General features: G+C 73.0%; 93 protein-coding genes, 1 tRNA gene and 2 pseudogenes (2 of these 96 only partly in view). 43 read left to right on the forward strand and 53 right to left on the reverse strand.

Features of this window, described 5'->3' with window-relative positions:
• Positions 1–212, forward strand: the 3' end of a protein-coding gene (locus AB0N63_RS02990) for a pyridoxal phosphate-dependent aminotransferase (protein WP_365523259.1). Its footprint begins 979 nt before the window's first position; only the last 212 of its 1,191 coding nucleotides appear in the window; its start codon lies off the left edge, out of view; it ends in the stop codon at positions 210–212.
• Between the two features lie 280 nt (positions 213–492).
• On the opposite strand, the gene AB0N63_RS02995 is transcribed toward AB0N63_RS02990, so the two are convergent.
• Positions 493–1,023 carry a YbjN domain-containing protein gene (locus AB0N63_RS02995; RefSeq protein ID WP_164585800.1) on the reverse strand — a complete coding sequence of 177 codons (531 nt, stop codon included), beginning with the start codon at positions 1,021–1,023 and terminating at the stop codon, positions 493–495.
• Positions 1,024–1,447: 424 nt separating this feature from the next.
• Positions 1,448–4,045: an ATP-dependent chaperone ClpB gene (gene clpB, locus AB0N63_RS03000; RefSeq protein ID WP_365523263.1), complete on the reverse strand. Its 2,598-nt coding sequence runs from the start codon at positions 4,043–4,045 to the stop codon at positions 1,448–1,450.
• 243 nt (positions 4,046–4,288) lie between these two features.
• Here clpB and AB0N63_RS03005 point away from each other — a divergent pair, with 243 nt between their 5' ends.
• Entirely contained in the window at positions 4,289–4,708 is a 420-nt protein-coding gene (locus AB0N63_RS03005; protein ID WP_365523266.1) for a TIGR03618 family F420-dependent PPOX class oxidoreductase, read from the forward strand.
• 156 nt (positions 4,709–4,864) lie between these two features.
• On the opposite strand, the gene AB0N63_RS03010 is transcribed toward AB0N63_RS03005, so the two are convergent.
• Positions 4,865–5,200, reverse strand: coding sequence for a hypothetical protein (locus AB0N63_RS03010; RefSeq protein ID WP_009189747.1), 336 nt, complete (start codon positions 5,198–5,200; stop codon positions 4,865–4,867).
• Between the two features lie 291 nt (positions 5,201–5,491).
• On the opposite strand from AB0N63_RS03010, the gene AB0N63_RS03015 reads away from it, so the two are divergent.
• Both AB0N63_RS03015 and AB0N63_RS03020 read left to right on the forward strand, forming a co-directional pair.
• A complete protein-coding gene (locus tag AB0N63_RS03015) occupies positions 5,492–6,502 on the forward strand; it encodes a helix-turn-helix transcriptional regulator (protein WP_365523269.1) in 1,011 nt (336 codons plus the stop codon).
• Between the two features lie 19 nt (positions 6,503–6,521).
• Positions 6,522–7,505, forward strand: a complete 984-nt coding sequence (locus tag AB0N63_RS03020; protein ID WP_365523272.1) for a helix-turn-helix transcriptional regulator — start codon at positions 6,522–6,524, stop codon at positions 7,503–7,505.
• On the opposite strand, the gene AB0N63_RS03025 is transcribed toward AB0N63_RS03020, so the two are convergent.
• The 7 genes and pseudogenes from AB0N63_RS03025 to AB0N63_RS03055 form a co-directional block, all read right to left on the reverse strand.
• Positions 7,468–8,508: a LuxR C-terminal-related transcriptional regulator gene (locus AB0N63_RS03025; protein ID WP_365523275.1), complete on the reverse strand. Its 1,041-nt coding sequence runs from the start codon at positions 8,506–8,508 to the stop codon at positions 7,468–7,470. The genes AB0N63_RS03020 and AB0N63_RS03025 overlap by 38 nt on opposite strands.
• Before the next feature lie 222 nt (positions 8,509–8,730).
• The gene (locus AB0N63_RS03030; RefSeq protein ID WP_365523800.1) at positions 8,731–9,828 is read right to left on the reverse strand and encodes a substrate-binding domain-containing protein; all 1,098 of its coding nucleotides are present in this window, start codon (positions 9,826–9,828) and stop codon (positions 8,731–8,733) included.
• A 609-nt stretch (positions 9,829–10,437) separates the two neighbouring features.
• A complete protein-coding gene (locus AB0N63_RS03035) occupies positions 10,438–10,890 on the reverse strand; it encodes a helix-turn-helix domain-containing protein (protein ID WP_365523803.1) in 453 nt (150 codons plus the stop codon).
• Between the two features lie 5 nt (positions 10,891–10,895).
• Positions 10,896–12,068 (reverse strand): molecular chaperone DnaJ, encoded by a 1,173-nt coding sequence (dnaJ, locus tag AB0N63_RS03040; protein ID WP_365523278.1) that lies wholly within the window; start codon positions 12,066–12,068, stop codon positions 10,896–10,898.
• Positions 12,069–12,107: 39 nt separating this feature from the next.
• Positions 12,108–12,776 carry a nucleotide exchange factor GrpE gene (gene grpE / locus AB0N63_RS03045; protein ID WP_365523281.1) on the reverse strand — a complete coding sequence of 223 codons (669 nt, stop codon included), beginning with the start codon at positions 12,774–12,776 and terminating at the stop codon, positions 12,108–12,110.
• Positions 12,773–14,620: a molecular chaperone DnaK gene (dnaK, locus tag AB0N63_RS03050; RefSeq protein WP_019983315.1), complete on the reverse strand. Its 1,848-nt coding sequence runs from the start codon at positions 14,618–14,620 to the stop codon at positions 12,773–12,775. The genes grpE and dnaK overlap by 4 nt, the downstream gene beginning before the upstream one ends.
• 520 nt (positions 14,621–15,140) lie before the next feature.
• Positions 15,141–16,109, reverse strand: a pseudogene (locus AB0N63_RS03055) (MraY family glycosyltransferase); the annotation flags it as partial.
• A gap of 250 nt (positions 16,110–16,359) precedes the next feature.
• Here AB0N63_RS03055 and AB0N63_RS03060 point away from each other — a divergent pair.
• Positions 16,360–18,648: a (Fe-S)-binding protein gene (locus AB0N63_RS03060; protein ID WP_365523284.1), complete on the forward strand. Its 2,289-nt coding sequence runs from the start codon at positions 16,360–16,362 to the stop codon at positions 18,646–18,648.
• A gap of 113 nt (positions 18,649–18,761) precedes the next feature.
• On the opposite strand, the gene AB0N63_RS03065 is transcribed toward AB0N63_RS03060, so the two are convergent.
• Entirely contained in the window at positions 18,762–19,091 is a 330-nt protein-coding gene (locus AB0N63_RS03065; protein ID WP_365523287.1) for an antibiotic biosynthesis monooxygenase, read from the reverse strand.
• A gap of 119 nt (positions 19,092–19,210) precedes the next feature.
• Between AB0N63_RS03065 and AB0N63_RS03070 the strand changes: the two genes are divergently transcribed.
• Positions 19,211–20,275: a Yip1 family protein gene (locus AB0N63_RS03070; protein ID WP_365523290.1), complete on the forward strand. Its 1,065-nt coding sequence runs from the start codon at positions 19,211–19,213 to the stop codon at positions 20,273–20,275.
• A 188-nt stretch (positions 20,276–20,463) separates the two neighbouring features.
• Positions 20,464–21,897: a recombinase family protein gene (locus AB0N63_RS03075; protein WP_365523293.1), complete on the forward strand. Its 1,434-nt coding sequence runs from the start codon at positions 20,464–20,466 to the stop codon at positions 21,895–21,897.
• 974 nt (positions 21,898–22,871) lie between these two features.
• Here AB0N63_RS03075 and AB0N63_RS03080 read toward each other — a convergent pair.
• Positions 22,872–23,381 (reverse strand): phosphoribosyltransferase, encoded by a 510-nt coding sequence (locus AB0N63_RS03080; protein ID WP_365523296.1) that lies wholly within the window; start codon positions 23,379–23,381, stop codon positions 22,872–22,874.
• 14 nt (positions 23,382–23,395) lie between these two features.
• Positions 23,396–23,971 (reverse strand): dCTP deaminase, encoded by a 576-nt coding sequence (gene dcd, locus AB0N63_RS03085; RefSeq protein WP_365523299.1) that lies wholly within the window; start codon positions 23,969–23,971, stop codon positions 23,396–23,398.
• A gap of 546 nt (positions 23,972–24,517) precedes the next feature.
• Between dcd and AB0N63_RS03090 the strand changes: the two genes are divergently transcribed.
• Together AB0N63_RS03090 and AB0N63_RS03095 are read left to right on the forward strand one after the other, a co-directional pair.
• A tRNA-Gly gene (locus AB0N63_RS03090) sits at positions 24,518–24,591 on the forward strand.
• A 71-nt stretch (positions 24,592–24,662) separates the two neighbouring features.
• Positions 24,663–24,992, forward strand: coding sequence for a DUF2326 domain-containing protein (locus AB0N63_RS03095; RefSeq protein ID WP_365523302.1), 330 nt, complete (start codon positions 24,663–24,665; stop codon positions 24,990–24,992).
• A 289-nt stretch (positions 24,993–25,281) separates the two neighbouring features.
• Here AB0N63_RS03095 and AB0N63_RS03100 read toward each other — a convergent pair whose 3' ends face one another.
• The 3 genes from AB0N63_RS03100 to AB0N63_RS03110 form a co-directional block, all read right to left on the reverse strand.
• Positions 25,282–28,149 (reverse strand): ABC transporter permease, encoded by a 2,868-nt coding sequence (locus AB0N63_RS03100; RefSeq protein ID WP_365523305.1) that lies wholly within the window; start codon positions 28,147–28,149, stop codon positions 25,282–25,284.
• Entirely contained in the window at positions 28,146–28,886 is a 741-nt protein-coding gene (locus AB0N63_RS03105) for an ABC transporter ATP-binding protein (protein WP_365523308.1), read from the reverse strand. Before AB0N63_RS03105 ends, AB0N63_RS03100 begins: the two co-directional genes overlap by 4 nt.
• Positions 28,887–29,094: 208 nt before the next feature.
• Positions 29,095–29,751 (reverse strand): PadR family transcriptional regulator, encoded by a 657-nt coding sequence (locus AB0N63_RS03110; protein ID WP_365523311.1) that lies wholly within the window; start codon positions 29,749–29,751, stop codon positions 29,095–29,097.
• Between the two features lie 745 nt (positions 29,752–30,496).
• Between AB0N63_RS03110 and AB0N63_RS03115 the strand changes: the two genes are divergently transcribed.
• The 5 genes from AB0N63_RS03115 (at position 30,497) to AB0N63_RS03135 (ending at position 33,322) form a co-directional block, all read left to right on the forward strand.
• The gene (locus AB0N63_RS03115) at positions 30,497–30,925 is read left to right on the forward strand and encodes a sortase-dependent protein (protein WP_365523314.1); all 429 of its coding nucleotides are present in this window, start codon (positions 30,497–30,499) and stop codon (positions 30,923–30,925) included.
• Between the two features lie 3 nt (positions 30,926–30,928).
• Positions 30,929–31,561, forward strand: coding sequence for a class F sortase (locus tag AB0N63_RS03120; protein ID WP_365523317.1), 633 nt, complete (start codon positions 30,929–30,931; stop codon positions 31,559–31,561).
• 68 nt (positions 31,562–31,629) lie between these two features.
• On the forward strand, positions 31,630–32,127 hold the full coding sequence (locus AB0N63_RS03125; RefSeq protein ID WP_365523320.1) for an RNA polymerase sigma factor: 498 nt from the start codon (positions 31,630–31,632) through the stop codon (positions 32,125–32,127).
• Positions 32,111–32,560: a hypothetical protein gene (locus AB0N63_RS03130; RefSeq protein ID WP_365523322.1), complete on the forward strand. Its 450-nt coding sequence runs from the start codon at positions 32,111–32,113 to the stop codon at positions 32,558–32,560. The genes AB0N63_RS03125 and AB0N63_RS03130 overlap by 17 nt, the downstream gene beginning before the upstream one ends.
• Positions 32,561–32,695: 135 nt before the next feature.
• Entirely contained in the window at positions 32,696–33,322 is a 627-nt protein-coding gene (locus AB0N63_RS03135; protein WP_365523328.1) for an SUKH-4 family immunity protein, read from the forward strand.
• A 34-nt stretch (positions 33,323–33,356) separates the two neighbouring features.
• Here AB0N63_RS03135 and AB0N63_RS03140 read toward each other — a convergent pair whose 3' ends face one another.
• The 4 genes from AB0N63_RS03140 to sigJ form a co-directional block, all read right to left on the reverse strand.
• On the reverse strand, positions 33,357–33,575 hold the full coding sequence (locus AB0N63_RS03140; protein ID WP_365523331.1) for a DUF4287 domain-containing protein: 219 nt from the start codon (positions 33,573–33,575) through the stop codon (positions 33,357–33,359).
• Positions 33,576–33,641: 66 nt separating this feature from the next.
• A complete protein-coding gene (locus AB0N63_RS03145; protein ID WP_365523333.1) occupies positions 33,642–34,214 on the reverse strand; it encodes a dihydrofolate reductase family protein in 573 nt (190 codons plus the stop codon).
• 376 nt (positions 34,215–34,590) lie between these two features.
• Positions 34,591–35,847 carry an FAD-dependent oxidoreductase gene (locus AB0N63_RS03150; protein ID WP_365523335.1) on the reverse strand — a complete coding sequence of 419 codons (1,257 nt, stop codon included), beginning with the start codon at positions 35,845–35,847 and terminating at the stop codon, positions 34,591–34,593.
• A 102-nt stretch (positions 35,848–35,949) separates the two neighbouring features.
• Positions 35,950–36,894 carry an RNA polymerase sigma factor SigJ gene (gene sigJ, locus AB0N63_RS03155; protein ID WP_365523338.1) on the reverse strand — a complete coding sequence of 315 codons (945 nt, stop codon included), beginning with the start codon at positions 36,892–36,894 and terminating at the stop codon, positions 35,950–35,952.
• 437 nt (positions 36,895–37,331) lie between these two features.
• Between sigJ and AB0N63_RS03160 the strand changes: the two genes are divergently transcribed.
• The 6 genes from AB0N63_RS03160 (at position 37,332) to AB0N63_RS03185 (ending at position 42,502) form a co-directional block, all read left to right on the forward strand.
• On the forward strand, positions 37,332–37,535 hold the full coding sequence (locus AB0N63_RS03160) for a cold-shock protein (protein WP_009189702.1): 204 nt from the start codon (positions 37,332–37,334) through the stop codon (positions 37,533–37,535).
• Positions 37,536–37,816: 281 nt separating this feature from the next.
• The gene (locus tag AB0N63_RS03165; protein ID WP_365523341.1) at positions 37,817–39,415 is read left to right on the forward strand and encodes a DEAD/DEAH box helicase; all 1,599 of its coding nucleotides are present in this window, start codon (positions 37,817–37,819) and stop codon (positions 39,413–39,415) included.
• Between the two features lie 366 nt (positions 39,416–39,781).
• Positions 39,782–40,075, forward strand: a complete 294-nt coding sequence (locus AB0N63_RS03170; protein ID WP_365523805.1) for a CBS domain-containing protein — start codon at positions 39,782–39,784, stop codon at positions 40,073–40,075.
• 79 nt (positions 40,076–40,154) lie between these two features.
• On the forward strand, positions 40,155–40,475 hold the full coding sequence (locus tag AB0N63_RS03175) for an SCO5918 family protein (RefSeq protein WP_365523343.1): 321 nt from the start codon (positions 40,155–40,157) through the stop codon (positions 40,473–40,475).
• Between the two features lie 210 nt (positions 40,476–40,685).
• On the forward strand, positions 40,686–41,039 hold the full coding sequence (locus tag AB0N63_RS03180; RefSeq protein ID WP_365523345.1) for a MerR family transcriptional regulator: 354 nt from the start codon (positions 40,686–40,688) through the stop codon (positions 41,037–41,039).
• A 479-nt stretch (positions 41,040–41,518) separates the two neighbouring features.
• Complete coding sequence (locus AB0N63_RS03185; protein ID WP_365523348.1) at positions 41,519–42,502, forward strand: phosphatase PAP2 family protein; 984 nt, start codon at positions 41,519–41,521, stop codon at positions 42,500–42,502.
• Between the two features lie 57 nt (positions 42,503–42,559).
• Here AB0N63_RS03185 and AB0N63_RS03190 read toward each other — a convergent pair whose 3' ends face one another.
• The 3 genes from AB0N63_RS03190 to AB0N63_RS03200 all read right to left on the reverse strand — a co-directional run bounded on the left by AB0N63_RS03190 (position 42,560) and on the right by AB0N63_RS03200 (position 49,997).
• Positions 42,560–42,730, reverse strand: coding sequence for a hypothetical protein (locus tag AB0N63_RS03190; protein ID WP_365523350.1), 171 nt, complete (start codon positions 42,728–42,730; stop codon positions 42,560–42,562).
• Positions 42,727–47,763, reverse strand: coding sequence for a DNA repair ATPase (locus AB0N63_RS03195; RefSeq protein ID WP_365523353.1), 5,037 nt, complete (start codon positions 47,761–47,763; stop codon positions 42,727–42,729). Before AB0N63_RS03195 ends, AB0N63_RS03190 begins: the two co-directional genes overlap by 4 nt.
• Positions 47,764–47,921: 158 nt before the next feature.
• A complete protein-coding gene (locus tag AB0N63_RS03200; RefSeq protein WP_365523355.1) occupies positions 47,922–49,997 on the reverse strand; it encodes a flotillin family protein in 2,076 nt (691 codons plus the stop codon).
• A 565-nt stretch (positions 49,998–50,562) separates the two neighbouring features.
• On the opposite strand from AB0N63_RS03200, the gene AB0N63_RS03205 reads away from it, so the two are divergent.
• On the forward strand, positions 50,563–50,940 hold the full coding sequence (locus AB0N63_RS03205) for a DUF393 domain-containing protein (RefSeq protein WP_365523358.1): 378 nt from the start codon (positions 50,563–50,565) through the stop codon (positions 50,938–50,940).
• A 66-nt stretch (positions 50,941–51,006) separates the two neighbouring features.
• Complete coding sequence (locus tag AB0N63_RS03210; protein ID WP_365523361.1) at positions 51,007–51,660, forward strand: HAD family hydrolase; 654 nt, start codon at positions 51,007–51,009, stop codon at positions 51,658–51,660.
• A 150-nt stretch (positions 51,661–51,810) separates the two neighbouring features.
• On the opposite strand, the gene AB0N63_RS03215 is transcribed toward AB0N63_RS03210, so the two are convergent.
• The 3 genes from AB0N63_RS03215 to AB0N63_RS03225 all read right to left on the reverse strand — a co-directional run bounded on the left by AB0N63_RS03215 (position 51,811) and on the right by AB0N63_RS03225 (position 53,486).
• Positions 51,811–52,641 carry a rod shape-determining protein gene (locus AB0N63_RS03215; protein ID WP_365523363.1) on the reverse strand — a complete coding sequence of 277 codons (831 nt, stop codon included), beginning with the start codon at positions 52,639–52,641 and terminating at the stop codon, positions 51,811–51,813.
• Positions 52,638–52,973 (reverse strand): TraR/DksA C4-type zinc finger protein, encoded by a 336-nt coding sequence (locus tag AB0N63_RS03220; RefSeq protein WP_365523808.1) that lies wholly within the window; start codon positions 52,971–52,973, stop codon positions 52,638–52,640. The genes AB0N63_RS03215 and AB0N63_RS03220 overlap by 4 nt, the downstream gene beginning before the upstream one ends.
• A 186-nt stretch (positions 52,974–53,159) precedes the next feature.
• Positions 53,160–53,486, reverse strand: a complete 327-nt coding sequence (locus AB0N63_RS03225; RefSeq protein WP_365523367.1) for a TraR/DksA C4-type zinc finger protein — start codon at positions 53,484–53,486, stop codon at positions 53,160–53,162.
• A gap of 282 nt (positions 53,487–53,768) precedes the next feature.
• Between AB0N63_RS03225 and AB0N63_RS03230 the strand changes: the two genes are divergently transcribed.
• The 4 genes and pseudogenes from AB0N63_RS03230 to AB0N63_RS03245 form a co-directional block, all read left to right on the forward strand.
• A complete protein-coding gene (locus AB0N63_RS03230) occupies positions 53,769–54,887 on the forward strand; it encodes a HAMP domain-containing sensor histidine kinase (RefSeq protein WP_365523369.1) in 1,119 nt (372 codons plus the stop codon).
• Positions 54,888–54,889: 2 nt separating this feature from the next.
• Positions 54,890–55,606, forward strand: coding sequence for a response regulator transcription factor (locus tag AB0N63_RS03235; RefSeq protein WP_365523810.1), 717 nt, complete (start codon positions 54,890–54,892; stop codon positions 55,604–55,606).
• 619 nt (positions 55,607–56,225) lie between these two features.
• Positions 56,226–58,583 carry a protein translocase subunit SecD gene (gene secD / locus AB0N63_RS03240; RefSeq protein ID WP_365523373.1) on the forward strand — a complete coding sequence of 786 codons (2,358 nt, stop codon included), beginning with the start codon at positions 56,226–56,228 and terminating at the stop codon, positions 58,581–58,583.
• Between the two features lie 198 nt (positions 58,584–58,781).
• Positions 58,782–59,423: pseudogene (locus AB0N63_RS03245) on the forward strand (hypothetical protein); the annotation flags it as partial.
• 1,262 nt (positions 59,424–60,685) lie between these two features.
• Here AB0N63_RS03245 and AB0N63_RS03250 read toward each other — a convergent pair.
• The 3 genes from AB0N63_RS03250 to AB0N63_RS03260 all read right to left on the reverse strand — a co-directional run bounded on the left by AB0N63_RS03250 (position 60,686) and on the right by AB0N63_RS03260 (position 63,856).
• Positions 60,686–62,002, reverse strand: coding sequence for a serine hydrolase domain-containing protein (locus tag AB0N63_RS03250; protein ID WP_365523375.1), 1,317 nt, complete (start codon positions 62,000–62,002; stop codon positions 60,686–60,688).
• Positions 62,003–62,143: 141 nt separating this feature from the next.
• Complete coding sequence (locus AB0N63_RS03255; protein WP_365523378.1) at positions 62,144–63,031, reverse strand: NAD(P)-dependent oxidoreductase; 888 nt, start codon at positions 63,029–63,031, stop codon at positions 62,144–62,146.
• 132 nt (positions 63,032–63,163) lie between these two features.
• A complete protein-coding gene (locus AB0N63_RS03260; RefSeq protein ID WP_365523381.1) occupies positions 63,164–63,856 on the reverse strand; it encodes a DUF6445 family protein in 693 nt (230 codons plus the stop codon).
• Between the two features lie 300 nt (positions 63,857–64,156).
• Here AB0N63_RS03260 and AB0N63_RS03265 point away from each other — a divergent pair, with 300 nt between their 5' ends.
• A complete protein-coding gene (locus AB0N63_RS03265) occupies positions 64,157–64,885 on the forward strand; it encodes a DUF4142 domain-containing protein (RefSeq protein ID WP_365523384.1) in 729 nt (242 codons plus the stop codon).
• 45 nt (positions 64,886–64,930) lie between these two features.
• Here the strand turns inward: AB0N63_RS03265 and AB0N63_RS03270 are convergent, their stop codons facing one another.
• Positions 64,931–66,607 (reverse strand): glycoside hydrolase family 13 protein, encoded by a 1,677-nt coding sequence (locus AB0N63_RS03270; RefSeq protein WP_365523387.1) that lies wholly within the window; start codon positions 66,605–66,607, stop codon positions 64,931–64,933.
• Between the two features lie 363 nt (positions 66,608–66,970).
• Positions 66,971–67,927 carry a nucleoside hydrolase gene (locus AB0N63_RS03275; RefSeq protein ID WP_365523390.1) on the reverse strand — a complete coding sequence of 319 codons (957 nt, stop codon included), beginning with the start codon at positions 67,925–67,927 and terminating at the stop codon, positions 66,971–66,973.
• 466 nt (positions 67,928–68,393) lie between these two features.
• On the opposite strand from AB0N63_RS03275, the gene AB0N63_RS03280 reads away from it, so the two are divergent.
• Positions 68,394–69,176 (forward strand): hypothetical protein, encoded by a 783-nt coding sequence (locus AB0N63_RS03280; protein ID WP_365523392.1) that lies wholly within the window; start codon positions 68,394–68,396, stop codon positions 69,174–69,176.
• Between the two features lie 167 nt (positions 69,177–69,343).
• On the opposite strand, the gene AB0N63_RS03285 is transcribed toward AB0N63_RS03280, so the two are convergent.
• On the reverse strand, positions 69,344–70,930 hold the full coding sequence (locus tag AB0N63_RS03285) for a hypothetical protein (RefSeq protein ID WP_365523394.1): 1,587 nt from the start codon (positions 70,928–70,930) through the stop codon (positions 69,344–69,346).
• A gap of 194 nt (positions 70,931–71,124) precedes the next feature.
• Here AB0N63_RS03285 and AB0N63_RS03290 point away from each other — a divergent pair, with 194 nt between their 5' ends.
• The 5 genes from AB0N63_RS03290 to metG all read left to right on the forward strand — a co-directional run bounded on the left by AB0N63_RS03290 (position 71,125) and on the right by metG (position 77,381).
• A complete protein-coding gene (locus AB0N63_RS03290) occupies positions 71,125–71,586 on the forward strand; it encodes a hypothetical protein (RefSeq protein ID WP_365523397.1) in 462 nt (153 codons plus the stop codon).
• A gap of 204 nt (positions 71,587–71,790) precedes the next feature.
• Complete coding sequence (locus tag AB0N63_RS03295) at positions 71,791–72,813, forward strand: hypothetical protein (RefSeq protein WP_365523399.1); 1,023 nt, start codon at positions 71,791–71,793, stop codon at positions 72,811–72,813.
• Positions 72,814–72,897: 84 nt separating this feature from the next.
• The gene (locus AB0N63_RS03300) at positions 72,898–73,893 is read left to right on the forward strand and encodes an endonuclease/exonuclease/phosphatase family protein (RefSeq protein WP_365523402.1); all 996 of its coding nucleotides are present in this window, start codon (positions 72,898–72,900) and stop codon (positions 73,891–73,893) included.
• A gap of 133 nt (positions 73,894–74,026) precedes the next feature.
• Complete coding sequence (locus AB0N63_RS03305) at positions 74,027–75,475, forward strand: VWA domain-containing protein (protein WP_365523405.1); 1,449 nt, start codon at positions 74,027–74,029, stop codon at positions 75,473–75,475.
• A 190-nt stretch (positions 75,476–75,665) separates the two neighbouring features.
• The gene (gene metG / locus AB0N63_RS03310; RefSeq protein WP_365523407.1) at positions 75,666–77,381 is read left to right on the forward strand and encodes a methionine--tRNA ligase; all 1,716 of its coding nucleotides are present in this window, start codon (positions 75,666–75,668) and stop codon (positions 77,379–77,381) included.
• Positions 77,382–77,548: 167 nt separating this feature from the next.
• On the opposite strand, the gene aspS is transcribed toward metG, so the two are convergent.
• On the reverse strand, positions 77,549–79,312 hold the full coding sequence (gene aspS / locus AB0N63_RS03315; RefSeq protein WP_365523409.1) for an aspartate--tRNA ligase: 1,764 nt from the start codon (positions 79,310–79,312) through the stop codon (positions 77,549–77,551).
• 221 nt (positions 79,313–79,533) lie between these two features.
• Between aspS and AB0N63_RS03320 the strand changes: the two genes are divergently transcribed.
• Positions 79,534–81,696: a SpoIIE family protein phosphatase gene (locus AB0N63_RS03320; RefSeq protein WP_365523412.1), complete on the forward strand. Its 2,163-nt coding sequence runs from the start codon at positions 79,534–79,536 to the stop codon at positions 81,694–81,696.
• A gap of 108 nt (positions 81,697–81,804) precedes the next feature.
• Here AB0N63_RS03320 and AB0N63_RS03325 read toward each other — a convergent pair whose 3' ends face one another.
• The 5 genes from AB0N63_RS03325 to AB0N63_RS03345 all read right to left on the reverse strand — a co-directional run bounded on the left by AB0N63_RS03325 (position 81,805) and on the right by AB0N63_RS03345 (position 85,813).
• Complete coding sequence (locus AB0N63_RS03325) at positions 81,805–82,833, reverse strand: AI-2E family transporter (protein WP_365523415.1); 1,029 nt, start codon at positions 82,831–82,833, stop codon at positions 81,805–81,807.
• Positions 82,834–82,837: 4 nt separating this feature from the next.
• Positions 82,838–83,323: a M4 family metallopeptidase gene (locus AB0N63_RS03330; RefSeq protein WP_365523417.1), complete on the reverse strand. Its 486-nt coding sequence runs from the start codon at positions 83,321–83,323 to the stop codon at positions 82,838–82,840.
• Positions 83,324–83,541: 218 nt separating this feature from the next.
• Positions 83,542–84,495 (reverse strand): pirin family protein, encoded by a 954-nt coding sequence (locus AB0N63_RS03335; protein ID WP_365523419.1) that lies wholly within the window; start codon positions 84,493–84,495, stop codon positions 83,542–83,544.
• A 331-nt stretch (positions 84,496–84,826) separates the two neighbouring features.
• Positions 84,827–85,321, reverse strand: coding sequence for an SseB family protein (locus AB0N63_RS03340; RefSeq protein WP_365523422.1), 495 nt, complete (start codon positions 85,319–85,321; stop codon positions 84,827–84,829).
• Between the two features lie 63 nt (positions 85,322–85,384).
• Positions 85,385–85,813, reverse strand: coding sequence for a calmodulin-binding protein (locus AB0N63_RS03345; protein WP_365523425.1), 429 nt, complete (start codon positions 85,811–85,813; stop codon positions 85,385–85,387).
• A gap of 343 nt (positions 85,814–86,156) precedes the next feature.
• On the opposite strand from AB0N63_RS03345, the gene AB0N63_RS03350 reads away from it, so the two are divergent.
• The 3 genes from AB0N63_RS03350 to AB0N63_RS03360 all read left to right on the forward strand — a co-directional run bounded on the left by AB0N63_RS03350 (position 86,157) and on the right by AB0N63_RS03360 (position 89,762).
• Positions 86,157–87,983 (forward strand): acyl-CoA dehydrogenase, encoded by a 1,827-nt coding sequence (locus AB0N63_RS03350; RefSeq protein WP_365523428.1) that lies wholly within the window; start codon positions 86,157–86,159, stop codon positions 87,981–87,983.
• 72 nt (positions 87,984–88,055) lie between these two features.
• Entirely contained in the window at positions 88,056–89,354 is a 1,299-nt protein-coding gene (locus AB0N63_RS03355) for a M18 family aminopeptidase (protein ID WP_365523430.1), read from the forward strand.
• 156 nt (positions 89,355–89,510) lie between these two features.
• Positions 89,511–89,762 (forward strand): DUF6458 family protein, encoded by a 252-nt coding sequence (locus AB0N63_RS03360; protein ID WP_365523433.1) that lies wholly within the window; start codon positions 89,511–89,513, stop codon positions 89,760–89,762.
• Positions 89,763–89,885: 123 nt separating this feature from the next.
• Here AB0N63_RS03360 and AB0N63_RS03365 read toward each other — a convergent pair whose 3' ends face one another.
• Positions 89,886–91,715, reverse strand: coding sequence for an NHL domain-containing thioredoxin family protein (locus AB0N63_RS03365; protein WP_365523436.1), 1,830 nt, complete (start codon positions 91,713–91,715; stop codon positions 89,886–89,888).
• A 163-nt stretch (positions 91,716–91,878) separates the two neighbouring features.
• Between AB0N63_RS03365 and AB0N63_RS03370 the strand changes: the two genes are divergently transcribed.
• Positions 91,879–92,373 (forward strand): LURP-one-related family protein, encoded by a 495-nt coding sequence (locus AB0N63_RS03370; RefSeq protein WP_365523439.1) that lies wholly within the window; start codon positions 91,879–91,881, stop codon positions 92,371–92,373.
• A gap of 93 nt (positions 92,374–92,466) precedes the next feature.
• Here AB0N63_RS03370 and AB0N63_RS03375 read toward each other — a convergent pair whose 3' ends face one another.
• Entirely contained in the window at positions 92,467–93,261 is a 795-nt protein-coding gene (locus AB0N63_RS03375) for a carbon-nitrogen family hydrolase (protein ID WP_365523441.1), read from the reverse strand.
• A 221-nt stretch (positions 93,262–93,482) separates the two neighbouring features.
• Between AB0N63_RS03375 and AB0N63_RS03380 the strand changes: the two genes are divergently transcribed.
• Positions 93,483–94,307 carry a maleylpyruvate isomerase family mycothiol-dependent enzyme gene (locus AB0N63_RS03380; protein ID WP_365523444.1) on the forward strand — a complete coding sequence of 275 codons (825 nt, stop codon included), beginning with the start codon at positions 93,483–93,485 and terminating at the stop codon, positions 94,305–94,307.
• Positions 94,308–94,547: 240 nt separating this feature from the next.
• On the opposite strand, the gene AB0N63_RS03385 is transcribed toward AB0N63_RS03380, so the two are convergent.
• A complete protein-coding gene (locus tag AB0N63_RS03385; RefSeq protein ID WP_365523447.1) occupies positions 94,548–95,867 on the reverse strand; it encodes an MFS transporter in 1,320 nt (439 codons plus the stop codon).
• Positions 95,864–96,514, reverse strand: coding sequence for a GntR family transcriptional regulator (locus AB0N63_RS03390; RefSeq protein ID WP_365523450.1), 651 nt, complete (start codon positions 96,512–96,514; stop codon positions 95,864–95,866). Before AB0N63_RS03390 ends, AB0N63_RS03385 begins: the two co-directional genes overlap by 4 nt.
• Positions 96,515–96,710: 196 nt before the next feature.
• Between AB0N63_RS03390 and AB0N63_RS03395 the strand changes: the two genes are divergently transcribed.
• Positions 96,711–97,613, forward strand: coding sequence for a D-alanyl-D-alanine carboxypeptidase (locus tag AB0N63_RS03395; protein ID WP_365523452.1), 903 nt, complete (start codon positions 96,711–96,713; stop codon positions 97,611–97,613).
• Between the two features lie 325 nt (positions 97,614–97,938).
• Here the strand turns inward: AB0N63_RS03395 and AB0N63_RS03400 are convergent, their stop codons facing one another.
• Genes AB0N63_RS03400 through pdhA form a run of 3 tightly spaced genes read right to left on the reverse strand, consistent with a single transcriptional unit; the run spans position 97,939 to position 101,653 of the window.
• Complete coding sequence (locus tag AB0N63_RS03400) at positions 97,939–99,405, reverse strand: dihydrolipoamide acetyltransferase family protein (RefSeq protein WP_365523455.1); 1,467 nt, start codon at positions 99,403–99,405, stop codon at positions 97,939–97,941.
• A gap of 11 nt (positions 99,406–99,416) precedes the next feature.
• A complete protein-coding gene (locus tag AB0N63_RS03405; protein WP_365523813.1) occupies positions 99,417–100,382 on the reverse strand; it encodes an alpha-ketoacid dehydrogenase subunit beta in 966 nt (321 codons plus the stop codon).
• 47 nt (positions 100,383–100,429) lie between these two features.
• The gene (gene pdhA, locus AB0N63_RS03410) at positions 100,430–101,653 is read right to left on the reverse strand and encodes a pyruvate dehydrogenase (acetyl-transferring) E1 component subunit alpha (RefSeq protein ID WP_365523457.1); all 1,224 of its coding nucleotides are present in this window, start codon (positions 101,651–101,653) and stop codon (positions 100,430–100,432) included.
• 540 nt (positions 101,654–102,193) lie between these two features.
• Here pdhA and AB0N63_RS03415 point away from each other — a divergent pair.
• Positions 102,194–103,210 (forward strand): phosphotransferase, encoded by a 1,017-nt coding sequence (locus AB0N63_RS03415; protein WP_365523460.1) that lies wholly within the window; start codon positions 102,194–102,196, stop codon positions 103,208–103,210.
• Positions 103,211–103,288: 78 nt separating this feature from the next.
• Here AB0N63_RS03415 and AB0N63_RS03420 read toward each other — a convergent pair whose 3' ends face one another.
• Positions 103,289–104,986, reverse strand: a complete 1,698-nt coding sequence (locus AB0N63_RS03420; protein ID WP_365523462.1) for a protein kinase — start codon at positions 104,984–104,986, stop codon at positions 103,289–103,291.
• A gap of 441 nt (positions 104,987–105,427) precedes the next feature.
• On the opposite strand from AB0N63_RS03420, the gene AB0N63_RS03425 reads away from it, so the two are divergent.
• On the forward strand, positions 105,428–107,086 hold the full coding sequence (locus AB0N63_RS03425) for a protein kinase (protein WP_365523464.1): 1,659 nt from the start codon (positions 105,428–105,430) through the stop codon (positions 107,084–107,086).
• Positions 107,087–107,305: 219 nt separating this feature from the next.
• On the opposite strand, the gene AB0N63_RS03430 is transcribed toward AB0N63_RS03425, so the two are convergent.
• Positions 107,306–107,845 (reverse strand): bacterial proteasome activator family protein, encoded by a 540-nt coding sequence (locus AB0N63_RS03430; protein WP_019981252.1) that lies wholly within the window; start codon positions 107,843–107,845, stop codon positions 107,306–107,308.
• 112 nt (positions 107,846–107,957) lie between these two features.
• Positions 107,958–108,569 (reverse strand): PadR family transcriptional regulator, encoded by a 612-nt coding sequence (locus tag AB0N63_RS03435; protein ID WP_365523466.1) that lies wholly within the window; start codon positions 108,567–108,569, stop codon positions 107,958–107,960.
• 566 nt (positions 108,570–109,135) lie between these two features.
• On the opposite strand from AB0N63_RS03435, the gene AB0N63_RS03440 reads away from it, so the two are divergent.
• Positions 109,136–109,474 carry a hypothetical protein gene (locus AB0N63_RS03440; protein WP_365523469.1) on the forward strand — a complete coding sequence of 113 codons (339 nt, stop codon included), beginning with the start codon at positions 109,136–109,138 and terminating at the stop codon, positions 109,472–109,474.
• 178 nt (positions 109,475–109,652) lie between these two features.
• Here AB0N63_RS03440 and AB0N63_RS03445 read toward each other — a convergent pair whose 3' ends face one another.
• The 5 genes from AB0N63_RS03445 to AB0N63_RS03465 form a co-directional block, all read right to left on the reverse strand.
• On the reverse strand, positions 109,653–110,633 hold the full coding sequence (locus AB0N63_RS03445) for an NAD(P)H-quinone oxidoreductase (protein WP_365523472.1): 981 nt from the start codon (positions 110,631–110,633) through the stop codon (positions 109,653–109,655).
• Positions 110,634–110,670: 37 nt separating this feature from the next.
• Positions 110,671–111,768 carry a potassium channel family protein gene (locus AB0N63_RS03450; protein ID WP_365523475.1) on the reverse strand — a complete coding sequence of 366 codons (1,098 nt, stop codon included), beginning with the start codon at positions 111,766–111,768 and terminating at the stop codon, positions 110,671–110,673.
• Positions 111,765–113,213 (reverse strand): molybdopterin molybdotransferase MoeA, encoded by a 1,449-nt coding sequence (locus AB0N63_RS03455; protein ID WP_365523477.1) that lies wholly within the window; start codon positions 113,211–113,213, stop codon positions 111,765–111,767. Before AB0N63_RS03455 ends, AB0N63_RS03450 begins: the two co-directional genes overlap by 4 nt.
• The gene (locus AB0N63_RS03460) at positions 113,210–114,262 is read right to left on the reverse strand and encodes an NTP transferase domain-containing protein (protein WP_365523814.1); all 1,053 of its coding nucleotides are present in this window, start codon (positions 114,260–114,262) and stop codon (positions 113,210–113,212) included. Before AB0N63_RS03460 ends, AB0N63_RS03455 begins: the two co-directional genes overlap by 4 nt.
• Before the next feature lie 115 nt (positions 114,263–114,377).
• Positions 114,378–115,343, reverse strand: partial view of a dihydrolipoamide acetyltransferase family protein gene (locus tag AB0N63_RS03465; protein ID WP_365523480.1) — the 3' portion only. 507 nt of this gene lie beyond the right edge of the window; 966 of the gene's 1,473 nt are visible here — the last part of the coding sequence; its start codon lies beyond the right edge, outside the window; the stop codon is at positions 114,378–114,380.

Here is a 115,343-nt window from a genome sequence, read left to right on the forward strand (position 1 = left end):
ACTTCGTCACCACCGACATCCGCCCCCTGGGCGAGAGCGACGGCTTCGCCTTCTGCCGCTCCCTGCCCGAACGCGCGGGCGTGGTCGCCATTCCCAACGCGGTCTTCTACGACCACCGAGCCGAGGGCGCCCCCTACGTCCGCTTCGCCTTCTGCAAACAGATCCCGGTCCTGGAGGAGGCGGCGAGCCGGCTGAAGGCCCTGGCGGGCTGAACCAGGGACCCGGTGAGCGGGCCCGTCGCCTCGGGCGGTGCGGACGCGTCGCCCCCAGGCCGGCGCGGGCACGTCGCCCACAGGCTGTGGACGAACGCGTCGCCGCACAGGCCCCCCGTGGCCGGACGCCGTCCTCGCCGGCTACCCCGCACCGCTCCGTACCGCCCCGCTCCCCGCGCACGGCGAGAGCCCGGCCCCGCACGGCCACCGTGGTGGTCCGTGCCCCGGCCGGGCTCTCGTTCGCCTGCGGCGGCCTGTGGGACGCCGCCGTGGGCGCGGACTACTCCTCGCCGTCCTCCGGCTTGTCCGCCTCGTCGATCTCCTCCTCCAGGCCGAGCTGCTCGACCAGCCAGCGGTCGAACTCCAGCGCGGCGCGCACCCAGCTGACGGTGGAGGAGACGAAGTGCTCCAGGCTCACCCCCGTGCCGATCAGCATCTGGGCCTCGCCGATGAGGCGGACGGCGCCGTCATCGTGGGTGTGGGTGTAGACCTTGGGCCACAGGGTGCGGCGGTTCCAGTCGTCGATGGCCTCCAGCAGCTGGGGCTTGTCGTCGATCTTGTGCGGCCGGTCGTAGAACGTCCGCACCGAGAAGACCTGCTGGTCGCCCTCGCCGCGGAACATGAAGTACGTGCGGAACTGCTCCCACGGCGCGACGAGGTCACCCTCCTCGTCGACGAGGTGCTTGAGCTCCATCTGGTCCAGGAGCTGCTTCACAAGGTCCTGATCCGGGACGACGGGGCCCGCCGGTCCTTGGGGCTGCGGCTCGGGCTGGCCCCCGAAGTTCGGAATCGAGGACGGGTCGATGCTCACCGTGTTTTTCCCTTCGTACGGATCCCGCCATCCTCCCCCATCCGGGGAGGGGCGTGGCAAGCCCCGGCGGCCCCTGTCAGCCGTGGGCTGACACGATCCGGTCACCCGGGCGGCCGCCAGTCGAGTACCCGCCCCGACCCGGTCCTGACACGCCGCGCCGCGATCCGCGCGGGCCGCGACCCGAACGGACCACGGCCCCCTCCCCCGCGCACCGGGGATGGGGGCCGTGCCGCACGGCGGCGGCGCGTGGAGCGCCTCCGCCGTGCCGTCGCAGCAGGGCGGCCAGCGGCCTGGGGGCCGTGCCGCCCGCGCCGTACCGCCGCACGGGCGACCGCCGCACGGGGGAGCCCGCCGCACGGGCGACCGCCAGACGGGGGGAGCCCGCCGGACGGGGGCCGTCCGTACGGGTGGCCGCCCGCGTCGGCTACAGCGTCTTGCCCGTAGCCGGCCCCACCAGCAGGCCCTCGCCGAAGCGGTCCACCCGGACCGTGTCGCCGTCCTTGATCTCGCCGGCCAGGATCTCCTTGGCGAGGCGGTCGCCGATGGCCGTCTGGACCAGGCGGCGCAGCGGACGGGCGCCGTAGGCCGGATCCATGCCCTCGTCGGCGAGCCAGGCCAGCGCCTCCGGGGTGACCTCCAGCGTCAGGCGCCGTTCCGCGAGCCGCTTGGCGAGGCGGTCGATGGCGAGCTTCGCGATCCGGCTCAGTTCCTCCTTGGTGAGGGCCGAGAAGACCACCAGGTCGTCCAGCCGGTTGAGGAACTCCGGCTTGAACGAGGCGCGGACGACCTCCAGGACCTGCTCCTTCTTCTCCTCCTCGCTGGTGATCGGGTCGATCAGGAACTGGCTGCCCAGGTTGGAGGTGAGGATCAGGATGGTGTTGCGGAAGTCGACCGTGCGGCCCTGCCCGTCGGTGAGCCGGCCGTCGTCCAGTACCTGGAGCAGGATGTCGAAGACCTCCGGGTGGGCCTTCTCCACCTCGTCCAGCAGCACCACGCTGTACGGCCGCCGCCGGACCGCCTCGGTGAGCTGGCCGCCCTCCTCGTAGCCGACGTAGCCGGGCGGGGCGCCGACCAGGCGGGCCACGCTGTGCTTCTCGCTGTACTCCGACATGTCGATGCGCACCATCGCCCGCTCGTCGTCGAACAGGAAGTCCGCGAGCGCCTTGGCCAGCTCCGTCTTGCCCACGCCCGTCGGGCCGAGGAAGAGGAAGGAGCCGGTGGGCCGGTCGGGGTCGGCGATGCCGGCGCGGGAGCGGCGCACCGCGTCGGAGACCGCGCGCACGGCCTCGCCCTGGCCGATCAGCCGCTTGCCGATCTCGTCCTCCATGCGCAGCAGCTTCTGCGTCTCGCCCTCCAGCAGGCGGCCGGCCGGGATGCCGGTCCAGGAGGCGACGACGTCGGCGATGTCGTCGGGGCCGACCTCCTCCTTGACCATGGTGTCCTTGGCGGCCTCCTCCTCGGCGCGCGAGGCGGCCTCCAGTTCCTTCTCCAGGTCCGGGATCTCGCCGTACAGCAGCTTGGAGGCGGTGTCGAAGTCGCCGTCGCGCTGGGCGCGTTCGGCCTGGCCGCGCAGGTCGTCCAGCTTCTCCTTCAGCTCGCCGACCCGGTTGAGGGACTGCTTCTCCTTCTCCCAGCGGGCGGTCAGGCCGCGCAGCTCCTCCTCCTTGTCGGCGAGGTCGCGGCGCAGCTTCTCCAGCCGCTCGCGGGAGGCGGCGTCGGTCTCCTTGTCGAGCGCCAGCTCCTCCATCCGCAGCCGGTCCACGGCGCGCTGGAGCTCGTCGATCTCCACGGGCGAGGAGTCGATCTCCATCCGCAGCCGGGAGGCGGCCTCGTCGACGAGGTCGATCGCCTTGTCGGGCAGGAAGCGGGAGGTGATGTAGCGGTCGGACAGGGTCGCGGCGGCCACCAGCGCGGAGTCGTTGATCTGCACCTTGTGGTGCGCCTCGTAGCGGCCCTTGAGTCCGCGCAGGATCGCGATGGAGTCCTCCACGCTGGGCTCGGCGACCAGCACCTGCTGGAAGCGGCGCTCCAGGGCCGGGTCCTTCTCGATCCGCTCGCGGTACTCGTCCAAAGTGGTCGCGCCGACCATGCGCAGCTCGCCGCGGGCCAGCATCGGCTTGAGCATGTTGCCCGCGTCCATCGCGGAGTCGCCGCCGGCGCCCGCGCCGACGACCGTGTGCAGCTCGTCGATGAAGGTGATGATCTGCCCGTCGGACTCCTTGATCTCCGCCAGGACGGTCTTCAGCCGCTCCTCGAACTCGCCGCGGTACTTCGCACCCGCGACCATCGCCCCGAGGTCGAGGGCGACCAGCCGCTTGTCCTTCAGGGACTCGGGCACGTCGCCCTTGACGATCCGCTGGGCGAGCCCCTCGACGACGGCGGTCTTGCCGACGCCGGGCTCGCCGATGAGGACCGGGTTGTTCTTCGTGCGCCGCGACAGCACCTGCACGACGCGGCGGATCTCCTGGTCCCGGCCGATGACCGGGTCCAGCTTCCCCTCGCGCGCCGCCGCGGTGAAGTCGGTGCCGAACTTCTCCAGGGCCTTGTACTGGCCCTCGGGGTCGGGTGTGGTCACCCGGCGCCCTCCCCTCGCCTTCTGGAACGCCTCTTGCAGTCTCTTCGCACTGGCGCCCTGCCGCTCCAGCACCTCGCCGGCCGCGCCGCCCTTCGCGGCGATGCCGAGGAGCAGGTGCTCGGTGGACAGGTACTCGTCGCCCAGGTCCTTCGCGCGGCTCTGCGCGTCCGCGATCACCGCCAGCAGCTCACGGCCCGGCTGCGGCGGCGCCACGGTGGAGCCGGTCACGCTCGGCAGGGACGCGAGGACGCGCTCGACGCCCGCGCGGACCGACGCCTGGTCGGCGTCGACGGCGGACAGCAGGTCGATGATGTTCTCGTTGTCCTGCCCCTCCAGCAGCGCGAGGAGCAGGTGGGCCGGGGTCAGGTCGGGGTGCCCCCCGGTCACGGCCCGGTTGCCGGCGGCCTGAATGGCGTCCCGGCTCCTGTTGGTCAGCTCGGCGTCCACGGTCGCTTCTCTCCTCCTCGGCGTCGGCGGTCTGCCAGGTCCCGCGTCACGTCTTCCTCTGCCACGTCCCCCGTGCTGACTCGGTGAACGTGCACAAAGTTGAGTCTATTCCACTCAAGATGGTTCCGGGAGCCCTGTTTTCGGGGGAGGACGGCACCGGCCGGGCTCTCGCGTCCGGACCGGACAGGTTCCGCGCCCCGGGCCGGTCACGCCCACCCGTCCCCGGTTGGCTAGGTTCCGTCCATGGCCACCACTCCGTACGCCCAGGACCCGGGCGATCCCGACGCGCCGTACCTCAGCTTCTGGCGGGAGCGGCACGTGTGCACGCTGACCACGCTCCGCCCCGACGGCACCCCGCACGTCGTCCCGGTCGGGGTCACCTACGACCCCGGGGCGCGGCTGGCCCGGGTGATCTCCAGCGGGACGAGTGCGAAGGTGCGCCATGTGCGGGCGGCAGGCTCCGACGGGGCGCCGGTGGCCGTGTGCCAGGTGGACGGCCGGCGGTGGGCGACGCTGGAGGGACGCGCGTACGTCCGGGACGAGCCGGAGCGCGTGGCCGAGGCGGAGCGCCGTTACACCGAGCGCTACCAGAGGTCCCCGAGGCCGAATCCGGCCCGTGTGGTGATCGAGATCCAACTGACCCGGGCGCTGGGGCGCGGCTGAGGAGAACGGCCCGAAAGAGCTGTTTCCGGCCACAGGCCGGGGCGGGTGATATCCGCGCGAAGCGCACAAATTACAGCGGCGTCACCGTGTTCAGGTCACGGTGACGCCGCTGCGGGGGGAAGCACCTGAGCGATCTGTTACGACGGGGGAATCGCGTCAGGCACTGCGGGGGGTGGCTGAGATGGTCCTGATGTCGGCGGGTTCCGGCGCCACCTGCCGGTGGTCCCGCTGATCCAGGTTCACGAAGATCATTCCGTACCGGATGGCACACCGCACGGGCTTCGGCGCCCCGCGGGGCCGGCGCAGGCACCGGAAGGCCCGCACGTCTCCGTCCTCGTCCCGGGTGACGACGACCGGCTCACCGAAGACGGTCACCATCAACGAGTCACCACTGTGGGGGATGGCGGTGACAAGGTCGATGAAGTGCCATCCGGAGCGGTAGGCGGTGGCCATCTCGCGACGGAAGGATCGGTCGTCGGGTGGTGTGGTCACGTCAGCTCCCGGTTACGCCCGTCGCGACATCGGCACCATCGGCGAGCCCGGAACTCGCCGCCACCGCCGGCCAGCTGGTGTTCGCCCGAACATCGCCTTTCGCACCGGAGAGGCCACTCAGCGCACCAAGGGCTGCAACGGCGGAGAAGGCGGCGACAAGCACCGAGCGAAGCAGTCTGTTACGCATAATCGGCTTCGTCCTCACTTGAAGATCCCCTTTTCCCCCGTCAGGTACGACGATGGCTCATTCAGGCACGTCATGGCCACCCAAACGGTGCATCATGTTCCTGCATGTTCAGGAGCCTGGGGGGTGGAGATTTGGCTACGAATCAAACAAATGGGACACACCCCCATTCGTTGAACGAGGTGTGTGAAGAGGGCAGCCGCCTGTACGCGGCCGCTCTGCGGGCGGGACGCATCAGCCGCGCCGACGCCGAGCCGGCCCCGTGCCTGCTGGAATCCGCCCTGCTCCACCCCGATCCGGACGATCCCGACTGGCTGCGCCCGCTGCCGCCGGCGGTCGCACTGGCCCGGCGGCTCAACCCCATCGAGCGCGAGATCGCCCAGCGCCGGCGGCTCGCCATGGACATCGCCGACACCTTCGAGCAGTTCCTGGCCTTCAGCAGCGAATCGGCCGCCGGCAGCGACTCCATCTCGGTCCTGGAGGGCGGCGAGCGGATCAACGCGGCGCTCAACCTGGCCACGGCCCAGTGCCGGACCGAGGTGCTCACCGTCCAGCCGAGCGACCGGATGTCCGAACGCAGTCTGCTGCTGGGGCTGGAGCGCGACAGGCCGTTGATCGAACGCGGGGTGCGGATCCGGACGCTGTACCAGCACACCGCCCGCTACAGCCAGGAGAAGCTGGCCTACGCCGCGCAGCTGTCCGACGGCAAGGTCGAGTACCGGTCCATCGACGAGCTGGTGGAACGGCTGATCATCTGCGACGAGACCGTCGCCTTCATTCCCACTCGCGACGACCAGCAGGTCGCGCTGGAGCTGCGCCACCCGGGGCTGGTCCGCTACCTGATCAAGGTCTTCGAGTTCATGTGGAGCCGCGCGGTGCCGCTGAGCGCCGGCGCGCCCTACGAGACCGCCGCCGACGGCATCACGGAGATCCAGCACTCCATCGCGAAACTCCTGGTGGAGGGCCATGTCGACGAGGCCATCGCGCGCCGCCTGGGCATGAACGTCCGCACCTGCCGGGCGCACATCGCCAAGCTGGCCTCGGCCCTGGGCAGCGGCAGCCGGGCGCAGCTCGGCTATCTCATCGCGCAGTCGGGGATCCTGGAGCAGGCGAACTGAATCCGATCGGAGAAGCTGGGTGAGCCCGGCACCGCACACCGAGCACGGCCCGGAAGACCTCTGCGCCGCGGGAGCGGCCCTGTACGAACGGGCCCTGCGCGAGGGGAGGGTGGCCGCCGGGGAGTGCGCCGAGGCCCCCTGCCTGGCCGATCACGGTCTCCTCCAGCCGGCCGACGACGACGCGCGCCTTCTGGTGCCGACCGCCCCCACCGCCGCCCTGCACCGGCTGCTCCGGGTCTCCGGCGAGCGCATCGCGCGGGAGAGACGGCGCGAGGAGCGGCTGACGAGGATGTTCGAGCCGCTGCTGAAGGCCTCCGCCCTCTCCGGCGTCGCGCCGGACGCGCCGGGCGTCACCGTGCTCCACGACAAGGAGCGCATCGGCCGCACGATTGCGGAAGCAATGACCGACGCCACGGAGGTCCTGGCGATCCAGCCCCGGACCAGTCACATCGGCCCCTCCCCCCACTTCCACGCCGAGGCCATGGACCGCGACCAGGCCCTGCTGGACCGCGGTGGCCGGATACGCGCCCTCTACCAGCACACCCTGCGCCACGCCCCCACCGTCGTCGCCCGCTACGAACGGCTGCGCGGCGACGTGGAGGCCCGCACGCTGGACGAGGTGCCCGAGCGGCTGATCGTCATCGACCGCGCGCTCGCCTACGTCCCGGCCGACACGGACCGCAACCTGGCGCTGGAGATCCGCATCCCCGCGCTGGTCACGTATCTCGTGACCGTGTTCGACCGGCTGTGGCGCCTGGCCACCCCGATGTACCCCGAGGCGGCCCACCGACCGGCCCCCGACGGCGTCACCCCCCGCCAGCACGCCATCGCCGCCCTCCTCGTCGAAGGGCACACCGACGCCGTCATCGCCGACCGCCTCGGCATGAACGTCCGCACCGCCCGCGAGCACATCGCGAAACTCGCCGCCACCCTCGGCAGCACCAGCCGCGCCCAACTCGGCTATCTCATCGGGCGGTCCGGGATCCTCGACCCGGAGCGCTGACCGCGGACGCGCCGTCGGCGCCCGGCGGGCCGTCCAGGCCCGCCTGTGCGATCCGCACGCCCAGCTGCGTACGGCTGGCCGCGCCGAGCGTCTCCGACAGCCGGGCGATGTGCGCCCGGCAGGTGCGTACGCTGATCCCCAGCCGCTCGGCGATCACCGCGTCCTGGTGGCCCTCGGCCAGCAGCGCGGCGATGGACCGCTCCCGGTGCGAGATGCCCTCGATACCGGTGTCGGGCAGCGGCGCGGTCAGCGGGATCGCCAGCCGCCACAGCCGTTCGAAGACCGTCACCAGGTACTCCACCAGCGCCGGGTGGCGCAGTTCCAGCGCCATGGTGCGGTCGGCGTTGGCGGGGACGAAGGCGACCGTGCGGTCGAACAGGATCAGCCGGTCGATCACCTCGTCCAGCGTGCGCGCCTCGACCGCGTCGCCCATCAGCTCCAGATAGTTGAGCAGGCCCTGCCCGTGCCGGGCCACGTGCGTGTACAGGTCGCGCATGCGCACGCCCCGGCCGCGCAGCGCCAGCGCCCGGGGCAGGCCCTCCGACAGCTCGTGCTCGCGCCGGATGCCGCCGGGCTGGACGGTCAGCACCTCGGTGCGGCACGCCTCGGTCGCCTCGTCCATGGCCGCCTGGATGCGGGAGAGGCCGTCCAGGACGCGTATCGCACTGCCCTCTCCGGCGGCGGGCGCCTGCACCTGGCGGCCGAGGCCGGCGTAGCGCTCGTAGGCGGCCACCGCCGAGCCGACCCGCCGGTGGCTCGCGCTCACCTCGTCGTACATCCCGCGCAGCAGCCGGGTCATGACCTCCTGCGGCGCGGTGGGCACCAGGAAGTCCATGTCGTCCGGGTCCGGGTGCAGCAGCGCCAGCTCCAGCAGGCAGGGCACCGGTTCGGCGTCCCGGCGCGGCACCCGGCCGCGGCGCACGGCCCGTGAGTACACCCGCTCCCCGACGTCGCACAGTCGGTCGGCACCGTGTGGGTGCTCCTGGGTCCCGTGCCCGGCCATGGCCCGTCACACCCCCGGTCTCCGCGTCTTTCCGCAGCGCAACTATGCGCGGCCCGGACCGGCTGTGCAACACGGCTCCCCCGGGGGCGGGCGCCCGTATGCCCCGGTGTCATCCGGTATGTACGGGCCTCCGTGGAGTGCCTTGCAACAACCTGACCAGGAAAAGACGGGCGGGCGCCGGCCCGGGCCGAAAGGCCGCGCGCGGAAGGGGTCCGCGCCGGGCTACTTGAGGCCCGCCGCCGCACACGCCGAGCGGTACGCCGCCGTGCAGATGTCGGAGGTCTTGTAGATGCCGTCGGCGATCACCGTGTCCTTGATGTTCGACTTGGTCAGGGCGACCACCGGCACCAGCTGGGCCGGGATGTTCCTGGTGGTCGGGCTGGTGACCTTGTCCCGGGTCAGGGAGTCGAACTGGATGTCCTTGCCCTGCACCTTGGCGACGGCCATCTCGGCGGCGTTCTCCGCCTCCGTCGGGTAGGACTTGTAGACGCTCATGTACTGGTCGTCGGCGAGGATGCGCTGCACGGCGTCGAGTTCGGCGTCCTGGCCGGTGATCGGCGGCAGCTTGGTGACGCCCGCGGCGTGCAGGGCCTTGATGATGCCGCCCGCCATGCCGTCGTTGGCCGAGTAGACGCCGTCGATGTCGCTGCGGCCGATCGCCTTGATCGCCTCGGCCATGTTGGCCTGGGCGTTCTCCGGCTTCCAGTCCTTGGTGTCGTAGGACTTGACGATCGTCACCTTGCCGGTCAGCTGGGCGAGCGCGCCCTCCTTGAACTGCTTGGCGTTCGGGTCGGTGGGCGAGCCGTTCATCATGACGATCTTGGCGGCGCCGGTGGAGCCCACCGCGTCCAGCAGCGAGCGGCCCTGCACCTCGCCGACCAGCTCGTTGTCGAAGGAGATGTACGCGTCGATCGGGCCCTCGGCGAGCCGGTCGTAGGCGATGACGGGGATGCCCGCGTCCCTGGCCTTCTTCACCTGGTCGGCGATGGCGTGCGCGTCCACGGCGTCGAGCAGGATGACGTCCATCCGGTCGTCGATCATCTTCTGCATCTGCTCGGCCTGCTTGGTCGCGCTCGCCCCGGCGTTGGCGTACTCGACCACGCCCTGCTTGTTGGTCAGCTCGGCGACCTTGCTCTTGATGATCGGCGCGTCGAACTTGTCGTAGCGCGTGTTCGCCGTCTCCGGCAGCAGCAGGCCCACCTTGACGTCGTTGCCCTTGGAGGGGCTCGCCTGGCTGCTGCCCGACCCGCCGAGCGCCCCGCAGGCGGCCAGCGAGAGGGACAGCGTGGACGCGGCCACGGCTATGGCGATACGGCGCATCGAGGTGCTCACTTCTGGTGCCTTCCGGACGAGGACGCAGCATTGCGACCCAGGTGACTGAAAAGCCAACGCGGCAGGCGGTACCGGCGTCAAGCCGTCCCGCTTAACGAGATGACAACACCCGTTCCGCTTGCCTGTGAAAACCTCGCGAAGCCTTGCGCAATCCGCCTTCAAACGTCCTTTACCGACCCCTCACTCCAGGCCCGCGCCCGGGCCCCGGCCCCCCTGCCCGGATGCGGAATCAGGACCTCGTCCCCCGTGGCGAAGTGATGACGAAGTGAAGATGGACCACACACGGACCGGAAGCGAAGACGAGTGCACCGCGAGACGCCGGGGGAGAGCAGGACCGGCCACCGAGCGGTCATCACCTCTGTTCCGTCACGCCGGTTCACCGTACGCACCCGGGCCGGCGTCCTTCGCCTGTTCCACCCGGTCCCCCCCACAGCGCCGTCGCCGGCGCCCTCGGCGCCCTCGGCGCGGCCGCCGCCTGGATCGGCGCCCGTCGCCGCCGCGCGCCGCGCGCCCGACCCCCGGCCACGCGAAGAGGGGCCCGGAATCCTCCGGGCCCCTCTTCGCTCCGGCCGTGTACGGGTCGGCTCGCCGCCGGTCTCAGTCCGGCTGCTGCTGCCGCTTGGGCCGCCACACCACCAGCGCGCTGGTCTGCTGGACCTCCTGGTAGGGGACCAGATCCCGGCGGTAGGAGGCGTGGACGGCGGCCTCGCGCTGACGCATCGTGGCCGCGGCACCCTCCAGGGCCGACTGGAGCTCCGCGACCCGGGACTGGAGGGCGGCGACCTGGTTCTCCAGTTCGATGATCCGCTTGATGCCGGCCAGGTTGATGCCCTCGTCCTGCGACAACTGCTGCACCTGGCGGAGCAGTTCGATGTCACGGGCCGAGTAGCGGCGGCCCCGCCCGGCGGTGCGGTCGGGGGACACCAGGCCCAGCCGGTCGTACTGACGGAGGGTCTGCGGGTGCAGTCCGGACAGCTGCGCCGCCACGGAGATGACGTACACCGGTGTGTCTTCCGTCAGTTCGTACGGGTTACGACGGCGGCCGTCCATCTCCCTCATGCTCCCTTCGCGGCCTCGAACAGCTCCGCCCGCGGGTCCTCGCCCGCGGTCGCCTCGCGATACGCCTCCAGCGCGTCACGAGCCTTCCCCGACACGTCCTTCGGAACACTCACCTCGACGGTGACCAGCAGATCGCCCCGGGAGCCGTCCTTGCGGACCGCGCCCTTGCCGCGGGCCCGCATCGTCCGCCCGTTGGGCGTGCCGGCGGGCAGCTTCAGCGTCACCGGCGGCCCGCCGAGCGTGGGCACCCGCACCTCCCCGCCGAGCGCGGCCTCGTCGAACGTGACCGGCACGGTGACCGTGAGGTTGTCGCCCTTGCGGCCGAAGACCGGGTGCTCACCGACGTGCACCACCACGTACAGATCGCCCGCCGGGCCGCCGCGCTCGCCCGGCGCGCCCTTGCCGCGCAGCCGGATGCGCTGCCCGTCGGACACCCCCGCCGGGATGCGGACCTGCATCGTCCGGGACGACTTGGCGCGCCCGGAGCCCTTGCAGACCTCGCACGGGTGCTCCGCGATCAGCCCGCGGCCCTTGCAGTCCGGGCACGGGTCGGTCAGCGAGAACCCGCCGCCCGAACCGCGCGCCACCTGCCCGGTGCCGACGCAGGTCGGGCACACACGTGGTGTGCCGTTCGCGTCGCCGGTGCCCGAACAGGCCTTGCAGGGCTGCTGGCTGGACATGCGCAGCGGGACCGTGGCCCCTTCGATCGCCTCGGTGAAGCTCAGCGTGACCTCGGACTCGATGTCCTGGCCGCGCCGCGGCTGCGTCCGCGCGCCCGCGCCGGCGCCGCCCCGGTTGAACAGACCCCCGAAGACGTCGCCGAGCCCGCCGCCGAAGCCGCCCTGGCCGCCCCCGCCCTGGGCGCCCCCGAAGAGGTCGCCCAGGTCGAAGTTGAACGAGCCGCCGCCCGGACCCGGGCGGAAACCGCCGCTGCCGAACAGGGCGCGGGCCTCGTCGTACTCCTTGCGCTTCTTGGGGTCGCCCAGGACGTCGTTCGCCTCGGAGATCTCCTTGAAACGTTCCTCCGCCTTGGCGTTGCCCTTGTTGGCGTCCGGGTGGAACTCGCGGGCGAGCTTCCGGTACGCCTTCTTGATCTCGGCCTCGGTCGCGTCCTTGGGGACGCCGAGGACCTTGTAGTAGTCCTTCTCGATGAAGTCCTTGGTGCTCATCCCCGACGTCCCTCCTCTCGTGCGTCGCCTGCTATCGCGTCAGCCCTCCTCCGGGCCACCGCTGTCCTTGTCCTCGGCCTGCTCGGCGGCCTTCTCCGCACCGGCCTCGTCCGCGGACTTGACGGTCTGCGCGCCGGGCTGCGGCTCGGCCACGGCCACCCGCGCGGGGCGGATGGTGCGCTCGCCGATCCGGTACCCGGGCTGCAGGATGGCCACGCACGTCGTCTCGGTGACGTCCGGCGCGTAGCTGTGCATCAGCGCCTCGTGGATCGTCGGGTCGAAGGGCTCGCCCTCCTTGCCGAACTGCTGCAGCCCCATCTTGGCGGCCACGGTCTCCAGCGACTCGGCGACGGACTTGAAACCGCCCACCAGTTCGCCGTGTTCCCGGGCGCGCCCGATGTCGTCGAGCACGGGCAGGAGCTCGGTCAGGAGGTTCGCGATGGCGATCTCCTTGACCGCGATCCGGTCCCGCTCGACCCGGCGCCGGTAGTTCTGGTACTCGGCCTGGAGCCGCTGGAGGTCCGCGGTGCGCTCGCCGAGCGCGGTGCGCACCTGGTCCAGCTGCGCCGTCAGGCCGGCCTTCTCGCTCGCGTCCCCGGCCGGGGCCGCCCCCTCCTCGGAGGAGGCGGCCTTCGGCTCGGCGTCGTCAGGGGTGGCGCCGGAGGGGACGTCGGGCTTCTCGTCAAAACCCGGGGTCTCCTCCGTCACGCGGCACCGTCCTTGCGCTCGTCGTCGACGATCTCGGCGTCCACCACGTCGTCGTCGGCCTTCGCCTGGCCGGCGCCCGCGTCACCGGCACCGCCGGCGGCCTGCGCGCCCTGGGCGTCGGCGTACATGGCCTGGCCGAGCTTCTGGGAGACGGCGGCGACCTTCTCCGTGGCGGTGCGGATCTCGGCGCTGTCCTCGCCCTTGAGCTTCTCCTTCAGCTCGGCGACGGCCTCCTCGACCTCGGTCTTGACCTCGCCGGGGACCTTGTCCTCGTTGTCCTTGAGGAACTTCTCGGTCTGGTAGACGAGCTGCTCGCCCTGGTTGCGGGTCTCGGCGGCCTCGCGGCGGCGGTGGTCCTCCTCCGCGTACTGCTCGGCCTCCTGGCGCATGCGGTCGACCTCGTCCTTCGGCAGCGAGGAGCCGCCGGTGACGGTCATCTTCTGCTCCTTGCCCGTGCCCAGGTCCTTCGCGGTCACGTGCATGATGCCGTTGGCGTCGATGTCGAAGGAGACCTCGATCTGCGGGACGCCGCGCGGCGCCGGCGGCAGACCGGTCAGCTCGAACATGCCGAGCTTCTTGTTGTACGCGGCGATCTCGCGCTCACCCTGGTAGACCTGGATCTGCACCGACGGCTGGTTGTCCTCGGCCGTGGTGAAGATCTCCGAGCGCTTGGTCGGGATCGTGGTGTTGCGCTCGATCAGCTTGGTCATGATGCCGCCCTTGGTCTCGATGCCGAGGGACAGCGGGGTGACGTCGAGCAGCAGGACGTCCTTGACCTCGCCCTTGAGGACACCGGCCTGGAGCGAGGCGCCGATGGCGACGACCTCGTCCGGGTTGACGCCCTTGTTGGCCTCCTTGCCGCCGGTCAGCTCCTTGACGAGCTCGGCGACGGCGGGCATACGGGTCGAGCCGCCGACGAGGACGACGTGGTCGATCTCGTTGATCGAGATGCCGGCGTCCTTGATGACGTTGTGGAACGGCGTCTTGCAGCGCTCCAGGAGGTCCGCGGTCAGCTGCTGGAACTGGGCGCGGGTGAGCTTCTCGTCCAGGTGCAGCGGGCCCTCGGCGGACGCCGTGATGTAGGGCAGGTTGATCGAGGTCTCGGTGGACGAGGACAGCTCGATCTTCGCCTTCTCGGCGGCCTCGCGCAGCCGCTGGAGGGCCATCTTGTCCTTGGACAGGTCCACGCCGTGGCCGGACTGGAACTGCTTGACCAGGTAGTCGACGACGCGCTGGTCCCAGTCGTCGCCGCCGAGGTGGTTGTCGCCGTTGGTGGCCTTCACCTCGACGACGCCGTCGCCGATCTCCAGCAGGGACACGTCGAAGGTGCCGCCGCCGAGGTCGAAGACGAGGATCGTCTGGTCGTCCTTGTCGAGGCCGTACGCCAGGGCGGCGGCGGTCGGCTCGTTGACGATGCGCAGCACGTTCAGACCGGCGATCTCGCCGGCCTCCTTGGTGGCCTGGCGCTCGGCGTCGTTGAAGTACGCCGGGACGGTGATGACCGCGTCGGTCACCTTCTCGCCCAGGTAGGCCTCCGCGTCCCGCTTCAGCTTCTGCAGCACGAAGGCGCTGATCTGCTGGGGGTTGAAGTCCTTGCCGTCGAGGTTGATCTTCCAGTCGGTGCCCATGTGGCGCTTGACCGACCGGATGGTCCTGTCGACGTTGGTGACCGCCTGACGCTTGGCCACCTCGCCGACCAGCACCTCGCCGTTCTTGGCGAAGGCGACGACGGACGGCGTGGTCCTGGCGCCCTCGGCGTTGGTGATGACGGTGGGCTCGCCGCCCTCCAGAACGCTGACGACGGAGTTAGTCGTGCCCAGGTCGATGCCGACCGCACGTGCCATGGTGAATTCCTCCAGCTGACTTGAGTGGAACTGACTCAAGTGTGCCCCACGCCCGACAACGGGTCAAGAGACCTGAGTGGAGGAGGCTCAACTCTTATCCATCCCTTACACGCAACGACTCCCTGAGCTGCGAGGACGCGGACTGCTGGGGCGGCGATGCGGGCGCCTGCCCCCGGGAGGCGGGCGGGACGCGCATCCCGCGCGCGTCCGCACCGGGGCCGCGAGGAGCCCCCAGGGCACCCGTCCCGCCGGGCGCCCTCCGCCCCTTGGCCGGCGTCTCGGGTTCTGCCCGGTCGCGGGCGCCGTATGCCCCGAAAGGGGACATTCTGGCGGATGATCTGTTGCTCGTGGGGGTGGGAGCGGCGGAGGGGGCGGGGAAGCCGGTGCCGGTGGTGCGGTGGGCGCCGGTGTCGCGGGCGGCGCGTGGGTCGCGGCGGGTGCCGGTGGGGTGGCCGAGGGTCGCGTGGCGGCTGAGGGTGGTGTGACGGTGGGTGGCCGTGCCCGGAGGGCCGCCGGGGCGGCGCGGGCCGTAGACCCGTACCCGCAGCAGGGCGAGGACGGCGGCCAGCACCGCGCCCGCCGCCCACAGCGCGCCCGTCGGCGCGAGCCACCCCGTGTGCACCAGCACCCCGACCAGCACCGTCGCGAAGGCGGCGGCGCCGAGCACTACGGTCGCACCCGGCGGGGTGAGGCCGAGGCGGCGCAGCCGGTGCGCGAGATGGTCGGGGCCGCGGCGCCTGAGCGGCCGCCCGGCCAGCCGCCGGGACAGGACCACCAGCACCGCGTCGGCGCTCGCCAGGGCGGTGAGGCCGAAGAGCACGGCGGCGGTGGGGCCGGCGTCGTAACCCGTGCGGACCAGGACGGCCGAGGCGGCGAGCACGAAGCCGGTGAACAGGGAGCCGCAGGCGCCGAAGGCGATCCGCGCGGGATGCCAGTTGTGCATCAGGAAACCGGTGAGGGCGGCGGCCAGGATGCTGAGCAGCACCGCGAGGTCGTCCATCATCTCGGCCGCCGCGCAGGCTCCCGCGCCGAACGCGGTCAGCACGCCGACGGTGCCGGCGAGCCCGTCGGCGTGGTCGAGCCCGCGGAAGGCGGCGGCGACGCAGGCGATCCAGGCGACGGCGGCGAGCCCCGCGGGCAGCCCGGTCTCGTCGTACGGCACCACGAAGGCCGCCGCGACGGCCGCGCCCACCAGCAGGATGCGGTTGCTGAGCCGCCACACGTCGGCGACCAGCCCGAGGACGGCGACCCCGGCGCCGGCGGCGAGCAGCCGGCCCACCCCGTCGCCGAGCGGCGCCGCGCCGGTCCAGCCGCCCGCGGCGGCGACCAGGCAGGTGCTGGCCACCACGGCCACGCCGCCGAGCAACGGCACCGGCCGCACCCGCCGCCGGTCGACCAGCCCGAGGCGCAGCGCGGGCGCCCTGAACAGGGCCGAGAGCACGGCGGCCAGGAGCAGGGCGGTGGTGGCGGTGGCGATCCCGTAGAGCACGGTTCTTAAATTAGGGGTATATCGGGCGATTGGGTGTGAATAACACGATCGGAACAGAGTTCGGTGCGGATTCGTACGCGTTCGCACGCCCGCACGCGGCGGGTCCGGCGGAAGAGCGGCACATCAGGTGACCCTCAGCGACCCAGATCACCCCGCGCCCGGCTACATTGCGACGGAGGATGGGGGTAGTCTCAGACGGACTACATAAGTTACCGCTTAGTAATTTCGAGGCCGCCTCACAGGAGCCCCAATGCAACTCGCCGCGATCATCGTGTCGCTGGTCCTGATCGTGGTCGGCGTGGCACTGTTCGGCCGCGCCGTCTGGCAGATCTACCGGTATCTGCGGCTCGGCCAGTCCGTGCCCGCCGGCACCCGGACCGACGAACCCGTGCAGCGCACCGTCACCGTGGTCAAGGAGTTCCTCGGCCACACCCGGATGAACCGCTGGGGCGTCGTGGGCGTGGCGCACTGGTTCGTGGCGGTGGGCTTCTTCACCCTGCTGCTGACGATCGTCAACGCCATCGGACAGCTGTTCAAGGCCGACTGGATCCTGCCGATCATCGGCGAGTGGGCGCCGTACAACGTCTACGTCGAGTTCATCGGCACCATGACGGTCATCGGCATCCTGGTCCTCATCGCGATCCGGCAGCTGAGCCACCCGCGCGTCCCGGGCCGCAAGTCCCGCTTCGCCGGCTCCAACTTCGGCCAGGCCTACTTCGTCGAGACGGTCATCCTCGTCGTCGGCGTCTGCATCTTCATGCTGCACGCCCTGGAGGGCGCCCAGCACCACGTGGCCGAGTACGAGGCGTCGTTCTTCCTCTCCTACCCGGTGGTCTCCTGGCTGCGGGGCATGGACGTCTCCACGCTCCAGAACCTCACCTACTTCTTCGCCGGCCTGAAGATCGCGACCTCCTTCATCTGGATGATCACGGTCGCCCTCAAGACGGACATGGGTGTGGCCTGGCACCGCTTCCTGGCCTTCCCGAACATCTGGTTCAAGCGGGAGGCGGACGGCGGCACTGCCCTCGGCGCGCTCCAGCCCATGACCTCCGGCGGCAAGGCGATCGACTTCACCGACCCGGGCGAGGACGACGTCTTCGGCGTCTCCCAGGTCGAGCAGTTCTCCTGGAAGGGCCTGCTGGACTTCTCCACCTGCACCGAATGCGGCCGCTGCCAGTCGCAGTGCCCCGCGTGGAACACCGGCAAGCCCCTCTCCCCCAAGCTCCTGATCATGTCGCTGCGCGACCACGCGCACGCCAAGGCCCCCTACCTGCTGGCCGGCGGCGGCAAGACCATGGAGGGCGAGGAGAAGGCGTCCGAGGAGCAGCTGGCCGGCGTGCCCGCCGCCGCCCTCGCCGAGGCCGAACGCCCGCTGATCGGGACCGCCGAGGAGAACGGCGTCATCGACCCCGACGTCCTGTGGTCCTGCACCACCTGCGGCGCGTGCGTCGAGCAGTGCCCGGTGGACATCGAGCACGTCGACCACATCGTGGACATGCGCCGCTACCAGGTCATGATCGAGTCCGCGTTCCCGTCCGAGGCGGGCACGATGCTCAAGAACCTGGAGAAGAAGGGCAACCCCTGGGGCCTGGCCAAGAAGCAGCGCCTGGAGTGGACCAAGGAGGTCGACTTCGAGGTCCCGGTCGTCGGCAAGGACATCGAGGACCTCAGCGAGGTCGAGTACCTGTACTGGGTCGGCTGCGCCGGAGCCCTGGAGGACCGCGCGAAGAAGACCACGAAGGCCTTCGCCGAGCTGCTGCACATCGCGGGCGTGAAGTTCGCGATCATGGGCGGCGACGAGAAGTGCACCGGCGACTCCGCCCGCCGCCTGGGCAACGAGCCCCTGTTCCAGGAACTCGGCATGGAGAACGTCATGTCCCTCAACGCCGCCTTCGGCGAGGAGATGGACGACGACGGCAAGGTCACGCCCGAGTCGAAGAAGCCCACATCGGCGAAGAAGATCGTCGCGACCTGCCCGCACTGCCTCAACACCATCGGCAACGAGTACCCGCAGCTCGGCGGCGACTACGAGGTCATCCACCACACCCAGCTGCTCCAGCACCTGGTGGACGAGGGCAGGCTCGTGCCGGTCACCCCGGTCGAGGGCATCATCACCTACCACGACCCGTGCTACCTGGGCCGCCACAACAAGATCTACACCCCGCCGCGGGAGATCATCGGCAAGGTCCCGGGCCTGCGCAACGAGGAGATGCACCGCCACAAGGAGCGCGGCTTCTGCTGCGGCGCCGGCGGCGCCCGGATGTGGATGGAGGAGCGGATCGGCAAGCGCATCAACAACGAGCGCGTCGACGAAGCCCTGTCCCTGAACCCGGACATCGTCTCCACCGCCTGCCCGTTCTGCCTGGTCATGCTCACCGACTCGGTCAACGGCAAGAAGAACGACGGCAAGGCCAAGGAGTCCATCCAGGTCGTGGACGTCGCCCAGCTGCTGCTGGACTCGGTCAAGACCCCGGTGGACGAGCCCCCGGCGGGCGCGGCGGACAGCGAGACCGCCCCGGAGCCGCAGCCGGTGAAGTGACGGCGCCTCGCGCGTGAACGACGCCCCCGGCCCGCAGGACTTCCTGCGGGCCGGGGGCGTCCTCGTGTACCCGGTGGCACCGGACGCGGCGGGCGCGTACCCGGTGGTCGCGGCTAGGCGCCCTTGGGGGCCGCCTGCTGGACCACCTCGAAGGACCAGAGGGTGGAGCCGGTGGCCGCGGGCCGCTGCGGCTGTCCGCCGCCCTCCCCGCCGCCGTGGTGCGCGGCCTTCATCGGCCCCTCCATCCAGGCCTGGAAGGAATCCTCGTCCCGCCAGCGGGTGTAGACGAGGTAGGTGTCCGTCCCCTCGACGGGACGCAGCAGCTCGAACCACTCGAACCCGTCGGAGCTCTCCACGGCGTGCGCGCGGGAGGCGAAGCGCTTCTCCAGCGTCTCCCGCTGCTCGGCCGGCACGGTCAGTACATTGATCTTGACTACGCTCATGCTCCCCATCCTGCCCGCTGTCCGCCGCGCTGTCCGGCAGGTGCGGCAGTGGCGTAAGGGAGGCGTGGGGGGCGGCGTACCGGAAGCGTGGGGGTGGCGTCCGGGAGGCCCCTTAGGGGATGTCACAGCTCGGCCGCAAAGCCGGGCGTGAACCCCCGGCCCAGGCACGTCACTCCGCGCGACCGGGTACGTTCGAGGGCGTGGCTGGATTCAGGAACGGACGCGGCGGACGGGACGACCGTGCCCCGCAAGCGCGCCCCCAACAACCCCCGTACGGGCAGCAGAGCCCCCCGGGCTCTCCGTCGTACGGCTATCCGCCGGCGTCGTCGCAGCCGTACCCGCAGCAGCAACCGCAGTACGGCCGGCCGCGCTACGCGGGCGGCGGACCGGGAGCGGGCCAGGGCGGCGGCGCCGGCGGCTGGCCCCCGGTGAACGGCGGACCCGCCGGACACGGCGGCCAGGGCGGCTACGGCGGTCACGGCGAACCGGAGTACTTCGGCGACGGCGGCGCGCACCCGCACGGCGGCGCCGACCCGTACGCGGCCGACAACCCGGGGCACACCCAGGCGTTCGCGATCGGCGAGGACCCGTACTCGCAGGGCGAGACCTACCAGGCGGGCTCGGCCCCGGCCGGCCCGATCGGCCCCCGGCTGCACTGGAAGGACCTGCTGCGCGGCATCGTCCTGTCCCCGCAGCAGACGTTCCTCCAGATGCGCGACTACACGATGTGGGGCCCAGCCCTCATCGTGACGTTCGTCTACGGCCTGCTGGCGGTCTTCGGCTTCGACGGCGCCCGCAAGGACGCGATCAACGCCACCCTGTCCAACGCCATCCCGATCGTCCTGATCACCGCCGTGGCGATGATGATCAGCGCCTTCGTCCTGGGCGTGGTCACCCACACCCTGGCCCGCCAGCTCGGCGGCGACGGCGCCTGGCAGCCCACGGTCGGCCTCTCCATGCTGATCATGTCCCTCACGGACGCGCCGCGCCTGATCGTGGCGATGTTCGCGGGCGGCGACGCCGGCTTCGTCCAGGTGCTCGGCTGGGCCACGTGGGTGGCGGGCGGCGTCCTGCTGACGCTGATGGTGAGCAAGTCGCACGACCTGCCGTGGCCGAAGGCGCTGGGGGCGTCGGCGATCCAGCTGATCGCGCTGCTGTCGATCGTGAAGCTGGGAACGTTCTAGAGGTTCGACGGACATGCGGAAGGGGGTCGGCTACCGCCGGCCCCCTTCCGCATGCCGGGGGCCCCCGCCGCTCAGGCGTCGAGCACCTGCCCCGCCCGCTTGACCAGGGGCGGCTCGACGGCCAGGCTGACTTGACTCCGTGACGGTAGTAGTCTGACGCCTGCTCTGGAGGCAGGGGAGGCCCGGACGTGGCACGCAGGGTGGGGATCTACACCCGCATCTCGCGGGACGACGAAGGCGAAGCGCTCGGCGTCGCACGACAGCAACAGGACTGCGAGCGTCTGGCGGACCTCCGATCCTGGCAGGCCGTGAAGGTCTACGAGGACAACGACGTGTCCGCGTTCAAGCGCCACGTCGTGCGCGAAGAGTTCGAATTGATGCTGACGGATCTGCGAGCCGGCCTGATCGACGGCATCGTGGCGTACGACCTTGACCGGCTCGCAAGACAGCCGCGCGACCTGGAACGGCTCATCGAGATCTATGACGAGCGCCCGCGCCTGGAGTTCGCCACTGTCACGAACGACATCAACATCGGAACGCCGGACGGCCGCACGATGGCGCGCATCATGGTCGCGTTCGCCAACAAGTCGTCGCACGACGCCTCACGCCGCATCCAGCGCAAGCACCTGGAGCTGGCCCAGCAGGGCAAGGACAGCGGCGGACCGGCACCGTACGGATGGCGGAAGGACGACCGGACCAAGGTCGACCCGGACGCGGCCAAGGCCATCCGCGAGGCACAGCGGGAGATCCTGGCCGGCGTCCGCATCGGAACCATCCGGACCAGGTGGCAGGAACAGGGCTTGGGCAACCCGAGGGCAGGCACGAAGCGCATGGCCCACCACCACGTCGAGCACATCCTGACGAACCCGCGTTTGGTCGGATACCGGACCTACCACGGCGAGATCCTGCACGGAGAAGACGGTCGGCCCGTCATGGGCGAGTGGGAGCCGATCAACGCCCTTGAGGAGTGGGAGGCGGTGTGCGCGGCGGTCGCCGAGCGCAAGCGGAAGCACCCTGGCAAGACGCTCGCCCGGAAGTACCTGCTCTCAGGGATCGCCCGTTGCGGACTGTGCAAGGCCAAGATCCGAGGCCAGATCAACCAGAGGTGGCAACCGGGCTCAAAGGCTGCACGCTTCACCTATCAGTGCTCCGTGGTGAACGGCGGTTGCGGCAAGGTCGGACGCGTGGGTGACCCGGTCGACAGACTGATAGCTCAACTTGTTCTTGAGGAACAACGCGCGCGAGCCGCAGTAACTGCCGTACCTGTCGACCAACGATGGTCGAGGGAGGCGGAGTTGGAGCAGGTCAATGAAGACATTGCCCAGCTCGTCGCGGCCGAGAGGTCGAAGCAGATCACCGTGATCACACTCTTGCAGCTCTTGCCCCCCAAGGAGCGAGAGCGCGACGAGCTGAAGTTGGAGCGAGCCCGCTTCTACAAGGAGCAGAAGCAGGCAGAGGCCAAGAACGACACGACAAACGTGACCGTCGATGAGTTCTTGGCTCTGCCCGTCGAACGCCAACAAGAGATCGTGTTGCACAGCCTCTCCGCTGTGATCATCCATCCGGCCGGCCGAGGGCGACGCAAGTTCGACCCCAGCCTGATCGAACCAGTCTGGCGCTGACGATCAGAGCCGCCCCTGCAACACGAGCGCCCGGCGTACCCACTCCTCGTCACGCTCAGGGGCTCGACGCAGATGCATTTGGATCCACTCGTCTGCACTCATGACCTTGGGCTTCCCCGTGTCCTTCCTGCGGTTGGAGCAGGTGGTACGGCGATCGCGGCCGGGGTCGCTGGGTACTTCTCACGTTCTGTTACGCGCCTTCAACTGGCTGCTCAGCAAGCTCAGGCAGAAAGGCAGATACGAGCGGATCACGTCTCGCAACTACGGGAACCACGCAGGCAGGCCTATGCGGCCTTTTCAGCCGAGATTTCAACCAAGCTAGAAGCTTTGTGGTGGATCAAAGAGGCACTCGCCGCTTCGCCGCCGCGTTGGGACGAAGCCTCTGGGCACACCGAGCCCTGGCAAGTCGGAGAGAGCGAAGCCTATGAGCGAGTCCTCATGGAGGGTCCTGAAGACGTTGCGCATGCGGCAGCAGGACTCGGGGCCGCTACGGAGCACGCGGGAGGGCTGGCGCTTGGACTGATCGCGCGTGGACCCGATGAACCAGTCCCTGACCATGAAGCGGCTATTGCCGCGATCGAGGAGGCAATAACTGCAGCCAAGGCGGCCCGCCGAACGTTCCGCCTCGCAGCGATGGACGTGATCCGAGCGGATGGGCGGCAGCCAGAAGACGTTGAGGCGAGGCTGCGGTTCCAGAGGCGCGGTGCTGATCGCTGACCTGGTAGCTGGGCGGTCTGTGGGCCGCAAGCCCGGAGATCTGGCATTTGTCAAGGTCACCGGTTAGCGCTGACACCAACACCTGACACCAACAGCAGCGAACAGCAGCGGTCAGCCAGGTACATCCAAGGACTGCGGAGCGAGGCACACAGCGATTGGGCTGATCCGAAGGCGCCGCGTGATCGACCTGATAAGGATGAGGCCAGAAACCCAAAGATCCCCGGTCATCAGGCCGGGGATCTTTGCAGAGCAGCAGGTCAGAGCGCTTCCTTGTTCTCCTTGGGTGCCTCACCCGACTTATGTACTGGAGGCAACACACTCCAGGGGAAGTTGATCCAGTCGTCCGTGCGCTTCCAGACGTACTCGCACTTCACCAGCGAGTGGGACTTCTCGTAGATGACGGCGCTGCGCACCTCGGCGACGGTGTCCAGGCAGAAGTCCCGGACCAGCTTGAGGGTCTTGCCGGTGTCGGCGACGTCGTCGGTGATCAGGACCTTCTTGTCGGAGAAGTCGATCACGTTCGGGACGGGCGCGAGCATCACGGGCATCTCCAGCGTCGTGCCGACGCCGGTGTAGAACTCCACGTTCACGAGGTGGATGTTCTTGCAGTCCAGGGCGTAGGCGAGGCCGCCGGCGACGAAGACGCCGCCGCGCGCGATGCTGAGGACGATGTCGGGCTCGTAGCCGTCGTCGGCGATGGTCTGCGCGAGTTCGCGCACCGCGGCGCCGAACCGCTCGTAGGTGAGGTTCTCTCGTACGTCGCTCATGTCGGTGGTGCCCCTCAGACCTGGGTCCGGTGGAAGTTGAGATAGGACCGCGAGGCGGTGGGCCCACGCTGCCCCTGGTAACGGGAGCCGTAGCGCTCGCTGCCGTACGGCGCCTCGGCGGGCGAGCTGAGCCGGAACATGCACAGCTGGCCGATCTTCATGCCCGGCCAGAGCTTGATCGGCAGGGTGGCGAGGTTCGACAGTTCGAGGGTGACGTGCCCGGAGAAACCGGGGTCGATGAAGCCGGCGGTGGAGTGCGTGACGAGCCCGAGCCGCCCGAGCGAGCTCTTGCCCTCGAGCCGGGAGGCAAGGTCGTCGGGGAGGGTGATGACCTCGTAGGTGCTGGCGAGAACGAACTCGCCGGGATGCAGGATGAACGGTTCGTCGCCGTCCGGCTCCACGAGCCGGGTGAGATCCGCCTGCTCGACCGAGGGGTCGATGTGCGGGTAGCGGTGGTTCTCGAACACCCGGAAGTAGCGGTCGAGGCGCACGTCGATGCTGGACGGCTGCACCATGGAGTGGTCGAAGGGATCGATCCGTACCCGCCCGGATTCGATCTCGGCCCGGATGTCCTTGTCTGAGAGAAGCACGCCCCGAGGATACGCAAGGCGCGCGGAGCCCCCACAATCAGGACGACTCCACGCGCTGCGATCTTCGGCTGTCGCAGCTGTCGGGCGGTTCCCCGCCGCTGCTCCCTACCGCTTCTCCAGGGTCACGGGCACCGCGCTGCGGAGGCGGGCACACCGAGGACACCTCACGAGCCGGCCGGGTCCGAGCCGCTCGGCCTGCTGCATCGGGAACGAAGCGGTGCTGAACACGTGCCCTTCGGCACAACGGACGACGGTGCGCTCCATCAAGCCCTCAAGTCCCTTCCCCAGAACCCCGCCCGGCCTTCTGCCGCCGGGCGGCAAAAGCACACAGTACGGGATCAAAGAGACGGTCCTCCAGGCAGCACTCCACTCCGTTGGGCAACGCCCCGTCGGCCGCCCACGTTACGCCCCAACTCGCCCCGCCCGCACTGCGGATGCCCTCCCGGCGACCCCTGAAACGCACGTCGGCCCCACGGCTTGGACACCGGGGGCCAGGGATGAGGTACAGTGAGCGAGCGCCGCAGATCGACTCGGTCGGCGGATGACGCGGGTGTAGTTTAATGGTAGAACATCAGCTTCCCAAGCTGAGAGCGCGAGTTCGATTCTCGTCACCCGCTCCATAGCCAAGGTCCAGGTCAGCGACTTGGACCTTTTTGCTGTGCGATGCCCTCACTGGCCGCGTGCCAGATGCGTGCCAGAAGGCTCGTCGGGCACCCGCTCGACCGCGGCACTCAAGGACCATCCGGACGAACGAGCCGCGCGGACCAGCAAAGCTACAGTTCCCTTCTCCGAGTTCGCCCGACGACTGTACGGCTCAGGGCGTCAGGCATATCTGTCGTTCGATGCCGGCCCCAGAAGCTTGCGGATCGTCCCGCACCTCGACGGTGACGACAGCTGGGGCATCGGCAGCATGGTGATCTTCTGCTTCGACCTCACCATGGCGGTCGTCGCCCACAGACACGGACGGGGCCCGGACTTCCTCGTCCACGACAGCTGCGACGACGCCCACCCGACTGGCTGAAGCCTCCCGGTGGTTGGCTGGTCTTTTGCTGACAGGAGGCACTCCCGAGTCCCCGAGTCAGCAGCGTGCCCGTAGCGTGCCCTCAAGACCGGTGCACCACGGTCAACAGCGGTGCGACACCACACGTCCGGACGCTACTCCAAGGCACATATCCCCAGTCAGAGCTGCCCTGCTGCACAAGCGCCATCACTTCCCGAGCTGTTCTCGCGCACGCGTGCTTTCCCACACGGTGTGCCCCTGGACGAGGGTGATCCGCCCTCGTCCAGGGGCACGGTCCGGCAGTGGAGGCTCAGTGCGCGGCGCGGCGGGCCAGCGCCCCGCGCGAGCGGGTCACCAGCGCGGCCAGCAGGGTGGCTCCGAGGGGCACGGCGACCAGGAGGGCGGCGAGTGTCTCCCAGGGGACGACGATCGGCACGTGCGGCGCGGTGTCACCGACGTCTGCCCACCCCTGGTCGAGAGCCTCCTGGTAGGAGCGCATCTGTTCGCGCCCCTCGGTGAGCCGCAGCCCGACCGCGGGCAGGACACCGGCCGCCGAGCCGAGGACCACACCCATCGCGGCGACCACACCGCACTGGAAGCCGCTGAGCATGCGGCGCACCCGGGGCGGGGCGCCGACCGCGGCGAGCGTCTTGAGATCGGCCTCCGCGTCGGCCTGGGCGAGACCGGTGGCTATGCCGGCCGCACCGATGGTGACCAGGCCGGCGAAGACGGTCAGCGCGAGCAGGACGAGGTCGTTCTCGTCGACCCAGCCCTGCTCCACGGTCAGCTCGACGTTGCTGCCGAGCTTGGCGATCTCGGCTTCGAGCTTCTGCCGCTGCTCGGTGCTGGGCATCCGGTCGGTGCTGAAGAAGGCGCCGAGGGGGACGGTGATCAGTCCGGCGGCCTTGGCGGCGGCGGGGCTGAGCACGCTCTGCACTCCGTAGGAGTCGGGCGAGCCGGGCACCTGGTAGGCGGGGAACGACTTCACCTCGCCCGGGATCGGCTTGTGCTGCTCGTGGGCGCGGTCGGCGGCCTCCGGGTCGGTGATCAGCTTGATGCCGACGACGCCGTTCTTGTCGACCTGGGGCTTGTGGAAGCTGACGAGCTTTCCGTCGGCGAGGGCCTTCGCCGCGCCCGGGTCGTCGATGCCGAGGACCTTCAGCAGCGGGGCGTCGGCGATGAGGAGACCGTTGTCGACGTGGATGCCGTGTCCGTCGCGCGAGCGGCAGCGCCAGTCCTTGGTGAGCGCGCGCCGCTGCTCGTCGGTGTACTTCTCCGCCGGGTCGGAGCCGTCGGGGGTGCTGGCCCACAGCGGGCACTCGTTGGCCTTCGGGGTGACGACCTCGTAGTAGCCACAGCCCTCGCCCTCGCCGTACGGGCCGCAGCCCGGCTTGCCGACGGCGATCCGGGACACGTCGGCGCGGACGTCGACGGGCAGCGTCCGCTGCACGGCGTCGCGGACCGCGGGGACGTCCCGGCCTCCCTCCTCGGTGACGAGCGCGGCGCCGGCCCCGTACGGCAGGCTGGGCCGGTACTCGGCCAGACTCTGGGCGTCTCGGCTCGCGGCGTACGTCGAGACGGCGACGGTGCCCGCGACGGCGGCCAGGACGGCGGCGACAGCGGGTGCCGTGCGGCCCCGGTTGCGGACGGCGTCCCGCAGGGCGAGGCGCGGCGAGAGCGGCAGCCAGCGGCCGGCCCGGCCGAACAGGCCGACCAGGGCGGGCGTCATGGCGACCACACCCAGCTCGGCGACAGCCGAGCCGCCCGAGACCAGGACGGACTGGTCGGAGACGACCGAGCCGTACAGGGCGACGGCCGCGCCGAGCAGGACAGCGCCGAAGCCGATCAGCGGCAGCACGCGGTTGCTGCGGCGCACGCCGCGACGGCCGGTGAGGGAGGCCAGGACGGTCTGCCGGGAGGCGGTGACGGCCGGGATGATCGCGGAGAGCAGGCCGGTGAGGACGGCGAGCGCGGCGATGGCGAGCAGTTCCAGCGGTCTGACGGTGAAGCCGCCGAACCGCTGCCCCATGTGGTCCTCGAGGAGCGGCCGGAGGGCGAAGGTCAGGATCAGGGCGAGGAGAATGCCGACCAGGGCCGCCGCGACGCCGATGACCAGGCCGCCGCTCAGCACGATGGCCCGGATGTGGCTGCGGGCACCGCCGTTGGCGCCGACCAGGCCGAGCTGGCGGCGGGAACGACGGGCGCCGACGGCGAAGGCGGGACCGGCGAGCAGGCAGATCTCCAGCATCGCCAGGCCGACGACCGTACCCACGGCGGCGAGCGCGGCGGCGTCAGTGGCCCCGCTGTCCTCGTAGGTGGCCCAGCCTTTCTGCTGGTAGAGCGGCACGTCGGAGTCGGCGGGCGGGTCGAGGGCCACGACGCGCGAGGTGACCAGGACACCCTTGGCGTTGATCGCCTGGACCGTGTTCCACGTGAAACCACCGGCCTTCTTCACCAGGTAGCTGGTGGAGATGTTGGGCTTCGGCAGCCCGGCCTTCTCGACCGCCTTGGCGTACGGCGCCAGGAAGGCCCCCGGCAGGGCGTTGACCTGCTCCGCCGTGAGGTCGCTGGGCAACTCGTACGAGCCGCTGATCACATAGGTGCGATCGAAGCCGCGGGCGGTGAGGGTGGAGCCGACGGACAGCCCGCTGCTCTCCAGGAACCGGGTGGTCGCGGCTATCTCGTCGTTCTTCTCGGGGAAGCGGCCCTCCTGCAGCCGCATGATGCCCCGGGCGACGGGGTCGGCGGCGGCCAGCTCGCGGACCTCGGTCTGGAGCAGACCGTGAGTGGTGGTCAGCTTGGCGGTGCCGTTGCTGTCGGTCAGCACCTTCGAACCGGTTGGGATGGTCTTGGTGACATCTGTCGGGCCCTCGGGCCAGGACTTGCCCGGCGAGTCGTAGTCCCCGGCCGGGGTGTTCCTCTCGCCCTCGGGGTCCTGCAGGATGGCCGCGCCGCCCGTCTGGGCGTCGGAGAAGCGAGCGTCGGCGGCGCCCAGGGTGCGCGCCATCCGCTGCGCGGGGGTGAGTTCGGCGCTGCGCACGGTCAGGTCCAGGGCGCTCACGCCCAGGATCGGCAGCGCGATCATGGCGAGGACGAGGAAGCTGCGGCCCTTGGAGCGCCAGGCATCACGACGGGCGATGCGGACCGCGGCCCGCCAGGAGTGGAACCAGGTCGTCACCGCTGGGCCGCCCGGCCGGTCAGCAGCGAGTCGGCGTCGCTGCGCAGGGTCTGGTCGACGACGGCGCCGTCCCGCAGGAAGACGACCCGGTCGGCCCAGGCGGCGAACCGCGGCTCGTGGGTGACCATGATGCCGGCGGCTCCGGCGTCGCAGCGGGAGCGCAGCAAGGACAGCACGGACTCGCCGGTCTCGGAGTCGAGGGCGCCGGTGGGCTCGTCGGCGAGGACGAGCCGGCGGTCGCCGACGAGGGCGCGGGCGATGGCCACGCGCTGCTGCTGGCCGCCGGACATCTCGTCGGGGAACCGGTCGGCGAGTTGACCGAGGTCCATCTCGGCGAGGGCGGCGAGGGCCTCGGTGCGGGCCTTGCGGGCCGATATGCCGTCCAGTTCGCGGGGCAGGGCCACGTTCTCGGCGGCGGTGAGGGCCGGGATGAGGTTGTAGTCCTGGAAGACGTAGCCGATGCTGCGGCGGCGCAGGGCGGCGAGCCCCTTGATGCCGAGGGCGGTGATGTCGGTGCCCTCGACGAAGACCTGCCCGGAGGTGGGGTTGTCGAGGCCGCCGGCGATGGTGAGCAGGGTGGATTTGCCGGAGCCCGACGGGCCCATGACGGCGACGAGTTCACCTGGGTGGACGTCGAGGTCGATGCCGCGCAGGGCGTGCACCTCGGTGGCGCCGGAGCCGTGGACGCGGGTCAGGTTCCGCAGACTCAGCACGGGCTGCTGCTGTTGTGTGGACATGGTTTCCCCTCGGGCGTACGCCGCCGAACGGCCGGACGTCGGTGCGACGGACGGACGGTCCTTGGCAGCGCCGTGCCTACGGTATGGATCTGGTCGGGTGGTTCGGAGTCTTCAGGTGCTCCGAATGGGTCGGGTCGAGCCGGTGGACTCGGTCGGCCCTGTGAGGCCGGTCGTTCGGGCGCTCAGGACCGGTCGTGAAGGTCGGACGTCACGGGCGGTGGCGTGCGGCCTCCTTCGCCCCGGCCGCCGCCCGCGCCCCCGTCCCCGCCGCTCCCGCTACCGCCCCCGGCGAAGCCGTCTCCGGCCCCGCCACCCGGGCGGTCGACGAGAGACGGATCAGCCGGGACTCGCAGTGGTCGAGCCAGCGCGCCTCAGCCTCGGTCTGGAAGATCAGCTGCTCCAGGACGAGGCACCAGGCGATGTCGTCCCGCTCCCGGTCCCCGTTCTTCTCCACGGCGGTGAGGGCCTGCACCTTCAGCCGGGTGTAGTCCTGCATGGCCTTCACGGTGTGGCGGCGCTGGGACTGGATGACGTCACGGATGTCGACCCCTGGCGCCCCGACGGCCATGGCCAGCTTGATGGCCAGCTCGTCACGGGCCGGGCTGGTGCGGTCGACGGGGTGCTCGAACCAGCTGCGCAGTTCGACGCGACCGCTGTCGGTGATCGCGTAGAGCAGGTGACCGGCCTCGTCCTCACCGTCCTGCACGACCATGCCGTCGCGTTCGAGCCGGCTGAGCGTCGTGTAGACCTGACCCACGTTGAGCGGCCAGGTGGAGCCGGTGCGGAACTCGAACTCCGTACGGAGCTGTGAGCCGTAGCGCGGGCCGCGTTCGAGGAGGGCGAGAAGCCCGTGGCGGATGGACATACCGAGTATGCAATAGCGAGTAGTCCGCGTGGACAAGCGTCCTGAGGCGGACGCCGGAGGTCCGACTCAAGGGGGACCCGGGCCGTCGCGAGCCGCTCGGCGGCGGCGCATCCGCACCCGGAGGAAGCCGATGCCGGGGCCCGTCAGAGCCGGCCCCACGCCCAGTGTGAACACGGGAATCCGCCGGTCGGAGGTGCCGAGGGGGGCCTCGGTGCCGGTCCCGTGAGCGGCCGCCGACTGCTCCGCGGGCAAGCTCTACGGCGGCCGGGGCGTCCGTCTTGAGTACCGCATCGCCCCCTCGTCCGACTGCTCGGTGGGCTCCTCCTCTGTTGCCGTTGCAGTACGAGCGGACTTCACCGGGCTCGTGGAGGACGCCGAACCGGGGCCGGTCGGCCGGGCCGCTCCCGGCCCTCCCCCGCCGGCGTCCCCGAGGGCGGCAGAGTCGCCGGGCGCGGGCGCGTCGCGCGGCCCCGACGGCTCGGGGACCGCCGGACGGGCGGGTCCGGCGGGTCCGGAGGAAGGCGACGCCAAGCTTGCCGGGGGACGGCCGAGCACACCTCCCGCTCCCGCTCCGGCCAGGGAGGAGAAGGTGCCGCCGACTCGGTGAGCACCCCTCCCATCCCATCCCTTTGCCATCTCTTTACAACCCCGTGCCGGGCCGCGTCGTCTCTCCTCCCGATTCCGCACCGGAAAGCCGCCCGGCGCCCCGTGACGGGGCAGCCGGGCCGATCGAGGGAGACTCCTCATGCGTGCACGGTCCTTCTTCGCCGCCCTCGGCTGCGCTGTGGCGCTGGCCACCGCCGGAGCCGGGACGGCTCTCGCCGACAGCGGCGCGTCCACCCCCGCCCCGGTGCCGTCGGCCGGTGCCGCGAGCGGCGGTTCCGCCGCCACCCCCGCACCGTCGGCCGGCGCGGCGAGCCCCACCGAAGCGTCCGGCGCCCGGACCGGAGCCCGCTCCGCCACCCCCAGGCCCGTACCGGCCCAGACCGCGGTGGGCGGCGGGAGCCGGGGCCAGGTCAGTGTGGTGCCCTCGGGCGCCCCGGACACCGGCGTCCCGACCGGGGCGGCGGAGAGCTCCGGGACGGTGGAGGCGACCGCGGCGGCCGGTGCCGTGGTGCTGGCCCTCGGTGCGGGCACCCTGGTGCTGCGCCGCAGGAACAAGGCCCAGGGCTGACCCGTGCGGGCGTACCGGACGACCGCGCTGTCCGCGGTCATCGCCACCGTCTGCCTGACGGCCGGTGCGGTCACCGGCTGCCAGGCCTCCTCCGTGGCCGCGCCCCCGGCGGCGGGCACGGCGGCCGTGGAACCGCCGGGCGTCTCCCCCGAGGCCGCGCCCACCCCGCTCGCCCGGTCGGCACCGGTACGCCTGCGCATTCCGGACATCGGGGTCGACACCCCGCTCATGCAGCTCGGCCTGGCCCCCGACCGGACGGTCGAGGTCCCGCCGGTGCGGGCGCACTCCCCGGCCGGCTGGTACCGCGGCTCCCCCGCACCGGGGCAGCCCGGACCGTCGGTGCTCCTCGGACATGTGACCGTCGGCCGGTACGGGGACGGCGTCTTCCTGCGGCTGTCGCGGCTGCGGCCGGGGGCGCGCGTCGTCGTCCGGCTCCGGGACGGGACCACGCCGGTCTTCACGGTGGACGCGGTGCGTACCGTCGCCAAGGACCGTTTCCCCACCCGTGAGGTCTACGGCGACACCGGCCGCCCGGAGTTGCGCCTCATCACCTGTGGCGGCCCGCGGAGCGGCGACGGCTACCGCGACAACGTGATCGTGTTCGCGCACCTGGCCGCCGCACCGCCTACGGCGTGATCCGGGCTCCGGACGCCCGCCCGTCCCGCGCCCCCGCCCCCCACCGTCATCCCGCCGCTTGGAGAGAGTTGAGCCGGTCCAAGGACAGGGCAGCCGCCGAACTGTTCGCCGATCTGTATCCCCGTCTCGCCGGCTGGTGCCGTCGTCTGGTGGACGACGACGGCACCGCCCACGAGATAGCGTCCGAGGCGTTCACCCGCCTGTGGACGCGCTGGACCGCCGTGGAGGAGCCCCGCGGCTTCCTCTACGTCACCGCGGCCAACCTGGTGCGCGACCACTGGCGCAAGCTGGAACGCGAACGCCGGGCGGTGCGGCGCGCCGGCACCGAGGCCGCCCTCGCCCGCCCGCAGGAGGGCGCCGAGACTTCGGTCCCGGTGCGGCTGCTGGTGCAGTCACTGCCCGAACGGCTGCGTACCGTCGTCCTGTTGTACTACTACGCCGACCTGCCGATCCGCAGGATCGCCCAGTTGACGGAGCGAAGAGAGGGCACCGTCAAGGCCGATCTGCACGCCGCCCGCGAGTACCTGCGCGCCCGCCTGGGAGGACGACTTGATCACATCCGTTGAGCCCTGGGACGAGGACGGCGACGAGGAACTGGCCGCGCTGCTGCGCCAGGAGCCCCCGATGCTGACGCCGCCGCCCGGCACCTTCGAGGGGATCCGCCGGCGCGCGGCCCGGCGGCGCGGGCTGCGCGCGGCGGCCGCGGGCGGCGCGACCACCGTCGTGATCGCCGCCGCGGCCCTGCTGTGGCCCACCACGGCCACGCCCCGCCCGACGCCCCTGCCCCCGCTGGCGCCGCCGAAGACCGCCGCCGCGCCGACCCCCGCGCCCACGCCCCCGTCGCCGCCCTCCCAGACCCCCGCCGCACCGTCCGCGCAGGCCACCCCGTCCGCTCCCACGCCCCGGGTGGGAGACGGCACCGCGGAGCGGACGGTGCCGACGGCGGCCCGGCCGGCGCTCCGTGACTCCGCTGCCGGTCGGGGCGGCGGGCCTCGGTGACCGTGGTTCCGGCGGGGCGCCGGCTTCGGGCCGGTGGTCGCCGGGAGCGGCTCGATCCGCGACGCTAGGGTCGGGCGTCCCACCCACTGAGAGTCCCACGGCGCCCAGGGCGTCGCGGAGTTCGGAGTTCCTGCCGTGCTTTTCGACGTCACCCGAGGCGAACTCGTCGGCGCCTTCGGCGCGGACCGGGTCGCGACCGTGCCCGCCGGCGCCTTCCCGCCCGCCGCCGCGGACACCGAGGGCGCTCGGCTGCTGCGGACCGCCGGCGTTCCCACCGGGACCGTCCTGCTGCGTCAGCCCGACGAGGACGACGGTCTGCTGCCCCTCGTCCGGGACGTCGTCTCCGCCGAGGACCTGGAGGGCTTCGAGGACATCGAGGGCGCCGCAGAAGGCGTCGGAGACTGGCCGGTCATCGGCTGGCTGCTCAACGCGCACCTCGTCCTCGCCCCCGCGTCCGGCAGGGTGTACGCCCTCGATCCCGGCGAGGAGACCGTGCGGGAACTCCACACGGACGTCTCCTCCCTCGTCCGGCTCGCCTTCCGGTTCCAGCTCCTGCTGGAGGAGTTCGCCTTCGGCGGCGACGAGGACGCCGACTTCGAGCGGCTGGAGGGCGAGGTCGAGCGCATCCGCGAGGAGACCGGCCGTGTGGACCCGCTCCCCTTCCGGGACGAGGAGACCGTCTGGTCGGTGGTGGCCGATGAGATCACCACGGGCCAGCGCTTCCCGGGCGACAGCCCCGGAGCCCGCTCGCTGTACGGGTGAACGCCCGTCGGCGCCGCCCACGCACAGCGCGCGTTCACTCCCCCTTCGTCTCCGCCAGCGTGTGGGCGACCAGGGCGTTGGCGTGGCCGTGGCCCATCGCGTGTTCCGTCTTGAGCCAGGTGACCAGTTCCCTGTGCTTGGTCAGCGGGGCGGCGCGGATCAGGGTCTTCCATTCCTCGATGGGGCGGCCGTACTTCTTCTCGATGGAGGGGAAGTAGCTGGCCGGGCCCTTGGGGGCGGGGGTGGTGGACATGGGGGGCCTTTCCGGTGCGGGGTTTGAAGGGGTGCGGAGGGGTTCAGCGGGCTCGGGGGGCCGCGCTCAGCGGAGGGTGTCGAAGACCATCTTCTGGATGCCGTTCGCGTACGTCTCGTGTTCCGTCAGCCTCAGCTTCTGGGCGGGCTTGTCCGTGGTGCTGAACAGGCGTTTTCCGGCGCCGAGGAGGAGGGGGAAGACGAGGAGGTGGTAGCGGTCGATCAGGCCGGCGTCCGCGAGGGAGCGGGTCAGGGCGGCGCTGCCGTGGACGATGACCGGGCCGCCGTCCGTCTCCTTCAGGGCGGCCACGTCGTCCAGGGAGCGCAGGATCGTGGTCTCGCCCCAGTCCGGCGCCAGGTCGTCCTCGGTGAGGGTGGTGGAGACCACGTGCTTGGGCATCGCCTTGTAGTCCGCGAACTCCTCCATGTCCGGCCAGACTCGGCTGAACGCCTCGTAGCTGACTCTGCCGAGCAGCATCGCCGTGGCCTCCTTCTGCTCCCGGCCCTTGAGCTCGTACGCCTCGGGGAGGAAGTCGACCTCCTTGAACGTCCAGCCGGAGTTCCGGTAGCCGGGCTCGCCGCCCGGGGCCTCCACCACGCCGTCGAGCGAGACGAAGGCGGTGCTGATCAGGGTGCGCATCCGGGGTTCCTCGGCATTCCGTGGTCGCTCACCGGGCGGGTCGGCCGGTGGGGCGGTGGGTGTGCGCCGCCGGTGCTGTCGCGGGCGGTGCGTGTCGGTCATGGGTAGGACCGCGGCGCCTTCGGAGAATCATCGGTCGCCGTCCGGCTTTTTTCCCGGGCCGTCCGCCTCTCCGACGCGCACCTCTCCGACGCGCCCCGTATCGCGAGGACGACAGGCGACCCTCGTGGTCCGCCCGGACCACCGGACCGTGTACGACGGCGGGACGCGGCCCGCGCAGCGGTAGCGGTGCGGCGGCCGGGCGGCGGGGGCGCCCGGCGGGGCGCGTCCTGCGGCTCTCGGACCGGGTGAGCCGTACGGCGCGGAGAGGGGCGGGTCAGGCCGCCGGGGTCTTCGCCGCCGGGGCCGCCTCGGCGGACCGGGGGCGTTCGGCCGGCCCGGCGTGTTGGGCCGGCCGGGGTGCGGTCAGCGGGCGGCGGCGGGTCGGGAGGCCGTTCGTCGGGTTGGCCACGCCCCAGGCCGCGCCCTTGCAGACCAGCTCCTTGTAACGGGCGGCGAGACGGCCCGTCAGGGCCGCGCGGACGGCGCGGTCGTCGGCGGTGACGTACTGGATCAGGCCGTCCTTGCGGCCGAGCGAGACGCACTGGTTGAAGTAGCGCAGCGGCACCTTCGGGACCTTGCGGCCGGTCAGACGGGCCGCGATGGCGTCGGCGGCCTGCCAGGCGGCCGGGACGCCCGAGGCGCACGACATCCGCAGCGGCTTGTCGCCGGGGCCCGTGGCGAGGGCCGCGTCGCCGATGGCGTACACCTGCGGGTGCGAGAGCGAGCGCATGGTCTCGTCCACGACGATCTGCCCTGTGGCGGAGACCTCCAGGGTCGTGGCCCGCGCGATCGGGTGGACGGCGAAGCCGGTGGTCCACACGGTGGCCGCGGCCGGCAGGACGGTCCCGTCGGCGGTGACGACGCGGTCCGCCTCGACGGCGGTGACGGTGGTGTCCTCGTACGCCGTGATGCCGAGGCCGGCGAAGACCTCGCGCAGGTGGGCGCGGCCCCTGGGCGAGAGCCAGTCGCCGAGGCCGCCGCGCGCGGCCAGGGCGACGGCCAGGTCCGGGCGGGCCTCGGCGATCTCGGTCGCGGCCTCCACGCCGGTGAGGCCGCCGCCGACCACGAGCACCCGCTCCCCGGCGGTCAGCCGGACCAGACGCTCGCGCAGCCGGAGCGCGCCGGGGCGGCCGGCGATGTCGTGGGCGTGCTCGGCGGCGCCGGGGACACCGTGGTCGTTCCCGCCGCTGCCGAGGGCGTAGACGAGGGTGTCGTACGGCAGTTCCTCGGTCCGCGGTCCGTGGGCGGCGGCGGGGCCGGTGACGGAGACCGTCCGGCGGTCGGCGTCGACGGCGGTGACCTTCGCGATCCGCAGGTCGACTCCGGTGCCCGCGAACATCCCGGCGAGGGGCCGGGGCCTGAGGTCCTGGCCGGCCGCGAGCTGGTGCAGCCGGACACGCTCGACGAAGTCGGGTTCGGCGTTGACGAGGACGATGGAGACGTCGTCGCGGCGCAGCCGCCTGGCGAGACGGCCGGCGGCGATGGCTCCGGTGTATCCGGCTCCGAGGACGACGATCCGGTGCTGCTGCATCTCCTGGCTCCTGTCTTGAGCGGGTTCGCCCCTTGAACCGGGCGGCCCGCCCTTTCCTGACAGGAGTGCCGTGTGAAGCACGTCACAGCACGGGCGGAGGGGTCAGAAGGCGCGGAGCAGGGGCTCCCCGTGGTCGGCCGCGGCCCAGTGGCGGGTCGCGCGGTCGAGCTTGTCGGGGTTGACCTGGCTGCGGAACGCGGCGATGCCCTCGGGGGTGACCTCCAGGCAGATGACGCCGACGACCCGGCCGTCGACGACCGCGACCACGGCCGGGTCGCCGTTGGCGGTCGTCGCGTAGACCTCGGGCGCGCCGCCGAGCAGGGCCCGCTTGGCCTTGCTCGGCTTGAACAGGCCCCGCATGAACTTCGCGACCGCGAGGGCGCCTTCGAACGCCTTGGCGCGGGCCGGGACCTTGCCGCCGCCGTCGCCGACGGCGATCGCCTCCTGGGTGAGCAGCCGTACGAGGGGTTCGGTGCGGCCGCTGGTGGCCGCCGCGAGGAACTCCTCCACGATCCGCCGGGCGGCGGCCTCGTCGATCTCGGCACGGGCCCGGCCCTCGGCGACGTGCTTCCTGGCGCGGTGGAAGGTCTGCTGGCTGGCGGCCTCGCTGATGTCGAGGATCGCGGCGATCTCCCGGTGCGGGTAGTCGAACGCCTCCCGCAGCACGTACACCGCCCGCTCGCCGGGCGAGAGGCGTTCCAGTACGGCCATGACCGCGTACGAGACCGACTCGCGCTGTTCGGCGGTGTCGGCGGGGCCGAGCATCGGATCGCCGGCGAGCAGCGGCTCCGGGAGCCACTGGCCCACGTACGTCTCGCGCCGGGCGCGGGCGGAGGTGAGCTGGTTGAGGCACAGGTTGGTGAGGACCTTGGTCAGCCAGGCCTCGGGGACCTCGATACGGTCGTGGTCGGCGCCCTGCCAGCGCAGGAACGCCTCCTGGACCGCGTCCTCCGCCTCGCTCGCGGAGCCGAGGAGACGGTAGGCGATGGCCTCCAGACGGGGCCGGGACGCCTCGAACCGGTCGACGTGCTGCGCGGTCAGGACCATGCGGCGGATCCTAACCGCCGTCGGGTGGAGGGGACCATGGCGTGCCGTGTGGGCCGGTCGGGCGGTGTGGTCTTCCTCTCGGTGCGGGGGCGGGGGCGGTGCGGCCGGCGGCCGGGCTCCGCCGCCCGGGACACGGGCGTAGGGGGAGGTCAGAGCGCCGGGAGCGGCCCCGGGGCGGGTCCGGACCGTGGCGACACTGTGGCGCGGGCCGGGCAATATCTGTGGTCGCGAGGTAAGGAATCAATACGGCGCACCAGGAACATTCCCCGGCGGGGCGACGCGGCGTAATTAATCATCACGCACGGGCGCGGGGGACGTGTTAGTGTCGTTCCCAGTTGCAGTAGTGGTTGCCTGGACGTTTTTCCGACGGGCTGATCATCTCGGCGACCGGAGTCCGCACAGGGCGAACTCCGAGCACCGCCCCGAAGGAGAAAATTATGGCTACCGGCACCGTGAAGTGGTTCAACTCGGAAAAGGGCTTCGGCTTCATCGAGCAGGACGGCGGCGGCCCCGACGTCTTCGCCCACTACTCGAACATCGCCACCCAGGGCTTCCGCGAGCTGCTCGAGGGCCAGAAGGTGACGTTCGACATCGGTCAGGGCCAGAAGGGCCCGACGGCCGAGAACATCGTCCCCGCCTGACGCCCACCGGCGCAGACGCGTACTTTCGCAGCTGGGGCCCGCACCTTGGGGTGCGGGCCCCAGCTCGCTGCGTTTCCGAGGAAGTGCGGGAAATATCCGCCCGTCGCCTCGTTGTTTCACTTCTCGTCATTCGACCGTACGTCGTTCGTTTTCCCACCGTTCGCCGTTTCACTGCCTCATCGCTCTTCGGCTCGTTCTCGCGATTCTCAGCGCCGCTCGATCGGCTGCGGGAATTCCTTGATACGTGTCGCGGATACGTGTCGCATCAAGGAAGGCTCCGTATGAACCGTCATCGTGCACGCTCCACCCGCTCCTTCTCCGGCTCGGGCGACTCCGGGGGCTCCGGCCGCTCCGGCTTCCGCTCGGGGGGCTCCGGCGGCAGCCGTTCCGGCGGCTTCGGGTCCGGTGGCTCGGGCGGGTCCGGCGGCTCCGGTGGCGGCAACCGCTCCGGCGCCTCGCGCCGCCCCCGCCGTTCCCAGGGTTCCGGCGGCCGGCCGGCCGCCGCGTCGGGTGAGTTCGCGCTGCCGAAGACCATCACCCCCGCGCTGCCCGCCGTCGAGACGTTCGCCGAACTCGACCTGCCCGCCCGGCTGCTGACCGCCCTCGAACGGGAGGGCGTCACCGAGCCGTTCCCCATCCAGGCGGCCACCCTGCCCAACTCCCTGGCCGGCCGTGACGTGCTCGGCCGCGGCCGCACCGGGTCCGGCAAGACCCTCGCCTTCGGCCTCGCGCTCCTGGCCCGTACGGCGGGCCGGCGCGCCGAGCCCCGGCAGCCGCTCGCCCTCGTCCTCGTGCCCACCCGCGAGCTGGCCCAGCAGGTCACCGACGCGCTCACCCCGTACGCCCGTGCCCTGGGGCTGCGGGCGGCCACCGTGGTCGGCGGCATGTCCATCGGCCGGCAGGCCAGTGCGCTGCGCGGGGGCGCGGAACTCGTCGTCGCGACGCCGGGACGGCTCAAGGACCTCATCGACCGCGGCGACTGCCGGCTGGACCAGGTCGCCGTCACCGTCCTCGACGAGGCCGACCAGATGGCCGACATGGGCTTCATGCCCCAGGTCACCGCGCTGCTCGACCAGGTGCGGCCGGACGGTCAGCGGCTGCTGTTCTCCGCCACCCTGGACCGCAACATCGACCTGCTGGTCCGCCGCTACCTGAGCGACCCGGTGGTCCACTCCGTCGACCCCTCGGCGGGCGCGGTCACCACGATGGAACACCACGTGCTCCATGTGCACGACACGGACAAGCACCGCACGACCACCGAGATCGCGGCACGCGACGGCCGGACGATCATGTTCCTGGACACCAAGCACGCGGTGGACCGGCTCACCAAGCACCTGCTGAACAGCGGTGTCCGCGCGGCCGGCCTGCACGGCGGCAAGTCCCAGCCGCAGCGCAACCGGACCCTCACCCAGTTCAAGGCCGGTCAGGTGACGGTGCTGGTGGCGACCAACGTCGCTGCGCGCGGCATCCACGTCGACAACCTCGACCTGGTCGTCAACGTCGATCCGCCCACCGACCACAAGGACTACCTGCACCGCGGCGGCCGCACCGCCCGGGCCGGCGAGTCCGGCAGCGTGGTCACCCTGGTCACCCCCGACCAGCGCCGCGCCATGAACCGGCTGATGGCCTCGGCCGGCATCAGCCCGAGGGTCACGGCGGTGCAGTCGGGCGGCGACAGCGAGCTGAGCCGCATCACCGGCGCGCAGATGCCGTCCGGTGTCCCGGTGACCATCGCGGAACCGGTCGCGGAACGCCCCGAGCGGCGCGCCAGGCAGTCGTCGTCCCGTGGCCGCCGCGGCGGCGCCGGCCGCAACCGGTCCGCCGGCACGGCGGCACGGCGCGGTCCGCGCCGGGAGGGCGGGATCAGCCCGGCCGCATAGCCCTGCGAGCGGTGCGGCGCCGGTCCGGCGCCGCACCGCTTCGGTCCGGTAGGCGCCGGGCCGGTGCCGGTGAGGCCGATGGGGCGGTGGGACCGGTGCGGGCGCGCCGTTCCCGTCGTCGCCGGTCCCGGGCGCGCCGCCCGGCCGGAAAGCGGCGTGCCGGAGAGGCTACGGCCAGGAGCACCGGCCGGGGACGCGACGGCACGCCCCGTCCCGCGGACCCACGGCGGCACGAGACGTACCGGCCGGCAGGACCGCGGCCGCGGAATCCACCCATCACATCCGCAGGAGGCAGTCTTGGCAGTCCCGGTCCGTCCGACATCGCTGACATCGCCGTCGCCCCTCGCGCCCTCGGCGCCGGCCCGGATGCGGCCTCACCGCACCCACCCCGCACCCGTCGCCCCGGCCGCTGCGGAGGGTGGCCCGGACACCTGGGGTCCGCGGGTCCTCGACGACATGACCGTCGAGGTGGCCCTGTCCGTCATGTCCGGGGCCCGGGTCGAGTACCTGCTCCTGTGCGACGGGGACGACGAGTGCACGGGCTCGGTCACCCGCGCCCAGCTCGCCTCGCACCGCGACTGCCCGACGTACACCGACCAGGTCCGGCTCCGCGACGTGCTCGGCGGACCGCTCGCCCCGCCCGACACCCTCGCCTGCTGATCCGCTCCCGCCCCGGCAGGTCCCCTCTCCACTTCCTTCCCGTAGTACCCGCTCCCTTCCCTCTCCCCTGTGAGGCACCATGCGCTGTGTCATCGCCCGGTACCCGTTCGAGCTGACCAAGGCCGGGGTCCTGGAATCCATGAAGGGCGTCAAGCCCGAGGCCGTCACCGCCGAGTCCGTGACCATCGGCCGCCGCCGCTACCCGGTCAAGCAGGTGGGTGAGGTCGTCACCCGGCAGGACCGCCGCGACTTCAGCGGCGGCGAGGTCATCCGGGCCATGACCCGCCTCGGCTTCACCTGCCACCCGCACCCCGACGCCGAGGCCGCCGCCGCGCCCGCGCCGACCCCGTTGCAGACGGCGTCGGAACTTCTCGGCGGGTCGAGCGCCCTGGACGCCTGAGGCCGATGGCCGCCGAGGCCCTTGGACGCGGGCCGGTGAAGTCCACCGCTGCCGGGCCGCCGGGGCCGTGAGGTCCCGGCCTGCCGGCCCGGGACGGTCCCGCCGACCGCCTCCCGCCCGGCGCCACCGACGCATGGTGTTGAATTTCCCTCGGGGCCCTGGTGCCGTACGGCGCCGGGGCCCTGTGACGCGTCGGGGCAACGAGGTGACATGACAGCAGGCAATCCGCTCAGCGATCGACTGGACGACGACGACTACCCGGCGTACACGATCGGCCGGGCCGCCGAGATGCTCGGCACCACGCCGGGCTTCCTGCGCGCCCTCGGCGAGGCCCGCCTGATCACTCCGCTCCGCTCCGAGGGCGGCCACCGCCGGTACTCCCGCTACCAGCTGCGCATCGCGGCCCGCGCCCGCGAACTCGTCGACCAGGGCACCCCGATCGAGGCGGCCTGCCGCATCATCATCCTCGAGGACCAGCTGGAAGAAGCCCAGCGCATCAACGCCGAGTACCGCCGCGCGGCGGGCCGCCCGGCCGACGGTTCCGCCTCACCCTCCGACGGCTGAGGAGCCGTCCCCGCGGTCGGGCGCGGCGGCTGGCCGAGGCGGCCGGTGCGGACGCCGTTCCCGCGGCGCCCCTCGCGCCCCCGCCGCCCGCCGCCCCGGCCCGAGACGGGCGCTCACCGCCCCGGGGACCGTCGCGGCCCCGGCCGCTCCCGCAGGCGGAACGGTCGTCCCGAGAAGGGGAAACCGGCCTCGGGGGTGAGGGCGGCCGATCCGATCACCCCGGCCGCCTCCGATCACGCCCGTCGTCGGCGTCCGCGCGGCCGCCTCCACCCGCGCCGCGGCCGCGTCGGCGGGCCGCCGTCTGTGTTCCCGGTCTCCTCCCACCGGTCCCGGCAACCGGAACTCCCACTGCTACCGTCTACCCACCCGTAGACGTTCACCCATGGGACAGACTGACCTCACGAGGATTCCACCCCTGTGTCACCGAGCGTCCCCGCACCGCTCCCGCACCTGAGCACCCGGCCCCGGAGATCCACCTGATGACGACTTCCTCCCCGCCCGCGCTGGCGCTCGACGGCGCGTCCATCGACGGCGGCCTCTACACCGACGTCACCGACTTCGCCCGCCACACGCACTGGCTGAACGGGGCGGCGGCGGCGTACTCCTCCGTCGGCATGGGGGTGTTCGCGGTGATCCTGCTCGTCGCCTGGTGGCGGGCGCGGCGGGAGGGGAACGCGGTGATGACCGCGGTGCTGGCCACGCCGTTCGCCGTGATCATCGCGTACGTCGCCAACACCGCGGTCAAGGACGTCTTCCAGGAGCCGCGCCCCTGCCGGGCCCTGCCCCACGACTTCCTCATCGAGGCGTGCCCGCCGGTGGACGACTACGCCTTCCCCAGCAACCACACGACCGTCGCCTTCGCCTTCGTGGCGGCGCTGTTCCTGATCAACCGGCGGCTGGGCCAGGTCGCGCTGCTCGCCGCCGTCGTCATGGGCGCCTCGCGGGTGTACGTCGGCGCGCACTACCCGCACGACGTGGGCGTCGGCGCCCTGGTCGGCACCGTGGTGTCGCTGCTCGTGGTGCTGGCCGCGCGCCGGTTCTGCCAGCCGCTGGTGCAGCGGCTGCGGGACGGAGCGCTGCGCCCCCTGCTCACCGCGGCGGCGCCCTCCCGGCACGCCGCGGGGCGCACCGCCGAACAGGACACTGACCGCACGATGCAGCTCGGCCGCATCCCGGCCCCGGCCTCCGGCTACGCCGCCGGACATGCCGTGGACCCGGCCGCGGAATACGCCTCCGGCCGCCCCGTGGACCCTGCGGCCGGGTACGCCGCCCCCGGTCGGCCCGTGAACCCGGGGGCCGGGTACGCCGGCCCCGGGCGGTTCCCGGACCGGGCCGCCGGCGACCCCTCCGGGCGTTCCGTGCAGCACGCCGCCGGGCAGGGCCACGGACGCCCCGTGGAGCAGCACCCCACCGGACGACCCGCCGCGCAGCCCACCACCGGGCACGCCCCGGAGTGGCAGTAGGACAGGACGCACCCCGGAGCAGCGGCGGGCCGCACGCGTCGCGGCCGGGCGGTCGCCTCAGTCGTCGCCGTACGGCGGGCGGTCCTGCGGCAGGTGGGACCTGAGCCGGCGGTCCCGGCGGACCATGACCCAGGTACCGGCCGACACGACCAGCGTCGCGGAGGCCAGCGGCACCAGGAAGGGCGCCAGCCCGGTCACCGCGGCGGTCAGCGCCGTCACGGCCGTCACCGCCCCTCCCGCCCGCCCGCGTGCCGTGGCGCCCGCGGGCCGGCGGGACCGGCCGCGCCGGCCGCGCCGGCCGCGCCGGTGATCGCCGCCTCGATGGCGGCCATGCGGTCGGCCAGCAGCGCGAGGGCGTTGGTGGCGCGGGTGAGGGGGTCCTCAGCGGGGCCGCCGAGGGCCTGCGCACGGGCGTGGGCGGACTTCAGCGCGGCCCACCGCTCGGCCTGCCCGGGCGTGAGCGTGCCGCGCAGTTCGGCGAGTTTCAGCAGGTTGGCCTCGGCGCCGGTGGTGAGGGTCTGGGCCTCGGCGGTGAAGTGGTCGTCCAGGACGGCGGCCAGTTCGGCGGCGTTCATGACGGGCCGGACCCGCTGGGCGATCCGGTTCATGGTGCGGTACGAGCCCTGGAGGCGGAACGGCGGCTCGCCGCGGGTCTCCTCCGACTGGGCGGCGGAGGCGATGTAGGCGGCGTTGACCGCGAGGACCGTCTCCCGCGCGGCCAGCAGATGGCGCAGCACGGCGGTGATCTGCTCCAGCTCGGCGGGGGCGTAGGGGTGGGTGAGGCGGTCGGCGCGGGCCGCCGGGTCGCCCTCGGCGAGCCGGACCAGCAGCTCCAGGTCCGCCCGGTCGCGGCCGGCCAGCGGCGCGAGCACCGGGTTCGAGGTGAGCGCGTTCTCGAGGAAGCTCAGCGCGAACGCGTCCTCCTTGCCGGTGAGGACGTCGCCGAGGTTCCACACGTCGGCACGGTTGGCGAGCATGTCGGGGACGCGGAAGCGCTCGCCGGACTCGGTGTAGGGGTTGCCGGTCATGCACACCGCGAAGCGCTTGCCGCGCAGGTCGTAGGTGCGGGGCGCGCCGTCGTGGACGCCGTCGACGCGGCGGGTGGCGTCGCACAGCGGGATGAACTTCTGGAGGAGCTCCGGCGAGGTGTGCTGGATGTCGTCCAGGTGGAGCAAGGTGTTGTTGCCGGCCGCCAGCGCGAAGTTGATCTTCTCGATCTCCTGGCGGGCGGTGGCGTTCGGGGCCTCGGCCGGGTCGAGCGAGGTGACGGCGTGGCCGAGGGCCGGGCCGCTGACCCGCACCATCATCAGGCCGAGGCGGTCGGCGACGTACTCCATCAGGGTCGTCTTGCCGTAGCCGGGCGGGGACAGGAGCAGCAGCAGGCCGCCGGTGTCGGTGCGCTTGGTCGCGCCGGCGGTGCCGATCTGGCGGGCCAGGCTGTCGCCGACGAGCGGCAGGTAGACCTCGTCGACGAGGCGGTTGCGCACGAAGGACGCCATGGAGCGCGGCCGGTGCTCGTCCAGGCGCAGCCGGGTCCGTTCGGCGGCGACCAGGGCGGTGCGCCGCTGGAGGTGGGCGCGGAAGGCGGGCGCCTCGTGCTCGGCGAACCGGCGGGTGCGGGCCAGGAACTCGTCGATCCGCAGCGGGAGGGCGCGGCCGGTGATGCGCGGGTGCGCGCCGAGCAGGCCCTCGGCGACGGTGACCGGGACGAGGTCGGAGTCGTGGCGGGGCAGGTCGGGGCACAGCTCGACGGCGACCGCCTCGGCCAGGTCGCCGGGGGTCAGCGGGGTGCCGGTGGCGTCCGCGTACGCCGTGAGCCAGGCGGCGGCCAGCTGGTGGCGCGCCGCGAGGTCGTCCAGCGCGGCGAGATCCTCGTCGTAGGCGGAACCGCCCACGGTACGGCGGAACTTGTCGAGCAGCGTCCGGGCGGCGGCGCTGACGACGAACCCGTCGGGACCGGAGGTCAGCTCCTCGAAGAGGTACGCGGCGGCGGCAGCGGCGAGGTCGCCGGCAGCGGGACCGCCGGGGGCCGGCGCACCGCCGGGCGCCGGAACCGTCCCGGACACCGCCGCCCAGGCACTCTCCGGCGCCGCCGGGAGCAACCCGGCCCGCACCGTCCACTCCCCGATCGCCCCCGCCAGCTCGGCCTCCAGGGCGGCGATCGCGTTGCCCGTGCCCGGGCCGAAGGTGTCGCGGGCGCGGGACAGGGACGTGGCCCGGCGGGTCCAGGCGGCGCGGGCCGCCGGGGTCGCGCCGTGGGACCAGAAGAGGTGGGCCGCGGCGCGGGCCGCAGGTTCGCGGCGTTCCGTGCCCGCCCGCTCGTACAGCGGCAGCAGCGCCGTCAGGATGACGGTCGCGTCGTGGTCGTGGACGCCCCGCTCGTAGCCCTCGTCGTAGGCCTCCTGCGCGGCCCGGCGGACCAGGTCCGGCAGGTCGTCCGCCGCCGCCAGGGCCTTTGGCCCCACCTCGCGCAGCAGGCGGGCCGCCAGGTGCTCGGCGCGGTAGACCTCGGGGGACTCCGAGGGCAGCGTCCGCTCCCACAGCGCGCCCGCCGCCGTGAACGACGGGTCGGTGACCGGGGCGCGGTAGTCGGTGCCGGTCAGCGCGAAGGCGAGGCCGTCGCCGTCCGGGACGAGGGTGAGGTCGAGGGGGTGGGTGGTGACGGCGAAGCGGTGGGCGCCCAGGCGGACGGCGCGGCCGCCGTCGGCGTACAGGTCGGTGCGGTCGCGCAGGGCGCGGGCGGCCTCCTGGCGGGCGGCCTTGAGGTGGCCGTCCAGCTCCTCCGCCCGCACCGGGTCGCCGAGCTCGCGCAGTTCGTCGGCGGTGCGGCGGACCTTGGCGACCATCGGGTCGGAGGCGAAGTACGTGCTGACCGCGTCGGCGTCGGCGAGCGTGGCCGCGCGCCGGGCGACGGTCTGGAGGATGCGCCCGGCGGCGGCCGTGAGCTGTTCGGCGCGGCGGGCGCGGGCGTCCAGCAGGGTCTGCTTGCGGGCGGAGAAGGCGTCGTGGACCTCGGCGCGCTTGGCGGCCAGCTCGCCGAGGAAGTCGTCGAACTCGGCGAACCGGGACTCGAGGTTCTCCAGCCGCACCAGCGCGCCGGAGAGCTGCTCGTCGCACGTCTCGGGGCTGTCGGCGGCGGCGAGGGCACCGGTGACGGCCTGCCCGAGCAGCGCGAACTCGGCGGCGAACTCCGCCCGCCCCTCCCGGTCGGCCAGCTCCCGGCGGCGGGCGCCGAGCAGGGCGCGAGCGCGGTTGACGCCGCCGAGCACCTCGGCGATCCGCTCCAGCACGGAGGTGCGGACGGTGGCGTCGCCGATGTCGAGCCCGGCGACCACCTCGGTGACGGTGCGCAGCGCGCCGGCCAGTGCGTCCAGGCGGGCGGCGACCGGTGCGGCGGCGGCCACGGACTCGATCGCCTCGGCGTCGGCGACGAGCTGCTCGACCTCGGTGTGGTGCTCGGCGAAGGCGTCCTCGCGGGAGAGGTGGGCGACGGCGCGCTTGCCGAAGGCGGCGAGGTCGGACTCGGCCCGGGCGGCGAGGTCGTCGATGCGGGCGGTGTCGGCGTACCGCAGCTCCTTCAGGGTCAGCACGTGGCCCTGCGCCGCGCGCAGTTCGGTGAGTCCGCCGACCCAGGCGGCGGCGCCGCGCGGGGCCTCGCCACGCAGCCGGCGCACCACGGCGGCGAGCCGTCCGGCGGCCTCCTCCAGGGCGTCGGCGGCCTGCCGGGTGAGCGTCTGCACGGTACGGAACTCGGCCAGCACCTGCTCGGCGGTGCCGCGTACGGCCTCCAGCGGGGCGCGCAGGTCGCCCAACTCGCAGTCGCCGAGCCAGTGGTGGGTGTCGGCGGTGCGGACGCAGGCGGCGGCCAGCGCCTCGTACACCTCCATGGTCGGCGTGGTCTCGGTGACGGCGCGGCTGATGGACAGGCAGTCGGAGATGCCGCGCACCAGGTCGGCGTTGCCGACGCGGGCGAGGGGTCCGGTGCCGGTGGTGGCGGCGGCATGGGTGTCGGAGGCGTACGGCGAGGTCCACAGCTGGACCGGGTGCACGCGGGCCGGTTCGGCGGCGGCCCCGGCGGGGTCCGCGCGCAGCGCCAGCAGCGCCCCGTCCTCGAACAGCGCCCACCCGTGGCAGACCAGCGGGGTGGCGATCTCCTCGCGGATGGTGTTGTACGACAGCAGCAGCCCGCGCCCCTCGGTGCGCGCGTGGAAGGCGTAGAGCACGTCCTCGCCGTAGGGCGAGCGCACCTCCCGTTCGAACTCCAGCCCGTTGGGGTCGAGTTCGTACGTCTTGTACACGCCCGTCGCCAGGCAGTAGCCGCCGGCGAAGACGACGCCCTGGTCCTCGGGCAGGCGGCGGCAGCCCTGGCCGATGCCGTCGAGGCGGACGACGGTGCGGGTGAGCGTGTTGAAGACCAGGTAGCGGTCGGCGTCCTCCTTGTAGGGGCGGACGCGGAGCAGGATCAGCGCGCCGACGCGGGCGTGCGCGATGTCGGCGTCGGCGAGCGCCTGGAGCGGCTCGTCCACCGGTTCGCTGTGGACGCCCTCGCCGGTCTCGGTGTCGTCCTCCGTCTTGACGGTGAGCGTCCCGCCGACGGTGGAGACGTGGACCTCGCCCTGGACGGAGACGTGCGGGTGGCGGCCGAGGCGGTGGTCCTCACGGGTGGTCGCGGTCCAGGCGAAGTCGTGGGCCGGCGGCAGGACGTGGTCGCGGTCGCCGCGCGCGTCGAGGAAGACGGCGCGGCCGTCGGCGGTGAGGTCCCAGCGCAGCGCGCGGATGTCGTCGGCCTTCTCGCCGGTGCGGAAGACGGCCAGCAGCCGGTCCTCGCGCAGGTGCAGGCGCAGCAGCCTGGCCTGCCGGTAGTAGCGGTGCAGGGCCGCGAACTCCCGCACGAAGGCGGGGTCGTCGAGCAGGCCCGGCACGGCGTCCTCGGGCAGCCGGTTCTGGTCGCGGTCGTAGAGGGCGAGGACGTCGCCGACCCGGACGTCCGGTCGCGCGCCGGCGTGGACGCCGTTGAACCCGAACAGCAGCAGCCCGCCGACGGCGACGACGTCCCGCGGGACGGACGGGTGCTCGGTGCGCAGCCGGCCGGCTCCGGTGAGGTCGAGCCGGACCGCGCCGAACTCCGCCGCGCGGCGGGTGTTCAACGCCTCCGCGCTGCGGGCGAGTTCGGCGGCCTGGGCGGTGAGCCGGTCGCGCAGCACCTCGTACGTGCCGCTGTCCACGGCGTCGTACGGACCCCTCTGAAGCGCGGTGGCCATGGATCGTGCGTCCCTTCGGGAGGAGGTGGGGGGGACCGCCGGTCCGGAGTCCGGTGCGGCTGCCGCCCCCCGTGGCGGCAGCCGCACCGGACCCGGGACCCCGGGCCCCGGCCGTCAGGCCCGTAGGCCGTCAGGCCCGTAGGCCGTCAAGGCTTCCGTCAGACCCGGGCGGCGCCGTTGAGGGCGGTGATCGACGTCAACGGGGTGTCGGCGAGGCCGAGTTCGCCCGCACGGTCCAGCAGCTGCTGGAACTGCCCGGCGTTGCCGCCGCCGTTCTGCATCAGCTTCATCAGCAGTGCGGAGACCGTCAGGTTCTGCACATCGGCCGTGGAGACCGAGCCGAGGATGCGGCCGAGGTCGTCGGCGAGGTGCGCCGAACCGTCCAGGTAGGGCTTGGCCAGCGCCTGGGCCGTGCCGGAGTGCTCCACGAAGCCGTCGACGCCCTTGCCGAAGGAGATCGCGGAGACCAGCCGGTCGAAGAAGACCGACTCGCCGCCGACGATGTCGATGTCGGCGTTCTCCAGGCCCGTCGCCAGGACGGTGGCCTGGGCCTCGGCGACCTGCCGCTGCACGTCCAGCCCGGCCAGGCGGATCTCCTTCTCGGCCTGGAGCCGCAGGCGGTACTCCTCGTGGCCGCGCGAGGCCTCGTCCAGCGCGGCCATCGCCGCCGCCTTCTCGGTCAGGCCAGCCGCCTCCGCCTTCAGCTTCTCGCCGATCGCGGTGGCCTCGGCGATCGCCTTGGCCCGGGCGCCCTCGGCCTCCGCGCGCAACCGCGCCTCGGTGCCCTCGGCCTCCGCCAGCATCCGGGCCTGAGCGGCCTCGGCCTCGGCACGACCGGTCTTCTCGATGACCACGGCCTCGGCGTCGCGGACCTGGACGGCGGCCAGGCCCTCGGCGGCGGACTCGGCCTGCACGGCCTCGGCGAGCCGCAGCTTGGCCCGTGCGTCGAGGTCGGCGGTCTTCAGCCGCGCCTCGGCCAGGGTGAGTTCCTCGGCGGCACGGTGCCGGGCGGACTGCTCGGCGGCCTCCGCGGCCTTGATGTCCTTGACCAGCTTCTCCTGCGCCTCGGCCTCGGCGGCGATGATGATCGACTGCCGGTCGCGCTCGGCCTCCTCCACGGCGCGGAGCTTCTTGATGGACTCCTCCTGCTCGGCGACCGTGCGGTCCACCGCGACGCGCTCGCGCACGACCTCGGCGATCTCCCGCTTCTCCGCCTCGACCTCCTTGTCGGCGGAGATCTTCGTCAGCTGGGTCTCCCGCTCGCGGGCGATGACCTCCAGCATCCGGTCCTTCTCGATGCGCTCGTTCTCCACCGCGATGACCCGCTCGCGGTTCTTGGCGGCCACGGCGACCTCGCGGGCCTGGTTCTCGCGCTGCACGCCGAGTTGCTCCTCGGTGCGCAGGAAGGCGCTCTGCGCGCGCAGCCGCTCCTCCTCCACCACGCGGGCGGTCTCGGCCTCCTCGCGTGCGCGGGACGTCTCGATCTCCCGCTTCTGCTTGATCTCGGCGTCCGCCTGCCGGCGCTCCAGCTCCAGGATGGCCTCGCGCGCGTCGACGTTCTGCCGGGTGATCTCCTTCTCCTCGGTGCGCTGGGCCTCGTTGGTGCGCACGTGCTCGATCGCCGTCAGCTCGGTGATCTTGCGGATGCCCTGGGCGTCGAGGACGTTGGCCGGGTCGAGCTGGGTGAGCGGCGTCTGCTCCAGGTAGTCGATCGCCGCGTCCTCGAGGTGGTAGCCGTTGAGGTCGACGCCGATCAACTCGATGATCTGGTAACGCAGTTCCTCGCGCTTGGTGTAGAGGTCGGTGAAGTCCATCTGCTTGCCGACGGTCTTCAGCGCCTCGGAGAACTTCGCGTGGAACAGCGCCTGGAGGGTGGCCTGGTCGCTGGCGCGGGCGGTGCCGACGGCCTGGGCGACCTTGATGACGTCCTCGGCGGTCTTGTTGACCTTGACGAAGAACGAGATGCGGATGTCGGCGCGGATGTTGTCCCGGCAGATGAGCCCGTCGCGCCCGGAGCGGGTGATCTCGATCGCCTTCACCGAGATGTCCATGACCTCGGCCTTGTGCAGCACCGGCAGCACGACCTGCCCGGTGAAGGACACGTCGACCCGGCGCGTCTTGGACACGATCAGGGCCCTGCCCTGGTCGACCTTGCGGTAGAGCCGGGAGAAGAGGAACAGCAGAAGGAGAACCACTATCAGACAGGCAGCGGCGAGCGCGCCGAAGACATACATGGCATACGTCCTTGCGGTACAGAGGCTGAGATGGGCGACGGCGCGGGCGGCGCCGGTCCTCGGTCTGGGGTGCTCGTCGGCGTACACGACCGGGGTGGCGGTCCGGTTCCTGATCCGGCCTCCGGCCCGGCCGAGGGTCCGCTCGGTCCCGCTCCTCGGCCCGGCTCCGATCCGGCCTCCGGCCCGGCTCAGGGCCCGGTACGCGATCCGGGTCCCGGCCCGATTCCGGGCGCGATCCGGGTGCCGGTCCGGTGCGGTCGCCCACGGTGCTCATCGACGTCCCACGGTCCACGGCCTGCGAGGCCGTGGCTTCGGCTTCGGTCCCCCTCTCCCCCGCGCGGCCTCCGGCCGGCACACCCGGCATCTGCCGGGGCCCGGCACCGGAGACCGTCCGTAGTGCTCCCCGGACGACATGATGCCCGGGGTGCGGGGAGCCGTGCATTGCCGGTTTCCGGCAGTATCGACAGGCGTCTCGGTGCCGGTGAACGACCAAGGAAGCGGAACCGGGGCATCGGCGCGGCCGGGGGTTAGGGGCGGGTCCCGCGGGGTGCGGGAGGATGGGGGCATGCGTACCCGACCGGTCCTCATCTACGACGGCGACTGCGGCTTCTGCACGACCTCGGTGGCCTTCGCCGAACGCCGTGTCCGCCCGCGCTGCGACGCGCTCCCGTGGCAGTCCCTGGACCTGGACGCGTACGGCGTGACCCAGGAGCGGGCCGAGCACGAGGCCCTGTGGGTGACCCCGGCGGGACAGGTGCACGGCGGTGCGCAGGCCGTCGCGAAGGCGCTGCTGAGCGCGGGCGCCCCCTGGTCCGTCGCCGGCGCGCTGCTCAGCCTGCCGCCCCTGCGCTGGGCGGCCCGCGCGGCGTACCGCCTCGTCGCGGACAACCGCCACCGCCTGCCCGGCTCGACGGCGGCCTGCGCGGTACGCCCGCGCGCCTGACTCCGCGCCGCTTCCCCCCGCGCGGACCGGCAGTGGACGGGACCGGGCAAGCCCTATGCTGCCGCGATGACCAAGCCGGAGATCGAACTCGTCATATTCGACTGCGACGGTGTGCTCGTGGACAGCGAACGCATCGCCGCGCGCGTCCAGGTCGCCCTCGGCGCGGAGCTGGGCTGGCCGCTCACGGAGGCGGAGGTCGTGGACCGGTTCGTCGGCCGCTCGCACGCGGCCATCCGCGAGCAGGTGGCCGCCCGGCTCGGCGAGCGGACGGCGGCGCTGTGGTCCGAGCGGTTCGAGCGGATGCACCGCGAGGCCGTGGACCTGGACCTGGCCCCGGTGGAGGGTCTGCCCGAGGCACTGGACGCCCTCACCGTCGCCACCTGCGTCGCCTCCAGCGGCAGCCACGAGAAGATGCGGCACACCCTGGGCCGTACGGGCCTGTACGAGCGCTTCGCGGGCCGCATCCACAGCTCCACGGAGGTCGCCCGCGGCAAGCCCGCCCCGGACCTGTTCCTCCACGCGGCCGCGCGGATGGGGGTGGCCCCCGCCGCCTGCGTGGTGGTCGAGGACAGCCGCCCGGGCGTCGAGGCGGCCCGAGCGGCCGGCATGCACGCCTTCGGCTACGCCGGCGGCCTCACCCCGCCGGAGCGCCTGGCGGGCCCGGGCACCACGGTCTTCCACGACATGCGCGACCTCCCCGCCCTGCTGGCGGCCCACTGACGGCACCTGTCCCGGGGAGCATCGGGAACGGCCGCTCCACGTCGTCCCGCGAACGGGCGCGCGTTCGCGGGATCGGAAAACACCTCCACCACGCCGCCGGGCCCGGGCCCGGGCCGGTGGCCGAAGCAGCCGTGGTGGACGGAGCTCGGGTCAGTACGGGGGGCGGTCGCGGGGAGTGCGGGGCGCCGTGGACGGGTGGGTGTGGGCCGAGTGGAGAAGGGTGGCTGCGCCTCGTACGGCCGCGGTGTGCGGGGCCGGCACCGCCCTGAGCGGGGCGTGCAGACGGCCGGTGAGGCGGTAGGTGATCTCCGGGCGCAGCGCGCCGCCGCCCGCCAGCAGCACCCCGCGGTGCAGGGCGTCCAGGGTGAGCGACGTACGGTCCTGCCGCAGCATCGCCGTCACCATCGCGGCCACCGCCTCGCTGATGTCGGCCGCCGACGCGGTGTCCAGGTCGCTGGTGCCGAGCGCGGTGCGGCGCGCGTCGACCACCGCGCCGTCCGCCAGCAGCACCACCTCGGTCAGGTGCGCGCCGATGTCCACCACGAGCAGCGGCCGGCTCGGGTCCGCCCCCGCGCCCAGGGCGACGGCACGCGCGCCGGGAACGGTCAGCACACTGCGCGGGCGCAGCACCTCCACCGCCGTACGGGCCCGGGCGCGGTAGGCGACCCCGTCCAGCACCGGAGCGGTCACCACCACCAGCGGACGCGTGAAGCGGGGCAGCCGGTGGCCGAGCAGCCGCTCCAGCATCCGCGCGGTGCCCGGCGTGTCGATGATCGCGCCGCGCTGGATCGGATACACCGCGCCCGCCCCGGGGAACGTCACCGTCGGCACGTCCAGGACCAGACCGCGCCCGGCGATCCACGCGCGGGTGCGGGCGCTGCCCATGTCGAGGGCGATCCCGCAGCAGTGCCGGCACAGCGGCCAGGGCCGGTGCCGTACGGCGCTGACGGCCGACGCGCGCGGGCCGGGGGCGACGGTCACCGGCCGGCCTCCCTCACCTGCTGGCAGCGGGCGCAGTACCGGGCCTGGGGCACTATCTCCAGCCGTTCGCGCGCGATGGGCCGACGGCACAGGTGGCAGGCGCCGTAGCTGCCGTCGTCCAGGCGGGCGAGGGCGGCCTCCACGTCGGCGAGGACCATCCGAGCGGAGGCGGCCAGCTTGACCCGGACCTCCACCTGCCCGTCGGCCCGGTGCTGGAGCAGGGCGTCGGCACGGGAGGTCGCGGCGGCGGCGATCTGCTGCAACTGCTCCTGGCGGAACAGACGCTGCTCGTGCAGGTTCTCGCGCAGTGCGGCGAGGTCCTCGGGCGTCAGGTGCGCCGCACGGTGCGGGGCCTGGTGCGGCGCGCGGTCCGTCGTGCGGTGCGTGGTGTGGTCCGTCGTCGGGTCCGTGGCGCGGTCGCCGATGGTCTGGTGGTTCACCGTTTCACCCCTCGGGCAGGGCAGCGGAGACAGGAGGCGCAAGACGTGGGCAGGGCGTGGGGCGGTCGGGGGCGGCCGTCAGGGCGTACGGCGCATGCAGGCCACGCAGTGGCCCGTGTACGGCAGGATCTCCAGCCGCTCGGCCGGGACCGGCTTGGCGCAGCCCAGGCAGACCCCGTACGTGCCGTCCTCGATCCGGGCGAACGCCGCGTCGATCTCCTTGAGCACCCGCTCGATCGCGTCCTTCTGCGCCGACATCAGATGGTCGTCCGCGCTCTGCCCGGTCTCGGTCAGCGCCCGCAGCTGGACCAGCCGGGTGCCGCGCGCGTGTTCGAGGCGCCGGCGGGCCTCGTGAGCGGTCAGACGCTCGGGGCGGGAGTCGGTCCGAGCGGCGTCGAGCGACATGGCGGTCCCTTCCGTAGGTGCGCACCTTCTGCGATGTCTCCACCCTCGCCGCCGCGGCCGCGTGAGCCCATCGGGTCCAGGCCCCATTTGCGCGGGGTCGCACGCTGCACTCCGTACGGTCATGGGTAGCCCGTGGCCCGTGAAATGGGGGCCGGAGCCCATCGACCGGGCGCGCGGCGGGGGGCAGGCTCGAAGGCGGACAGGGGCCGCGACTCGTCCGGGTGCGCGATGCCCGACAGTGGAGGCATGACAGCCCGGCACGTATGAGGAGGCGCAACCGCGGTGTCCCTGTTCTGGCGGATCTTCGGACTCAACGCCGTGGTGCTCGGCTCGGCCACCGCGCTGCTGCTGTGGGCTCCGGTGACCGTCTCCGTGCCGGTGGTGCTGACCGAGGCGGTGATCCTGGTCGGCGGCCTGGTCGTCATGCTCGTCGCCAACGCCGCCCTGCTGCGCTGGGGCCTGTCCCCGCTGGACCGGCTGACCCGGCTGATGACCACCGTCGATCTGCTGCGCCCCGGCCAGCGGCTGCCCGCGCACGGCGGCGGCGAGGTCGCCGACCTGATCCGCACGTTCAACGCGATGCTCGACCGCCTGGAGCAGGAGCGCGCCACCAGCAGCGCCCGCGTGCTGCTCGCCCAGGAGGCCGAGCGGCGCCGGATCGCGCAGGAGCTGCACGACGAGGTGGGGCAGAGCATGACCGCGGTCCTGCTCGCCCTCAAGCGGGCCGCCGACGCGGCCGACCCGCCGCTGCGCGACGAGCTGCACCAGGCGCAGGAGATCACCCGGGAGAGCCTGGACGAGGTACGGCGCCTGGTACGGCGGCTGCGGCCGGGCGTCCTGGACGACCTCGGCCTCGTCGCCGCGCTGACCTCGCTCACCTCGGACTTCGCCACCCACACCGGGCTGCGGGTGGTACGCCGCTTCGACGCCGAGCTGCCCGCCCTGGACCCGGAGACGGAGCTGGTCCTCTACCGCGTCGCCCAGGAGAGCCTGACCAACGCGGCCCGGCACGCCGACGCCGAACGCGTCGAGGTCGCCCTCACCCGGGCCGACGGCGCCGTGGTGCTGGCGATCACCGACGACGGCCGCGGGATCAAGACCGCCTGCGAGGGCGCCGGCATCCGGGGGATGCGGGAGCGGGCCCTGCTCGTCGGGGCCGCGCTGGACGTCACGGACGCGGCTGACGGCTCCTCGGCCCTTCCGGCGGCGGACGCGTCCGCCGCCGCGCCCGGCGCGTCCCCCGTGGGCGCGTCACCCGGGGCGCCCCTCGCCGACCCGCCTCCCGGCGCGACCACCACCGCCGACGCGGGCGCCCCCGCCGGCAACGGGCCCGCCGCCGGACCCGGCACCCGCGTCCGCCTCACCGCGCCCGTCCCCAGCAAGCCCAGGAAGCAGCCGTGACCATGCCGTCCACGTCCGACCCCACCCCGTCGCCCACGTCCGGCTCCGCGCCCGCCTCCGCCTCCGCCCCGCGCCCGATCCGCATCCTGCTCGCCGACGACCACGCCCTCGTCCGGCGCGGAGTGCGGCTCATCCTCGACCAGGAACCGGATCTGGAGGTGGTCGCCGAGGCCGGTGACGGCGCCGAGGCGATCGGGATGGCCCGCTCCCACGAGATCGACCTCGCCGTCCTGGACATCGCGATGCCCCGTCTGACCGGGCTCCAGGCCACCCGCGAACTGGCCTCCCTCAAGCCGGACCTGCGCATCCTGATGCTGACGATGCACGACAACGAGCAGTACTTCTTCCAGGCGCTCAAGGCCGGGGCCTGCGGCTACGTACTCAAGTCCGTCGCCGACCGGGACCTGGTCGCCGCCTGCCGGGCCGCGATGCGCGACGAGCCCTTCCTCTACCCCGGCGCCGTCACCGCGCTGATCCGCAACTACCTCGACCGCGTCCGGCACGGCGACGAGACCCCCGACCAGGTCCTCACCCCGCGCGAGGAGGAGGTCCTGAAGCTGGTGGCGGAGGGCCACTCCTCCAAGGAGATCGCCGAGATCCTCTTCATCAGCGTCAAGACCGTCCAGCGGCACCGCGCCAACCTGTTGCACAAGCTCGGCCTGCGCGACCGCCTCGAACTCACCCGTTACGCCATCCGCGCCGGCCTCGTCGAACCCTGACCCGCCCGCGCCCCGGACCACCCGGGGTCCCGGCCGCTACTCCCCGGCCGGGACCCCGGGTCCGTACGCCCGCCACGACCGTGTGAGAGCACGACCCGTGCGAGAGACCCAGGTGAGAGGGGGAGGCGCATGCGCCCCGCGTCACGCACCGCCCACGCCCCCGCCCGCACATCGCGGGCGTACACCCTGCTCACGGCCGTCCTGCTGACCCTGCTCACCGCCGTCACGGCGACCGGCGGCAACAGCATCAACGGCACGAGCGTCGGCGCCGCCCCCGGCGCACACACCGCCGCCCCTGGCCCCGCCGGCACCGGCACCGCTCCGACCCCCCACGCCGACGAACAGTGCCCCGCCGTCTGCACCGCCCAGGCCGGCACCCGGCAGGAGCACCACGGCGAGCGTCCGGCCCCACCGGGCCACCTCGCCACCACCCCGAACGCCACCGCCGTACCCCCGCCCGCGCCCGCGCGCACCCCACCGGCCCGCGCGCCCGGGCACGCCCTGCTGGGTCACCCGGTCCCCGACCGCGACCGGGCCCCGCCCGCCCCCTCCGGCATCCGACGCGTCCGACCATCCCCCAGCATCCGGGCTCCGCACGGGTGCGCCGCCGGAGGACTCCTTGATCCGTTCCGCCCGTGTGAGGGCGCTGTTCGCCCTCGCCGTCATCGCCGTGTCCCTGTACATCGCCGCCACCGTTCCGGTCCGTCTCGGGCTCGATCTGCGCGGCGGCACCCAGATCGTGCTGGAGACCCGTTCCACCCCGACCGCCGAGGCCGACCGCGCGGCCACCGACCGCACGCTGGAGGTGCTACGCGGGCGCGTCGACGCGCTCGGCGTCGCCGAACCGGCCCTCGTCCGCTCCGGCGCCCACCGGATCATCGTCGAACTGCCCGGCGTCCAGGACCCGAAGAAGGCGGCCGAGGTGCTCGGCCGCACCGCGCAGCTCACCGTCCACCCGATCCTCGGCCCGGCCGGGACCGGGGAGGAGACACCGGCGAAGACGGAAGGTTCCGGCGAGCAGGTCCTGCCCGACGAGTCCGGGCAGCGGCTGCGGCTGGCCGCGACCGCGATGACCGGCGAGGACGTCAAGGGCGCCGACGCCCGGTTCGACCCGGAGACCGGCGCCGGCTGGCACGTCACCGTGGACTTCGACCGGGCGGGCCGGGAACGGTGGGCGAAGCTGACCGGTGAGGCGGCGTGCCGGCCGGCGGGCGATCCCGCGCGCCGGGTCGCCATCGTGCTGGACGGCCGGATCATCTCCGCCCCGCAGGTCGATCCGTCGGTGGCCTGCGGCACGGGCATCACGGGCGGCTCCACCCGGATCACCGGCTCCTTCGACGACGCCGAGGCCCGCGAGCTGGCGCTGCTGGTCAACGGCGGCGCGCTGCCCGTACCGGTCGAGACGGTCGAGCAGCACACCGTGGGCCCGACGCTGGGCGCCCGCGCCATCACCGCCGGCGCCTGGGCCGCCGCGATCGGCACCGCCCTGACCGCGCTGTTCATCATCGTGGTCTACCGGTTGATGGGCGCCCTCGCCGCGGTGGCGCTGCTCGCCTACGGCCTGATCTCCTACGCCGCCCTGGCCGCCCTCGGCGCCACGCTGACACTGCCGGGGCTGGCCGGGTTCGTGCTGGCGATCGGCATGGCCGTGGACGCGAACGTCCTGGTGTTCGAGCGGGCGCGGGAGGAGTACGCCGCGCGGGTGCGGCCGACCGGCCGCTCGGCGCTGACCGCCGGGTTCCGTCACGCCTTCAGCGCCATCGCCGACTCCAACGTCACCACGCTCATCGCGGCCGGGCTGCTGTTCTTCCTGGCCTCCGGCCCGGTGCGCGGCTTCGGCGTGACCCTGGGCATCGGCGTCATCGCGTCCGTGATCAGCGCGCTGGTCGTCACCCGTGTCCTCGCCGACTTCGCCGTCTCGCGCGCGCCGGTGCACCGGCGGCCCGGCCTCACCGGGCTGGCCACCGCCGGCCGGGTGCGCGCCGCGCTGGCCCGCCGCGAGCTGCGCCCGATGCGCCGGCCGCGCCGCTGGCTGGCCGCCTCCGCCGTCGCCCTGCTGCTCGCCGGCTCGGGCATCGCGGTGCGCGGCCTCGACCTCGGCCTGGAGTTCACCGGCGGCCGGATGCTCCAGTACGACACCGCGCGGGCCGTGGACCCCGACCGCGCCCGTACGGCGCTCTCCGACGCGGGCTTTCCGGGCGCCGTCGTGCAGACCACCGGGGACACGGGCCTGACCGTGCGCACCGGGGAGCTGACCGACGCCCGGGCCGACGCGGTCACCCGGACCGTGGACGCGCTCGGCGGCGGCGCGGAGAAGGTCCGCGACGAGCTCATCGGACCGAGCCTCGGCGAGGAGCTGCGCCGGGGCGCGCTGATCTCGCTCGGCGTGGCGCTCGGGGCGCAGCTGCTGTATCTCGCGGCGCGGTTCCGCTGGCTGTTCGGGACGGCGGCGGTCGCCGCGCTCGCGCACGACGCGGTGGTCCTCGTCGGCGTGTTCGCGTGGCTGGGCAAACCGGTGGACGGGGTGTTCCTGGCCGCGCTGCTGACGGTGATCGGCTACTCGGTCAACGACTCGGTCGTCGTCTTCGACCGCGTCCGGGAGCTGGCGCGGCGGGACCGCACGGCGCCGCTGGCCGACGTCACCGACCGCGCGATCCTCCAGACCCTGCCGCGCACGGTGAACACCGGGATGGGCGCGGTCCTCATCCTCGCCTCCCTGGCCGTCCTCGGCGGCGACTCCCTGACCGACTTCGCCCTCGCCCTCCTCATCGGCCTGACGGTCGGCACGTACTCGTCGGTCTTCACCGCCTCCCCGATCGCCGTCGAACTCGACCGTCTGCGGCGCGCACGACGCGGGGCGGGACTTCGGCGCTGCCTGCGCCGACGCGGACGGGACGGACGACTCACGGGCGCCGGCGGGGACGCGGTGGCCGACTCGCGCGAGCGGGCGGGCCGCGCACGGGTGTCCGGGCACTGAGACGAACATCGCCCCGCGCGAGGCAACGCGCGGGGCGGCCTCGCGGTCCATACGGTTGTGCGCACGGTGGGCGGGGAACTGCTCCGGGGAGCCGGACGGTGGCACGGCGGCGGCGCAGGGAACGGAAGCGGAAGGATCGGCCAGGGAGACGGCGTGGGACCGGGAGCACCGGAAGGGGAACGGCGTGGACGTGAGACGGTGACCCGGTTCGCGCGGTTCGTCCTGCGCACCCTGCGCGGCGAGTGGAACGCCATCGTGGCCGATCCGGTGCGGCGGCTGATGCGGCGCGGCCCCGCCGGGCTGCTGCTCGCCTTCGTGGCCGCCTTCGGGGTGATCTTCTTCCACGCGATCGCGCAGCATCCGCGCGGCGAGACCGTCGTACGGCTCGTCGGCGGCGTCCAGGCCGACCTGCCCCTGTGGCAGGCCCTGCTGCGCACGCCGGTCTCGCTCTACGTCCCGGCCCTGGACCTGCCGGTGTGGGCGGGCATCACCCAGCTGTTCCTGGCGTTCGCGCTGGCCGAACTGACCCTGGGCCGGGGCCGCACCCTGTTCATCTCCTACGCCACGACGCTGGCCGGCACCCTCACGGTGCGGGTGATGCTCGCGATGGGTCCGGGGTGGTGGGGCCTCGGGCTGCCGTCGGAGGTCGGCCACGTCCTCGACACCGGTCCGTCCGCGGCGGTGGTGGGTCTGTTCACCTATCTCTCCGTCGTCCGGCGCGCGCCCGTCGTCTTCTTCCTCACCGGCGGCTCGATGGTCGTCGAGTCCGTGCTGAAGCCCAACCTGGCCGGGCGCGAGCACCTGATCGCCATCGCCACGGCGCTGATCCTCGCCCTGATCGACGAACGCGCCTGGCGCCTGCTGCGACGGCGGCCCCGCCACACCCCCGGCTCGCCCGCCGACGCGGCCTCCGGGGCGGCGGCCTCCGGAGGGGAGGCCGGGGTGGCCGCCGACGCGGCCTCCGGAGGGAAGGCCGAGGTGGCGGCCCCCGAGGCGGGGACCGAGGGCCCACCGACCGCGCCGGCACGCACCGTGCTGGTGCTCGGCCGCGAGGACGTACGCGTTCCCGCCTCGCCCGCCGCCGCTCCCGGAGAGGCGGCGCGGCACGACCGCACGGTCCCGTCGGCCGCGACCACGGACCGGCCGGTGGCACGCGCGGGGCAGCCGAACGCGATCGGCGCCGAACGGCCGGACCGCACCTGCACGAGCACCGGACGGCCGGTCCGGGCCGGACGGCCGGCGCGGACCGGGGCTCCGGTGCGGGGCCAGGGGCCCGCGCGGGGCGAGGGAGCGGCGCGTGGGCAGGGGCCGGACCAGGCCGGAGGAGCCGGCCAGGTCAGAGGACCGGGCCAGGTCAGAGGACCGAGCCGAACCGAGGGACCCGGTCGACTCGACGGAACGGGCCGCGTCGAGGAACCGGCGCGGGTCGAGGGGGCGAGGCCGGCCAGGGGACCGGGCCGGACCGAAGGCGCGGGCCGAACCGGGGAACCGGCTCGGATCGAAGGACCAGGCCAGGTCGGCACACCGGACCGGGCCGAGGAACCGGGCGGGACGAGGGCCACCCGGGAGGCGAGCGCCGCCCGGGAGGCGAGGACTGCCCGGCGGTCGAGCCTCAGGCGCTGACGCGGCACGCCGGCCGACGCGCCCGCGAGGCGTCGGCAGCCGGGGCCGGCGTCGCGGCCCGTGTCCACCGCGGCGAGGACGACGACGCAGCGGTCGTCGTCGCCCCGGACCGCCCCTGCTCTCCCCTCACCCCACCGGGCCTCCCGGAGGACGCGGGGCGGCACGGGACGGGGCGGCGCGGCGCGGGACAGGCGCGGGACAGGGCAGGGCGGCGCGGGACATCCGCCCGGACACCGCCCGTGGGACGATCCGGCTCCCCTGGGCGGCGCGCCCGCACATCCCCCGGCGCAGCCCGCTCCCCCACCCTCCCCGGGAGGCGGGCCGCCCTCCCAGGGGAGACGACCCGGCCGCACCGCCCCCCGGAGGACAGGCCGCTCTCCCGGGGAGGACGCCCCGGCCGCACTCCCAGGGGAGCCCGACCCCGTCCCGGGGGCCAAGGCGCCGCCTCACCCCCGGAAGGGGCGCCCCGCCCCGACGGGTCAGCGCAGGACGCTCGTCCGGGCCGCCGTGGCCGTGTCGATGCCCGGCAGCACCTTCGGCGCGGGCGTCCCGGTCAGGGACGGCGCCGTGGGCGCGGGCGAGGACGGCGACGGTGAGCACAGCGCCGCGCCGATGTACCCGTTGAGCGCGTCGTCGATCGGGCTCGGCTCGAAGCCCGTGCCGTCGGCGGTCAGGCGCTCGTACTTCATGAGGTTCCAGCCCGCGGCCACCTGCCGCTCGCCGTCCGGGCTGGACAGGGCGATCGTGCCGGCGCCGAACACCGCGCCGTCGTGGCCCCAGAACCGGCCGCAGCCGGGGATGTCGACGGCGTAGATGCCGAGGCCGTAGTCCATGCCGTTCACCTGTACCGTGCGCTGCATCTGCGTCAGCGACGCCTTGCTCACCAGGCGTCCGGTCAGCAGCGCGCGGTAGAAGCGGTTCAGGTCGTCGGCGGTGGAGACGACCGCGCCCGCCGTGTAGGCCCACGACATGTCGTAGACGCTGTAGTCGCGGGGCGGGTCGATCAGGCCGTAGAAGTTCTCGTACATCCGCGGGTGCGGGCCCTGGATGTACGGGGTGCGCGGGTAGGAGGTGCGGCGCAGCCCGGCCCGGTCGATGACGTGCCGGGTGATGTACGTCCGCGGGTCCTGGCCGGTGACCTTGCGCAGGATCAGCCCGGCGATGACGTAGTTGGTGTTGGCGTAGTGGCCGGGCTGTGCGCCGGGCTCGCCGGTGGCGGGCGCGGCGAGGCCGATGCGGACGAGTTCCTCGGGGCGGACGGAGCGGAAGCGCTCCTCGTCCAGGCTGGCCGTCGAGCCCTGGGCGAGCGACGGGAACGCGCCGACGACGTAGTCCGCGATGCCGCTGGTGTGGTTCAGCAGCATCCGGACGGTGATCCTGTGGCCGCGCTCGCCGGGGATCAGGCCCGGCAGATAGCGGTCGACCGGGTCGTCCAGCCGGATCGTGCCGCGCTCGACCTGCTGGAGCACGGCGACGGCGGTGAACGTCTTGCTGATGCTGCCCACCCGCTGCCGCATGTCCGCACGCACCGGACGGCCGGTGGTCACGTCGGCGACGCCGGAGGCGCCGGACCAGGTCCGCGCGCCGTCGCGGACGGAGGAGTAGACGCCGTACATGCCGGCGTCGGTGACGGCGCGCAGGGCGGTGCGCAGCGCCACCGGGTCCGGTGCGGCCGACTCGTGTGCCGCCGAGGGCGCCGGGGCGGCGGCTGTGGTGTCCGCGACGGCGGCGGGCACGGCGGCGGTCAGTAACAGGACGGTGACCACGGCGGTTTTGGCGGTCCGGAGGATGCGCAAGGGATTCCCCTCCCACGGGCGTGTACGAACAGGGATGTCCGTCATCCTGTTCGATCACGCGCGGGCGCCGCATCCTTCGGGTGGATGAACCGCCGTCCGCGGAACGGCACTTCAGGAGGGTCCCCGCAGCCGGCTCCCCGGTCAGCCCTTCTCGTCGAAGCTGGCGAAGTACGCCGCCGCCATGTCCTGTCCGCCATGTCCCTGCGCGGCGGCGCGGGCGAAGCGTTCGGCGCTCGCGGCGGCCACGTCGAGGCGTACGCCGCACTGCTCGCCGGCCGCCACGATCAGCCGGGCGTCCTTCTCGGCGGTGGTCACGGCGAAGCTCGGCGGCTCCAGTGCGCCGTCGAGGATGAGCGCGGCCTTGGCGTGCAGATAGCCCATGTCGAGCGGGCCGCCGGAGATAAGGTCGAAGAAGCCCTGCGGGTCCACGTCGAGCCCCTTGGCCAGCGCGAGCGCCTCGCCGGTGGCGGTGGTGGCCGCGATGACCCAGCTGTTGGCGACCAGCTTGAGCCGGGTGGACGTCGCCGCCGCCCCGTCCTCACCGGTCCACACCGTACGGGCGCCGACCGCGTCGAACACCGGGACCACCGCGTCCCGGCCCGCCTCCGGCCCGGCGGCCAGCACGGTCAACTGCCCCGCCTCGGCGGGCTGCCTGGTGCCGAGGACCGGGGCGTCGTAGAAGAGCAGGCCGTGTTCGGCGGCGAGGGCGGCGAGTCGGGGGACCGTGTCCAGGCCGGCCGTGGTCGACTGGACCCACGCCGCGCCCGCGCGCGCCGCCGGGGCGGCCTCGCGCACGACCTCCAGCACCGTGTGGCCGTCGTACAGCATCGTGAGGACCACATCGGCGTCGCGGACCGCCTCGGCGGCCGTGTCCACGACCTGCGCGCCGTCGGCGGCCAGCGGCTCCGCCTTGTCCCGGGTGCGGTTCCACGCCCGGACGGTGTGCCCGGCGCGAAGGAGGTTGCGGGCCATCGCGGCGCCCATGATCCCGGTGCCGAGGACTCCCACGGTGCGGGTCGTGTCAGTCATCTGTGCGTTCCCTTCCTGTTGCCCCCCGCGGCGTCGACAGGTCGAGTATCCGCGATCACGGAGGCCACGGACGGGACGTCAGGCCCTCGCGGGGCGGCGGTACACGGATCCTCGGTGAAGTGCGCGGTACGCCTACGCCATCCAGAAGAAGACGGCCGTCATCCGCTTCTCCTCCAGCGTCCGGCCGAAGTAACCGGTCGCGCTGTGCACCAGGTTGGCGTGGTAGAGCAGCAGCCGGTTGGCCTTGTGCGGCACCCGTACGTCCTCCTCGAAGGCGTCCGGCGCGACGAACCGGGTGCCCAGCGCCTCCACCAGGTTGGTGTGCGGGGCCTGGACGACGTTGCCGCCGAGCCGGCCGCCGGGCAGGGACTGGCGGTAGAAGCTGGTGCCGCAGTCCTTGGGGGCGGCCGGGTTGAGGTAGAGGACGGCCGCGTACCGGCACAGCGCCCGCGAGTCCGTGTGCGGGCGCGGATCGCTCTCGCCCTCGCCGACGACCTGGACGCAGTTGTGGTTGAGGGTGCCGCCGCCGGGCGCCTGCTGCACCCACAGCTCCTTCGCCCCGGTGGCCTTCTTCACCAGCCGTTCCACCCGGGCCAGTTCGCCCGGTTCCAGACCCGGCATGGTGCGCAGACCGGGCCAGGTCTCCGAGGTGTACGGATAGCCCTCGACCCAGTCGTCCCTGCTCAGCACCCGCTCCCGGACGGCCGCCGCGTCCGGCAGGACGTCGTCGATCACCCAGTAGTCACGGCCCTTGGTGGGCTTGCGGTAGGGCAGGACGGGCAGCTCGGTGGGCGCGCCGGAGCGGCCGGGGGGCTGTGGGGGCATGCGGCCGAATGTAGGGCGGACGCTCCCCTCGCCTGTCCCACGCGCCGGTCAACATTCTCCACCCGGCGGTCAACATTGCCCCAACGCCCGCAATGCGCAGGCAAGCCGGCCCGGCGGCGCGGGTCCGAACCGGGTGGTCCGGCCCGGTTTCGGCAGAGCGGAGATTTTACCTTCCCTAGAGGTTCCGGCGGTTTCCCCGCCCGTACTCCGGTACGTCCGAACCCGCCGCGCTCAGGCGGGTACCACGGCCGGGCAGGAGGCACGGTGCGCTTTTCGCGGAACGCGACGGGAACTCTCTTCGTGACCGGAGCTCTGGGGCTGACCCTCGCCGCGCTCGCCTATCCGGGCATGCTGGGGTTGCAGACCGTCTCCAGCAGCCCGTCCCGGATCATCGCCCAGACCCAGTGGGGGCCGCTGACGGAGGCGGACCGGGACTTCGTGGTCAAGGTGCGCGCGGCCGGCCTGTGGGAGTACCCGGTCGGCCAGATGGCCGTGAAGAAGGGCACCACCAAGGCGGTCGTCACCGCCGGCCGGCACCTGATCGACGGGCACGCGGCGCTGGACGCCAGCTGCCGCAAGATCGCGCCCATGCTGAACATCACGCTGCCCAACATCGCCAGCCCCCAGCAGCAGGGCTTCGTGGACACGCTCAGCGCCGACACCGGCAAGAAGTTCGACAGCGACATGGCCAACATCCTGCGCGTGACGCACGGCTCGATCTTCAACACCATCGCGAAGATCCGCTCCACCACCGAGAACAGCCTGGTGCGGGCGCTCGCCAACCAGGCCAACGCCACCGTCCTGGACCACATCACGGTGATGGAGGAGACCGGCCTGGTCGACTACGACCAGGTGCTGTTCCAGCAGACGACCCCGCCGAAGCTGCCCGCCTCCGACCTCACCCCGCCGCCGCCCCCCGGCGGCCAGCCCGAGCTGGTGCTCACGCCGCCGCCGAACGCCACCTCCACCCCGCTGGACCTCGGCGACCGCCCGGGCGCGACCCCGGCCCCCAGCCCGACGGTGCGGTGAGGGACGGGGCCACGACGGCGGGCGGCCACCGCAGGCGGGGGAGCGTCACGCCAGCCACACCGTGGTGTCCGGCTCCAGCCGGCGGGCGTCCGCCAGCGGCGCGCTGCTCAGCAGCACCTCGCCCGGCGGCAGTGGAACCTCCGCGTCCGACAGGTTGGTGACGCACCGCCAGCCCTCGGACCGGGTGAACGCGAGCACCCCGTCCGGGGTGTCCTCCGCCCAGGTCAGCTCCTCGCCCGCGAGCAGTTTGCGGCGCAGCCTGAGGGCGGTGCGGTACAGCTCCAGCGTCGAGCCCTCGGCCCCTTCCTGCGCCTGCACGGAGTACGCCCCGAAGCCGGCCGGCTGCGGCAGCCAGGACCCGCCCGGCCCGAAGCCGTACGACGGTCCGGTCGTCGTCCACGGCAGCGGCACCCGGCAGCCGTCCCGGCCCTTGCGGACGTGGCCGGTCTGCTCCCAGATCGGGTCCTGCAGGACCTCGACGGGCAGGTCGGCGACCTCGGGCAGGCCCAGTTCCTCGCCCTGGTAGAGGTAGGCCGAGCCGGGCAGGGCCAGCATCAGCAGCGTGGCCGCGCGGGCGCGGCGCAGCCCCGCCGCCGTGTCGACCGCCGGGGCCCGGCCGCCGGACAGCAGCCAGGCGTCGCCGTCCGTGCCGGGCGGCAGCATCAGCCGGGAGGCGTGCCGGATCACGTCGTGGTTGGACAGCACCCAGGTGGCCGAGGCCCCGGCGGCGCGGGCGGTGGCCAGCGAGGCGGCGATGGTCCGGCGCAGCTCGGCCGCGTCCCAGCCGGCCTGGAGGTACTCGAAGTTGAAGGCCTGGCCCAGCTCGTCCGGCCGGGCGTACAGCGCGCGCCGCGCGTCGGGCACCCAGGCCTCGGCGACCGCCGTGCGGGGCGGGGAGTAGGCGTCGAAGATCTTGCGCCAGTCGCGGTAGATCTCGTGCACGTCGTCCCGGTCCCAGTACGGGTGGCTGCCCGGCGGCAGGTGCGGCAGCGCGTCCTCGCCGGTGACGCCGATGTCCCCGACGTCGCGCAGCGGCTCGTCCAGGTCCTTGACCAGGGCGTGGGCGACATCGACGCGGAAGCCGTCCACGCCCCGGTCGGACCAGAACCTGAGGGTGGTGCGGAAGTCGGCGCGGACCTCCTCGTCGCGCCAGTCGAAGTCGGGCTGCTCGGGCGCGAACAGGTGCAGGTACCACTGGCCGTCCGGCACCCGGGTCCAGGCGCTGCCGCCGAACACGGACCGCCAGTCGGTGGGCGGGAGTTCGCCGTGCGCGCCCCGGCCGTCGCGGAACACGTACCGGGCGCGGGCGGCGGAGCCGGGGCCGGCGTCCAGCGCCTCCTGGAACCAGCGGTGCCGGTGGGAGCTGTGGTTGGGGACGATGTCGACGATCACCTTCAGCCCGAGGCGGTGCGCCTCGGCGACCATCGCGTCGAAGTCGTCCAGCGTGCCGAGGCGCGGGTCCACGTCGCGGTGGTCGGCCACGTCGTAGCCGCCGTCGGCCAGCTCGGAGGGGTAGAACGGGCTGAGCCACACGGCGTCCACACCGAGCCCGGCGAGATGGGCCAGGCGCCGGGTGACGCCCCGGACGTCCCCGAGCCCGTCCCCGTCGGCGTCGGCGAAACTGCGCGGATACACCTGGTAGACGACGGCCTGACGCCACCAGTCGGGGTCCGGGGACGACAGGTCGGGCGGGGAGTCGTGCGCGGCGGTGCGGTCGGTCACGCGGTCTCCTCTTCGATGTGGCGGGGATGACGTGGACACAGGGTGATGTCGGGGCAATGCGGGAGCAATGCCGGGGCAACACAGAGAACCCTGTCCAGTTCCCCGGAGCCGTGAACCACGCCGGAGGGGGACCGAGGGGCGTAATCCGGAGGGTCCCGGAGCGCGGGGGCGTATGCCGAAGGGCCGTACGGGCGCGGGCGCGGGAGCCTGCGCCCGCGGTAAAGCCCCGGCCGCAGGACGACGCCGCGGAGGCGGACGCCGTCAGCCGTGCGACGACGCCGGGGCGACGACCGTCAGCCGCGCGGCGTCACAGCGGTGGCGGACGCCTTGAGCCGCGCGACCGCGCGGCGGCGACGGACGTCGTCAGCCCTCGACCGTGGCCAGGTACAGCTTCACGTACCGTTCCACGTCGATGTCCAGCGCCACGTCCACCAGGGGCTGTTCGCGGGCCTCGCCGTGCAGTTCCGCCTCGCCGGGGCGCGGGCGGCGGTCCACCACCGTCTGGCCGCGCGCCGGGCCGGGGGCGAGGTTCACCTCGACCGGCAGCCGCCGGGTGGTCAGCCCCGCCGGGTCGGCGACCGCGCAGACCGCGCCCGCGTCCCCGAGGCCGCCGGCCGGATCCTCCTCACTGGTCACCGGGTCGCGGTGGGCCAGCAGCCGGCCGGCCAGGACCGCGCCCGGCTCGCCGCTCGCCCACAGCCGCCGAACGTCCTCCGCCGGGACGATCACCCGCTGGAACACGTCCAGCCCGTACATCGTGATCGGCACCCCGGCGGTGAGCAGGATCGCCGCCGCCTCCGGGTCGTGCCACACGTTGAACTCGGCGACCGCCGTGGCGTTCCCGGCGCCCACCGCGCCGCCCATGAACACGATCCGATCGATGTTGCGCGTCACCTCCGGGTGGGTGCGCAGCAGCAGGGCGATGTTGGTCAGGGGCGCGGTGGGGATCAGGGTGACCGGGCGGGGCGAGGCCAGGATCTCGCGGCGCAGCAGCGTCACCGCGTCCACGTCTGCGGCCCCGCGGCGCGGCGCGGGCAGCCCGAGGTCGCCCATGCCGTCGTGGCCGTGCACGTGGTGGGCGGTGCGCAGGGGCTCGATCAGCGGCCGCTCGGCGCCCCGCGCGACCGGGAGCGGGGGCGAGCCCGCCTGCTCCAGGACGGTGAGCGTGTTGCGTACGACCTGGTCCACGTCCGTGTTCCCGGCCACACACGTGACCGCGCGCAGGTCCAGGCCGGGATGGCGGACGGCGAACAGCAGGGCGAGGGCGTCGTCGACGCCGGTGTCGCAGTCGATGATCACGGGGGTGGGCAGGCCGGTCACAGCAGGGCTCCTCGCAACGTTCCGTCCTACCGACCCTAGAGCCTCTCGTCTGGATCCTGCCGGGCTCGCGGGCCCTGGCACCGCCCCTCGCGGCGTTGTCGCCGGTTGCCACGGCTCCGCCGTGGCGCCCTCCTCCGCCCTGCGAGGCTCCCCCACTGCCTGAACGGCGTGGGAGGCGCCCCCTCACCGGACCCCGCTCCCCGATCCGCCCTGATCCGAGCGGGAGACCCTGGAGCGTCCGCGTCCGCAGCGCATGGCTCACCCGGACGGACCTGCGCGCTGGTGGGAGCGGCGGCCTGGTGGTGCCGTGGGAGGGACGAGCAGTCCGCGCCGTCCCCGTCCCCGGGTGAGCGGACCGGACCGTTCCGCCCGTGCGGCGGCGCGCGGTCCGGGTCACCGTCCCCTCAGGGGGGCGCGGTCCCGGTCGTACGCACCACGCTCACCGTCCGTCTGGAGGCAACCGCCCATGCCCCGTCCCCCGGCCGCCGCCGCCCGTGTCCTGCCCGCCGCCGTCCTGTGCGCGGCCGCCCTGCTGACCGCGTCCGCCTGCTCGTCCGGCGGCGCCCCGGACGCCGCGTCCGCCACCGAGGCGCAGGCCAGCCGCCCGGCCGCGCCCGCCTCGCCCACCGGCGCCGCCATGCTCACCGCCGCGCAGGCGCAGGCCGCGCTGCTCACCGAGACCGACCTCGGGGCGCCCTGGGAACCCACCGAGGGGGCCGCGACCTGGCGGGACGGGGTGCTCAAGGGGCACACCGACACGGCGGGCTGCGCCCGCCTGATGGACTCCCTCTACGCCGACGAACCGCTCGGCACCCCCACCGGGACGCGCGCGGTGGCCGCGTACGACGACCCCGACGACCAGGCCCAGCTGCGCTACCAGGTGCTGTCGCTGCGCGCGGCGGACGTGGACCGCTCCCTGTCCTGGCTGCGCACGCTGCCGCGCAGCTGCGCGCGGTTCACGACCGAGACGACCGCGGCCGGCACCCAGGACGTGCAGGTGAGCGAGCTGGCGCTGCCGGAGGTCGGGGACGCCCGGCAGGGCCTGCGGGTCACCTTCACCGGCGAGTCGGACGACGGGGACGCCACCGCGCTCACCCTGGACGTCGTCGCGGTGCGCGTCGGCGACGACGCCATCGTCCTGACCGACGGGGCGCTCGGCGCGCTGCCGCCCGACACCACCACCCGCGCGGTCAAGCTCGGCGTGCAGCGGCTGACCGAGGCCCGCCAGAAGGCCCGCGCGCAGGCGTGAGGCGGCGGACGACCGGGGGACGCCCGCGCCGGACGCGATGAGGGCCGGGGTCCGGCGGGGCCCGGCGGTCTCAGGCGGCCATGCGGTCCACGGCGTCCCGGAACCGCTCCAGCGGGTCGCCGTGGGGAACCGTTGGCCGCAGTGCCCCGTCGAGGGGCCGCGTCCTCTCAGCCCTGCGTCTGGAGCTGCCGCAGCTGCCGCCGTACGTGGTCCAGCGCGCCGCGCTGCCTGCCCGGCACCCGGCCGCGCAACTCCGCGAGCACTACGCCGAGTTCGCGCGCGCTCGCCGGGTCGCGGAGCCTGCCCCACTGGTGGTGCGCGCGGTCCACGGCGGCCTCGACCGCCGGTGCGTTCACCGCCTGGCCCAGGGCGAGCCGCGCGGCGGCGACGGTCAGCCAGCCCCGGCAGCTGCGGGCCGCGTCGCCCGCGAACATCGCCAGGTCGGCGCGGACCTCTGCCCAGTGCAGCGCGTCCTCGGAGGCCGCGCCGTACGCCCGTACGGCGGCCTGCTCCCAGCGCTCGGCGAACGCGTCGGCGTCCCCGTGCCGCCCCGCCTCCACGAGGGCGGCGATCACGGCGTGCGGATCACCGTCGGGAAGCCGCTGCGCGACGAGGGCGGTGCCGGGGCTCCCGCCGACGGCCCCGGCGACCGGCTGCCCCCCGCCGGGCGCACTCGCCGCCTCGGCTTCCGCGGCACGCCGCACGTCCGGCGCGCTCGTCGCGCCGGTCACCGACGGCCTCCCACCGCCCGGCGCGCTCGCGGCCGGCTCGGTCGCCCGGAGGACTCCGGCGGCCGCGCTCGGCGCCGGTTCCGGCACCGGGGGCCGCCCTGGCACCGACGCCTGGCCCGGTACCGGGCCCTCACCCGGTACCGGTGCCTGACCCGGTACCGGTGCCTGACCCGGTACCGGTGGGTGGGCGGTCGCCGCCTTCCGCACCGGACCGTCACCGGACGCCGTGTCCGCGCCCCGCACCGAGCCCGCCACCGGCCCCTGCGTCGGTACCGGTACCGGCATCTGTCCCGGCGTCTGCCCCTGCTCCGCCGTCTGCGGGTGGCCCGCCGTGCCGCCCGGCCCGTAGCCCGTGCCGTACCCCTGCCCCGCCGGTATCGGCCGGTGGTGGGCCGAGAGGAGCAGGCCCGGGCCGGACTCCTCGCCCTCCTCGCCGGCCAGACGGGACAGGGCCTGCTCGTGGAGCTCGTCCGGCGGCGGCCGGTGCCCGCTGCGCAGGATCGTGGCCACCGCCCTCATGTAGGCCGGCGCGGCCACCCTGCGCCGGACCGGCGGCGGCGCCACGCGCCCGTACAGCGCCACGTTCGGCCCCGCGTCCAGCGGCCGTTCGCACACCTGCTGCCAGCTCTCCGCGTCCGCGCGCAGATCCGCCACCAGCGTCGTCGTGCCGTCCGCGCGCAGCCGCAGTTCCTCGCGCAGCCAGTGCCAGGGCAGGGCCGTGTAGCGGACCGTCGCCGGGGTGGTGCGGGCGAGCGCGAGGTGCGGCAGGCGCTGCCGACGGTCGAGCTGGAGCTGACCGGTGACGAACACGGTCAGCGGACCGGGCGCCGCCGCGGCGGCCCGCAGCCGGGTGAGGACGGCCTGCGGCTCCAGCGGGTCGGCGAGTTCGACGACGGTCGCGGTCGGCGTGCCCGACAGCACGGACGGCTCGACGGCGGCCAGCACCGGGAGCACGGAAGCGGCGTCCACCAGACGCCCCTTGCCCACGGGCGAGGCCGCGAGCAGCAGCACGGTTCCTGGCATGGTCCCCCCGCGTCGGTGATGGCCGTCGGTCGCGTACGTCAGCACCGTAACCGCTGTGACCGCCGGGGCGGGTGCCGGACCGGGAACGCGGCCGTCGAAGCGCGACCGGGCCTGGCCCCCGCCCGCCGACTTGCCAGGGCACCGCGCGCGGTGTGCCCTGGTAGGCGGGGGCGGCGAGAGAGAGGAACGTTGCCATGGCTCACTCGGCACCCGTGTCCGGCCGCACCGCGAACGACCGCCGCAGCTGGCCGCCGCGCAGGTCCCTCGACTTCTTCAGCGACCGGGCGCACCTCGTCGGCCGCTGGGCGGTCCCCCTGGGCATCGGCCTCGTCTACGGCTACTGGGTCGCCGCCAACCGGCGCCACGGCGGGCCGATCACGGGGGGGAACGTGGCGTACGGCTTCGTGACGACGATCGTGTTCACGCTCGTCGTCGGGGCGATGCTCACCGTGGCGCCGCGCCTGGCGCGCGAACCGCACGCCGCGCTGTGGGGGCTGGTCTCCGGCGCGGCCCTCGGCTTCCTCATGGGCCAGTCGCCCGGCGCGTCCGCCCTCCAGGTCTTCGTCGTGTCCCTGGCCTTCGCCCTGGCCGTCGGCCTGATCGTCTTCTACTGGGAGTACACCCACGAGGACGCGCGCGGCCGCCGCGTGGACTGACGCGCGCCCGCCCGCACGGCCGGGGTCCCCCGCCGCGGGCCTCCGGCGCGAGCCGGACCCGCGGCGGCCCCGTGACCACCCGTCCCCGTCCTTCCCCGCCGCCCGTCGGCCCGTTGCGCCGTCCGCGCCGGGCGTCACCCTTCGCGGTCACCCGTTCGCACCTCCCCGCTCGCGCGACCGCCCTCGGCGGCCTTCTCTGGGAGGGTGTCCCGACGCCTGCGCAGCGGCCTGGCGGCCGTGCTGATCACCCTCTCGTGCCTGCTCGTGCCTTTCGGCGCGCTGGCGGCGTGGGCGGCGTACGGCCTCGCGGACACCGGCCGCTACGTCACCACCATGGCGCCCCTCGCGGCCGACCCGGACGTACGGGACGCGATCGCGCAGACCGTCGGGGACGGCATCACCCAGGAGATCGGGCACCAGATGGACGCGCGCGTGCTGCGCGGCACCGTCGCCCCGTTCGTGCACGACGCGGTCCGCTCCTTCACCCAGACCGCCGCCTTCCGCACCGCGTGGGACGAGGGCAACCGGGTCGCCCACGACGCCCTCCTGCGCGCGCTGCGCGACGAGCGCGACGCCCACGACCGGCCGGTCATCGTCGATCTCGCGCCCGTCACCGCCCAGGTCAAGGCCCGGCTGGCCGAGGACCACGTCCCGCTCGCCACCCGCATCCCGGTCGAACACACCGAGGTCGCCCTGCTCCCGGCCCAGCAGGTGGGCCGCCTGCGGAAGGGGTACAACGTGCTCGAAGTCGCCGGCTTCTGGCTCCCCGTCTCGGCCGTCGCGTTCGCCGTCGCCGGCATCGCGCTGGCCGTCCACCGCCGCCGCGCGCTCACCGCGACCGCGCTCGGCACCGCCCTCGGCGGCGCGCTGCTCGCGCTCGCCCTGGCCGTGGGCCGCAGCCTGACCCTGGCCGACCTGCCCGACGAGGTCTCCCAGCCGGCCGCGGGCGCCGTCTACGACGCCCTCACGGCCACCCTGCGCACCACCTCGTGGCTGCTGGTGGCACTGGGGCTGACGGTGGCCGCCCTGACCTGGCTGTCCCGCCGTCGTGCGGCCCGCGGGCGCGCGCGCCCCGGCTCGCGGCCGCCGCTGCGCCTGCCGCTCGGCCTGGGGCGGCGCAAGCGGGCGGAGCCGGCGACGCCCGGGGCGGAACTCCCGGCGGATGCCGCCGCCACCGACGACCCCACCCCGCCCCAGGCCCCGCGACCACCGCGCGTGCGCGCCTGACCGAACCGGCCCCCGACACCGACCGGCCCCTGGCACGTCCGGCTCCTGGCCCGGCCCGGACGCCGCCTCGTAGGCTTCGGCCCCGTGACGGCACCCCGGCAGGAGACGCACGAGGCGCAGGAGACGTACGGGCGCGGCAGACACGTCAAGTCCTGGTGCGCGGGGCTGCTGTTCGCGGCGGTGAGCGTGGTCGTCGGCTGCCGGGCCGCCGACACCGACGGCATCACGCCCGTGCCGCAGTTGCTCGCCTTCCTGCCGTGGCTGCTCGTCCCGACCGGTCTCGGCCTGGCCCTCGCCCTGCTGGGGCGCTGGTGGTTCGGGGCGGTGTGGGGCGTGGCGGTGCTCGGCCTGCTGGCCTGGTACATCGAGCCGTACGGCAGGGAGCCGCCGTCCGGGGGCGTGGTCGTCGCCGAGGTCCGTGTCCTCACCGCGAACGTGGAGTTCGGCCGCGGGGCGCCCGCGCTGGTGGAGGTGATCCGCCGGGAGCGGCCGGACCTCGTCTTCGTCCAGGAGTGCGACGGGGGCTGCCGGGCGCGGCTGCGGCGTGAGGTGGGCGCCGCCTATCCGTACCGCCGGGAGGTGGCAGCGGCCGGTTCGAAGGGGTCGGTGATCCTGAGCGCGTACGCGCTGGAGGGCACGCCGGGCGTCGCCGGCACGATGGGCATGCCGGGCGCGGTGGCCGGCGTGCGCGGCCACCGCGTACGGCTGCAACTGGCGCACCCGATGCCCCCGCTGCCCCGCCAGGTCGCGCTCTGGCACCGCGAACTCGGCCGGCTGCGCGCCTTCGCGGCCGCCGATCCGGCCACACCCACCGTCCTGGCCGGCGACTTCAACGCCTCCCAGGACCACGCGGGATTCCGCCGCGTCCTCGATGCCGGCCTGTACGACGCGGCCCGCCTCGCGGGTGCGGACCGCACCCCCAGCTGGCCGGCCCGCACCGCACCGACGCTCGGCGCGCAGATCGACCACGTGCTGGTCACACGGCACTTCACGGCCGGCCACGCCCGTTTCCTGAAGGTGTCCGGCTCGGACCACCGGGCGCTGCTGGTCGAACTGACCCTGCACGCACCGCGGGGCTGAACGGGCGACCGGACGGGGCAGGGCCGTCCGCGGGCCACTCGCCCCTGCCCGGATCGCCACACGGGGCCGCTAACCTTACGTGTCCGTCCTGGCCAGGGATCGACGGGAACAACTCACGCGAAGGGTTGCGCACATGGGCATTCTCACTCGCCTGCGGAACGCGTTCGGCCGGTCACGCAAGGGGCGTACGGCCGAAGCGGAGGGTGCGGAACAGGTTCCGGCCCAGGAACAGGTCCCGCCCGCGGCGGAGCAGCCGAAGGCCCAGGCGGAGGTCCCGGCCCCGGCCGACGAGCCGGCCCCGGACCCCGCGGCCACCCCGCACGTCCCGGACCCCCGCCCGGCCCCGCGCGAGGAACGGGACGAGGAACACGAGCTGGTGGCGGCGGCCTTCGACAAGGTCGCCTTCCCCAAGCAACTCACGGAGCCCGGACAGCCGTCGGAGCCCGGGCATCGTCCGGACCCTGAGCAGCCCTCGGCGACCGAGCCCGCCGCGGCCCCGGACCCGGAACCCGAGCAGGTATCGCAGCCCGAGCAGCCCTCGGCGCCCGAGCCGGATCCCGAAGCAACCCGGGAACCCGCCCTTCCCCCGGAGCCGGTCGCCGATTCCGAGCAGGCCGCGGAGCAGGGGCAGGGGGAGCCGCAGGAACAGCCGCAGGCCCCGGAACCCGAACGCGCGTCCGCGCCGGCCCCGGAGCCGGAACCGACCCCTGAGCCGGCCGCGGCGGCTCCGGAGCCCGAACCGGAAGCAGCCCCCGCACCGGCCCCGGCGGAGCCGGCCACGACTCCGGAAGCCGCCGACGGCGACAAGGCCCCGCAGGGGTCACCCGCACACGACCACGAAGGCAGCACGGGCGGTGCGGGTGGGAACGCCCCCGCGGCCGAAGGCGAAGCCGCGGCCGAACAGCCCACCCCCGCCCAGAAGCCCGCGACCCCCCTCACCCGGGTCAAGTCCCGCGCCCCTCTCCTCACCGCCGCCTACAAGGCAGCCACCCCCGCGCTCAAGAAGAACGACCTCACCGGCGCCCGGGCCAAGACCTACCTCGTCCTCGACCGCTCGGCCTCCATGCGCGCGTACTACAAGGACGGCTCCGCCCAGTCCCTCGCGGAGCAGACCCTCGCCCTCGCCGCCCACCTGGACCCCGAGGCCACGGTCCACGTCACCTTCTTCTCCACGGAGGTGGACGGCACCACCACCCTCACCCTCGCCGACCACGAGAACAAGATCGACGAGGTGCACGCGGGCCTCGGCCGCATGGGCCGTACGACGTACCACGCGGCGATCGAGGAAGTCCTCGCCCACCACGACGCGCACCACCCCACGACCCCCGCCCTGGTGGTCTTCCAGACGGACGGCGCTCCCGACGCCAAGACCCCCGCCACCCAGGCCCTCACCGACGCGGCGAAGACCCACCCCCACGTGTTCTTCTCCTTCGTCGCCTTCGGAGAGCACGACAACAAGGCGTTCGACTACCTCCGCAGGCTGAAGACCGGGAACACGTCCTTCTTCCACGCGGGCCCCACCCCCCGCGAGCTGACGGACAAGGAGCTGTACGAGGGCGTACTGGCGACCTGGCGCCCGTAAGCCCGCGACACGCCCCCGCCCGCGCCCTGGCGCAAGCGCGGAGCCGGCCGGCCCCCGCCCCCCCGCCCGCTTCCCACCCCCCGGAACGGGAAGCGGGCGGACCGCCCACGTCGGATACGATTTCAAGGTTCACAGACGACCCAGAACCACGAGATCGTCACCCCGCGTAGCGACTTGGGAGCAGCCCGCGATGGCTCGACACCTCATCACCAGCGCCCTTCCGTACATCAACGGGATCAAGCACCTGGGCAACATGGTGGGGTCCATGCTCCCGGCGGACGTGTACGCCCGCTATCTGCGCCAGCGCGGCCACGACGTGCTGTACATCTGCGCCACCGACGAGCACGGCACCCCCGCGGAACTGGCCGCGAAGGAACAGGGCATCCCGGTCGCCGAGTTCTGCGCCCAGGCGCACGACGCGCAGAAGGCGATCTACGACGGCTTCAGCCTGGCCTTCGACCACTTCGGCCGCAGCTCCTCCCGGCAGAACCACGAGATCACCCAGGAGATCGCCCGCGAGCTGAAGGCGAACGGCTTCATCGAGGAGCGCGCCATCCGCCAGGTGTACTCCAACGCCGACGGCCGCTTCCTGCCCGACCGCTACATCATCGGCACCTGCCCGCACTGCGGCTACGACAAGGCCCGCGGCGACCAGTGCGAGAACTGCACCCGGGTGCTGGACCCGACGGACCTGATCGAGCCGCGCTCCGCGATCAGCGGCAGCGCCGACCTGGAGATCCGCGAGACCAAGCACCTCTTCCTGCTCCAGTCGACGCTGGCCGGCGAGGTCGAGGCGTGGGTGGACGAGCGCGCGGACGACTGGCCGGTGCTGGCCTCCTCCATCGCCCGCAAGTGGCTGACCGAGGGCCTGCACGACCGCGCGATCACCCGCGACCTGGACTGGGGCGTCCCGGTGCCGGCCGACACCTGGCCGGACCTGGCCGCCGAGGGCAAGGTCTTCTACGTCTGGTTCGACGCGCCGATCGAGTACATCGGCTCCACGAAGGAATGGGCGGAGCTGGACCCGGAGAACCGCGACTGGCGCTCGTGGTGGTGGGAGTCGGACGCGGACGTCCACTACACGCAGTTCATGGGCAAGGACAACGTCCCCTTCCACAGCGTGATGTTCCCGGCGACCCTGCTCGGCACCCGCGCCCCCTGGAAGAAGGTCGACGTCATCAAGGCCTTCAACTGGCTCAACTACTACGGCGGCAAGTTCTCCACCTCGCAGCGCCGCGGCGTCTTCACGCACGACGCGCTGGAGATCCTGCCCGCCGACTACTGGCGCTACTTCATGATGGCCAACGCCCCGGAGTCGGACGACTCGTCCTTCACCTGGGAGCACTTCACGGCCACCGTCAACAAGGACCTCGCCGACACCCTCGGCAACTTCGTCAACCGCGTCCTGTCCTTCTCCCGCAAGCGCTTCGGCGACGAGGTCCCGCAGGGCGGCGAGCCGGGCGAGGCGGAGGCGAAGCTGGGTGCGGAGATCGCGCGGCTGCTCGCCGAGTACGAGGAGCAGATGGAGGCCATCCAGTTCCGCAAGGCGGCCGCCGCGCTGCGCGCGCTGTGGTCGGCGGGCAACTCCTACCTGGAGGAGAAGGCCCCCTGGCTGGAGATCAAGACGGACCAGGACGGCGCGGCCCTCACCCTGCGCACGGCGATGAACCTGATCCACCTCTACGCGGTGGTCTCCGAGCCGTTCATCCCGACGACGGCGAGGGCGATGCGCTCGGCGTTCGCCCTCCAGGACGACACGGCGACCTGGGTCGGCGCCGACGAGGCGAAGTCCCTGACCGCGGTGCCCGCCGGCACCCCGTTCACGGTCCCGCCGGTCCTGTTCGCCAAGCTGACGGACGACGACCTCCAGGCGTACAAGGACCGCTTCGGCGGCGAGTCGGCCTGACCTGAGGGCGGCCCACACCGACACCGGGGCCCGGAGCCCGACCCCTTCAGGGGTCGGGCTCCGGGCCCCGCCCGCGTTCCCCTCCGCAAGAACGAGGACGCAGAGAAGAGGGGCGGCCCCATGGGGCCGCCCCTCTTCCTCGTGCCGCCGCGTACGGCGGCCGGAGACTACTTCGGCTGCGGCTTGATCACCGACAGGTGCAGTTCCTTCAGGCGGGCCGGCTCCAGCTCGGTCGGCGCGCCCATCATCAGGTCCTGGGCGTTGCCGTTGAGCGGGAAGGCGATCGTCTCGCGGATGTTCGGCTCGTCGGCCAGGAGCATCACGATGCGGTCGACGCCGGGAGCGATGCCGCCGTGCGGCGGGGCGCCGAAGCGGAAGGCGCGGAGCATGCCCGCGAACTCGCGCTCGACGGTCTCCGCGTCGTAGCCCGCGATCTCGAAGGCCTTGAGCATGATGTCCGGCTCGTGGTTGCGGATGGCGCCGCTGGACAGCTCGACGCCGTTGCAGACGATGTCGTACTGCCAGGCCAGGATGTCCAGCGGGTCCTGGGTCTCCAGGGCCTCCAGGCCGCCCTGCGGCATCGAGAACGGGTTGTGGGAGAAGTCGATCTTCCCCGTCTCCTCGTCCTTCTCGTACATCGGGAAGTCCACGATCCAGCAGAAGCGGAACACGTCCTCCTCGAACTGGCCGGCCCGCTTGGCCGCCTCGACGCGCACGGCGCCCATGATCTTGGAGACCTCGTCGAACTCGCCCGCGCCGAAGAACACGGCGTGCCCGGCGGCCAGCGACAGGCGCTTGGTCAGCTCGGCGACGTTCTCCTCGGTGAGGAACTTGGCGATCGGGCCGGTCAGCGAGCCGTCCTCGCCGACCCGCACCCAGGCCAGGCCCTTCGCGCCCTGGGAGACGGCGTAGTCGCCCAGCTGGTCGAAGAACTTGCGCGGCTGGTCCTGGACCGCCGGGACGGGCAGGGCGCGCACGTGCTTGCCGGCGAACGCCTTGAACTCCGAGCCCTCGAAGACGTCGGTGATGTCCACCAGCTCCAGCTTGGCGCGCAGGTCCGGCTTGTCGGAGCCGTACTTGAGCATCGCCTCGCGGAACGGGATGCGCGGGAAGGGCGACGTGACGTGGCGGCCGCCGCCGAACTCCTCGAACAGCTCGGTCATCAGCTGCTCGATCGGGCGGAAGACGTCCTCCTGCTCGACGAAGCTCATCTCGACGTCGAGCTGGTAGAACTCGCCCGGCGAGCGGTCGGCGCGGGCGTCCTCGTCGCGGAAGCAGGGCGCGATCTGGAAGTAGCGGTCGAAGCCGGAGATCATCAGCAGCTGCTTGAACTGCTGCGGGGCCTGCGGGAGCGCGTAGAAGCGGCCGGCGTGCAGACGGGAGGGGACGACGAAGTCGCGGGCGCCCTCGGGGGAGGTCGCCGTGAGGATGGGCGTCGCCATCTCGTTGAAACCGAGCGCGACCATCTTGTGCCGGATCGCGGAGATCACGGCCGTGCGCAGCATGATGTTGCGGTGCATGCGCTCGCGGCGCAGGTCGAGGAAGCGGTACTCCAGGCGCCGCTCCTCGTTGACGCCGTCCTCGGCGTTGATCGTGAAGGGCAGCGGGGCGGCGGCGCCGAGCACCTCGACCTCGCCGACCTCGATCTCGATCTCACCGGTGGGCAGCTCGGTGTTCACGTTCTCGGTTCCACGTGAAACGACCTTGCCGTCGATCCGGACGACCGTCTCCTTGGACAGCTTGTCCAGGGCCTCGTAGGCGGGGGTGCCGGGACGGGCCACGAGCTGCGTGATGCCGTAGTGGTCGCGCAGATCGATGAAGAGGATGCCGCCCAGGTCGCGCCGATTGTGCAGCCAGCCGCTCAGCCGGACGTCGGTGCCGACGTCAGAGGCGCGGAGCTCGCCGCAGGTGTGGGACCTGTACCGATGCATCGTCGTTCATCCAGTCTTCGCGGATCGGGGTCACCGGGCGGGCAGGGCCCGGACCTACCAAGCGTACCGGCCGCCCCAAGATCGGCTCGCCCGCATTACGGGGGCGCGGGTCACGCGGGTGCGGGCGCGGTCCGCCGCGGGGCGTCCCGCACACCGTCACCGGAGGTCGTTTCGTCCGTCTTCGGTGGCAGTGTCCGATCACATCTTCTTACAGTGGGGCAATGCGCACTGGTGAGCCCCTGCCCGCCGTCGGGGACGTCCTCGCCGCCCTGGCGACCGGAACGTGGCACTGGGACACCTCCACCGGGCTCGTCGCGGTCGACGCCGAGGCGGCCCGGCTGCTCGGGCTGCCCGCCGAAGCCGTCACCCTCACGGAGGCCCAGGTGCGCGCCCGGCTCCACCCGGTCGACTGGAACGAGATCACCGGAGTGGTCCAGCTCGCCGCCTCCGAGGGCACCCTGGCCGAGGTGCGGGTGCGGATCATGGACGAGCAGGGCCGGATCATCCGCGTCGTGCGCAGCCGCTCCCGGCCCACCTTCCACTCCCGCAAGAAGGCCTACGAACTGATCGGCACCCTCCAGGAGGTCGCCGAGCCCACCCCCGGCTCGCCCGCCTCCCGCAGCGCCGTCACCGGCGACTGGCGGCGCTCCCGGGAGGCGTTCCTGCTGGACGCGGGCCGCGCGCTGGCCGAGGCCCGCTCCACCGCCGAGGTGCTGCGGGTGGCCGCCGGACTGTCGATGCCCGGCTTCTCCCCGGACGGCCTGGCCGTCTTCGGCGTGGAGGGCGACCGGCTCTCGGTCATCGGCCACCACGGGCAGCGGCCCGGCGACGAGGCGCCGTTCGTGCACATGTCCCTGGACACGGACTACCCGGCCGCCGAGGTGGTGCGCACCGGCCGGGCCGTCTACCTGTCCTCGCCGGAGGAGTACCGCGCCCGCTATCCCCTCACCTGGCCGCTCGCCGAGCACTTCCAGCGCCGCTCGTGGGCGTATCTGCCGCTGACCGCCTCGGGGCGGACCATGGGCGCCTGGATGGCGGCCTTCACCTATCCGGTGGCCTTCACACCCGACGAACGCTCGGTGCTGACCACGGTGGCCCGGATGCTCGCCCAGGCCCTCTCACGGGCCGGGACCGCCGAGACCGAGCGCGAGCTGAGCGAGGGCCTCCAGCGCGCGATGATGCCCACGACGGGGCCCGAGGTCCCCGGCATGGACCTGGCCGCCCGTTACGTCCCCACCGGCGGCGGCCTCCAGGTCGGCGGCGACTGGTACGACATGATCCCGCTGCCCGGCGGCACCTCGCGTGCCCGCGAGAAGGGCCGGTCGGGGCGGTTCGCGCTGGTCATCGGCGACGTGCAGGGGCATGACGTGCGCGCCGCGGGGCTGATGGGCCAGCTGCGCATCGCCCTGCGCGCCTACGCCTCCGAGGGCCACCGCCCGGACGCGGTGCTCTCCCGCGCCTCGCGGTTCCTGCACGGCATCGTCAACGATGGCGCCCCCGGCGACGACCCCTCCGACCTGCGCTTCGCCACCTGTCTGTACGCCGAGGTCGATCCGCGCACCGGCGTGCTGGAGGTGGCCCGCGCCGGGCACCCCGACCCGGCGATCCGGATGGCGGACGGGACGGTGCTGCAACGGCCGACGGCGGGCGGTCTGCCGCTCGGCGTGGACCCGGACCCCGACTATCCGACCACCCGGTTCACACTGGAGCCGGGCGAGACGATGATGGTCTGCACCGACGGCCTGATCGAGACCGGCGGCCACGACCTGGACACCGGCTGGCAGCGCATCCGCGCCATCCTGGAGCAGCACGAGGGCGACACCGAGGAACTCGCCGACGCGCTGGTCCAGGGCGTGCACGGCCCGTCCTCGCACTACACCACCGGCCCGCTGGTGGACCGCCGCGAGGACGACATCGCCGTCCTGCTGCTGAGCCGCCGCTGCGAGGGCCACGGCGGCACGGTGAGCCTGCCCGAGGTGCGGCGCACCCTGCTGACGGTCGCCCAGGCCGAGCCCGAACGGGTCGCGGTCGCCCGCCAGCAGCTGCGGCAGCTGCTGCACGACTGGTCCTCGGAGGAGCAGGTGGACTCGGCGGTGCTGCTGCTGAGCGAGATGCTGACCAACGTCCTCGTGCACACCGACACCGACGCGCTGCTGCTGGCCGAGGTGAGCGGCGAGCGGGGCGAGCGGCGGATGCGGGTGGAGGTCACCGACGCCGGCGACGACCTCCCGCACAAGCGCCGCCCGGGCGAACTGGCCTCCTCGGGGCGCGGCCTGGTCCTCATCGAACTCCTCGCCGACGCGTGGGGCGTCGAGCCGCGGGGGGTGGGCAAGAGCATCTGGTTCGAGCTGTACGAACCGCCGTGGGAGAAGAAGGAGAAGTGAGGACCGCGCCACCACGCGAGCCGCGCGTCACCCGGTGAAGGCGCGTCGCGCCCCGTACCCGTCGGGCCCCACGCCGTACCCGTCGGCCCCACGCTGTACCGGTCGGCCCTACGTCCCGTACTGGTCCCGTGCCTCGTGGGCGACGCCGAAGGCCGCCGCCGTGAGCGGTACCGCCAGCAGCATCCCCACGATCCCGGCGACCGACGCCCCCGCGGTGATCGCCAGCAGCACCGCCGCCGGATGCATCTGCACGGTCCGGCTCTGGATCAGCGGCTGGAGCACGTGCCCCTCCAGCAGCTGCACGGCGACGACCACGCCCAGCGCCCACAGCGCGACCGCGAACCCCCGGTCGGCGAGCGCCACCAGCACGGACACCGCACCGGAGATGAACGCCCCCAGATACGGGATGTACGCCCCCACGAACACCAGCGCGCCCAGCCCGACGGCGCCGGGCACGTCCAGCAGGAGCAGGCCGACGGTGATGCAGACGGCGTCGATGAACGCGATGATCGTCGTCCCCCGCATGAAGCCCTCCACGGCGGTGAACGCCCGCCGGGCCATGCTCTCGACCGTGTCGGCGCTGTCGCCCGGCGAGAGCGTGCGCAGGGTCCGCCGGGCCCGGGCGGCGTCGCGCAGGAAGAAGAAGACCAGCAGCAGCGCGAGGATCGCCATGGCGGTGTACTCGGCGACGACGCTGACCCCGCTGATGACACCGGAGGCGGCGGTCCCGCCGAACTTGGACAGCAGGTTCCTGCCCTGCCCGGCCAGATCGGACAGCGAGGTGCCGGCCGGCCCCAGATGGGAGGCGAGGGACTTCGCCGCGTGCTCCAGGGAGTCGGCGATCTGCTGCCAGCTGTCGATCAGGGCGCGCACCACGATGTAGCCGGTGCCGCCGACGACGACCACGACGGCCGCGCAGGTGATCCCCGCCGCCACCGACCGGTTGACCCTCGCCCGCACCAGCCGCCGGAACAGCGGCCGCAGCAGCGCCGTGCCCAGCAGCGCCAGCAGCACGGGGATCACGGCGGTGCGGAACACCACGCACAGCCGCACCACCACCCACACCACTCCGGAGACGAGCAGCACGACGGCGCACCAGGCGGCGAGACGCCGGACGGACTCGGGCAGCAAGGACACCCCCTCAGCGCATCACGCGCCGGGCGGACTGTCCTGTGCGGACAGTCCGGCCGGGTGAGCCCGCCCCGGGACTGACGCGCCGACCGCGGAGGCGCCGGGCGGGCGGGGTCCGGCCCGCCCGCCGACTCGTGGCGGGCTGCGGGCCGGACGTCCTGTCCCCAGCGGACCGGGGCTGGCCGGCCGCGGTCACGTCGACCGCCGCCCGGGCCTTGTCGACCGCGGCGTACTCGGTGCCGTCCGTGCCGTACAGGTCGCCCGCCGCCTTCGGCGTCGCCTCACGGGCGGCGTGGAAGCCGGTGGTGGAGACCATGTGCCGGGTCAGCGCCTGGCAGAGGATCCGCGGCGCCCTGTCCCGGCCGATGGCCGACGCCCTGGCCGGCGGAGCCGTCGTAGGCGGCCGAGTCGTGGGCGGCACCGTCGACGGTCCTGCGCCGCTTCCCTGCGCGAGCAGGTGGAAGGCGTGGGAGGAGACGCCGGAGCCGGCGTGCACCTCGGTGTCCGCGGTGGACGTGCTCCGGTAGCCGACGGTGCCGACGACGCCCCCGACGTGACGTCCGTCATGGGAAACGTCGGGGCCGGCCGCTCGCCGCGACCGGCCCCGACTGCAGTCCCGAGAATCCCGTTTCCTGGAATCCCGCCCTGTAGGGCGTGTGTTCCGGAAGTCCCGTCCGGCCCTTCGGACGGACGGCGCCCCTTTCGGAGGACGCCCTAGAACTCCCCGGCGGGCACCTCGCCGAGCCGTCCCGCCTTGAAGTCCTCGAAGGCCTGGACGAGTTCGGCGTGGCTGTTCATCACGAACGGCCCGTAGTGCGCCATCGGCTCACGGATCGGCAGTCCGCCGAGCAGGACCACCTCGAAGGTGGAACTCCGCGAGTCCTGGCTCTCGGCCGCCCGCACGGTCAGCGAGTCGCCGTCACCGAAGACGACCGCCTGCCCCATCCCGAAGGGCCGCTTCTCCCCGCCGGCGAAGCCCTGGCCCGCCAGGCCGTAGGCGAGGGCGTTGAAGTCCGCCCGCCACGGCAGCGTGACCTCGGCGCCGGGGCTGATCGAGGCGTGGATCATCGTGATCGGGGTGTGCGTGATGCCGGGACCGCTGTGGCCGTCCAGGTCGCCGGCGATGACCCGCAGGAGCGAGCTGCCGTCGGCCGAGGCCAGCAGCTTGACCGTGCCGCCGCGGATGTCCTGGTACCGGGGGTCCGACATCTTGTCCTTGGCGGGCAGGTTCACCCACAGCTGCAACCCGTGGAAGAGGCCGCCGGACATGACCAGCTCCTCGGGCGGCGTCTCGATGTGCAGAAGACCCGAGCCCGCGGTCATCCACTGGGTGTCGCCGTTGGTGATGGTGCCACCGCCCCCGTGGGAGTCCCGGTGGATGAAGGTCCCGTCGATGATGTACGTGACGGTCTCGAAGCCGCGGTGCGGGTGCCAAGGGGTCCCCTTCGGCTCGCCGGCCTCGTAGTCCACCTCACCCATCTGGTCCATCATGATGAACGGGTCCAGGTGCCGGTAGTCGATGCCCGCGAACGCGCGCCGCACCGGGAAGCCCTCCCCCTCGAATCCGGACGGCGCCGTGGCCACGCGCAGGACACGGCGCTGACGGGCGTTCGCGGAAGCGGTGACGCGGGGCAGCACGAGCGGGTTCTCGACGGTCACTGCAGGCATGTCGGTACCTCCTTGGGGGGCGTGTCGACCACCCTAGTTGAGCATTCAACTTCTTGCCACCACCAACACAAGAAGCCCGAAGGCCATTCCCTCCGGGCTCCACAGCGACAGGACACGCGCGTGCGGGGGCCGTGCCTGCACAGCACCGCCCCTACCCGGCCGCTCCGCAGGGACGCGGCCCACCCGGCGACCGGACCGACAGCCGGGCCGGTGACCCGGTCGGCATCCGGGCCGGGCGGAGCCCGCCGCACCCCGGCCGGGCGACGCTCACCTCACCCCCGGCCGGGCGGGGTCCCGCCGCACCCCCGCGCACCGGCCGTGCGGCCGAGTCTCAGCCGTACATCCGGCGCATCGCGAAGTCGACCATCTGCTCGACCGCCTTGGCGTCGAACACGATCCGGTGCTCACCCTCCATGTCGAGCACGAAGCCGTACCCCGTGGGCAGCAGGTCGATCACCTCCGCGCCGGTGATCACGAAGTACTTGGACTCCTTGCCCGCGTAGCGCCGCAGTTCCTTCAGCGAGGTGAACATCGGGATCACCGGCTGCTGGGTGTTGTGCAGGGCGAGGAAACCGGGCGTGTCACCGCGCGGGCAGTACACCTTCGAGGTGGCGAAGATCTGCTGGAAGTCCTCCGCGGCCATCTGCCCGGTGGTGAAGGCACGGACCGCGTCCGCGAGCGAGGGCGGCGACGGCTCGGGGTACAGCGGCTGCTGCTGCCCGTAGCCGCCCGCCATGCCCCCCGTCATACCGCCCGGCATCTGCTCCTGCGGCGGCGCGTACTGCTGCGCCGCGCCCCCGTCCATCGGCTGGCCGTATCCGTACATGCGCCAAGCGTACCGACGCGCCCGGGGCCGCAGGGCCGGGACGGACCCTCCCTCGGCACCCCCTCACGGTGCGGGCACCTCCCGGATCAGCTTCGAGGTCCACGGGCACCACCAGTTCCCCGGCAGGAACGCGCCGCCGGCCTCGTCGAGGTGGTCCTCCACGTAGGGGATCGTGGCGTCGCAGACCTCGATGGCGACCTCGAAGAACTGCACGCTGGAGGTGTCGTAGTGGTAGCTCCAGCCCGGGTTCCAGGCGGCCGGCCGGTGCACGATCCGGCCGAGCACGTGCACCCGGTCCTTCTCCTTGCCGCTCAGGATGTCCCGGGCCTCCTGGATCCTCGTCTCGTCGGTGAGCTCGAAGACCGCCTTGCTGCCGGTGATGTCCGTGAACTCGAAGTAGGCCGGCGCCGCCGCCTGTGCGGGACGGGACATCCCGACTGTCAGCAGCACCGCCGCCGCCACCCCGCCGAGCTTCGCGAGCAGTCGTCGCATGGACTTCCCCTGTTCTCTCCGATCGCACAGTGACCTGGCGTCACCATGCAGTACGCAACGTAATCACCGCTGGTCGCGACACGCCCGGCCCCGGGCCTCGCTTCGCCGGATCGGGTCGGAGACTCCCGGCGGTTGACCCCGCACCGGCCAGACAGACACCTGCGGTCCCGGCAGTCACGGGGGGCACACCGGTCACACCCGCCGATTAAGAGACGCGTCACAGACGGACTGTCAGGGGTTGCGTCTTATTACCGACGGGTAGCATCATCGGAGCTACTAGTTGGTACGCGAACCAGATGCGAGGAGTCAGTGCCTCGCCGAGTCCTCGACGGGAGCCGTGGCCATGGGGCACTACAAGTCCAACCTCCGCGACATCGAGTTCAACCTCTTCGAGGTCCTCGGACGCGACAAGCTGTACGGCACGGGTCCGTTCGCCGAGATGGACACCGAGACCGCCAAGAGCATCCTGGAGGAGCTGACCCGCCTCTCCGAGAACGAGCTGGCGGAGTCCTTCGCCGACGCCGACCGCAACCCGCCGGTGTTCGACCCCGAGACCAACACCGCCCCGGTCCCGGCGTCCTTCCGGAAGAGCTACCAGGCCTTCATGGACTCCGAGTACTGGCGCCTCGGCCTGCCCGAGGAGATCGGCGGCACCACCTCGCCGCGCTCCCTGATCTGGGCCTACGCCGAGCTGATCCTGGGCGCCAACCCGGCCGTGTGGATGTACTCCTCCGGCCCCGCGTTCGCCGGCATCCTCTTCGAGGAGGGCAACGAGGTCCAGAAGCACATCGCCAAGATCGCCGTGGACCGCCAGTGGGGCTCCACGATGGTGCTCACCGAGCCCGACGCCGGCTCCGACGTGGGCGCCGGCCGCACCAAGGCCGTCCAGCAGGAGGACGGCTCCTGGCACATCGAGGGCGTGAAGCGCTTCATCACCTCCGGTGAGCACGACATGTCGGAGAACATCCTCCACTACGTGCTCGCGCGCCCCGAGGGAGCCGGTCCCGGCACCAAGGGCCTGTCCCTCTTCCTCGTCCCGAAGTACGAGTTCGACTTCGAGACCGGCGAGCTGGGCGAGCGCAACGGCGTCTACGCCACCAACGTCGAGCACAAGATGGGCCTGAAGGCCTCCAACACGTGCGAGATGACCTTCGGCGACAAGCACCCCGCCAAGGGCTGGCTGATCGGCGACAAGCACGACGGCATCCGCCAGATGTTCCGCATCATCGAGTTCGCCCGCATGATGGTCGGCACGAAGGCGATCTCCACCCTGTCCACGGGCTACCTGAACGCGCTGGAGTACGCCAAGGAGCGCGTGCAGGGCCCGGACCTGGCCAACTTCATGGACAAGACCGCGCCCAAGGTCACCATCACCCACCACCCCGACGTGCGCCGCTCGCTGATGACGCAGAAGGCGTACGCCGAGGGCATGCGCGCCCTGGTGATGTACACCGCCTCAGTCCAGGACGAGATCCAGGTCAAGGAGGCGGGCGGCGAGGACGCCTCCGCCGAGCACGCCCTCAACGACCTGCTCCTGCCCATCGTCAAGGGCTACGGCTCCGAGAAGGCCTACGAGCAGCTCGCTCAGTCGCTCCAGACCTTCGGCGGCTCCGGCTTCCTGCAGGAGTACCCGATCGAGCAGTACATCCGGGACTCCAAGATCGACACCCTGTACGAGGGCACCACGGCGATCCAGGGCCAGGACTACTTCTTCCGGAAGATCGTCCGCAACCAGGGCGCCGCGCTGAACTCCCTCGCCGAGGACATCAAGAAGTTCCTCGCCCTGGGCACCGGCGGCGCGGAGCTGGCCGAGTCCCGCGAGTACCTGGCCAAGGCCGCCGTCGAGCTGGAGGCCGTCGTCGGCGTCATGCTGACCGACCTCGCCGCCACCGAGCAGGACGTCAAGAACATCTACAAGGTGGGCCTGAACACCACCCGCCTGCTGCTGGCCTCCGGCGACGTGGTCGTCGGCTACCTGCTGCTGAAGGGCGCGGCGATCGCCGCCGAGAAGCTGGAGACCGCCTCCGCCAAGGACAAGGCGTTCTACACGGGCAAGATCGCGGCGGCGAAGTTCTTCGCGGCCAACGTCCTGCCGGGCGTCACGCTGGCCCGCAAGATCGCCGAGAAGGTCGACCTGGACCTGATGGAGCTGGACGAGGCCGCGTTCTAGTCCCTCCGAGGTCCGCACGAGGGTCCGCTCCCGCACCGGGAGCGGACCCTCGTCCGTCGTTAAGGTGAACCCATGAGCACAAGCCGGCCCTTCGACCGCGGCCACACCGACGACCTGATGTCCTTCCTGGCGGCCAGCCCGTCGCCGTACCACGCCGTGGCCACCGCCGCCGCGCGGCTGGAGAAGGCCGGCTTCCGGCAGGTCGCCGAGACGGACGCCTGGGACGCCTCCACGGGCGGGAAGTACGTGCTGCGCGGCGGTGCGATCATCGCCTGGTACGTCCCCGAGGGCGCCGTGCCGCACACCCCGTTCCGCATCGTCGGCGCGCACACCGATTCGCCGAACCTGCGCGTCAAGCCGCGGCCCGACACCGGGGCGCACGGCTGGCGCCAGGTCGCCGTGGAGATCTACGGCGGCCCGCTGATGAACTCCTGGCTCGACCGCGACCTGGGCCTGGCCGGCCGGCTCACCCTGCGCGACGGCTCCACGCGCCTGGTGAACGTCGACCGCCCGCTCCTGCGCGTCCCCCAGCTCGCCATCCACCTGGACCGCTCGGTCTCCGCCGACGGCCTCAAGCTCGACAAGCAGCGGCACCTCCAGCCGGTGTGGGGTCTGGGCGACGACGTGCGCGACGGCGACCTGATCGCCTTCCTGGAGCAGGAGGCGGGCCTGGCCGCGGGCGAGGTGGCCGGCTGGGACCTGATGACGCACTCCGTCGAGCCGCCCGCCTACCTCGGCCGCGACCGCGAACTGCTGGCCGGCCCGCGCATGGACAACCTGCTGTCGGTGCACGCCGGCACGGCCGCCCTGGTGGCGGTGGCCACCGGCGGCGCCGAGCTGCCGTACATCCCGGTGCTGGCCGCCTTCGACCACGAGGAGAACGGCTCCCAGTCCGACACCGGCGCCGACGGGCCGCTGCTCGGCGGCGTCCTGGAGCGTTCGGTGTTCGCACGCGGCGGGTCGTACGAGGACCGGGCGCGCGCCTTCGCCGGCACGGTCTGCCTGTCCTCGGACACCGGCCACGCGGTGCACCCGAACTACGCCGAGCGGCACGACCCGACGCACCACCCGCGCGCGGGCGGCGGCCCCCTCCTGAAGGTCAACGTCAACAACCGCTACGCGACCGACGGTTCGGGCCGCGCGGTGTTCGCCGCGGCCTGCGAGAAGGCGGGCGTGCCCTTCCAGTCGTTCGTCTCCAACAACTCCATGCCGTGCGGTACGACGATCGGCCCGATCACCGCGGCCCGGCACGGCATCAAGACCGTGGACATCGGCGTGGCCATCCTGTCCATGCACAGCGCGCGCGAACTGTGCGCCGCCGACGACCCGTTCCTGCTGGCGAACGCGCTGGTGGCGTTCCTGGAGGGCTGATGCCGCACGGGTCCGCGAGGCCCCGGGAAGCCTGTGAGAGGCCCACGAGGGGTCGCCGCCGCATGTCCACCGGGCTTGCGGGTACCCGGAGTTGACCGGAAGGGACCGGACAGGCCGGAACCACCGGACCTGACACCGGACTAGGAGGCGACACTCATGGGCCTCGGCGGGTGCATCATCCTCATCGCCGTGGGAGCCATCCTCACGTTCGCGACCGACTGGCACGTGCAGAGCGTCAACGTACACATGGTCGGCGTGATCCTCATGATCGTCGGCGTGATCGGCGTGACCACGTTCAGCAGCATCGCCCGGCGCCGCCGTGTGATGGTGCCGCCCACGACGACGGTCGTCGACGAGGAGCGCCACCACCACGCGCGCGACGGCTACAGCGACGGCTACGGCGTCTGACCCACGCCCCGGAGCACGGCACCGTCCGTACGGACCGTCGTACGGCCGCCGGGAGAGGGCGGCCGTACGACGGTACGACCGGGCCCCCGGGCCCGTTCCGCGGTCCCGGCCAGGCGGCCGGGATCAGGCGTCCAGCCCGGCCAGGACCAGCGGGAGGCGCTCCGCGCCGGTGTCGGCCAGCCGGACCGGGACGCCCCAGTCCTGCTGGTGGACATGGCAGGCCGGGTACTCGTTCGCCGGGTCGTCGTCGCACGAGGCGGCCATCGCGGAGACGTGCAGCACGCCCTCGGGCACGGCCGGGTTCAGCTCCAGGTCACGGGCGAGGTCGGTGCCCGCGCCCTCCCCGTCCAGCAGCAGCTCGGGCGGGGTGGCGGAGACCAGGAGGCGGGTCGAGGGGCCGTAGCGCGTGTCCAGCTTCTGGCCGGCCGGAGCCTGGAAGATCACGTCCAGCCGCAGCGCGCCGGGGGCCACCTCGGTGGCGGCGCGCTGGGTGCGGTGGGCGACGGCCTCGACCCGCACCGCCTCCTCCGGCAGCCGCAGCCGGGTCAGCCGGTGCCGGGCCGACTCCACGACCACGATCTCCTCGCCCACCAGCACCGCGTCGCTCGGTTCCCGCAGATCGGTGGCGAGCGTGGTGACCTCCCCGGTCGCCGGGTCGTAGCGGCGCAGGGCGTGGTTGTAGGTGTCGCTGACGGCGACCGAGCCGTCCGGCAGGGCGGTGACGCCCAGGGGGTGCTGGAGCAGTGCCTGCCCGGCGGCGCCGTCCCGGTGGCCGAAGTCGAACAGGCCGGTGCCGACGGCCGTGTGGACCGCTCCGTCCGGGTCGACCCAGCGCAGGGCGGAGGTCTCGGAGTCGGCGAGCCACAGCCGCTCGGGCGTGGCCGCGAGGCCGGAGGGCTGGGCGAACCAGGCCTCCGCGCCGGGGCCGTCGACCAAGCCCTCGTTCGTCGTGCCGGCGGTGACGGACACGGTCCCGTCGGCCGGGTCGTACGCCCACAGCTGGTGCACGCCCGCCATGGCGATCCACACCCTGTCCCGCCACCAGGCGACGTCCCAGGGCGAGGAGAGGTTCACCTCGCGCGCCGGGCCGCGGGTGGCCTCGCCCTGCATCCACTGGCGGCCGGTGCCCGCCAGGGTCGTGATCCGCCCCGTCGCCGGGTCGAAGCGGCGCAGCGCGTGGTTGACCGTGTCGGCGACCACGACGGCGCCGTCGTCGAGCAGGGCGAGGCCCTGCGGCTCGTTGAAGACGGCGTCCTCGGCGGCGCCGTCGGCGAAGCCGCGCGCGCCGGAGCCGATCCGGCGCACGACGCTCTCGCCGTCCGCCGCCAGCTCCACCAACTGCTGCCGGGTGGTGTCGCTGACCAGGAAGTTCCCGGACGGCAGCAGGAGGGCCTTGCCCGGGAAGCGCAGCGTGGTCGGCTCCGGCTCCGGGGCCACGTACGGCCCGTCGCCGCGCCGGAGGGTGCCCTTGGCGGCGTGCTCCGCCTCCAGCTCCTCCACCAGCTTCGCGAGGGCGTGCGCATGGCCCTCGCCCGCGTGCTGCGCGACGACGTACCCCTCGGGGTCGATCACGACGAGCGTGGGCCAGGCCCGCACCGCGTACTGCTTCCAGGTGGCCAGTTCGGGGTCGTCCAGCACCGGGTGCTCCACGCCGTACCGCTCCACGGCGTCCACGACCGCCTGGTGCTCCGCCTCGTGGACGAACTTCGGCGAGTGCACGCCGATGATCACCACGGTGTCGCGGTGCTTGGCCTCCAGCTCCCTCAGCTCGTCCAGGACGTGCAGACAGTTGATGCAGCAGAACGTCCAGAAATCCAGGATGACGATGCGCCCGCGCAGGTCGGCGAGGGTGTACTGGTTTCCGCCCGTGTTCAGCCAGCCGCCCTTGCCGGTCAGCTCGGGGGCGCGGACACGGGCACGGCGGGTGGCCGGGGCCGGGGACGATTCGCTCATGGACCAAGGGTGCCATCCGCCGCCGGCAACCGGCGCGGGGGCCGTCCTGTGAGGGTGCGGCCGCCTCCGCGGGCCTTCCGTGCGCGAGGTGGCGGGCCGGTCCGCTCAGCCCGACGGCCCAGCCGCCGCGTCGGCGGGGGCCCGCCGGGGAAGCGGTGAGGACATGAGACTCCTCGTACGCGACCGGATCCTCGGCATCGGTGACGACTACTGGATCGAGGACGAGCACGGCACCAAGCTGTTCCTCGTCGACGGCAAGGCGATGCGGCTGCGGGACACCTTCGAGCTGAAGGACGCCCAGGGCCGGGTGCTCGTCGACATCCACCAGAAGATGCTCTCCCTGCGGGAGACCATGGTGATCGAGCGGGGCGGCGAGGCCCTGGCGAAGATCCGGCGCAAACGGTTGTCGCTGCTGCGCAACCACTACCGGGTGACCCTGGTGGACGGCACCGAGCTGGACGTCAGCGGCAAGATCCTGGACCGGGAGTTCGCCGTCGAGTACGACGGCGAACTGCTCGCGGTGATCTCCCGCCGCTGGCTGAGCGTCGTGGACACCTACGGCATCGACGTCGTACGGGACGACGCCGACCCGGCGCTGCTGATCGCCGTGGCCGTCTGCGTGATCCACCTGGCGGAGAAGGAACGGGACGAGCGGTAGCGCCGCGCGGGGCGCACGAGGGGCCGGCCACGCGGCTCGCGCGGGGCGGCGGTTCCGCTCGTGGCGGCCGACGGCCGCCGGCGCGACCGGCGGTCAGTGGCGCGGCGCCTCCAGGCCGAGCACGCGGTCCTTCAGGGCCGGGAACTGCTCGCGCGTCGTGGCGACCCGGCCCGGGTCGAACTCGACGGTGAGGACCTCCTCGTCGTGGCCGGCCTCCGCCAGCACCTCGCCCCACGGATCGACCACGATCGAGTGACCCGCCTGGGGAACCCCGGCGTGGGTACCGGCCGTTCCACAGGCGAGCACGAACGCCTGGTCCTCCACCGCCCGCGCCCGGGCCAGCAGCGTCCAGTGCGCGCGCCGCCGCTCGGGCCAGCCCGCCGGGATCACCAGGACCTCGGCGCCGCCGTCGACCAGGGAGCGGAACAGTTCGGGGAACCGGAGGTCGTAACAGGTCGCCAGACCCAGCGTGGTGCCCGGCAGCGGGACCGTCACCGGTTCGCGTCCCGCGCCCATCAGCACGGCCTCGCCCTTGTCGAAGCCGAAGCGGTGGATCTTGCGGTAGGAGGCGACCAGGTCGCCGGAGGGGGAGAAGACGAGGGAGGTGTTGTAGACGGCGCCTTCGGGCGCGCGCTCGGGGATCGAGCCCGCGTGCAGCCATACGCCCGCGTCGCTCGCCGCCTTCGCCATCACCTCGTGCGTGGGGCCGTCCAGCGCCTCCGCCGCGGCCTCGAACTCCTCGAAGGCGAAGGCCCCGGTGGTCCACAGCTCCGGCAGCACGACGAGATCGGCGCCGGCCTGCTCACGGACGAGCGCGGCGGCCCGCTGCCGGCGTGATGCGACCGATTCGCCCTCGTCCACGGCGATCTGGATCAGCGAGGCGCGCACACTACCACCGTCCTGGCAATCGAGTTGTCCACACCGGCCTACGATCGTCACACGAAAGAACTGCCGGGGTGCTTCACAGCAGCGTAACTTGGGGGTCCTCCCCGCTCGAAGCGGAGCGAGAGCGCGGGAGAATCACCAGACACCCGCCGACAGCAGCCCAGCGCCCACTGGCAATGCCGCCACCACCTGCCCGTGTACCGACCGCCGAGGGGTCCCGTTCCGTGAGTCTGCATCCCACCCTCCAGCCCTACGCCGATGCCTGGACCCACTCCGTCGAGGCGATATCCGAGCTGGTGCAGCCGCTCGTGGAGGGCGAGTGGAACCGGCGGACGCCGTGCCCCGGCTGGTCGGTGCGGGATGTCGTCTCGCATGTGATCGGCATGGACTGCGAGGCGCTGGGTGACCCGCGCCCCATCCACTCGCTGCCGCGCGACCTGTTCCACGTCACCAACGAGCACCAGCGGTACATGGAGATGCAGGTCGACGTCCGCCGCCACCACACGGCGCCGGAGATGACGTCCGAGCTGGAGTACACGATCATCCGGCGCAACCGCCAGCTGCGCAACGAGTCCCGGGAGCCCGGGACCAAGGTGCGCGGCCCCCTCGGCGCGGAGATCACCCTCGAGGAGTCCATGCGCTACCGCGCGTTCGACATCTGGGTGCACGAACAGGACCTGCGCGCCGCCCTCGGCCGCCCCGGCAATCTGGACTCGCCCGGCGCGCACGTCGCCCGGGACTACCTGCTGGACGCCCTGCCGCGCGTGGTCGCGGAGAAGGCGGACGCGCCGCGCAGCTCGGCGATCGTCTTCGACGTGCACGGTCCGGTGGAGTTCCTGCGCACGATCCGCGTCGACATCCAGGGCCGCGGCACCCTGGAGACGGCCCCGGCCCTCGGCCCGGCCGCGTCCCTCGCCCTCGACTGGGAGACCTACGTCCGCCTCGCCTGCGGCCGCACCACTCCGGAAGCGGTGGCGGACCGGGTCAAGACGGAGGGCGACCAGGACCTGACCGCAGCGATCCTCCGCAACTTCACGGTGACGCAGTAGGGACGACCGCCAGGCGCCCGCCCATACGCCCCGTGACTGAGGGCCCTCGTGCCTCCCCCGGTGCCTCGAGGGCCTGGGAGGGGCCTCCAGGGCGGCAGGGGTGGGCTCGGGGTGCCCCCCTGCCCGAAGAGCTTCGGGCAGGCGCCCCTTACGCGGGGCGGGCGCACCCACTGCCGTCCGGCCGCCCCTCTCCGGCGACGGCACGTCAGCCCGTCCGTACGGCGGGATCCCACCGCACCGTCACGCAGGCACGTGCACCGTCTCCACCCGGCTCGCCACCAACCGCTCCCGCTCCCGCCGGGCCGCCCGCTTCCGCAACCGCAGAACCTGAGAGACCCCCACCGCCTGGAGCACGAACACCGAGGAGAACGCGATCCGGTAGTCGTCCTCCGTGGCGTCCAGCAGCACACCGATCACGAACAATGTCGTCATCGAGGCGATGAAACCTCCCATGTTGGTGATCCCGGACGCGGTCCCCTGACGCTCCGCCGGATTGGCCGGCCGCGCGAAGTCGAACCCGATCATCGACGCCGGCCCGCAGGCCCCCAGCACCACGCACAACACCACCAGCAGCCACATCGGCGCCCGCCCCCCGGGGTAGGCGAGCGTCGCCGCCCACATCAGGGCCGTCGCCGCCACCGTCCCCAGCGCCAGCGGCAACCGCGCCGCGTGGTGCCGGGCGACGATCTGCCCGTAGACGAGGCCGACGGTCAGGTTCGACAGCACGACCAGGGTCAGCAGATCGCCCGCGGTCGCCCGCGACAGCCCCTGCGCCTCCACCAGGAACGGCAGCCCCCACAGCAGCAGGAACACCATCGCCGGGAACTGCGTGGTGAAGTGCACCCACATCCCCAGCCGCGTCCCCGGCTCCCGCCACGCCTCGGCGATCTGCCGTCGCACGTACGCGGAGCCCTGGTGCGGCTGCGGCTCCGGTTCGAAGCCCTCGGGGTGGTCCTTCAGGAACAGCACGAGCAACACGAAGACCACCGCGCCGGCCACCGCACTGCCGCCGAACGCCCAGGTCCAGCCGACGCCGTGCAGCAGCCGCGCCAGCACCAGCGTGGAGACCAGGTTGCCCGCCATGCCGGCGAGTCCGGCGAGCTGCGCGACCAGCGGACCGCGCCGGGCGGGGAACCACCGGGTGCCCAGCCGCAGCACGCTGATGAACGTCATGGCGTCGCCGCAGCCCAGCAGCGCGCGCGAGGCGAGCGCCGTGCCGTACGACGGCGAGAAGGCGAAGCCGAGCTGACCGGCCGTGAACAGGACGACGCCGATGCCCAGCACCTTCTTGGTGCCGAGCCGGTCGACCAGCAGGCCGACGGGTATCTGCATGCCCGCGTACACGAGCAGTTGCAGGATCGAGAACGTGGACAGCGCGGAGGCGTTGACGTGGAACCGGTCGGCGGCGTCCAGACCGGCGACGCCCAGCGAGGTGCGGAAGATGACGGCGACGAAGTAGACGGCGACGCCGATGCCCCACACGGCGACCGCGCGCCGCCCGCCGGGCGGGTCGCCGGGCAGTGCCGGCGCGGCGGAGGGACGGCTGGGGGAGGAACTCATCGGACCTCCCCCCGGGCGAGGTTCGAGAACCAGCTGACGTGTCCGTGCACGATGCCGACGGCGGCCTCGGCGTCGCCGTCGCGCAGCGCCTGGAGGATCGCCTCGTGCTCGGCGAGGGTCTTGGCGATCCGGTCGGGATGGGAGTGCATGACGGCGACGCCCATCCGCAGCTGGCGGTCGCGCAGCTGGTCGTAGAGGCGCGAGAGGATCTCGTTGCCGCCGCTGCGGACGATCTCGGCGTGGAAGCAGCGGTCGGTGACGGCGGCGCCGGCCAGATCACCGGCGGCGGCCTGCCCCTTCTGCTGTTCGAGCAGTTCCTCCAGCCGCTCCAGGAGTCCGGCCGGGGCGGGCACGGCCTTGCGCACCGCGTGACCCTCGACCAGCTGCCGGGTCTCGACGACGTCCGCGATCTCCTGCGCGGAGACCGGCAGGACGAGCGCTCCCTTCTTCGGGTAGAGCTTGAGCAGCCCCTCGACCTCCAGCCGGAGCAGCGCCTCGCGCACCGGAGTGCGCGACACCCCGACGGCCTCGGCCAGCTCGCCCTCGGTCAGCAGGGTGCCGCCCCCGTAGCGGCGGTCCAGGACGGCTTGTTTGACGTGGGTGTACACACGGTCGGCGGCGGGGGGCTGCTTCACGGACAAGGTCATGTCCACAGCATAGATACAACACGTACACAAGACTCGTCCCGTCCACCATGCGGACCGGACCGCCCGCTGGGCACCCGCCCCGGGCAACGGCACAACCTTCTGTGCTAGTTACGAGTCAGACATGTGCGGCCCCACATCGCTGGGTACTCAACTCCGCCGCACCCTAGGGGCATTCAACGTATTCGGGGTACCTCACTTGAAAACCGGCATCAAGGCCATCCGCCTCCGCAGAGCCGCCGCCGTCGCCATGACCACCGGCGCGGTCCTCGCCACCGGGGCGCTCACCGCCATGCCCGCGCAGGCCGTCTCCGCGCCGTCCATCGTGGCCAAGGGCGGCTACGTGATGAACAACGCGAACGGCTCGTCGCTCTACACCAAGGCCGCGGACACCAAGCTGTCCACCGGCTCGACGACGAAGATCATGACCGCGAAGGTCGTGCTGTCGCAGAAGAACCTCAACCTCGACGCCAAGGTCACCATCCAGAAGGCGTACAGCGACTACGTCGTCAAGAACAACGCCTCCCAGGCCCACCTCATCGTGGGCGACAAGGTGACCGTGCGCCAGCTGCTGTACGGGCTGATGCTGCCCTCGGGCTGCGACGCCGCGTACGCGCTGGCCGACAAGTACGGCACGGGTTCGACCACGTCCGCGCGCGTGAAGTCCTTCATCGGCAAGATGAACGCCGCCGCGAAGGATCTGAAGCTGAAGAACACGCACTTCGACTCGTTCGACGGCATCGGCAACGGCAAGAACTACTCGACGCCGCGCGACCTGACGAAGATCGCCAGCAGCGCGATGAAGAACGCCAACTTCCGCGCCGTCGTGAAGACCAAGTCGTACACGGCCAAGACCATCACCAAGACGGGCAGCACCCGCACGATGGCCACCTGGACCAACACGAACACGCTGCTGAGCAGCTACAAGGGCGCCATCGGCGTGAAGACCGGATCCGGCCCCGAGGCCAAGTACTGCCTGGTCTTCGCCGCCACCCGCGGCAACAAGACCGTCATCGGCACGGTCCTGGCCTCCTCCTCCATCAACCAGCGCGCCACCGACGCCACGAAGCTCCTCAACTACGGCTTCGCCCGCCTGGGCTGAGCCCGAGGGCACTGCGCGAAGGGCCTGTCGCCGGCCGGCGACAGGCCCTTCGTGCGTCCCGATGAGCCCGCATCCGCCACGCCCTGCACACCCCGGCGCCCCGTCGCGTCGCTTCGGTCGATCTTCCCCTCGACCATGAACATCCCCGGGTGAATCGCTGGTGCACGTCCTTCACCGGTCCTGAGTCCGGTCCGGCCGTGGACCTGGCTCACCGGCGCTGGTTACGGCCCGGCCGCGCCGGTGCGGGAACGGAACGGAGGGGGCGGCCGCGATTCGACGTTGCGGCCGTCCCCTCCAGGTACTGCAGGTCACGCATGTCGCGGCGTCACGCCCAGGTGATCAGCCTTTTCGGCTGCTCCAGGATCGCCGCCACGTCCGCCAGCACCTTCGAGCCGAGTTCCCCGTCGACCAGGCGGTGGTCGAAGGAGAGGGCCAGGGTGGTGACCTGACGGGGCTTGACCTTGCCCTTGTGGACCCACGGCTGGAGCTTGATCGCGCCGACCGCGAGGATCGCGGACTCGCCCGGGTTGAGGATCGGCGTGCCGGTGTCGACGCCGAAGACGCCGACGTTGGTGATGGTCACCGTGCCGCCCTGCATCGCCGCCGGGGACGTCTTGCCCTCGCGGGCCGTCGCGACCAGTTCGCCGAGGGATTCGGCGAGTTGCGGCAGCGTCTTGGCGTGGGCGTCCTTGATGTTCGGGACGATCAGACCCCGCGGGGTGGCCGCGGCGATGCCCAGGTTGACGTAGTGCTTGAGCACGATCTCCTGGTTGGCCTCGTCCCAGGACGCGTTGATGTCCGGGTTGCGCTTGATCGCGACCAGCAGCGCCTTGGCGATCAGCAGCAGGGGGTTCACGCGCAGACCGGTGAACTCCTTGTCCTGCTTCAGCTCCTCGACGAGCTTCATCGTCCGGGTCACGTCCACCGTCACGAACTCCGTGACGTGCGGTGCCGTGAACGCCGAGCCGACCATCGCCGCGGCCGTCGCCTTGCGGACGCCCTTGACGGGAACGCGCGTCTCACGGGCCGCGTCGTACGCCGCCACGGGCGCCGGGGCGGTCTGGACCCGCCCCGCTGCGGGAGCGGCCTGCGCCGGGACCGCCTCGGCGGCCGGGGCCTGCGGTGCCGGCACCGCCGCGCGCACCGCCGCGTGGACGTCCTCGCGGGTGATGACGCCGTCCGGGCCGGACGGGACCACCGTGGTCAGGTCCACGCCCAGGTCCTTGGCGAGCTTGCGCACCGGCGGCTTGGCCAGCGGCCGGTCCTTGCCGGCCGGGGCCGCTACCGGCGCGGCGGGCGCCGGGGCGGCGGCGCGGCCGTTCAGCTCCGGCTGGGGCGCCGCCGGGGCCTGGTCCGCGCGGGGCGTGACCTCGGCGCCCTTGCGGGGGCGGCGCTTGGTGGCGGAGGTGGAGACGCCGTAGCCGACGAGGACCGGCTGGCGGCCCTCCGGCTTCGGCTCCTCGGCCTGCTGCGGCCCGGCCGCGGCGCCCGCCGGGGCCTCGGTCTGCTGCGGCTCGGCCGCCGGGGCTCCGCCGGCCACCGCCACCGCGATGATCGCGGTGCCCACGTCCACCGTGGTGCCCTCGGGGAAGCGCAGTTCGCGCACCACGCCGTCGTAGGGGATGGGCAGTTCGACGGCCGCCTTGGCGGTCTCGACCTCGCAGACGACCTGGCCGTCGGTGACCGTGTCACCCGGCTGGACGTACCACTTGAGGATCTCGGCCTCGGTCAGGCCCTCGCCGACATCCGGCATCTTGAACTCGCGCACGGACGCGTCGGTCATCGTGGTCACGACCCTCTCCCTCAGTACGCCAGCGAGCGGTCGACGGCGTCGAGCACGCGGTCCAGGTCCGGCAGGTAGCTCTCCTCCAGGCGCGCCGGCGGATACGGCGCGTGGTAGCCGCCGACCCTGAGGACCGGGGCCTCCAGGTGGTAGAAGCAGCGCTCGGTGATCCGGGCGGCGATCTCGGCGCCGGAGCCGAAGAACACCGGCGCCTCGTGCACCACCACCAGGCGGCGGGTCTTCTCCACCGACGCCTGGATCGCGTCGAAGTCCAGCGGGGAGACCGAGCGCAGGTCCAGGACCTCCAGGGACTTGCCCTCCTCGGCGGCGGCCGCGGCGGCCTCCTGGCACAGCTTCACCATCGGGCCGTAGGCCGCCAGGGTCAGGTCGGTGCCCTCGCGGACGACCTGCGCCTTGTGCAGCGGGGCGGGGATGGCCTCGGTGTCGACCTCGGCCTTGTCCCAGTAGCGCCGCTTGGGCTCGAAGTAGATCACCGGGTCGTCGCTCTGGATGGCCTGCTGCATCATCCAGTAGGCGTCCGAGGCGTTGGACGGGCTGACCACCTTCAGGCCCGCCACGTGCGCGAAAAGCGCCTCCGGGGACTCGGAGTGGTGCTCGACCGCGCCGATGCCGCCGCCGTAGGGGATGCGGATCACGACGGGCATCTTGACCTTGCCCAGCGAGCGGGCGTGCATCTTCGCCAGCTGCGTGACGATCTGGTCGTACGCCGGGAAGACGAAGCCGTCGAACTGGATCTCGACCACCGGACGGTAGCCGCGCAGCGCGAGGCCGATCGCCGTGCCCACGATGCCGGACTCGGCGAGCGGGGTGTCGATGACCCGGCTCTCGCCGAAGTCCTTCTGCAGCCCGTCCGTCACCCGGAACACACCGCCGAGCTTGCCGACGTCCTCGCCCATGACGAGGACCTTCGGGTCGTTCTCCAGGGCGCGGCGCAGCGACTCGTTGATCGCCTTGGCCAGGGCCATGCTCTTCATCGACACAGCCTTCACCGTCACAGCCTCCGCAGCCATCCTCAGACCCCCTCAGCGTCCGTGAACGACGCCTGGTAGGCGGCGAACTGGGCGCGCTCCTCGTCGACGAGCGCGTGCCCGTCCGCGTACGCGTTCTCGAAGATGGCGAAGTGGTCCGGGTCGGGCATGGCACGGACCGCTTCGCGCACTCGTCTGCCCAACGCCTCGCTCTCGGTCTCGAGTTCCGCGAAGAATCCCTCGTCCGCGTGGTTTGCGGCCTCCAGGTGGCGGCGAAGGCGCAGGATCGGGTCCTTCGCCTCCCAGGCGAGCCGCTCCTCGTCGCCCCGGTAGCGGGTGGGGTCGTCGGAGGTGGTGTGCGCGCCCATGCGGTAGGTGTACGCCTCGACCAGGGTGGGGCCCTCACCGGCGCGGGCGCGCTCCAGCGCCCACTTGGTGACCGCGAGGCAGGCCAGCACGTCGTTGCCGTCGACGCGGACGCCGGGGAAGCCGAAGCCCTGCGCGCGCTGGTACAGCGGCACCCGGGTCTGCCGCTCGGTCGGCTCGGAGATCGCCCACTGGTTGTTCTGGCAGAAGAACACCACGGGCGCGTTGTAGACCGCGGAGAAGGTGAAGGACTCCGCCACGTCGCCCTGGCTGGAGGCGCCGTCGCCGAAGTAGGCGATGACCGCGGAGTCGGCGCCGTCCTTGGCGATGCCCATCGCGTAGCCGGTGGCGTGCAGCGTCTGGGAGCCGATGACGATGGTGTAGAGGTGGAAGTTGTTGCTGTTGGGGTCCCAGCCGCCGTTGTTCACGCCGCGGAACATGCCCAGCAGGTTGGTCGGGTCGACCCCGCGGCACCAGGCGACGCCGTGCTCGCGGTAGGTCGGGAAGACGTAGTCGTCCTCGCGGGTGGCCCGGCCGGAGCCGATCTGCGCGGCCTCCTGGCCGAGCAGCGAGGCCCACAGTCCCAGCTCGCCCTGGCGCTGGAGGGCGGTGGCCTCGGCGTCGAAGCGGCGGGTGAGCACCATGTCGCGGTACAGGCCGCGCAGGTCTTCCGGGGTGATGCCGGCGACGTACTTGTCGTACTCGGCGTTCTTGACGCGCTTCCCCTCGGGGGTCAGCAGCTGCACGAGCTGGGGGTCGGCGCCGTCGGCGGCGGCCTTCTTGGCGGTCGTGCGGGTGGTGCGCTTGCTACCGGTGGTGCCGGCTGCCTTCGTGCCGGACGTACCGGCCTTGCTCCCGGCGCTGCGTCGCGATGTGCGCGCGGCAGTGCTCTCCACGGTCACGTGTGCTCCTCCGTCGGTCCGGCCCCCGGGGTTGCCGGTAGGCCAGTGCGGCTCACCTGTTCTGGACCACGGGGCACGGGGTGGGTGCCACTCGGCCGGGAACAGGCGTGACAGGTGCCCCGGCGAGCGCCCTGCAACAGCCACGTTACCCAGTGCTCCACATTTCTGTGAAACCCCATCTGACCTGCGTGTTTCCTTGGATTTCCAAGTACTTTCACTTGGACGTCCGAGTATCTCGCCGGGCTTTCGGGGCAACCGCTGGTCACAGCCTTGCAGGAGGCCGGAACACCGGCACGTTATCCCGGTCACCCCCGGGTCGGGAAGGGTTGGCGGGGGGCCGGAACGGCCCCGGTCGGCGGAGAGCGGCGACCGGTATCCGAACGGGGGGCGCGGACCGGGGCGCGGACGGGAACGGATCACCGCGGTGACGCCAAGTGACCGATTGCGACTGCGGACGACAGCCTGTGACAACGCCCAGCTCACGGCCTCGTCCGGTGCCCTAACATCTGGCGCGTGCCGCGCTCATGTGTACCACCCCCTGTGCCCCACGCGCCCCCTCTGAACGCCTTACTGCGCCAGTACGGGGCCGGCTCCGCCCTCGCCTGCGAACCGGTCGACCAGGGCCTGCTGAACCGCGGCTACCGGCTGTGCACGACGCGCGGCCGGTACTTCCTCAAGCACCACTTCGACCCGGACACCGCCGACCCCGTCGCGATCGCCCGCCAGCACCGCGCCACCCAGCGGCTGGCCGATCTCGGCGTCCCGGTGGCGCCCCCGCTGGCCGGCCGCGACGGACGCACGGTCGCCGTCGTCGGCGGCCACGCCTACGCCCTGCACCCCTGGATCGACGGCCGGCACCGGCACGGCGGCCAGCTCACCGCCGGCCAGTGCACCCGGCTCGGCGCGCTCCTGGGGGCCGTGCACGCCTGTCTGGAGCGCGTGATGCCGCCCAAGCGGCACACCCGGCCCGCCGCCGGTCCGCACCCCGTGGAGAGCGCCGACCCCGCCGACACCCTCACCCTGATCGACGACCTGCTCGGCCACGTCCACCGCCACCGCCCCCCGGACGCCTTCGACGAGCTGGCCCGCCACCGCCTCCTGGAACGCCGCGCGCTGCTCGAACAGCATGCCGACCGGCGTCCCCCGCGCGGCGGCCCGACCGGCTGGGTGCACGGCGACTTCCACCCGTTCAACCTCCTCTACAAGGGCGACGCCCCGGCGGCGATCGTCGACTGGGACCGGCTCGGCGTGCAGCCGCGCGCGGAGGAGGCGGTACGGGCCGCCGCGATCTTCTTCGTCCGGCCGGCCGGCACCCTGGACCTGCCCAAGATCAGGGCGTACGCGCGCGCGTACCGGCGCTCGGCCGGGGCCACGGCCGAGGAGCTCGCGGCGGCCGTGCACCGGGTGTGGTGGGAGCGCCTGAACGACTTCTGGATGCTGCGCTGGCACTACGAGCGCGGCGACACCCGCGCCGACCCGCAGTTCCCGGCCGCCTCGGCGCTGGTGGTGTGGTGGACGCGGGAGTACGACGCGGTGTGCGGGGCGTTCGCGGAGTGAGCCGCCCGGCGGGGACGCCGGACACGGAAACGCGCACGTGGAGGCCCGCCAGGGGTCCACGCGCGCGTGAAGGGTGGGTCAGCCGCCGGTGACGCCGGCGTTCGCCGCCCCGGCGGCGGTACCCGCGGTGTCGCCGGCGCCGGCCGTGTCCGCACCGCCGTCGTTGCCCGCGCTGGAGCCCGTGCTGCCGCCCTCGTTGCCCGCGCTGGTGCCCGTGCTGCCGCCCTCGTTGCCCGCGCTGGTGCCCGTGTTGCCGCCGTTGTCACCGCCGCCGTTCGTGTTCTGCGGGGGCGACTGGCTCGACGAGCCCGTCGACTGGTGGGAACTCGGCTCGTCCGACGGCTTGTTCGACGGCGTCATCGACGGCTTGTGCGACGGCGTGTAGTCGCCCCAGCCCGAACCGCCGTTCGAGCCGGTGTCCCGGTCCGTCGACGTGTCCGACGGGCGGCCCGACGAGTCGTCGCTCGCCGACGGACTCGACTGCTGGTCGTCGGCGGAGCGCGAGACGGACGGCGACTTGCTGGTGCCCGGGTCCTTGCCGCCGCCACCGCCGTTGTCGTGGTTCAGGGCCAGCGCGACGCCCGCCGCGACGGCGATCACCGCCAGCACGGCCAGGATCCACAGCTTGCCGCGCCCGCCGCCCCGGTTGCCGTCGCCCTCGAAACCGCCGTCGTCGCCGCTGCCGTACCCGGCGGGCAGGATCGGCTGCGGGATCTGCGTGGTGCCGGAGCCGGGGACGCCCGGGTGCGCCATCGCCGTCGTCCCGGCGAAGCCTCCCGCGGGGGTGTGCCGGCCCTCGTGGACCGCCACCGGGCCGGTGTTCCAGGTGCCGGTGTGGCCGCCCTGGTCGTAGAGCATCTGCAGCGCGTACTGGACCAGTCCGCGCATCTCCTCGGCCGTCTGGAACCGGTCGTCGGGCTCCTTGGCCAGCGACCGCATCACCAGGCCGTCCAACTCGGGCGGGCAGCCGCCCTCCGAGGTGACCGACGGCGGCACCGGAATGTCCTGGACGTGCTGGTAGACCACCGACAGCGGCGTCTCACCGGTGAACGGGGGCCGAAGCGCGAGCAGTTCGTACAGCAGGCAGCCCGTGGCGTACAGGTCGGAGCGGTGGTCGACGGCCTTGCCGAGCGCCTGCTCCGGGGAGAGGTACTGCGGGGTGCCCATGACCATGCCGGTCTGCGTCATCGTCGTGGACGCGCCGTGCAGGGCGCGGGCGATGCCGAAGTCCATCACCTTGACCGCGCCGCTGTCGGTGATGATGACGTTGGCCGGCTTGATGTCGCGGTGCACGATGCCGTGCTGGTGCGAGTAGGCGAGGGCCTCCAGGACCCCGGAGACGATGATCAGCGCCTGCTCGGGGCCCGGCGCCTCGGCGTTGAGCAGCAGGTCGCGGATGGTGCGGCCCTCGACCAGCTCCATCACGATGTAGGGCACGGACTGGCCGGCGACGACGTCCTCGCCGGAGTCGTACACGGCGACGATCGCGTGGTGGTTGAGTCCCGCCACCGACTGGGCCTCACGTGTGAAGCGGGCCTTGGAGACGGGGTCCTCGGCGAGGTCGGCGCGCAGCAGCTTCACGGCGACGGTGCGTCCGAGGCGGACGTCCTCGGCCGCGAACACCTCGGCCATGCCGCCCCGACCGAGCCGGTGCGTCAGCCGGTACCGGCCGTCGCCGACCAGTCCGCCGTTGCCCCACATCTCCGGCGCGTCCGACATGCCGCCGCCGCCACCCTCGGGGTCGGACGGGCCCTGGGCGCGCTGCGTCTGTGCCATCAGTCCTCGCCGTCGTTTCTGCCCGCGGTGCGCGGTGTTGTCACGGTCTCCGTCGGCCACGCTACAGGCTCGGCGCAAGCCGCCGGTCCAGGTTCGCCGCGGGGACCGGTCCGGGACGGACCGGTCATCAAACCCCGTGCGGCCATGGTCGTGCAAATCCCGTGCACCGGCCGTACGTCCGCTGTAACGCTTCCGCGACGCTTCTTTCGCGTACGGTCACGGAACGGGCACCGAGCTTGACGTGTCAGTGCCCTGGGGCAGACTTGGCCGGGAATAACACATTCGATCATCGGGATCCGGTCACGCTTTCCGGTCGCACGGTCCGGTCGGCGCATCCGGCCGCGCGATCGCCGGGCGGCGGGTCCCCGGACCGGCCGACGGACAGCCGATCGCGCGGGCGCGGCAGCCGCCGGGCCCGCGCGCCAATGGGGGACGCAGAAGATGAGCCAGGACGGCGCACAGGGCCGGTTCACGGGGCGGGCGCTGGCCGGCGGCCGCTACCAGCTGCGCGACTTGCTCGGCGAGGGCGGCATGGCCTCCGTGCACCTCGCCTACGACGCCGTGCTCGACCGTCAGGTCGCGATCAAGACGCTCCACACCGAGCTGGGTCGCGAGCCGGCGTTCCGCGAGCGGTTCCGCCGCGAGGCGCAGGCAGTGGCGAAGCTCACGCACACCAACATCGTCTCGGTGTTCGACACCGGCGAGGACGAACTGGACGGCATGGCCACGCCGTACATCGTCATGGAGTACATCGAGGGCCGGCCGCTGGGCTCGGTGCTCGACCAGGACGTGCGGCAGTACGGCGCGATGCCCGTCGACAAGGCCCTGAAGGTCACCGCGGACGTGCTCGCCGCGCTGGAGATCAGCCACGAGATGGGCCTGGTCCACCGCGACATCAAGCCGGGCAACGTGATGATGACCAAGCGCGGCGTCGTCAAGGTGATGGACTTCGGCATCGCCCGCGCCATGCAGTCGGGCGTCACCTCCATGACGCAGACCGGCATGGTCGTCGGCACCCCGCAGTACCTGTCGCCCGAACAGGCGCTCGGCCGCGGCGTGGACGCCCGCTCCGACCTCTACTCGGTCGGCATCATGCTCTTCCAACTGGTCACCGGGCGGCTCCCGTTCGACGCCGACTCACCGCTGGCGATCGCGTACGCGCACGTGCAGGAGGCACCCGCCGCGCCCTCCACGATCAACCGCTCGCTGCCGCCCGCGGTGGACGCGCTGGTCGCCCGCGCGCTGAAGAAGAACCCCAACGAGCGCTTCCCGAACGCCGAGTCGATGCGCGACGAGTGCCTGCGCGTGGCCACGTCCTTCCAGGCCGCCCCGCCGAGCATCGTCCCGGGCGTGCAGACCTCCAGCGGCGCCGGCGTCGGCTCCGCCGTCTTCCCGCCGGTCGACACCCCGCCGGCGCCCGTGGGCAACGTCCAGACGCCGTACCAGCCGAACCCGGCGCCGACGCCCACCCCGAACCCGTACGGCACCCCGCCGCCGGCCGTGCCCCAGCCCGCGTACGGCTATCCGCAGCAGGGCGGCTACGCCACCCCCGGCCCGGCCGGGTACGGGCCGCAGCAGAGCGCCACGCCGCCGCCGTACACCGCCTCCCCGCAGAACCCCGGGACCCCGAGCCCGGCGCGCCGCGGGGGCAACAAGCCGGTCGTCGTCGGCTCGATCGTCGTCGCGGTCGTGGCGGTCGGCGGCCTGATCGCCGCGCTGCTGGTCAACAACGGCAGCGACGACGACGCCCGGGGCGGCGGCGGGAGCACCTCCCCCACCACTACGGCGTCCCGCAGCGTGCCGGGGCACCGCGGGCCGGACACGTCGAAGACGATCGACGCGGACAAGTGCAGCGAGCCGCAGGAGTCCTACAACGACCCCGACAAGATCAGGCTGCCGGACTTCCAGTACAAGTACATCCAGTCCGTGAAGGCGTGCTTCCAGGCCGCGGGCTGGAAGATGAAGATCACGGACGTGGACGACAACACCTGGGGCGAGGGCACCGTCCTCAACCAGTTCCCGGCCGCGGACACGGACCTCGACCCGGACAACATGCCGACCATCCAGCTGAACGTCTCGACCGGCAATCCCGCGCAGTGACCGGTGCGGGGGGCCGCCACGGACGCGGCGGCCCCCCGGGGGCTCCTACGGCGTGTTCCGAAAGTGGCGCTGTCCGCCCGAAGGGCGGGCGCGGCGACCGGTGCGTGTGATCGCAAGGCGGAGGGTCGTCCTCGTACCGGGCGTACGGGGACGATCCCGCCAACGCGGCGAGCGCGCGTGCCGGGCGGCGCGGGGCAGGCGGGACCTGTGAAACACGCCCTAGAGGTACGGCCCGCCCGAACGGCCACCCGTACGGGGGTCGTCGACGCCGTCGTGGCCGACGCCCGGCGGAAGGGCGCGGCGCATCTGCTCCAACTGGGCGCGGGCGGCCATCTGCTGGGCGAACAGGGTCGTCTGGATCCCGTGGAACAGCCCCTCCAGCCAGCCCACCAACTGGGCCTGCGCGATCCGCAGTTCGGCGTCGGACGGCGTGCCCTCGTCGGTGAACGGCAGCGAGAGCCGCTCCAGCTCCTCCACCAGCTCCGGCGCCAGGCCGTCCTCCAGCTCCTTCACGGAGCTGGCGTGGATCTCCTTGAGCCGGACCCGGCTGGCCTCGTCCAGAGGCGCGGCGCGCACCTCCTCCAGGAGCTGCTTGATCATGCTGCCGATCCGCATGACCTTCGCGGGCTGCTCCACCTGCTCCGTCACCGGGATCTCACGGGACTCGTCGTCGCCACCACCGCCGAGCGCCAAGCCGTCCTGTCCGACGACCAGGACCTGCGGATTCTCCGGCGACCGTTCGTTCCTCGGCATCTCCATGCGGCCATTCTCTCGCACCCGCGCATCACACCTCCTTGGTGCCCCCTCCCCTTCCGTGATGCCCGTCGCGGAGCGTGATCCACCCTGCACGAAGGGCATACGGCCCCTGATCTCACTCGTCGGGCCGAGCGTCACCCGCACCGTCCGCGCCGTGCGCCGCACTCCCGCCGCCCGCGCTCTCCTCGCCGTCCGTGAGGTGCAGGCGCAGCAGGCGGGCCGCGCAGTGGTCCAGCCAGCGCGCGTCGGCCTCCGCGTGACAGATCCGCTGTTCCAGCACCAGCAGCCGGGCCACCTCCTCGGGACACCCAGGGCCCCGCGCCAGGACCTCGGCCCGCTGCCGTACGTAGTCCTGCAACGCCTCGGACACGTGCCGGCGCTGCACGTCGACGACCTCGCGCACGTCGACGCCGGACGCCGTGACCGCCAGCGCCAGCTTCACGGGGCGCTCGTCGCAGGACGGCCCGGTGCGCCGGGCGGGCCGTACGTACCAGTCCCGCAGCTCGGCGCGGCCCGCCTCGGTCAGCGCGTAGACCACCCGTGCGGCCGCGTCCACGCCCTGGCGGGCGACCAGACCGTCCCGCTCCAGCGCGGCGAGCGCGGTACGCACCCGGCCTGGGCCGAGCGGCCAGGCCGCGCCCAGGCGCGCCTCGAACTCGGCGCGGAGCGCGCAGCCCGGACGGGGGCCGGCCTCCAGGAGCGCGAGCAGTCCGTGACGTGTCGACATAACCGGATTGTGCAGTGGATTCGGCCCGGCGGACGAACCCGGAATGCCGGACTCCTTCGGTGATGTGAGGGTGGTGCCACGGCATCGCCGCATACGGCACCGCGCTGCGCCGCACCGCCGCCGTACGGCATCACCGCCCCGCCGAACCACCGTGAGGGGGTCCCGAAGTGACCGCACGGCCACGCGCCGCACTGCGCGCGACAGGACTGCTGACAGCGATCGGGGCCGTCGTTCTGCCGGGCGGCGTCACGTCCGCGTACGGGGCCGTGGGCCCGATGCACGGGCCCGCGAGGCCACCGGTGTCCGCGTACGGGACCGCGGCGAGGCCGCCCGGGTCCGCCTCCGCGCCCGTGGGCGCCTCCCCGTCGCCCTCCGCCTCCGCGCCGGCCCCGGCCTCGGCGCCCGGTACTCCCCCCGCGTCCCCGGCGGCCGCCTCCCACCCGGCCGGCGGGTCCTCCGTCCGGCCGCCCCGCTCGTCCGTCCCTTCGGCGGCCGCCGCGGCCTCCGCACCGTCTTCTCCCCGCGCCTCCGCACCCCGGCGCCCGGCCCGGCCCGTCGCCGAGGCGGTGCAGGACGACGACCAGGCGGAGGAGGTACGGCACCGGCGGGGACGGCCGCACGGCAGGGCCGGGGAGGGCGACGGGGCACCAAGGGGGCCGGGGCACGGCCGCGACGAGGTCGCCGGGGGTCCGGGCCGCTCGCCGACGGCCACCGTCCCGCAGTCGCCCGCGGCGGCCACCCCGTCGAGGTCCGAGACCCCCGACCCGCGCCTGCCCGATCCGGACGCGCGGCCCGAGACCGCGAACGGGCACTCGCTGCAGCTCCTGCCCATCGGCAGCGGCCTGGTCCTCATCGGCCTCGGTCTGGGGCTGGCCTTCGTCGCCCTGCGGCTGCGCAGAAGCTGAGGCCGCGGCCGGCCGTCCGCCCGCCCGGCGCGCCAGGGTTCGGGCCGCCTCAGGGCGGGGGCCTCGGACCGCCGTGGGGTGTCGGGCAAGACGCCTCCGACGCGCGGGGAGCGTCGCGGCTCCCGGCCGGGCGGAGGCCACCCGGCCTCCGCCCGATCCCCGGGTGCGGGGCGTCCGGTCAGGACGTCACCAGCAGCACCTTGCCGATGTGGCCGCTCTCCTCCACGATCCGCTGGGCGGTCGCCGCATCGCTCAGCGGCACCTCCCGGTCGACCACCGGACGGACGCGCCCATCGGTGATCAGCGGCCACACGTGCTCACGCACGGCCGCCACGATGGCCGCCTTCTCGCCGAGCGGGCGGGCCCGCAGCGAGGTCGCGCTGATCGCGGCACGCTTGCCGAGCAGGGCGCCGATGTTCAGCTCGCCCTTGGCGCCGCCCTGCAGCCCGATGATCGCCAGCCGTCCGTTGACGGCGAGGGCCCGGACGTTGCGGTCCAGGTACTTGGCGCCCATGTTGTCCAGGATGACGTCGGCGCCGGCCCCGTCCGTGGCCCGCCGGATCTCCTCGACGAAGTCCTGCTCGCGGTAGTTGATCAGGATGTCGGCGCCGAGCTCGGCGCAGTAGTCGAGCTTCTCCTTGGTGCCCGCCGTGACGGCGACCCGCGCACCGGCCGCCTTGGCGAGCTGGATCGCCATCGTGCCGATGCCGCTGGAGCCGCCGTGCACCAGCAGGGTCTCGGCGGGGCGGAGGTGGGCGACCATGAAGACGTTGGACCACACGGTGCACACCACCTCGGGCAGCGCCGCCGCCTGCCTCAGGTCCACGCCCTCGGGCACCGGCAGCAGCTGGCCCGACGGTACGGCGACCTTCTCGGCGTAGCCGCCGCCCGCCAGCAGCGCGCACACCTCGTCGCCGACCGCCCAGCCGGACACTCCGGGGCCGAGCGCGGCGATCCGCCCCGAGCACTCCAGGCCGGGGTACGGGGAGGCGCCGGGCGGCGGCTGGTAGTTGCCCTGCCGTTGCAGGATGTCGGCCCGGTTGACGGCGCTGGCCACCACCTCGACCAGCACCTCGCCCTCGCCGGGCACGGGATCGGGCACCTCGTCCCACACCAACGCCTCGGGACCGCCGGGTTCGGGAATCGTGATCGCATGCATGAGGCCGACGCTACTCCTGCGCGCCGCTGATCCGGCGTCAGTCCTGGGGCAATGGGCGGATGTCCGGGGTGACCTTCGTGCCCGGCGTGGCGCGGACGATGGTGATGAGGCGGTCCGTCAGTTCCAGGGTGGCGGCGGCCGGGTCGTCGTAGCCGAGGACCCGGTGTCCGCGCACCACGCTCACCACCAGGTCGTCGGTCTCGCGCGGGCTCTTGCCCACCTCGGCCTTTATGACCGGACGCTCTATCAGGTCCAGTCCGCTGCCCTGCTGGATCAGGTCCTCCATGACCATGCCGGCCGCCGGGCTGAGCACGGACATCCCCAGCAGCCGCCCGGCCGCGCTGGCGCTGGTGATCACCGCGTCGGCGCCGGACTGCTTCAGCAGAGGAGCGTTCTCCTCCTCCCGTACCGCCACGACGATCTTCGCCCCGCGGTTCAGCTGCCGGGCCGTCAACGTCACCAGGACGGCCGTGTCGTCCCGCTGGGTCGCGATGATGATCTGCCGGGCGCGCTGCACCTCGGCCCGTCTCAGCACCTCGCTGCGGGTCGCGTCGCCGACCACCCCGGCATAGCCCTCCGCCGTGGCCGCGTCGATCGCCTTGCCGCTGGGGTCGACCACCACGACCTGCTGCTTCTTCAGTCCCGTCGCGATGACGGTCTGGATCGCCGACCTCCCCTTCGTGCCGAAACCGACGACGACGGTGTGATCGCGCAAGGTGGACCTCCAGCGGCTCAGGCGCCATTCCTCACGGGTGCGTTCGGTGAGGACTTCCAGGGTGGTGCCGACGAGGATGATCAGAAACAGCACCCGCAGCGGCGTGATGACGAGGATGTTGGTGAGCCGCGCGCTGTCGCTGACGGGGGTGATGTCGCCGTACCCGGTGGTGGACAGGGTCACCGTCGAGTAGTACGCCGCGTCGAGGAAGTCGACGGCGCCGTCGGCGTTGTCGTGGTAGCCCTCGTGGTCGGCGTAGACGATCAGCACCGTCGCGACCAGCACCAGCAGCGCCATGGCCAGCCGCTTGCCGACCTGGCGTATCGGGCGCTCCACCAGCTTTCTCGGGAGTTTCACCCGATGGGTCACGAGGTGTTCGTCCGCCTGGCGGGCGATCGCGTCCTGGCCCGGAAGTTTCACGTGAAACACACTCCGATTCCGGCGGCGGCCCAGGGCAGGTCGAGCAGTTCGGCCTCCTGCCCGGCACGCGCGCCGCCCGGCGGTACGACGGCGAGGGCGTCGGCCGCCGCGACACCGCGCAGCATGGCGGGGCCGTTGTAGCGCAGCGGGACCGCGTGATCGCCGCGCAGCACCACGGGCACGAGCCGGGTGTCGTACGGATGCCCGTGCACTGCGCCCTGCAACGGCAGCGCGTACGGTTCCGGGGCCGGGCGCGCTGCCAGGGTGCGCAGCAGCGGCTCGGCCAGCGTGAGCAGGCCCGAGACGGCCGCGAGGGGGTTGCCGGGCAGGCCGACGAGGTGCTGGTCCGGCCGGAGGCGGGCCAGCAGCATGGGGTGGCCGGGGCGCACCTTGACCCCCTCGACCAGCAGCTCGGCGCCCATCCGGCGCAGGACGGGCTGCACATGGTCGACGGGGCCGGACGCCGTACCGCCGGTGGTCACGATCAGATCGGCCTCGGAGCGGACGACGGCCCGGTGCAGGGCGTTGGCGTCGTCACCGATCCGGCGCACCGTGGTGACGTCGGCGCCGAGCGCCCGCAGCCAGGGCGGCAGCATCGGGCCGAGCGCGTCCCGGATCCGGCCGTCCTGCGGGAGCCCCTCGGTGAGCAGTTCGTCGCCGAGCACCAGGACGTCCACCCGGGGGCGCGGGACCGTGGTGAGCGTGTCGTACCCGGCAGCGGCGGCGAGACCCAGCACCGCCGGGGTGACCAGGGTGCCGACCGGCAGCAACTGGTCGCCGCCCCGGCACTCCTGACCGCGCGGGCGGATGTCCTGGCCGTGGCCGACCTCCCGGGTGGGGTGCAGCCGGCCCTGCGCGTCGATCCGGCCGTGCTCGCTGCGCAGTACGGCGGTGGTGTCCTGCGGGATGCGCGCGCCGGTGGCGATCCGTACCGCCTCGCCGTCGGTGAGCGGCTCGGGCCGTGCGTGCCCGGCCAGCGCGCCCTCGTCACGCACGTCCCAGGGGCCGGGGCCGGAGACCGCCCAGCCGTCCATCGCCGAGGCGTCGAAGGAGGGCAGGTCGGTGAGGGCGGCGAGGGGTTCGGCCAGGACCAGACCGAGGGCGGCTTCCAGCGGGAGCGAGACGGGAGCCCGGCGGGTGCCGGCCCCGGCGGCCCGGACGCCGCGCGCGGTGCGGCCGGCGAGCTCGCGGGCCTGGGGCCAGGGGGTGGCCCGGTGGTGGGCGTCCTCGGCGAGCGGGAAGCCGGCGCCGGACGGCCCGTGGCCGCCGTGGTGACCCTCGCAGGGGCCGTCGCCGGGGGCGTGGCCCCTGCCGTAGCCGTGGTCGTCGTCGGGTGCGCGGCCGCCGCCGGGGCGATGCCCGTTGTCCTCCTTCACCAGGGCCAGGGCCTCCTCGACGTCAAGGTCCTCGGTGTCCCCTCCGGCGCCGACGCCGCGGGTGGTCATTCCGCGTCCGGCCGGGTGTCGGGCGTCGCGTCGGGGGCCACGTCGGGCTCGTCCGCGGTCTCCTCGTCCGCCCAGAGCAGGGCGAGCGCGGCGGCCTTGCGGGCGGCCTCGGCGACCGCTTCGGGGCCGCCCCCGGCCCGGGCCGCCGCGTACCCGACGAGGAACGTGGTCAGCGGGGCCGCCGGCCGGGCCACGCCGTGGGCGGCGTCACGGGCCAGATCGAGCAGTACGCCGGTGTCGACGTCGAGGTCGATGCCCAGCTCGTCCTTGACTGCGGAAATCCATTCATCCAACACGTGCCCATGCTCCCTGATGCGTGCCCTGGCGGAGGCGATGTCGTCCCAGGTGTCGCAGTCGAACGACGCGATGCGGTCGGGGACGCGGACGAGATCGAGCGCGGCGGTCAGCCGCCGCAGCGGGAGGCCGGCGAGGGAGCTGCGGTGCGGGGCGGGGGCGGCGGTGCGGGCGGCGGTCCCGCCGGTGGCGACCGCCTCGTCCGGTGGGGTGCGTGCACCGGGTGCTCCGGAGGCGGTGGAGGTGCCGTAGGCGGCGGAGTCGCCGGGTGCGCCTCGGACGCCCGGTACGGCAGGGTCACCGGGTGCGGCGGCGGTCTCGTGGGGGGGCGTCGTGGTGGAGAGCGCGGTCAGGACGCGGTGCAGCGCGGCAGTGCGGTAGGCCGCCACCAGCGGCTGGTCGCGGCCCTCGGCGTCGGTGAGCACGGCGCCGTCGGCGTCGCCCGCGCCCAGGGCGGCCAGCAGCCCGCCGACGGTGGCCGGTTCGAGGAACGGCAGATCGGCGGAGAGGACGACGACGTGTTCGGCGGTGGTGTGGCGCAGCCCCGCGTCCAGCGCGGCGAGCGGACCGCCGCCGGGCGGTTCCTCGCGCGCCCACCGCACGGGCCGCGCGGTGGGCCTCGGGTCGGCCACGACGACGGTGGTGCGGGCGTCGGCGCACGCGCCGAGCACGCGGTCGAGCAGCGCCCGGCCGCCGACCCGTACGCCGGGCTTGTCCGCCCCACCCAGCCGCCGGGCCGCGCCTCCGGCGAGCACGACGGCGTCGTAGACCGGCGGCCGGTCGCCGGAGGGGCCGGGAGACTCGTAGGCGGTCACCCCATGAGTATGCGACCCGCCCGCGCGCGCCGGGCATGCGGGCGGGGCCGCGCGCTCACACCGTGCGCAACAGCACCGCCGGCTGCTCGACGCAGTCGGCCACGTACCGCAGGAAGCCGCCCGCCGTGCCGCCGTCGCACACCCGGTGGTCGAAGGTCAGCGACAGCTGGACGACCTGCCGCACCGCCAGCTCGCCCTCGTGCACCCACGGCTTGGGGACGATACGGCCGACGCCGAGCATCGCGGCCTCGGGGTGGTTGATGATCGGGGTGGAGCCGTCGACGCCGAACACCCCGTAGTTGTTCAACGTGAAGGTGCCGCCGGTGAGTTCCCCCGGCGTGAGCGTGCCGGCCCGGGCCGCCTCGGTCAGCCGCGCGAACTCGGCCGTCAGCGACTCGGCGTCCCGCGCGTGCGCGTCCCGTACGACCGGGACGACGAGCCCGCGCTCGGTCTGCGCGGCGAAGCCCAGGTGCACGTGGTCGAGCCGGACGATCTCCCTGGCCTCCAGGTCCACCCTGGAGTTCAGCTCCGGGTGGCGGACGAGCGCGGCCGTGCAGATCCGCGCCAGCAGCGCGAGCAGGGAGATCTTCGGACCGCCGGCCGCGTTCATCGCCGCCCGGGCGCGCATCAGTTCCGTCGCGTCGGCGTCCACCCAGCAGGTGGCGTCGGGGATCTCACGGCGGCTGCGGGACAGCTTGTCCGCGACCGCGCCCCGCACGCCCTTGAGGGGCACACGGGTGCCGTCGGTCACGGGGGCGGACGACGCGACGGGGACGGCCGACGGGGACGACGGGACGGGAGCCGACGCCGTCTCGGTGCGCGTCGCACCGCGCTCGATGGCGTTCTCGACGTCCGCGCGCAGGATCAGCCCCTCGGGTCCGGAGCCCGGCAGCCGGCGCAGGTCCACGCCGTTGTCCCGCGCGAGCCGGCGCACGAGCGGGGAGATGACGGGCACGGGGCCGTCGCCGGACGCCCGCCCGGCCACCGCCGCGGCACGCGCGCCGGACGCGACGGCGACACC

Source organism: Streptomyces sp. NPDC093260 (assembly GCF_040683715.1).
Classification (GTDB): Bacteria; Actinomycetota; Actinomycetes; order Streptomycetales; family Streptomycetaceae; genus Streptomyces; species Streptomyces sennicomposti.

Coding starts and splice junctions, on each gene's coding strand:
- AB0N63_RS03005 (WP_365523266.1), top strand. CDS start 4,289: ATGGCCACCACTCCGTACGCCCAGGACCCGGGCGATCCCGACGCGCCG.
- AB0N63_RS03015 (WP_365523269.1), top strand. CDS start 5,492: ATGTTCAGGAGCCTGGGGGGTGGAGATTTGGCTACGAATCAAACAAAT.
- AB0N63_RS03025 (WP_365523275.1), bottom strand. CDS start 8,508: ATGGCCGGGCACGGGACCCAGGAGCACCCACACGGTGCCGACCGACTG.
- AB0N63_RS03030 (WP_365523800.1), bottom strand. CDS start 9,828: ATGCGCCGTATCGCCATAGCCGTGGCCGCGTCCACGCTGTCCCTCTCG.
- AB0N63_RS03035 (WP_365523803.1), bottom strand. CDS start 10,890: ATGGACGGCCGCCGTCGTAACCCGTACGAACTGACGGAAGACACACCG.
- dnaJ (WP_365523278.1), bottom strand. CDS start 12,068: ATGAGCACCAAGGACTTCATCGAGAAGGACTACTACAAGGTCCTCGGC.
- dnaK (WP_019983315.1), bottom strand. CDS start 14,620: ATGGCACGTGCGGTCGGCATCGACCTGGGCACGACTAACTCCGTCGTC.
- AB0N63_RS03060 (WP_365523284.1), top strand. CDS start 16,360: ATGCAACTCGCCGCGATCATCGTGTCGCTGGTCCTGATCGTGGTCGGC.
- AB0N63_RS03065 (WP_365523287.1), bottom strand. CDS start 19,091: ATGAGCGTAGTCAAGATCAATGTACTGACCGTGCCGGCCGAGCAGCGG.
- AB0N63_RS03070 (WP_365523290.1), top strand. CDS start 19,211: ATGTCACAGCTCGGCCGCAAAGCCGGGCGTGAACCCCCGGCCCAGGCA.
- AB0N63_RS03080 (WP_365523296.1), bottom strand. CDS start 23,381: ATGAGCGACGTACGAGAGAACCTCACCTACGAGCGGTTCGGCGCCGCG.
- AB0N63_RS03105 (WP_365523308.1), bottom strand. CDS start 28,886: ATGTCCACACAACAGCAGCAGCCCGTGCTGAGTCTGCGGAACCTGACC.
- AB0N63_RS03110 (WP_365523311.1), bottom strand. CDS start 29,751: ATGTCCATCCGCCACGGGCTTCTCGCCCTCCTCGAACGCGGCCCGCGC.
- AB0N63_RS03115 (WP_365523314.1), top strand. CDS start 30,497: ATGCGTGCACGGTCCTTCTTCGCCGCCCTCGGCTGCGCTGTGGCGCTG.
- AB0N63_RS03140 (WP_365523331.1), bottom strand. CDS start 33,575: ATGTCCACCACCCCCGCCCCCAAGGGCCCGGCCAGCTACTTCCCCTCC.
- AB0N63_RS03145 (WP_365523333.1), bottom strand. CDS start 34,214: ATGCGCACCCTGATCAGCACCGCCTTCGTCTCGCTCGACGGCGTGGTG.
- AB0N63_RS03150 (WP_365523335.1), bottom strand. CDS start 35,847: ATGCAGCAGCACCGGATCGTCGTCCTCGGAGCCGGATACACCGGAGCC.
- sigJ (WP_365523338.1), bottom strand. CDS start 36,894: ATGGTCCTGACCGCGCAGCACGTCGACCGGTTCGAGGCGTCCCGGCCC.
- AB0N63_RS03160 (WP_009189702.1), top strand. CDS start 37,332: ATGGCTACCGGCACCGTGAAGTGGTTCAACTCGGAAAAGGGCTTCGGC.
- AB0N63_RS03165 (WP_365523341.1), top strand. CDS start 37,817: ATGAACCGTCATCGTGCACGCTCCACCCGCTCCTTCTCCGGCTCGGGC.
- AB0N63_RS03170 (WP_365523805.1), top strand. CDS start 39,782: ATGCGGCCTCACCGCACCCACCCCGCACCCGTCGCCCCGGCCGCTGCG.
- AB0N63_RS03175 (WP_365523343.1), top strand. CDS start 40,155: ATGCGCTGTGTCATCGCCCGGTACCCGTTCGAGCTGACCAAGGCCGGG.
- AB0N63_RS03180 (WP_365523345.1), top strand. CDS start 40,686: ATGACAGCAGGCAATCCGCTCAGCGATCGACTGGACGACGACGACTAC.
- AB0N63_RS03185 (WP_365523348.1), top strand. CDS start 41,519: ATGACGACTTCCTCCCCGCCCGCGCTGGCGCTCGACGGCGCGTCCATC.
- AB0N63_RS03195 (WP_365523353.1), bottom strand. CDS start 47,763: ATGGCCACCGCGCTTCAGAGGGGTCCGTACGACGCCGTGGACAGCGGC.
- AB0N63_RS03200 (WP_365523355.1), bottom strand. CDS start 49,997: ATGTATGTCTTCGGCGCGCTCGCCGCTGCCTGTCTGATAGTGGTTCTC.
- AB0N63_RS03205 (WP_365523358.1), top strand. CDS start 50,563: ATGCGTACCCGACCGGTCCTCATCTACGACGGCGACTGCGGCTTCTGC.
- AB0N63_RS03210 (WP_365523361.1), top strand. CDS start 51,007: ATGACCAAGCCGGAGATCGAACTCGTCATATTCGACTGCGACGGTGTG.
- AB0N63_RS03225 (WP_365523367.1), bottom strand. CDS start 53,486: ATGTCGCTCGACGCCGCTCGGACCGACTCCCGCCCCGAGCGTCTGACC.
- AB0N63_RS03235 (WP_365523810.1), top strand. CDS start 54,890: ATGCCGTCCACGTCCGACCCCACCCCGTCGCCCACGTCCGGCTCCGCG.
- AB0N63_RS03255 (WP_365523378.1), bottom strand. CDS start 63,031: ATGACTGACACGACCCGCACCGTGGGAGTCCTCGGCACCGGGATCATG.
- AB0N63_RS03260 (WP_365523381.1), bottom strand. CDS start 63,856: ATGCCCCCACAGCCCCCCGGCCGCTCCGGCGCGCCCACCGAGCTGCCC.
- AB0N63_RS03280 (WP_365523392.1), top strand. CDS start 68,394: ATGCCCCGTCCCCCGGCCGCCGCCGCCCGTGTCCTGCCCGCCGCCGTC.
- AB0N63_RS03285 (WP_365523394.1), bottom strand. CDS start 70,930: ATGCCAGGAACCGTGCTGCTGCTCGCGGCCTCGCCCGTGGGCAAGGGG.
- AB0N63_RS03290 (WP_365523397.1), top strand. CDS start 71,125: ATGGCTCACTCGGCACCCGTGTCCGGCCGCACCGCGAACGACCGCCGC.
- AB0N63_RS03305 (WP_365523405.1), top strand. CDS start 74,027: ATGGGCATTCTCACTCGCCTGCGGAACGCGTTCGGCCGGTCACGCAAG.
- metG (WP_365523407.1), top strand. CDS start 75,666: ATGGCTCGACACCTCATCACCAGCGCCCTTCCGTACATCAACGGGATC.
- aspS (WP_365523409.1), bottom strand. CDS start 79,312: ATGCATCGGTACAGGTCCCACACCTGCGGCGAGCTCCGCGCCTCTGAC.
- AB0N63_RS03320 (WP_365523412.1), top strand. CDS start 79,534: ATGCGCACTGGTGAGCCCCTGCCCGCCGTCGGGGACGTCCTCGCCGCC.
- AB0N63_RS03335 (WP_365523419.1), bottom strand. CDS start 84,495: ATGCCTGCAGTGACCGTCGAGAACCCGCTCGTGCTGCCCCGCGTCACC.
- AB0N63_RS03340 (WP_365523422.1), bottom strand. CDS start 85,321: ATGTACGGATACGGCCAGCCGATGGACGGGGGCGCGGCGCAGCAGTAC.
- AB0N63_RS03345 (WP_365523425.1), bottom strand. CDS start 85,813: ATGCGACGACTGCTCGCGAAGCTCGGCGGGGTGGCGGCGGCGGTGCTG.
- AB0N63_RS03350 (WP_365523428.1), top strand. CDS start 86,157: ATGGGGCACTACAAGTCCAACCTCCGCGACATCGAGTTCAACCTCTTC.
- AB0N63_RS03355 (WP_365523430.1), top strand. CDS start 88,056: ATGAGCACAAGCCGGCCCTTCGACCGCGGCCACACCGACGACCTGATG.
- AB0N63_RS03360 (WP_365523433.1), top strand. CDS start 89,511: ATGGGCCTCGGCGGGTGCATCATCCTCATCGCCGTGGGAGCCATCCTC.
- AB0N63_RS03365 (WP_365523436.1), bottom strand. CDS start 91,715: ATGAGCGAATCGTCCCCGGCCCCGGCCACCCGCCGTGCCCGTGTCCGC.
- AB0N63_RS03370 (WP_365523439.1), top strand. CDS start 91,879: ATGAGACTCCTCGTACGCGACCGGATCCTCGGCATCGGTGACGACTAC.
- AB0N63_RS03385 (WP_365523447.1), bottom strand. CDS start 95,867: ATGAGTTCCTCCCCCAGCCGTCCCTCCGCCGCGCCGGCACTGCCCGGC.
- AB0N63_RS03390 (WP_365523450.1), bottom strand. CDS start 96,514: ATGACCTTGTCCGTGAAGCAGCCCCCCGCCGCCGACCGTGTGTACACC.
- AB0N63_RS03405 (WP_365523813.1), bottom strand. CDS start 100,382: ATGGCCCTGGCCAAGGCGATCAACGAGTCGCTGCGCCGCGCCCTGGAG.
- AB0N63_RS03420 (WP_365523462.1), bottom strand. CDS start 104,986: ATGGCACAGACGCAGCGCGCCCAGGGCCCGTCCGACCCCGAGGGTGGC.
- AB0N63_RS03425 (WP_365523464.1), top strand. CDS start 105,428: ATGAGCCAGGACGGCGCACAGGGCCGGTTCACGGGGCGGGCGCTGGCC.
- AB0N63_RS03430 (WP_019981252.1), bottom strand. CDS start 107,845: ATGGAGATGCCGAGGAACGAACGGTCGCCGGAGAATCCGCAGGTCCTG.
- AB0N63_RS03435 (WP_365523466.1), bottom strand. CDS start 108,569: ATGTCGACACGTCACGGACTGCTCGCGCTCCTGGAGGCCGGCCCCCGT.
- AB0N63_RS03445 (WP_365523472.1), bottom strand. CDS start 110,633: ATGCATGCGATCACGATTCCCGAACCCGGCGGTCCCGAGGCGTTGGTG.
- AB0N63_RS03455 (WP_365523477.1), bottom strand. CDS start 113,213: ATGACCACCCGCGGCGTCGGCGCCGGAGGGGACACCGAGGACCTTGAC.